We start from the raw sequence: 115,343 nt of genomic DNA, 5'->3' as shown, positions 1-115,343 counted from the left end.
TATAAAAGCAAACAACAGCACAATGAGTAAAAGTACTTTTAGCGGATTAGATTGGGCTGCACTTAAGCTAATCTCATCAAATATATAAGCGATAGTTGCTATAACGACCATGATTTCGCTGGCAAAGCTTATTCCCATGGCAAAGTTATCATGTTGCGCAAGCTCTTCTTTAAGCGCTTGTTTTGCTTTGATTTGCGTAAGAATACGTAGCAGTACTATAGTGGCGCAGATTACTGCGAAACTAATAGCAATCGCGACTAAACTAGTGTTAGATAGTGATAAATATGACATGCAGGTCCCTGCTAAATAATTCTTTGATTATCATTCTAGTACGGTTATTGGCAAGTTAAAAGAGAGTATTTAATGAGTAATTTACACGCGCTTCCAGAGTCACTTCATCAGTTAGGCCAAACCCGCTTCGCGAGCTTGTATGAGGGGGAAACTGAACAACAGAAAATTATTAACTTGTTGTCTTTAAGCGACTTTGCGTGGAACTGCTTACAATCTCAGCCAAACTTAAAAGACTGGTTACTTGATGATAAGGAGCTTGCTAACCGCGCAGTTGAAGCTCCGTTAAGTAGTACAGAAATCAATGAGCTTGACGACAATGCTGCAATGGCAAAACTGCGTTTGTATCGAGAAAAGTACTGGTTGAAAGTGGCTTTTCTTGACTTGTGCTGTGCAAACCCAATCGCTGATAGCATCGCTTATATCTCTGTGCTTGCAAATCAGCTTATCGATAGTGCCAATCAGTGGGCGTTTGCGCAGGTAGCTAAAGTTAGTGGTATGCCGCTTGATGATGACGGTAATGCAATGCAAATGTTAGTTTTAGGCATGGGTAAACTAGGTGGAGGAGAGCTTAATTACTCCTCTGACATTGATTTAATTTTTTCTTACCCTCGTGATGTTGCAACGCAAGGTGGGCGTCGCTCTATTGAAGCGCAGGTGTTTTATACCAAAGTGGCGCAAAAGCTGATTATGGCGCTTAATCAAACTACGGTAAATGGACAAGTATTTCGGGTTGATATGCGCCTGCGCCCATTTGGTGAAAGTGGGCCTTTGGTGATGAGCTTTCATGCTATGGAAGATTATTATCAAGAGCAAGGACGTGAATGGGAACGCTACGCCATGCTAAAAGGGCGATTAATCGGCACAGAAAACCGTTATTGGAATGAGTTTTATGAATTGCTACGGCCATTTGTTTATCGCCGCTATATTGATTTCTCGGTGATTGAATCGCTGCGTAAAATGAAGCAAATGATAGCTCAAGAAGTACGCCGAAAACGCCTTACAAACAATATTAAATTAGGCGCAGGGGGCATTCGAGAAGTGGAATTTGTGGTACAAGCGCTGCAAATGGTGCGAGGTGGTCGCGAAGCTAACCTGCAAACTCAGTCATTATTAGTTGCTTTAAAAGAACTGGTTAACAATCAGGTTATGTCCAACAAAGAGGCTGAATTACTTACACAAAACTATTTAGACTTGCGTCAAATTGAGCAGTACTTACAGATATTTGCTGATAAGCAAACGCAAACCCTACCTGATGACGAATTAAACCAACAACGTTTATGTTATTTGCTCAATAAAGACGATTTTAATCAGTGTTTGTCAAGTATCGAGCAGATCATGTCTCAAGTCCATAGTGAATTCGAACAGGTGATTGGTTTTGAAAGTGAAACCAGTGACCCGTGTGAAAATGAGTACATCAGCGCATGGGAAATGACGGATGTTAGCCTGATGTGTGAGCCGAACCTTGATTGGCAAGCAGCATTGGAAGATTTTAAGGCGCGTTTAACTAAGGCGAAGGTTGGTAGTCGAGGTCGTGACATTTTAGATAAATTAATGCCGCTTTTACTTAAACAATTAACGATAGCAAAAGCGAGCAGTGACGCCTTTATGATGATCTGCCAAGTATTGAATAAGATCATTTCACGAACCGCTTATCTAGAGCTGTTGTATGAAAACCCTGGAGCCTTAAATCAACTGGTTGCACTATGCTGTCATAGTAAATGGATTGGCGAACATATCTCTCGTTACCCAATTTTACTTGATGAGCTGATCGATCCTCAGGTGCTTTATAAACCGACACCTTTATCTGCTTACAAAGATGAAATTAGACAATACTTCTTGCGCATTGAGCATGGTGATCTAGAGCTGCAAATGGAAGCTCTTCGTCAGTTTAAGCAAACGCATCAACTACGCATTGCAGCGGCTGATGCAACAGGTGTACTCAGCGTGATGAAGGTAAGCGACCACCTTACAGCGCTTGCTGAGGCAATTGTAGAGCAAGCGGTCAATATTGCATGGCATGCGTGTGTTGAACGCTTTGGTCAGCCCGTTAATACGTCAGAGCAAGAAAAAGGCTTTGCGGTAATCGCCTACGGTAAAACGGGTGGCTATGAAGTTGGCTACGATTCAGACTTAGACCTTGTGTTTGTGCATAACCACGATGGCAGCAGCTATACCGATGGTGATAAGTCGATTGATTCGCGTCAGTTTTATTTAAAACTTGCACAGCGCTTAATGCATTTATTCAATACTCGCACGGCGTCTGGTATTTTATACGAGCTTGATACTCGTTTACGTCCTGAAGGGGCGTCAGGCTTACTGGCTATTAATTTAGAAAGTTACTACCACTATCAGCAAACTCAAGCATGGACTTGGGAACATCAAGCTCTCGTTCGCTCACGCATGATTTACGGTCAAGCATCATTAAAAGATCGTTTCGCGCGAATTCGTATAGATGTGTTATGCCAAACCCGTGATAACGAAAAATTAAAAACGGATGTTGTTGAGATGCGCGAAAAAATGCGCGCTCACCTTGCTAAGGGTAACGATGAGCTGTTTGATTTGAAGCAAGATAGGGGCGGTATTACAGATATTGAATTTATTACTCAGTATCTGGTGCTAAATAATGCTAAGCAACATCCAGAGCTAACGAGCTGGTCTGATAATGTACGTATACTAGCCGATGCGGCGCGTTTAGGCTGTATTAGTGAGCAAATGCAGCAAGAGTTAGTGGCTGCGTATATAGCCTATCGTTCACGTTATCATGTAATGAGTTTGAATCAGCAGGGGCGTTGTGCGCCACGTGCTGAGTTAACTCAGCATATCGACTTAGTTAGTCAGGCGTGGCTACAGGTGTTTTAGCTTTTTAAACGGCGGCAATTTTCACGTACATAAGCAGAGGGCAGCTCAGTGATCACAGCCGCTCTTTGCTTAAAACAAAAATAAGTGTAAACCTCATTTTCGAAATCATCGTTGATTGCTCGACCTACTTGATACAATGCAGAAACGAAGTTGCTATCAACTCGAAAGTGATCTTTTACTACGTAGTCTTTACTAAGATACCAATACAACACAATATCTTCATTTTTAGCATAATCAGATAATACATCTTTTAAAGTCGTGCCATTTTCAAAGCGACGAGGTTGTATATCTCCGGTCCAGTTTGGCGATGAAGGCTCAACGACTTTTTCACGCTCAAATAGTGCGACATCTAGACTAGTTTCAGGTGTCGGTAATTTAAGAACATATTTATCTCGCTCGTTATCTTTGTCATTGACCTGATTTCGAAGGGCTGAATAAAAGCGTGATAGACCTTGGGCCGCTGCATTTTGAGTATTTTTGATATTTAATACGGGACCGCTGCCAAATAAAAAATAAATAGCAGCAGCAATCAAAATGACAGCTAATGATAAATGCTTAACCCAAAACCACATTTCTAATACTCTTGTTGTTAATTAGCTTAATAAAACCATACATACAGCAAAATGTCACTCTACTTGTAATAAGAAGGTGCATTCTTATCTGGACGAGTTTTAAAGCGGCGATGTAGCCACATGTACTGCTCAGGAGCCACGTTTATTGCTTGTTCCATACGCTGGTTAACGCGTGTTACATCAGCAAGGTTATCGCCACTAGGGAAATTTTCTAAAATAGGAAGCACTTCTAGATGATAGCATCCATTCTCATCACGACGACTTGTTAAACTTACGGTTTCGCAGTTCTTACTATTGGCAAACAGCAGTGCACCTGTAGTTGTTGCTGTATCTTTTACCGCATAAAACGGTGCAAACTCGCAACGATTACGGCCATAGTCTTGATCTGGCAGGTAGTAACAAACCTTCTTGTTTTTGAGGGCTTGCAGTAGGCCTTTGACATCTTTTTTACCGATTAGATATTCATTAGAGCGTAAGCGACCATTGGTAGTAAAATACTCCATTAGAGGATTATTATGTGGGCGATAAAAACCAATACCTTGGTGCTTTAAGCCCATTACTCGACTCGCCATTTCAAGGTGTAAAATGTGTGGAACAAGAAGTAAAACGCCTTTGCCTGATTGCTGAATTTGCTGAAAATATTCTAACCCTTTTATCGATCCATACACTTTTTTAACTCGCCACTCGGGCCACCACCAAGCCATGCCGGTTTCCATCATCGCAATACCGGTATTTTCCATATTTTTACGAACTAGTTCGCGTTGTTCGTGCTCTGGCATTTCAGGAAAGCACAAACGAATATTCACCTCAGCAATATGGCGACGACGTTTCATAAAACGGTGTACTAGGCGGCCGAGCAGTTTTCCAAGCGCTAGTTGCAATTTATGTGGCAACCAAGAGATAAGATATAAAAAGAAAATGCCAACCCAAGTTAACCAGTAGCGAGGGCCCAAAAAAGACGCTTTAAACGGTGATGAACTAACCACAAAAAAATCTCTAAAAATAAAAAAGCTAGTTTAACTGTAAGTGTTTAAAAATACAAAAAGCCAGCGCTAGGCTGGCTTTGTTGGTATAAGTTTGGAAGAAATATTTAGATTTCTTTTAAACCTTGGTTAATAGCAATAAGGTCTTCACTAGTTAGTGTACCAGCAGCTTGTTTCAAGCGAAGTGTTGAAACAACATAGCGGTAACGAACATTTGCTAAGTTACTTTTTGCGTTATATAAGTTTTGCGTGCTGATCAATACGTCAACGATAGTACGTGTACCAACTTCAAAGCCTGCTTCAGTTGCTTTAAGTGCACTTTCTGCAGAAACAACAGCTTGTTGTAAGGCTTTATACGTGGCAATGTCAGACACTACTTGGTTATACGATGTAATAACCGAGCGAGTTACTGCACGTAAGCTTGCTTCTAAATCTTCACTTGCGGCAACATAAAAAGCGCGAGCTTGATCTGTTGCTGCAGTTGTAGCACCACCTGAGTAAATCGGTAGGCTAAAGTTAACGCCAATTTTAGCGCTATCTTCACGAGGTTGATGTGAGTTGCTATTTAGATCGGTTAGGCTGTCACCGTAAGAAGCACTTAATGTTAGCTTCGGATAGTGACCCGCTTTTGCTAAATCAATTTGATCTTTTGCAATATCAACCGTTACTTTAGAAACTTGCAGATTTAAGTTGTTGTCTTCAGCAATTTTGATGTACTCAGACGATTGTTTATTTGGCGCAACAGTTGAAAATGTATCTGTATTCAACATGTCTAATTTCGCGTGATATTTACCAGTGATTTCGCGAAGTTGCTCACGCGCTGTTTCAACACTGTTCTTAGCAACAATTTCTTGTGCAACAGAGTTATCATATTGAGCTTGTGCTTCGTGTACGTCAGTGATTGCTGTTAAACCTACCGCATAACGCTCTTTAGTTTGTTGCAATTGGCGCTCGATGGCACGCTTTTCTGCTTGAACAAACTCAAGGTTATCGATTGCACTTAGTACGTTGAAGTAACCCTCAGCTACACGAACGATTAGATCTTGGCGTGCAAAATCATACTGAGCGTTTGCTTGTAATGCTTGCTTATCAGCAATACCTAGCGAGTTCCAAGCGCCTAAATCAAATAGTGTTTGGTTTAGGCTAATACCACGGCTGAAAACATCAGGATCGTAATCATAACCAGCATAACCTGTAGTATCATTACCCTCATAAAGATCAGACTTGGTTGTTTCATAACCAAGGCTTAAGCCAATTTGTGGTAATAGTGCACTTAACGCGCGATCACTTTCATAAGCTTGCGCATCTGCTTGGGCTTTTGCTTTAAGTACGGTAGGATCGTTTGCTGTAGCAATCTCGTAAACTTGTAGTAAGTCTTCAGCATAACTAGCTGTTGCAGTCAGTGCGCTTGAAAACCCGATCAGCGCAGCGAGTAGAGTTTTTTTCATTGTTCGTTCAGTCCTTAGACAATTTTGTACTATCACCATGGTACTCTTTTTTAATGAATAACCAAAAAAAAATTACGTAAATCTGCATGTCCAAGTGTAACAGAATATAATTGGTCGTAATTTTTGCTTGCAGTGTAAAGGAAATAAAGGATGAAAATATCAGCAGTCTCACAATTTAACCATGATGACATAGAGTTAAAGCCAATTGAGCGTGTTTATAATGGTTTCTTTAAAATTAATATCTATCGCTTTCATCATGCCTTGTTTGCGGGTGGTAAATCAGTAGAAGTTAAACGTGAAATTTTAGAGCGCGGCCATGCTGTTGCTGTGCTTCCTTATGATCCTACGACTGATCAAGTTTTATTAATTGAACAAATTAGAATCGGGGCACTCGCATCAAAGCAGTCACCTTGGTTACTTGAGTGTATTGCAGGCATGGCTGATGGCAGTACTGATTATGAAGATGTTGCCAAACGTGAAGCATTCGAAGAAGCCGGTATTGAGCTTAACGAGCTGGAATTTATGATGTCGTATCTTTCAAGCCCCGGCGGCACCACTGAACGTTTGTATTTATATTTAGCGCGCACTGACTTAGCAGGGTATCAAGGCGGTATTTTTGGCCTTGATAATGAAGATGAAGATATCAAAACTCATGTAATGTCATATGATGAAGCTATGCTGCGCCTAGAACAGGGTGAAATAGATAATGCAGCGACAGTTATCTCATTACAGTGGTTAGCACTGAATAAGCAACGTATACTGTCTGATTGGAAAAACTCATAGGGGATTATTTTGTCGTACGTCAGTGCCCAGCAGCGTTATATTCAAAGCTTACCTAAGTACTTAACTTTGTGTGAGCATAATTACGTGCGTGCGCTGAAACTATTACCTAATGAGCGACGTGTAGGTCAGGAGCGTAAAGTGCAATTAGGGCACAGCACTTTTGCGGTTAAAGTTGACGATACAGCAAAATACACCACAGATATTTCTATCAGACAAGAAGCCGGTCATTTGCCTTCGGTTAAACCTTTGTATTTAACTGTGCGCATGTATCATGATGCGAAAGTAGCCGAAATCGTGCATCATGATTTTCATCAGCGCATCAAGCCTTCCTATGCTTACCCTAATCCGAATATGCACCAAAAAGATGAAAAATATCAGCTTAACGCCTTTTTGTATGACTGGCTGGTGGCTTGTGTTGAAAACGGCCGAGCAGTTTTAAATTGGGATGTAAATAATGGCTTGGTTTAGTGACGCCTTCCATTTTGATAAAACAGCACTGAAAGTTGCCCACATCACTGATTGCCACTTATCAAAAGACATCCATGGTGAATACTTTAGCGTGAATACGGCAGCGTATTTTTCACGCTGTTTAGAAGCGATTGCTGAATTAGATGTGGATTGTGTGGTATTTGGTGGAGATTTAACACAAGATCACAGCAACGATTCTTATCAGCTTTTTGCTAAATTAATAGCAGACTCAGCGCTCAGTTGTCCGGTGTTTTGGCTGCCGGGTAATCATGATGAACTTGCTGAATATGAAAAGCTTATAAGCCCGCAAATTTTAAACAATAAACGCATTACCTTTTTAGGTGGGCAGTTGCTGTTAGCTAACTCAAAAGGCCCGACACCGGCCGGCTGGGTAACACAAACGCATTTAGATGAGTTGAGCCAAGTGGTAGGGCAGGTTCAAAGTGTGGTGTTTTGTCATCATAACCCGTTGCCTATTCAAGCCTACCTAGATAAACATATGCTAGAAAATGGCCCGCAGTTTTTAAATACCTGCGTTAATACTGAGCAGTGTGTGGGCGTGTTCCATGGTCATGTGCATCATGAATACACGCAAACCTACCGTAATCTTAGTGTGTATGCGACACCTGCCAGTTCAATACAATTTAGCAAACACACGATGGCGTGGCAGCAAGAGGATTTAGGCCCCGCATTTCGACTCATCGACTTAACAGTTGATGAGCAACAAAGCTTACTGCTAACCACGGATGTAGTATGGCTAAACGAGTAATTTATATTCATGGCTTTAATAGCTCTGAGCAATCTTACAAAGCTGTTCGTTTTGGTGAGCACATGGCGCAATTTGATGTCGATTATCAGGTGCCGCGATTAACTCATGAGCCATTACATGCAATTTTACAATTAGAACAACTGCTAAATGATGATACTGTATTACTAGGTAGTTCATTAGGTGGTTTTTATGCGACCTATTTGTCGCAACGTTATTCAATACCCGCGGTAGTCATTAACCCTGCGGTTCGCCCATTTGAGTTACTCGGTAACTATTTAGGGGAAAATTATAACCCGTATCAAGATAGTCATTATGAACTTGGTACTCGTCACATGGATGCATTGCGCAGTTTATATTTGCCGCAATTAGACACCCCTTCATTGATTTATTTGCTACAGCAAACGGGCGATGAAGTACTGCCATTTCAGCAGGCGGTTAAATATTATTCTCAGTGTAAGCAACACGTTGAATTTGGAGGCGATCATAGTTTTATCGGCTTCGAACAAACCTTTGCAAGTATTGTAGATTTTCTTAAAATCACGTAAAACATAGCTAAGCGCATAAAAGATATAAAAACTATGAGTCAGCAAAATTATAACGCCGAAGCAATTGAAGTCTTAAACGGATTAGAGCCCGTAAAACGCCGCCCAGGTATGTATACCGACACGGTTCGACCTAATCATTTAGGTCAAGAAGTTATCGATAACAGTGTCGATGAAGCAATGGCAGGCCATGCCACTAAAATAGATGTCATCCTTCATGAAGATAACTCCCTTGAGGTTATCGATGATGGCCGTGGTATGCCGATTGATATTCACCCTGAAGAAGGTATCCCGGGTGTGGAACTTATTTTTACCAAGCTGCACGCCGGTGGTAAGTTCTCTAATAAAAACTATCAGTTCTCAGGTGGTTTACACGGGGTAGGTATTTCGGTTGTAAATGCGCTATCGACTCGTGTTGAAGTGACTGTGCGCCGTGATGCGCAGCAATTTCGTATGGCTTTTGAAAACGGTGACAAGGTTGAAGATCTAAACGTCATTGGTACTGTGGGTAAACGTAACACAGGGACAACTGTACGTTTTTGGCCAGATGCGAGCTATTTTGACTCAGCTAACTTTTCAATTACTAAGCTTAATCACTTATTAAAAGCCAAAGCGGTATTGTGCCCAGGCTTGCGCATTAAGTTTACTAACAAGCAAACCAAAGAAAGCCAAGAGTGGTATTACGAAACAGGCTTAAAAGATTACCTAGTTGAAGCAGTCAAAGGCTTTGAAGTATTACCAAAAGAGCCGTTTATTGGTGATTTTTCAAGTTCAACCGAAGGCGCTGACTGGGCGGTTGTTTGGCTACCTGAAGGCGGTGAATCAATCGCTGAAAGTTATGTAAACTTAATTCCTACTGCACAAGGCGGTACACACGTTAATGGTTTACGCCAAGGCTTGCTTGAAGCAATGCGTGAATTTTGTGAATTTAGAAACCTATTACCACGTGGTGTAAAGCTAACACCAGATGATATTTGGGAGCGTTGTAGCTACGTATTGTCGGTTAAAATGCAAGACCCACAGTTTGCTGGCCAAACAAAAGAAAAGCTGTCTTCTCGCTCATGCGCTGCGTTTGTATCAGGTGTGGTAAAAGACTCATTTAGTTTATGGTTAAACGAGCATACAGAAACGGCAGAATTATTAGCTGAGTTATGTATCTCAAATGCGCAGCGCCGTTTACGTGCTGCTAAAAAAGTTGTGCGTAAGCGTGTTACCTCAGGCCCTGCATTACCGGGTAAATTAACGGATTGCAGTGCCCAAGATAATGACCGTACTGAACTGTTTTTAGTAGAGGGTGATTCAGCAGGTGGTTCAGCAAAACAAGCGCGCGACCGTGAATTCCAAGCAATCATGCCGCTGCGCGGTAAGATTTTAAATACCTGGGAAGTTGAATCTGGGCAGATTTTAGCATCGCAAGAGGTGCATGATATTTCTGTCGCTCTGGGTATTGACCCTGATTCAAGTGATTTATCTGGTCTGCGTTATAACAAGATTTGTATCTTGGCCGATGCTGACTCAGATGGATTACACATTGCTACCTTGCTTTGTGCGCTGTTTGTTCGTCACTTTCCATCGCTTATCAAACAAGGCCATGTGTATGTAGCTATGCCGCCGCTATTTCGTATCGACATTGGTAAAGAGGTTTACTACGCCCTTGATGAAGACGAAAAGAACGGTATTTTAGCGCGCATTGAAGCTGAGAAAAAACGCGGTAAGGTTAATGTTCAACGCTTCAAAGGGTTAGGTGAAATGAACCCGTTACAATTACGCGAAACCACGATGGATCCTAATACGCGTCGTTTAGTGCAATTAACCTTAGATGAAGAAGAGCAAACCATGGAAATGATGGATATGCTTCTTGCAAAGAAACGTTCGTCAGATCGTCGTCAGTGGTTAGAAGATCACGGAAACCGCGCAGAAGTTTAGTTAAAGGTGTAGCAACCTAGTTGCTAGCAACGAATTAAAGGGCAAGAAAAAATGAAAAAACTACTGACCTCATTATTGTCGCTGAGCTTGTTATCAGCGCCTGCAATGGCAAAAGATATTCTTGATAAGTTAACAGTTGCTGATGGGTTTTCTATTAGCCTGTTTGCTGATGATGTAGAAAATGCACGTCAAATTGCGGTATCAAAAAGAGGTATTGTTTACGCAGGCTCACGTAAAGCAGGCAATGTTTATGCGTTGATTGACCATAACAGTGATGGTGTGGCTGACAGAAAAATGGTTATTGCCACAGGTCTTGAAATGCCATCAGGTTTAGCGATTAAAGATGGTGATTTATATGTGGCTGAAGTGTCACGTATCATCCGTTTTAAAGACGTTGATAAAAATTTAAAAGATCCTAAATACGACGTGGTATACGATAAGTTTCCAACTGATCGTCACCATGGCTGGAAATTCATTAGTTTTGCGCCAACTGGTGAGTTAATTGTGCCAGTGGGTGTACCATGTAACATTTGTGCTGAAGACGAAAAATATGGTCGTATCTTCTCGTTAGATGTTGACACAAAAGAAATTAAAACAATTGCCAAAGGCGTTCGTAATTCAGTTGGTTTTGATTATCACCCTACAACGAATGCATTTTGGTTTAGTGATAACGGCCGTGACATGATGGGCGATGACATGCCACCTTGTGAAATTAACCGTGTTGGTGAAGGTGAAGAGGGTGCGCATTATGGCTTCCCTTATGTTCACGCTGGGGCGATTTTAGATCCTGAGTTTGGTAAAGGTAAAAGTATTGCTGACTACAAATCGCCAGCCCTTGCACTTGGTGCTCATGTTGCTCCTTTAGGTATTCATTTTTATAACGGTAAGCAGTTTCCTGCTAAATTCAAAGAGCAGCTTTTTGTTGCTGAGCATGGTTCATGGAACCGCAGTAAAAAGTCAGGCTACAAAGTGATGCTAGCGAATGTTGAACAAGGTCGTATTAATAAGTACACCCCGTTCATTACAGGCTTTATGCAAAACGAAGAAACATTTGGTCGCCCAGTTGCATTTGCAGAGCTTGCAGATGGCAGCTTATTAATCTCAGACGACTTTGCTAATGTGATCTATCGCGTTAGTGCTAAGAAAAAATAGGTAAGCGTTAATGAGTGATACAGATACCTTGCTGATGCAAGGCATAGAACAACAAACAATGGGGCGCTTTACTGAAGACGCCTACTTAAACTACTCAATGTACGTCATTATGGACCGTGCCTTACCTCATGTAGGTGACGGTCTTAAGCCTGTACAGCGTCGTATCATCTATGCAATGAGCGAACTGGGGTTATCGGCGCAAGCAAAATATAAAAAATCAGCCCGTACCGTGGGTGATGTACTGGGTAAATATCACCCTCATGGTGATAGTGCTTGTTACGAAGCCATGGTGTTAATGGCGCAGCCGTTTTCTTACCGCTACCCGCTGGTGGACGGTCAAGGTAACTGGGGTGCTGCCGATGATCCTAAGTCATTTGCTGCAATGCGTTACACCGAAGCGCGTTTATCTAAGTTCTCAGAAGTTTTACTAAAAGAGCTGGGTCAAGGCACTGTCGATTGGACCGCAAACTTTGACGGCACACTTGATGAGCCAATGGTGTTACCTGCGCGTTTACCGCACATCTTACTCAATGGTGTAACGGGTATTGCTGTAGGTATGGCAACCGATATTCCACCACATAATGTGCGTGAAGTTGCCAGTGCCTGTTGTTTATTACTTGATAAGCCAAAAACTGAAATCGAAGAGTTGCTTGAGTTAGTGCATGCGCCTGACTACCCAACAGAAGCTGAGATTATCACACCGAAAGACGATATTCGTAAGATTTATCAAACTGGACGTGGTTCTATCAAGATGCGTGCAATTTACACTGAAGAGCAAGGTGACATAGTGATCACCGCGCTGCCTCATCAGTGTTCAGGTGCTAAAGTGCTTGAGCAAATTGCTGCGCAAATGAATGCTAAAAAGTTGCCGATGGTTGCTGATTTACGTGACGAATCTGATCACGAAAACCCGACCCGCATCGTGATTGTACCGCGTTCTAACCGCATCAAGGCTGAGCCATTAATGGCGCACCTATTTGCAACCACAGATTTAGAAAAGAACTACCGCGTAAACTTAAACATGCTTGGCCTTGATGGTCGTCCGCAAGTGAAAGATTTACGTAGTATCTTAACTGAGTGGTTAACGTTCCGCCGTGAAACAGTTCGCCGTCGCTTACAGCACCGTTTAGACAAGGTATTAGCACGCTTACATATTTTAGAAGGTTTATTAACGGCCTTTTTAAATATTGATGAAGTCATCGAAATCATCCGTACTGAAGATAAACCAAAGCCTGTTTTAATGGAGCGTTTTGGTTTAACAGATATTCAAGCAGAAGCGATTTTAGAGTTAAAACTACGTCATTTAGCAAAACTTGAAGAGTTCAAGATTAAAGGTGAGCAAGATGAGCTTGCCCTTGAGCGTGACAAGTTAGAGCAAACGCTTGGTTCAGAGCGTCGTATGTCGACGTTGATGAAAAAAGAAATCCAAGAAGCGGCTGAAATGTATGGTGATGATCGTCGCTCACCAGTTGTTGAACGTTTAGAAGCAAAAGCACTAAGCGAAAAAGACCTTATCCCTTCAGAATCAGTGACTGTTGTGTTATCCGAAAAAGGTTGGGCACGTGTTGGTAAAGGCCATGATTTAGATGTTGAAGGGCTGAGTTATAAGTCAGGCGACAGCTATAAAGCCTCAGCGCGAGGTAAGAGTAACCAGCCTGCAGTGTTCTTAGACTCAAGTGGTCGTGCTTTTGCTACTGATGCACATAGTTTACCTTCAGCTCGAAGCCAAGGCGAACCAATGACAGGGCGCTTTAACTTAAGCTCTGGCGCCAACTTTGAGCATGTGGTGATGGCAGAAGACAACCAAGTGTTGTTAATGGCTTCAGATGCAGGCTATGGCTTTATAAGTGACTTTAAAGATCTGGTGAGTAAGAATAAAAACGGTAAAGCGCTGGTCAGTGTTCCTAAAGGCGGTGAATTACTCGCGCCAATTAGAGTAACTGACGTAGCAACAGATTACTGTATGGCAATTTCTAACGAAGGCCGCATGTTGTTATTCCCACTGCGAGATTTACCTAAGCTTAGTAAAGGTAAAGGAAATAAGATTATTTCTATCCCAAGTGCGAAAGTGCAAGCCCGTGAAGAGTTTGTAAAAGTGCTGGCTGTGGTGCCTGCGGGCAGTAGCGTAACCCTGCATGCAGGTAAACGAAAACTGACACTGAAACCGGCTGATCTTGAGCATTATCATGGTGAACGTGGTAGACGAGGTAATAAGTTACCCCGAGGCTTACAGCGTGTTGATGAAGCTGTAGTCGAAGTGACTCAAACTGATGACAGTGATGAGTCGCCAAGTGAAGTAACTGAGTAAACCAGAGGCCTGCAATTGCAGGCCTTTTTATTGTTAAAACGTTATGAAATTTTAAGCGTACACATGTGCGCTTAAAGCTATGGAAATGCTATTTTTCACGTTATAATGCGCGCTGATTAATACGAGGAGAATTCGTTTGTTAGCTATTTTTCGCATAATTTTCATGGCGTTATTTATTGTTTTAAGCTGTGTTTTTGGGCTGCTTTTATGCATTGTGAAGCCGTTTCATACAAATAACGTGCATATTATTGCGGGTTGGTTTTGCAAGGTAGCTAAAATTTTAGGTGTCAAACTAGAGCTTAAATATCACGAGACTCCAAAAAATATTGGTCCTGCTGTCTATGTAGCAAATCATCAAAATAACTATGACCTATTCACTTTACCTGCCATGGTGCCAGAGAACTGCGTAAGCCTTGGTAAAAAAAGCCTCAAATGGATCCCGTTTTTTGGTCAGCTATATTGGTTATCGGGCAATATCTTAATTGATCGTGCTAACCGCTCAAAAGCGGCGGGCACAATTTCTAAATCAGCTGAGAAAATAAAACAAAAAGGCTTGTCGGTTTGGATGTTTCCTGAGGGCACGCGAAGCTATGGTCGCGGTTTATTACCCTTTAAAACCGGGGCATTTCACACAGCAATGAGTGCTGATGTGCCAGTTGTACCAGTTTGTATGAGTACAACGCACAAAACTATTAAGCTAAATCGCTGGGATAATGGTACAATTTACCTCGAAATGTTAGCGCCGATTTATCTTGATAAAGACGTATCTGCTCGTGACCATGCTTCACATGTTCATCAGATTATGGCCGCTAAAATAACTGAATTAGATGCTCAAGTGAGAAACAAATAATGGAAAATTGGCGCGAAATTACTGAAGACATCGTTACTTCATTGCTTGAAGATGGCTCAGATCCTGAAGTACTTTATGAAGTGGAACACCACTTTGTTAGCGAAAATTTTGAAAAATTAGAGCAAGCAGCTTTAGCCGCTTTTAAACTAGGTTACGATGTTGAAGAACCAGCTGAACTTGAGCTAGAAGACGGCGAGAAAGTATGGAGCTTTGACGTGGTTGTTGAGTGTGAACTTGATGTAGAAGCCATTATGGAAGACGTAGACAAGTTAGAAGCGCTTGCTCAGCAAACAGACGTTGAATACGACGGCTGGGGCACTTACTTTCAGGAATAAACAGCTAGAGAGCTGTCAGCTATCTGCCGTCAGCTCTTAGACTGAACTACCACAATCTAGCGAGTTGCTTGACTCGTTAGTTTACCCTTCCGACTAATACCTATTTCGTATTCGTTATTCAATCTATAGACATTTGTAATCAATTAGCGATAATAAAAAACTCGATGTTTATATGCGCTAAGCTTACCTATGCTTATTACCTTACCCATTGCCGAACTTGTTCCAGGGATGTTTGTTGACAGTGTCAGTAAGCAACAAGAGCATGTAAATAGTATTAAGATCAAAACACGTGGTTTAGTGCGTGATAAAACAATTATTCAGCGCCTGATCTCTGAGGGGGTTGAAGAGCTACTCATCGACTTTACACAAAGCGATGTTGCACTCCCTAAAAAATACCAACCAAAGCCTGAACCGGCTAAACCGAAGGTTGAACAAAAACCTGCTGCTAATGAAGAGCCGCAAGGGATCACGGTTCAACAAGAGTTTCTAAAAGCTAGTGTTCACTATGAGCAGCATAGTCGTAAGCTACAAAGTTTATATTCCGATATTACAGCTGGACTAAAAATGAATATGGCAGTGCTTGACGACATTGCTGTTGATATAGTCGGCTCCGTTTTTCGAAATCACAATGCATTAACTATTTTAACTCGTCTCAAAGATAAACATATTTATAACTGGCGTCACATGATCAACACTGCGATTTTGGTGAGTGTGTTTGCTAAGTATTTAGGCTATAAAGAAAAGACGATCAAAGAACTGGCGATGGGAGCTTTGCTGCATGATATTGGCCAAGCTAAAATGCCGCAAGGTGTTTTATCTAAGCCAAGCGCATTGAATGATAACGAAATGCAAGTCGTTAAAAAACATGTGGCGCAGAGTTTAGGTTTAGTGAAAGGCGAGAAGGGCATTACTCCACTAATGCTTGATATGATAGTAAATCATCATGAACGTTTAGATGGTACAGGTTATCCACGCGGTATTACCGCTGAAAAGCTTAGCCGCCCTGCAAGAATGATGGCAATTGCTGATGTTTATGATGCTATGACGGCAGATAGGCCTCATCAAATGGGTGAAGAGCCAATCTCAGCGCTTCGTTATTTACTTGCGAACAAACAAATGTTTGATTCTGAATTAGTGCAGCGCTTTATTAAATGTCTAGGTGTACACCCTGTCGGTACTATTGTTAAGTTAAATAATGATCGTTTAGCGTTAGTAATGGAAGGGAATCACGAGAATCCAATCAAACCAAAAGTAAAAGTATTTTATAATGCTAAACATAAGCACCACGTGACGGCGAAAGATGTCGATTTGAACGTGGAAAAAGAACTAAAAATTATTGCCAGTATTAAACCCTTAGATTATCAGCTTAATTTGGCTCGTTTGTTAAAAGAGCATCTGCTTGTTTAGACTTAACACAGCGTTTTTTGGCGCTGCGTTTAGCTGAAATAAATGCCCCACTAAAACAACTTATCATTAAAACTAACCACAATAGCGTCCCTTTTTCGACATGTAAGGCTACGCAACACAATAAAAGAGACAAAACTGAGCTAAACATAGCGCCTAACCAATAGTGATTGACTGGGTTGTCGCAATCACCTGCTTTAGTACATGCACAATAATTTGCTTTACAAAAATAATGAACGCTCACACCGCATAACATTAGTGCCACAATAATAAAGGCGATTTCCATACTCAAACTCAACTGAGAAACTTTTATTTTTAGTCTAAAGCTACAAATGCGATAAGTCAATGCAAATGATAATTAATATCGTTTGTTTGGTTTGTAATCAGAGATCTGATGAGTTTTAATAAGTTGTTATCTTGTTGTTAAAATGCGGGTTTTTTACCTATTTCTAACGAAAAATTACAGTTTTTTGATCTTAATTAAGGTAATGTTCGAAAGTTTATAATCATTAGAATAAAACATCTAATGCCAACATACAGTGCTAATCTTTTATGCTTAACTAATAGGTTGCCCTCATTGTTGGATTAGTTTTCGCACAAGTTTGCAAGAGGACACAGATTTATGAAGTTCACAAAAACACTAATTGCAGCATCACTTGCTGTTGTTTCTGCTGACAGCTTTGCTGCAGCTTTCCAATTAGCAGAGCAAAACGTTTCAGGTTTAGGCCGTGCATACGCTGGTGAAGCAGCCGTTGCTGACGATGCCTCAGTTGTTGCTCGTAACCCTGCACTTATGTCTTTATTTAAAGACAAGCAAATCTCAGTGGCAGGTATTGCTGTAATTCCAGATGTTAGCTTAGAAGGTGAAAGTGCTGCATACGGCTTAGATGAAAGCTCTATCGATGACGATAGCATCGCGCCATCAGCATTTATTCCTGCTGGTTACTTCACTATGCCATTAAACGACAAAGTATCTTTAGGCTTTGGTGCTTTTTCAAACTTTGGTCTTTCAACTGAATTTAAAGACGATTACGCAGCAGGCTCTATCGCAGGCGAAACTGAAATCGTGACTGTTAACATGAATGCAAGTGCTTCATACAAAATCAACGAACAGTTCAGCCTAGGCCTTGGTTTAAACTATGTTTATGCTGATGCGAAAGTGGTGCGTAATGCAGGTGCAAACCCATTAGGTTTACCAGCGAGCACGCAAATCGCTCACCTTGAAGGTGACGACTACGGCTTTGGTTGGAACATTGGTGCTATGTATCAGTTAGACGAAAACAACCGTTTTGGTTTTAACTACCGCAGCGAAACAGATATCGACTTTGAAGGTGAGTACTCAAACCAACTACCAGCTGCTGTTGGCGGTTTAGCGGGTACTAAAGTTCCGGGTGAGTTAAAATTAACCTTACCAGCCATTGCTGAGTTCTCTGGTTCACACCAAATAGATAAGAAGCTTGGCGTGCACTACAGCATTTTATGGACTGGCTGGGATAGCTTCCAAAAATTAGAAGCTTATACGCCTAGTCAAGAAGCACCTGTATTCTCTAAAGAAGAGAACTTCTCTGATTCAATGCGTTACTCTATCGGTACTGACTACCAGTACAGCGACGCTCTTTTACTTCGTGCAGGTATTGCATACGATGAGTCGCCAGCAGACCAATCTCACCTTTCAATCTCTATCCCTGATACAGATCGTTTCTGGTTCTCATTTGGTGGCAACTACGCATTCAGCGAAAACTCAAATATTGACCTAGGTGTAAGTATTCTTCGTGGTAAAACACAAAACTTCTCTGAAAAAGACAGCCTAGCTGCATCAGTTGGCCAAGATGTTTCATGGGACTATGAATCAAAAGGTCACGCAGTTCTAGTAGGTGCTCAGTACAACTACAAATTTTAATTGTAACGCGACGTAAAGTCGCTGCTACAGAGCATTAAAAAGCCGCGCTATAACATTGTTATAGCGCGGCTTTTTTGTAAGCGCGAATAAATCGCGCTTGATATATGCTGTTATAGACTTTCGATTTTCGCTTTTTGCGCTAATAGTTTGTCTTTCGCATCGGTAAACTCAGCCAGCTTAGCATGCTCTTTAGCAAGTACAGCCTCTGGCGCATTATTTACGAACTTCTCGTTAGCTAACTTGTTTTGAACCTGTGCTAAGCCTTTTTCTGCTTTTTCAAGCTGCTTCGCAATACGAGCTAATTCAGCTTCAACATCGATTAGGCCAGCCATTGGGATCATGATCTCAAGGTTACCAACATACGATGTTGCACACGCTGGTGCATCGTCTTTGTTATCAAGAAGCGTGAACTCTTCAAGCTTAGCAAGCGACGCTAAGAATGCTTCGTTATCCGTTAAGCGGCGCTTGTCTTCGTCAGACGCATTCGCAAGCAATACCGATAATGGTTTGCTTGGGCTGATATCCATTTCACCACGGATGTTACGAATAGCAAGAATGAATTGTTTAACCCACTCAAGGTCGTCCATCGCTTGGCTATCAACATTTGCTTCATTATATACAGGGAACCCTTGAACCATGATGCTAGTGCCCGCAGTTTCGATACCTGCAAGTGGTGCAACACGTTGCCAAATCGTTTCTGTGATGTATGGCATTAACGGGTGCATTAAGCGAAGTAGGCTTTCTAATACCGTGATTAAGGTATGACGAGTACCACGTTGTTGTGCTTCGTTACCTTTAAACAGTACAGGTTTAGTCAGTTCTAGGTACCAGTCACAGAATTGGTTCCAAGTGAACTCATAAATGGTGTTTGCTGCTAGGTCAAAACGATAGTTTTCTAGATGCTCAGTATAGGTTTTAACCGTTGCTTCAAATTGACCTAAAATCCAACGATCAGCAAGTGAGTACTGTTTCTCAGCATCTGTAGCGAAACCACAGTCTTGCTCTTCAGTGTTCATTAATACGTAACGGCTCGCGTTCCATAGCTTGTTACAGAAGTTACGGTAACCTTCAAGGCGGTTCATATCCCAGTTGATGTCACGGCCCGTTGAAGCCATTGCCGCAAGGGTAAAACGCAGTGCGTCTGTACCGTGTGCTTCGATACCGTTTTCGAATGTTTTACGAGTGTTTTTCTCAATCTTCTTCGCTAGTTGTGGCTGCATCATGTTACCAGTGCGCTTTTCAACTAGGCTTTCAAGGTCGATACCGTCAATCATGTCGATAGGATCAAGTACGTTACCTTTCGACTTAGACATCTTATCGCCGTTTTCATCACGGATAAGGCCTGTTACGTAAACGGTTTTAAAGGGTACTTGTGGCTTGCCGTCTTCATCTTTGATGAAGTGCATGGTCATCATGATCATACGCGCAACCCAGAAGAAGATGATGTCGAAACCTGTTACCAATACGTCAGACGGGTGGAACGTTTTTAAATCATCAGTGTTTGCCGGCCAGCCTTGCGTTGAGAAAGTCCAAAGCGCAGATGAGAACCAGGTATCTAAAACGTCTTCGTCTTGCTTAAGTGCAACATCATCAGCAAGGTTGTTGTCGCGGCGTACTTCAGCTTCGTCACGACCAACGTATACGTTGCCTTCGTTGTCGTACCAAGCTGGGATGCGGTGACCCCACCAAAGCTGACGTGAAATACACCAATCTTGTACGTCGTTCATCCACGAGAAGTACATGTTCTCGTATTGTTGAGGTACGAACTTAATATCGCCATTTTTAACTGCTTCTTTTGCAGGCTCTGCTAGAGGTGCTACGCGCACGTACCACTGATCAGTAAGAAGAGGCTCAATCACTACGCCAGAACGGTCACCGTAAGGTACAGTTAAGCTGTGATCTTCGATTTTTTCTAATAGACCAAGTTCTTCAAATTCGCTCACAATCGCTTTACGTGCATCAAAGCGGTCAAGGCCATGTAGGCGCTCAGGAATTGGCGCATCTAATTCAAGCTCTTTACCGTCGAATGTGTAGCTTTCGCCTTCGCTTAATACCGCTGCATCTTTATTGAAGATGTTGATCATTGGTAGTTGGTGACGTTTACCTACTTCGTTATCGTTAAAGTCGTGGGCAGGCGTGATTTTCACACAACCTGTGCCTTTTTCCATGTCTGCATGTTCATCGGCAACAATTGGAATACGGCGGTTTACGATAGGCAGTAAAATGTCTTTACCGATCAGATCTTGGTAGCGCTCATCATCAGGGTTAACAGCAACACCCGTATCACCTAGCATTGTTTCAGGACGTGTTGTCGCAACAATGATGTAGTCTTTACCATCTTTGGTTTTTACGCCATCAGCAAGAGGGTAACGTAGGTTCCACATGTGACCTTGTTTGTCTTTGTTTTCAACTTCAAGATCAGAAATAGCCGTGTGAAGTTTAGGATCCCAGTTAACTAGGCGCTTACCACGGTAGATTAAATCTTCTTTGTGAAGACGTACGAATACTTCTTTTACCGCTTCAGAAAGGCCTTCGTCCATAGTGAAACGCTCACGGTCCCAATCTACAGAGGCGCCTAAACGACGTAATTGTTTAGTGATCGTGCCGCCAGAGTGGTTTTTCCATTCCCAGATTTTATCGATGAATGCTTCACGGCCTAGGTCGTGACGAGTTTTACCTTCTTCAGCAGCAAGCTTACGCTCAACAAGCATTTGTGTTGCGATACCCGCGTGGTCAGTACCTACTTGCCATAATGTGTTGTTGCCTTGCATACGCTTTAAACGCGTTAGCGTATCCATGATGGTATCTTGGAACGCGTGGCCCATGTGTAAGCTACCCGTGACGTTTGGTGGCGGGATCATAATTGAGTATGCGTCACCTTGGCCAGACGGTTTAAAGTAGCCATTTTCTTCCCAGCCTTGGTATAAAGACTGTTCAATATCTTGCGGATTATAGGTTTTATCCATTACACAGAACCTTAAATAAATGCTTAAATGTCAATTTCTTGCGTTGCAATATGGGCGCCCAGTTGGCGAAGCTTTTTAAACCGCTCACGGGCGGCTTGCTTAGCATTTGGCTCAACGGGTACGAAATCATAAACCTGCTGAAAACGGCGAATAAAATCCGGTAGGTGTTCAGCTAGGTTGATTAATATTTTTCTGTTGCCGACAGGTGGAGTCATACCAATTTCAACCGGAGCGCCACCTTTAGGGCCTTCACCTTGTAAGTTGTGTGGTACAAAACTATCTGGTTCAAATGACCAAATGATGTCGTCGATTGTGTGGGCCGTGTCGGTGTTATCAGCGTAAATAAATACGCGATGACCTAGACGATACTGATCCGCAGCAATTTTAGCTGCCAGATCGAAAACAGCGCCAGCCGCTTGGTGGGCACTATCATCTTGTTTTAGAACGTAAAATTGTGCGTTCATATTCATAGTGACTTTCGTCCCCACAGATACACAGATCAAAGCAGGGATTTTGACATAGAACGCGAATTGCTTCAATTAATAAGGCGCCATTTGGCGCCTTATTTAGGGTTAGTTTTAAGCTTGCGGTAAGGCTTAATCGTGACTTGCTTCACTCACGCCTGCGCGGTTTAGCAAATACTGAGTCAACATAGGCACCGGACGACCGGTTGCGCCTTTGTTTTTACCGCCGCTGCGCCATGCTGTACCTGCAATATCTAAATGCGCCCAGTTATATTTTTTGGTGAATTTAGATAAGAAGCATGCCGCTGTAATCGTACCTGCTGCACGACCACCTAAGTTGGTGAAATCAGCGAATGGGCTTTCAAGTTGCTCTTGATAGTCATCCCATAAAGGTAATTGCCATGCACGGTCGCCACTTTGCTCAGATGCTTTTAGTAGGTCATGAGCAAGAGGGTTGTGGTTTGATAGTAAACCTGTGGCATGCGAACCCAGCGCGATAATACACGCACCTGTTAGTGTTGCTACATCAACAACGGTATCTGGTTCAAAGCGCTCAACATAGGTTAGTGCATCACACAGTACTAAACGGCCTTCAGCATCGGTGTTTAACACTTCAACTGTTTGCCCCGACATGGTTGTTAAGATATCACCTGGGCGATAAGCGTTTGAGCCAGGCATGTTTTCACAACCCGCTAAAACACCGACAACGTTAATTGGTAATTGCATTTGCACAAGTGCGCGCATAGTACCAATAACACCCGCTGCACCACCCATGTCGTATTTCATTTCATCCATGGCTTCGCCTGGCTTGATTGAAATACCGCCTGAGTCGAAAGTTAAGCCTTTACCGACTAACACGATTGGCGCTTGGTCTTTGTCGCCACCTTGATAGTTGATCACCGACATAACCGATTCATTAGCACTACCACGGCCAACCGCCAGGTATGAATTCATGCCAAGCTCTGCCATTTTTTGTTCACCGATAATATCAACAGTCACATTATCGAAGTTATCAGCGATTTCTTGCGCTTGCTCACCTAAATACGCAGGATTACAGATATTTGGCGGCATATTGGCAACGTCTTTACATAACTTGCTACCTGCAGCGATGGCTAAGCCATGCTCAATTGCACTTTCGCCAATGGTTAACTCACGACGCGTTGGTACGTTGAAAACAATTTTACGTAAAGGACGACGAGGGTCGCTTTTTTTGCTCTTCAGTTGATTGAAGGTGTATAAGCAGTCCTGAGTTGTTTCAACTGCTTGGCGTACTTTCCAATAAGTGTCACGACTCTTAACATGTTGCTCAGTTAAAAAGCATACCGCTTCCATTGAACCTGTTTCGTTAAGTGTGTTTATCGTTTTTGAGATAATTTGTTTGTATTGTTTGTCATCAAGCTCGCGCTCTTTGCCGCAACCTACCAATAATACTCGTTCGCTTAGTACATTAGGTACATGATGTAATAATAATACTTGGCCAGGCTTACCTTCAAGATCGCCGCGGCGCAATAAGTTTGAGATATAACCGTCACTGATTTTATCTAATTGTTCACCAATGGGGGATAAACGACGTGGCTCATAAACGCCTACTACAATACATGCGCTACGTTGCTTTTCTGGACTACCACTTTTTACGCTAAATTCCATTGTTGCTCCTGATATTGAGTCGTATAACCTTAATTTATAAGGGTAAGAATTTCTTTTTCGAGTCTTTTCTTACATTTTTTAGTTTAGTAGCACTAATCTTAGTACATAAACCATGACTCTATTTATGTGTTTTTGAACTTTATCTTAATGTGAATATCAATATCACATAATAGATGTCATCTGTACCATTAATGCAAGATTATATGCGCTTGCTAGGTATGATATTTGACACTGATGACATATAATAAAGTGAGTAAAATAACTAGTTTACTCAAAAATCCTTACTATTCCAGTGAAACTCGATGTTTAACAGGGGCGAGCATTGCTAATTTTTCGTTATTTGACCACTGAAGTCTTCAAGTCGCAGGTCGCCGTATTTTTAACTTTGATGACTATTTTTGTGTCTCAAAAGTTTGTTGTTATTTTAGGAGACGCCTCTGAAGGGGGTCTTCCAGCTAAACTTGTGCTTTCGATGATTGCGCTAAAACTTCCTCAACTTGCTTCACTTATCCTGCCTTTGAGTATCTTCTTGGGTATTATTTTGGCGTACAGTCGCATTTATGCTGACAGCGAAATGACAGTTTTCAGAGCCTGCGGTGTCAGTGAGTGGTACGTAGTTCGGGTAACGCTTATCTCAAGTACTGCCATGGCTATTTTAGCTGGTGCCCTAACTCTTTATGTCGCACCATGGGCCAGTGAGCAAGAATATCAATTAAAAGAACAAGCAAAAGCCGATGCTGGCTTATCGGCATTACGTGCTGGGCGTTTCCAGCAAACAGGTAACGAAAAAGCGGTCGTTTTTATTCACAACATTGAAAACAGTGGTAAAGAGCTACACAAGGTATTTGTTGCGCAGTTACCTGATCGTGAAAAAGGTGACTTAGCCCGTTTAGTGTATGCAGAGCGTGGTGTGGTGATTGAACAAGATAACGGTGAACAGCAACTTGTTCTTAATGATGGTAAGCGTTACGAAACAGACGGCGAGTCTGCTGCTTTGAACTTAACTGAGTTCGATGGTTACAGTGTACAAATTCAAGATCAAGAAATCGAGCACCAGCGCCGTAAGTTAGAAGCAATTCCAACCCTTGATTTATTGAAAATGAAAACCTCTGAAGCCATTGCACAGTGGCAGTGGCGTTTAGCTATTCCACTTTCAATTCCATTATTAACTTTACTCGCGGTGCCTCTGAGTGTGGTGAATCCGCGCCAAGGTAAATTCGCTAAATTAGTGCCCGCAATTAGCTTGTATTTAGGGTATTTCATTTTGTTGAATGCCGCTAAGTTTGCTGTTGAAGATGGAAAAATACCGCCTTCAATTGGCTTATGGTGGATCCATTTATCAGCCTTGTTTATTGGTGGTTTCTTGATTATTAAAGGTCGTCCGCTCGGCGCATGGTTAAAGGCAGTTGTGACTAAGCGGGAGTTAAGCGCATGATGAAAACACTCGACTGGTATTTAGGTCGCAGCATAATTCAAACAACCGGTTTTGCGTTAATGGTGCTGGTAGGTATCAGTACCCTCATTAAGTTTATTGAGCAGTTAAAATCAGTTGGCCGTGGTAGCTACGATATTGCAACAGCGTTGATTTACACCCTGTATAGCATGCCAGGTGATTTAGTTATCTTCTTCCCAATGGCAGCATTGATTGGTGGCTTAACAGGTCTAGGCGCATTGGCATCAAATAGTGAGTTGGTTGTTATGCAAGCGGCGGGTATGTCACGTTTGCAAATTATTGTATCAGTCATGAAAACCGCGATGTTTATGGCTATTTGTATGATGGCGCTAGGTGAATGGGGCGCCCCAGAAGCACAGCTCAAAGCAAAAGAAATACGTAACCAAGCGATTTATGGTGGTGATGTATTTAATGCTAAGCAAGGTGTGTGGGCGAAAGATGGTAGTAACTTTATTAATATTGAAGATGTCGATCAGCAAGGTACTTTACGTGGCGTGCATATGTATCACTTTGATAAATCGTTGCAACTTACGCAAATTACCAAGGCAGAAGAAGCATTAAATCGTAAAGATGGCTGGTTACTTCGTGATGTAAATAAAGTCATGATCACGCCAGAGCAGATCACGACTGAGCAGTACAAAGAAGAGTTCTACGACTCGCAACTGACTGCTGAAAAATTAGGTGTTGTATCAGTTAAGCCCGAATCGTTGTCGTTTACTGGGCTTTGGTCTTATTTAGGTTATTTACAGCAAAATGAACAAGATACTAGCACCTATGAGTTGGCGCTATGGCGCAAAATCATGCAGCCAGTATCTATCGCCGTTATGCTATTAGTTGCTCTGTCGTTTATATTCGGACCACTTCGCACAGTAACCATGGGCGCACGTATCATCATGGGTGTTATAACCGGTATTACTTTCCACTTAACCAATGAGATATTTGGTCCTGTGGTAATGGTTTACCAAATACCTGCAGTGGTTGGTGCTGTATTACCAAGTCTGTTGTTTATTGGGTTTGCAACATACCTGTTGAATAAACGGGTGTAAAATTCGTTTTAAATCATAAAAAAGCGTGGTTTGAACCACGCTTTTTTTATACTTGATTTGCCTTTAATCAAGTGAGCGATAAATACGTTTGTTTTCTTCTTTAGTTAAAGTGATCACTTCAGTTTTTGCGATGTAATCTTGTAAGGCACGCTTATTTTTAAAATCGACCAACACCACTAAGTTACCTAAACCTAATAGTGCAGTAATGGCTCTAAGTGCACCTTGATGCCAGCTAATTAAATGGCCATCGAGGGTTTGCACCTTCAAACGCCACGCGCGCATACCAATTGTTTGACCGCTTTTAGCCCAAAAGTAACTAAAGAAACTGATACTCACTATTACTAATAATGCGCTACGGATACCGTATAGTAAGGGTGAATTTTGAATGAAAGCAGAGACATCTTCGGCGTCACCAATGCTAAGTAACTCTAAAGAAATAAGCCCTTGAATAGCTAATAAATAGAGTACTGTTGTCAGCATCGCAAAGGCAATGATAACCAAGGTATCGTAAATTAAAGAGGCAAAGCGGCGCCAGAAACCGGCACGTGGAAACTCAGCTGACATAAACAATCTCATCCAATTAAATTGCGCAATAGTTTAGCAAAGTCCTTCGCAAACAAGAAATACTTAACGGCTGTTTAGTATGCTGGGAACTGAACTGGCTTTGCTAACCTTAATTACATAATCAAAATGAGTATGCAAACATCACTATTTATTAAAGCGAAACCCACCATACCTTTAATCATCCAAGCTTTAAAAATTTCAATACCTATAAAACTAGTAGGGTAGTGGGCACTGACAAACTCTAAAGTTAACAACTTGTTTAATTATTGTTCGGTTGATCAGTGACGCCGCACAAAACGCTTGCTGCCTTACCCATTCTTTGTATAATGCTTGGCATAGAGACAAAAGCAGTAAAAAAAGCTTTCGCTCTAAAGTGGTTTTTCTTTATCTTCTCGTGTTTAGAAGGTTAAAGAAAAATGAAGCCAGTATGATGGAATTGGTAGACATGACGGATTCAAAATCCGTTGCCTTCGGGCGTGGCGGTTCAAGTCCGCCTACTGGTACCACTTTTGAACCCTAGCCAATTGGTTAGGGTTTTTTTATGCCTGAAAAAAGTAGTTAGCGGACTTGAGCGCCACGCAAGGCATGGCACTGAAGCAAGTAATAGTCCGCCTACTGGTACCACTTTTGAACCCTAGCCAATTGGTTAGGGTTTTTTTATGTCTGAAAAAGTAGTCACCGGACTTGAGCGCCACGCGGGACGTGGCACTGAAGCAAGTAAAAGTCCGCCTACTGGTACCACTTTTGAACCCTAGCCAAATGGTTAGGGTTTTTTTATGCCTGAAAAAAGTAGTTAGCGGACTTGATCGCCACGCGAGGCATGGCACTGAAGCAAGTAATAGTCCGCCTACTGGTACCACTTTTGAACCCTAGCCAATTGGTTAGGGTTTTTTTATGTCTGAAAAAGCTACCAGCCATCAGCTGTCAGTTTTTAGCCGAGCGGTGCGGTTGTTGGGTTTTGAAACCACCCTCAGCCCCAAGGGGGTATTTTGCCTAGCACCCAGAGCCTAAGACCTATAACTCAAATCTAAGTACTAATTCACCCCAGATTAAAATAACTTTTGTTCTATTTATAACCTGTAAACTTCAAACTATGCTTACTTTTGAAATAACCATGAAAAATGTATGCTTATTTGTTTGAAAGTTAACCGCTTTCGACTAGAGTACCATGGTGTTTAAGTGCTTAATATAATAGAATTTACCGTCTTTAGTTCAGGTTAAGTCAGACTCTTAGCGGAAAAAACGGTTGGGTGGCATAACATGGGTACATACGATTTAAAGCGTATTGTTGAAAGTATTTCAAATCTTAAAAGTGAGAACTTTTATAATGCAATATGCCTATCTTTATCAGAAGTGCTGGGTGCTTCGCATGTTTTTTTGGCTCAAGTCGATGAGTCAACTTTATATGCGACAACCATCGCTTTAGTTGCGCATGACGAAATAGTTGAAAACATCAGCTACGATATTCGCTGTACACCATGCAATGATGTCAGCTGTGGCAGTGTTTCAAGTTACAACTCAGGTGTTCAGCAGCTATTCCCTAATGATCAATTGCTTGTTGATATGGATATTGAAGCTTATGTGGGTGTGCCATTACAAAGCATTTCTGGCAAGACAAATACCATTCTGGTAGCGCTTTTTCAGCATGAGATAAGTGATGCGTTATCAATCGAATCTTTCTTTTCGTTATTTACAGGTTTAATCCAGCGTGAAATTGAAAAAGACCGTTTCATTGCTAAGCTAGATTTTTCTAATCAGTTAATAGAACAAAGCCACGAAGCTATTTTTATCTGCGACCACAATGTAGAAATTACCTATGCAAATACTGCCTTCACTAAAATGACGGGCTATTCGCTGGACGAAGTCTTAGGGGAAAACCCTAAAATTTTAAGTTCAAACCAGTATGATCCACATTTTTATAAAGCTATGTGGCATCAGATTAATACTGAAGGCAAATGGTCTGGTGAAATTACCAATAAAACTAAGCAAGGTAAGCTATATACGCAATTTTTATCAATAACCAAAATGCAAAATAATGCTGAGGATTGCTATGTGGCGTTTATTTTAGATATTACCGAGAAAAAAGAAGCTGAGCGAAAAATTTATTTTCACGCTAACCACGACCAACTTACAGGGTTAACTAATCGTTTTTACTTTAAAGAGTACTTGTGTACTTTAATTTCGTCTCTTGCATATCAAGATGAAGTAGGTACAAACTTGGCAGTAATTTATTTTGATGTTGATAAATTTCAGAATATTAATACGGTATATGGCCTAACATTTGGTGACAAAGTTTTATGTAAACTAGCTGAGCGACTTGAAAGCTGTTTTAAAGAATCAGCCTTTTCACGAATAGATGGTGATAGCTTTGCTATTTTACAAACCTATCAACATATTAGTGAGCTAGAACATGTTTGTAAGCAAATTACAGCATTGTTGGTTGAGCCTTTTTCAATTGGTGGTATTAGCCAGCAAGTATATGTAACTCTTGGGATCAGCTGTTTTGAGCAACGTTATATTTCATCCTCTGAACATAAAATCGAAAAAATAGCACGCCGCTTGATAAGACAAGCTGAGCTTGCAACTCTCAATGCAAAGCAAGCTGGTACGGAGTATTTATTTTTCTGCACTGAAATGGATAACAAAATAAAAACACAAAACTTGCTTATAGATCAGCTAACTTTGGCAGTGAAAAACGACGAAATTGAAGTTTATTTTCAACCTATTATCGATATAGAAAATAACACGGTTGCTAAATTCGAGAGTTTAGTGCGTTGGAATAATCAAGGGCAATGGGTATCACCTGCGGAGTTTATTCCGTTAGCAGAAGAGTCTCGAGTAATTATTCCACTTGGTGAGCTGGTGTTGGTTAAAACTTGTCAGCAAATAAAAGCGTTAGAGCTGCAAGGTTATAACGATGTTGTTTTTAACGTAAATCGGTCTTTATTTGAGTTTACTGAGTTTAATCCTGAGCGTAATGCATGGCTTGAAATTATCAACAATCAAGGGGTTAAGCCGTCACAAATCTCTTTTGAATTAACTGAAAGTGTTTTAGCTCCTGAAAATACTAACCATCTCGATGTGCTTACTCAATTAAAAGAGGCGGGTTGCTTAATTTCATTGGATGATTTTGGTACCGGTTATTCATCTCTTAGTTATTTACGCCGCTTCCCTGTTGATGTACTCAAGCTTGATAAGTCTTTCATAGATGAAGTTCATGTTGATTTAGGTGACGAAGCGCTGGTTAAATCGATTATCCAAATGAGTCGAGTATTGGGTATTAAGGTCGTTGCTGAAGGGGTTGAAGAGCGCGAGCAATTGGCGGTGCTTACCGAAGCAGGCTGCGATTATATCCAAGGCTATTACTTTTCTAAGCCATTACCAGCAAATGATGTAATACCATTTTTAACGCAATTTTCTCGAGAGCAGTAGATATTTACGGTATGATTTTGGTATTAAGCAGTTAGCAAAAGCTTACTATGTCAAAATTAACCGCAAAGCAAAACATCAAGGCGATTGTTACAGCCATTAAGGCCGAAGAGCAGTCGTTAAGAGCGCGTTACCCTATACTTAACCAACAAAATAAAATTGCGATGGTAATTCTGCTGGTGTCGTTGTGTTCACTATTCGGTGTTGCGACACTTTATTACTTAGCGGTTATTCCCTCGTGGCTTTGCATCATTCTGGCTGCCTTTATTACCTCAATATCGCATGAGCTTGAGCATGACCTTATCCATAAGCAGTATTTTAGTAATCGTCCTTTTATACATAACTTTATGATGTTAACCGTGTGGCTTATGCGGCCTAATACGGTGAACCCTTGGTATCGCAGAAAGATTCATTTACATCACCATAAAGTATCCGGCACCTCACAAGATTTAGAAGAGCGTTTAGTAGGCAATGGTATTAAGTCGCCCTTGTTGAGAGCTTTGGTCATTACTGATGGCTTGCTAGGTTTGTTAATCAATACCAAGCGATTTAAAAAAGAAATTAGTGGTTTTAAGTTCTTCCGTGTATTTAATGCGGGCTTTCCGATTGCTACTGCGTATTTTGCGATTCTTTACGGGGTAATTGCTTATTATGCAGTGCAGTTCGTACAGCCATTTACATTGCCGCCGTGGGGAGCTGAGTTATTGGCGATAGCAGAGTTTTTAATGGTGGTACTTATCGTGCCTAATATTATTCGTTCGAGTTCTCTTAACTTAGTGACATCTTCAATGCATTATTATGGCGGTGTAAATAATTTACTTGAGCAAACGCATGTGATCACCAGCCGTTGGTTTTTACCGTTTCAGCTATTCTGTTTTGATTTTGGCCGCACCCACACAATCCATCATTTTGTGCCGAATCAACCCTTTTATATCAGACAATTGATCAGCAAAAAAATACATCCTATTATGGCTCAGCATGGGGTACGTTTTAATGATTTACAAAGCTTGAAACACGCTAATCATTACCCTGTAAAAGAGCTGTCATCTCAACAAGGAGTTTAATATGAAGGTTACCGGTCGTTGTCATTGTGGTGAGGTAACTTACCATGCAAACGTTGATGAAAATAAAGTGATAAACTGTCACTGCACTGATTGCCAAATTATCTCAGGTGCGCCTTTTCGTACGGTTGTGGTGTCTGTGCCAGATGGAGTTACCTTTACAGGTGCTAAGCCAAAAGAATATATAAAAATAGCTGAAAGTGGCAACCAGCGTGCGCAAGGGTTTTGTGGTAATTGTGGTACAGCTTTGTACGCGACTTCTGTCGGTGCAGGTGAGCGTATTTATGGCTTACGTATTGGCGCCGTAGAGCAAGCTGATGAGCTCATCCCTAAAGCGCATATTTGGTATCGCTCACATAAACCTTGGCTCGATAACCTTAGTAATATGAGTGCCTTTGAAACCGCCCCTAAATAGCTGTGGTTTCATATTTATTGTTGGCCGATGGTGATATTTCGGCCACTTAAGTAACCAAATAAAGCACACAATAGGCTTGATGCCATACACAGCCAAAGTGCTCCCGCCCAGTTGTTGAAATAACTATGTAAGGCGCCCGCAATAATAGGGCCTGTGGCAGCCAATAAATACCCGATACATTGCGCCATACCCGATAACGCAGCGGCTTGCATTGAGTCATGAGTACGTAGGCTTACAAATGATAAGCCTAAGATAAAACAGGCACCTGAGCAAAAACCTAAGGTGACTGACCAAAGCATCGCAAAACTAGGCGCAACTAATAATCCAACAGAACAAAGCGCGCCAAGTAATGCCAAGCTTAGCGTTAAGATGCGTTGATCTTTTAATTTGGCAAGCAGAGGAATAAGCACAATACCTGGTAGCGCAGAGGCTACTTGAAAGGCGCCTTGCAAAGCGCCCGCGTGCTGCGCACTATGGCCACCTTCTATTAAAATACTGGGTAGCCAACCAAGCATGATATAAGTGAAAAAGGAGTTAAAGCCGAGCAATAAGGTGATTTGCCAAGCCAGTGCAGAGTGCCAAATTTTGTTTTGTGTATTGTTTGACACATATGCCTGTTTTGGCATGGTATGTTGCTTAAGTTGTGGTAACCACACCATAATAGCCAGCACAACCAGTAAAGCATAACTGGCAAGCGCCAATTGCCAGCCAATTTCTTTGTATTCAGCGAGCGGAATGATGAGTGCTGAATAGCTGCCACCAAATATGCCCATCGCCAAAACATAACTCGACGTCATTACTGCGACTTTGTGTGGAAAGTCACGCTTTATTAGGCTTGGTAATAACACATTACCAATCGCGATACCGACACCAATTACTGCGGTACCAATAAAAAGCACGGTGGCAGAATCAATAACCCGAGAGACAACCCCTATACCTATGAGTACAAGGGCAATAAACAGTGATATTTCAAGGCCACACTTTTTAGCAAGACTTGCCGCCATAGGTGAGGCAATGGCAAACGCGATTAAAGGTAAAGTCGTCAACATGCCGGCTTGCGATGCATTTAACTGAAACTGTTCAATGATCTGTTCAAGTACCGGTGCAATGCCAGTGATCGGGGCTCGTAAGCTGGCTGCAATAAGAAAAATGCCCAGCACTAAAAGAAGGTTACGAATTAGATTTTGAGAAGATGTCACGCTGTTTAGAAGTAATAGCAAGAGGTACATTTATCATACCAAAACACGAAACAGCGTGAGTGAACTATGAGATAGCTCACCAAAAAATGCGGTTATTTAAAACTGATAACTTGCTGATAACATGGCATTGCGCGGTCTACCCGGAAAGTATCGGTCGCCACTAAATGTAGTGTAGTCAGCACGCTCTGCGTAACGCTCGTCGGTTAAATTGTTTATTCGTGCCGTCACACTAAGGTTAGCTGTTAGCTGCCACGCCGCTCGTAAATTTACTAATGAGTGGCCTTGGTAACTATGCTGGTTTTCAGGATCAGTAAAGTAGCTGCTGGTGGTATGTAGCTCAAGACCAACACGTGTCATGTCGTTTGCTTGCCAAAGTAGCTGTAAGTTTGCGATGTTACGTGGAGCAGTATCAATAAGATTACCATTGATGTTAATCCCGCTGAGTACTTGGTCATAACTGTATGTATGTTTGGCGTGGCTTGCGGCTAACTGCATCGATAGACTTGGTGTAATGGCATAAGCTAACTCAAGCTCAACACCACGATGCTGAGTTTGGCCATCATTGACGTAATAAAAATCACTGTCGCGGAAAATGGTATTCTTTTTATTCATTGCATAAATGCTAACTACATAATGCAGCTGTGCTTGTTGACCTTTTAAACCAAGCTCTAGGTTTTTAGCAATCTCAGATTTCAGATCTGCGACATTTTGTTCGCGTTGCAACTGATAAAGCTCTGCCGCTTGCGGTGCTCGATAACCTTCTGAAGCATTGGCGTAGATAAACTGGTTTTCAGCATATTGATAGCTTAAACCAAGCTTAGGTGAAAAGTTAGTAAAGCGATTTTCGCCGCTTTCTGGTCGAGAATAGCGACACCCACCCATGGCGCATGCTGTGCCATCTTCTTTTGTGCGGCCAGCCAACATATGGTTGTCGTAGTCATAACGCATACGCTCGTATCGACCACCCAGGCTGATAAGTAACTCATCAAGTTGCCAATCAAGATTCACAAACGGTGCTAATAGGGTGCTTGTTACTTGATAATCATAATGTTTGCCTTGAGGCACGGTGGCGACTAAAAATGCTGAGCCTTGAGTGGGACTGTCTTGATATTGTAAAAAGTCAGCATCTGTAAACTCACCATCAAAACCAACAGTTAACAGGCTAGAGCCGGTTAACTTGTGCTGCCAGCTTGATTGTATACCAACACCTTGCTGAGCATTTTCTTCAAGGGGAGTACCCGGTAAAAAATGCTTAAAGAAGGTCATGTCTTGGTCGCGGATATAAGGCGTAAGGGTAAAGCTGTTAGCCTCATCTTGTGTCCAATTTAGCTTTGACCAAACACGCAAAGAGCGGGCTTTACGAAATGCATCAGGATCAAAATTAGACTGAGCTATTTGCTTATCCTTGTAGCTTTCAAAGCCCTCTATGTAGCCAGCTGTTTGTTGATCTAAATGGGTGTAAGTCAGGCCTGTACTTACACTTAGTTTTTCGCCATCAAAACGGTGACGTAGTGAGAGCTTTTCTTGGTCAACACCTTCGTCATCACGATAACCCGTATCTCGAGTAATAGTGGCATTAATACCTAAACCTTGTTGGCCAAAATCACGACCCGCACCTAGTTTGTAGCGGGTGTAGCCAAACGAGCCGTAATCAAAACCAAGTTGGTTGTGGTTATAGGTTGTATCTGGGGTGATCACGTTGACTACACCATGTACAGCGTTTGAACCATAAAGTGCAGAACCCGGGCCTTTCAGTACTTCGATGCGTTCAGCCACTTCAGTGTGGGCTTCGAATAATTCATTGATGTTGCAAAAACCAGCTGCGCGAAGTGGAATACCGTCTTCGGCAGTAAGTAAGCCACCGCATGCACCTGCGCCAGAAAGTACAGGCGAACGTAAAGCGGGTAAATACTCTTGGCCGTTACCGTGTTGAAGATTAGCACCAGCAACCTGTTTAAGGGCTTGTTCAATGTGAGTTGGAGCGATAAGCGCCAATTGCTTCTGTGAAATACTGCTGACCACTACAGGCAATGGATCTGCCAATACTTCGCTGCGTGATGCGGTCGTTGTAATATGTTCTAGTTCATTATTTGCAATGGCTTGTTGGTTAAATAATGAGGTGCCCACAAGCACTGAAAGTATCGACAACTTCATGAAAACCCTTTGGTTAGGTACAACAAAAACCAAAGGGTAACTGCTTTTTAGGATGGGTAAAAGCTTTCGCGCTTAATAACTTTGTCTGTTATGCACTACGGCGATGTACGGCAAAACCTGCCAGTACTGCCACTAACCAGAATAAGCTACTGCCGCCACTGCCATTTCTGTGCGTGACATTAGCTACTTTTTCTTCTTTTACGCGGGTTTTAAATTGCGCCAATTCAGCATCGAGATTCGTGATCATGTCATCAACAGCGCCATTAAAGCTTGCCAGCGATTGCTCTTTAGCAACTTCATCGATGCCAATCGCTGTGCTGCGTTGCTCTGCTTTATGTATACCTGGCGCGCGAAACAGCATTTTTCGGCTTTTCACGTCAAATACGGCAGTATCTACAAAGGTTTGTACTGAGTTCTCATTGCCCGGAATCACATATAAACCAACAATCGTGAGATATAAAAATGCAGCGTTATTTTCTAAGCTTTGCGACACTTGGTCGTATGAAACAAGCGCCATAATATCCACATCATATAATCGAGATACTTGTTCTAATGCGGTAAATCCTTCGCTGCCTTTTAAATAAGTACTTGGGATCACTTCAATACGGTCTATGTAGTCATATTGCATAAACTGCTTTTTAACTTTATTTAGCAGTGCGACTTCATCACCATGATGCAAGCCATCATTGTACTTGTTAGGAATAAAGGCAATCCCTACCGTGGCTGGTAAGTTCAAAGTTGGAATCGTTGCTTGGTGTGCAGCTCTATCTTGTTGGTCTGGGTAAAGGTACTCAACCAATGAACTTGATTGCGTTTTTTGATTGCCATATTGGCTCATCATGGCACTACAGCCCGTTAGTGCAGTAATACTAATGACCAAACACCATTTTAGAACATTCATAAATTATCCTTATTATGTTGTGAGGAAGCCTTTGTTTATGTTGCAAATATAACGACAAACGCCTCAAACGGAACTGTAACTCAGACTCGATTTTTCGTAAATAGTGCCAAAGAAGTTTAAAGAAATGTAAAGATTAGCTTTCTAATGTGTTGATATGTAAACAGTTGCGTTTTTAAATTGTAACCCTTCATCTATGATTCAGGCTAAAACGTTAGGCTTTTTATCAAGAGCAAACGTTGAGGGTCTCTATTATGAAAAAATTAATTACTATCTCAGTTGCTGTTTTAGGTTTGAGTTTGATACCTATGGAAGCAAACGCGAAACATGATCGTGACCACGATAGATACGAACATAAGCACGAACGTAAAAAGCATAAAAAACATAAAAAACACCACAAACATCACCATCATCATGACAGACATGATCGTTACGATAGATACGACCATTACAGCTACCGTGACTTACCACCCGGTTTATACAAAAAAGTAGGGTATGGTGGTGGCTTACCACCTGGTTGGTATAAGCGTTATCACCATGGTGATATTCTTGACCGTGATATATATCGTCATGGGCGAGTGATTAAACGTCGCGACCGAAATGGCATTATTGCCATCGAAATCGATGACCGCCTTATTCATCTAGTACACGATACGCGAGAGATTTTATCAATCGTTACTCGCCATCGTTAATCCTGTCAAAAGCCGCTTAGCGGCTTTTTTTAGCTGGTTTCATACCCAGTTCAGAAAAACTTGCTACGCTTAATTGGGACTCATAGAAGGAGCACTCGCATGAAAGCATTGTTAACAGTTGCAGTGATAGGTTTAAGCCTAGTGACGGCTGGCGCACTTGCAAAAGATAAAGACAAGGATAAGGGCAAAGATAAAAGTCTACCACCTGGCCTTGAAAAGAAACTTGATAATGGTGGCGATTTACCACCCGGTTGGCAGAAGAAATTACGTAAAGGCGATATTCTTGACCGTGATATTTACCGCCGCGGTAAAGTGATTAAATCTCGAGATAGAGATGGTCTAATCTCAATTCAAGTTGACGATACTGTCGTGCGTTTAGTGGAAGACACCCGAGAAATTATTTCTATTCTGAGCCGCTAGTTTTGCTTGAATCGATCATGACTTATGGATTGGGTTCACTATTGGCCATGCTGCTAGTGGTCTCAATCTTGCCATTTTCATATTCCCAACATTATTTAATTCGCAGTTGTGACTTTGTACGCTTGCAAGTGGTTTACCTTGCTTGTGCGAGTTTAATTGCTGCAAGCTATTTAATCAGTCGCACGGGCTCCGCGCCTTATATTGGTTGTGCTCTGGCGAGTATCGTCGTGTTGCTTTTACAAGTTGGCTGGATTTACCCTTACACAAGGCTCGCTAATAAAGAAGTTGCTTCAAGCAATAAAACCGATAAGCACAGTATTCGCATTATGTCGGCAAATGTACTGATGTCGAACACTGAATATGACAAACTCATTGCTTTAGTTAACACGCACCAACCAGACTTACTCATTACGTTAGAGTCTGATCAAACTTGGCAGAATGAACTGAGCAGTTTAGAGCAAGAATACCCGTATCGAGTGTACTGCCCAAAAGATAATCGTTATGGTATGCACTTGTACAGCAAGTTTAAAATTAAACAACAGCAAGTTTGTGAGCTTATAGAAAGCGATATCCCCTCAATCCATATTTTGTTTGAAGATGCAGATGGCGTAGAAGTTCAAGGGCATTTTATTCATCCTGCACCTCCGAGCCCCACGGAAGAAGACAGCTCACGGCCGCGTGATACTGAACTAATTATCTTAGCAAAAGCACTTAAAAACAGACTGCGACCTTGTATTGTTGCAGGAGATCTAAATGATGTTGCTTGGTCGCGAAGTACCCGTTTGTTTATGCGTATTAGTGGCTTGTTAGACCCACGTAAAGGCCGCGGCTTTTTTAATACCTTTCATGCCAGTTATTTCTTTATGCGCTGGCCACTTGATCACCTTTTTCATAGTAATGAGTTTAGTGCTAAGCGTATTGAGCGTTTGGCAAAGTATGGCTCAGACCATTTTGCACTTCTTACAGAGCTTGTTTATAACCCCGATTCTGACAACCAAAAACAACAAGAGCAGATTGATAAAGAAAAAGCAGTGGATGAGTTAAAAATGCCAGCAGCCTCGAAGCAACAAGTGCCAATGTTTAATACCAACCCGCAATAATACTTAATCATTTTGAGGGATAAAACCTGTCGCTAACTGCGTTAAAAATTTCTCATTTAGAACAACTAAATAACGAAATTTTTGCCTTGTTATCAACGAGGTTTTATTGCCTCAAAATAGACTACTTAATTAAGCGGATTGGTATGAAAAGTGATAACTTTATTCAGGACGGCACAATCAGATATAAAAAAGGGCTCTAATGAGCCCTTAATAGTGATTAGTCGTTGACCATAATGGTTTTGATATTAACAAATTCTCGTAGTCCAAAACCGCCATGTTCACGGCCATAGCCACTGTCTTTTACACCGCCAAATGGTAAGTTCGGTTGCGCAAGACCATAACCATTGATATTTACCATACCGGTGTCAAAGTGAAGCTTTGCAAGCTCAATGGCTGCTTGTTCATCTTTTGAGAAAATACCGCCGCCAAGACCATAGCGTGAATCATTAGCAATTTGCATTGCCTCAGCGTTATCTTTGGCTCGAATAAGTGATGCCACAGGGCCAAATAATTCATCGTCATAAGCGGGCATGCCCGGTTTGATATTTTCAAGCAAGGTCGGGGTGTAATAAAAGCCGGTGTGTTCAGCAACTTTACCGCCCGTGATAATAGTAGCACCTGCATTTACAGAGTCAGTGACTTGCTGATGAAGCTGATCGCGCAGATCTTTACGAGCCATTGGGCCAAGCGTGGTTTTTTCATCGTTCGGATCGCCAAGAACAACTTGCTCAAATTGCTCTTTGATTAGAGCTTTAAAATCATCATATAAAGCATCAACCACAATAAAGCGTTTTGCCGCAACACAGGTTTGTCCGTTATTGATCAAGCGCCCTTGCGTACATGCGGTAATCGCCGTATTTAAATCAGCGTCATCAAGTACGATGTATGCATCGTTACTGCCTAATTCGAGCACGGTTTTCTTAACCTGTTTAGCTGCTCGCTCTGCGACTTTTTTGCCTGTGCCATCGCTGCCAGTAAAGGTTACACCACGAATCGCTGAGTGATCTATTAGTTCGCTTGCGGTTTTACCGTCAATAAGTAAGTTCTTAAAGCAATAATCGTCAAAACCAGCCAGTTTAAATAACTGTTCAATCTTTTCGGCCATGCCAAATACATTACCAGCATGTTTTAGCACTGTGGTGTTACCTGCCATAACATTCGCGCAAGCATAGCGAATGACTTGATATAGCGGGAAGTTCCATGGTTGGATACCAAGTATTACACCAATTGGTTGGTAACTAATAATTGCATGTCCGTCTTGCATATCTCGCTTTTCATCGCCAAGCACTTTTGGTCCCTGCTCAGCGGTATAACGACAAATTGCTGCACAAAGCTCAACCTCCTGAAGGCCCTGTTGGTAAATCTTACCCATTTCATCGGTCATTAGTTGTGCTAATTCTTGTTGATTAGAATCAATTACTTGTGCAAGTTTATTAAGTAATTTTGCGCGGTGCTCATGGGATGTAGTGCGCCATTTTAAAAATGCTTGATGACATTGGTCAACTTCACTCTGTGCTTGTTGCAGTGACAATAAGTTATAAGTCTTGATCGTTTGTTCATTAGTTGGATTGATTGTAGTAACAGTATCAGTCATCATTATCTCCTTACAAAGTTGTAGGAGCTAGTCTGCAAAGCTAATACCTATTTTTTGCGTTTTATAGCTTATTGTTTTAGAAGATTTTTATTTTTCAGTTAGCTTTTGAGAAACTTAAACTTTGTAAAAACTGCATTAGGTTGAAAAACTTACAAGGAATATGTAATGACAAATTCTGTGTTAAAAACTGAACTTGCGATTATTCAAGCGCCGATGGCGGGTGTGCAAAATGCCAAACTGGCAGTCGCTGTGTGTGAAGCTGGAGGGCTTGGCTCTTTACCTTGCGCTATGCTCTCAGCAGAGCTGCTAAAATCAGAACTTGATTATCTTAGCCAGCATACTGATAAGCCTTACAATCTTAACTTTTTTTGTCATCAAACACCCGACTATACCCTGGCTCAGCAAACGGCTTGGCATAATCTGCTTACACCTTATTTTGATGAGTTTGCTGTCGATGTCTCACAATTTACCCGTAATGCTTCGCGCCAGCCAATTAATCAACAAATAATAGATATTATCGCACCTTACGCGCCTGCCGTTGTAAGCTTTCATTTTGGTCTACCAAGTAGAGAGATTGTTTCTCAGATAAAAGCGTGGGGCGGAACGGTTCTTTCATCAGCAACAACGTTAGATGAAGCGCGTTGGTTACAAACAAATGGAGCCGATGCGGTTATTGCACAAGGGATTGAAGCTGGCGGCCACCGCGGCCATTTTTTATCAATGGATTTATCGCTGCAACCAACCACTGCGCAATTAGTGCGAGAATGTGTAGAGCTTGATATACCTGTTATTGCAGCAGGTGGAATTTGCACGGCAGAAGATGTCGCCCAATACCAAGCATTAGGTGTCGCAGCAGTGCAGGTGGGGAGCGCTTACTTACTTTGTGAAGAAGCGACAACAAGTGCTTTACATCGTGAAGTATTAAAAACAGTTGCGCCAGACTCAACTGAATTGACGACCTTATTCTCTGGTCGTCCAGCACGAGGTATTAGCAATCGAGTCATGCAAGAGTTAGGAGCTATGCCAGAGCAAGCGCCGCCTTTTCCGTATGCGTCGATTGCGATGACCGCATTACGTGCAAAAGCTGAAGCCAAAGGCGATAGTGGTTTTTCACCACTTTGGTGTGGTGAGCGCTTTATTGTTAGAGAAGGTATTAATGCTCAGCAAATTACTGAACTACTAATGCAAGGTTGGCAATCTTGACAGATACCCAGTTACTCCCGCTCGGTGATAGTTACCATCAGCTAGCCTGTGAATTTCGTAACAAACTTGCAGGGCAATGCGCTATAAAGCGGTACGCTAAAGGTGATACTTTATTACAGCAAGGCGATGAGCAAGATGCGGGTTACTTAATTATATCAGGGGTGCTTGGTGCATTACATGCATCATCGCAAGGCACACAAAAGTGTAAAGAGTTTTACTTTCAAGATGAGTTTGCACTGCTTTATGGGAACTGGTTGACTAAAACCCCTGCGCTCTATCAACTCAAAGTAATACGTGATGCTGAGCTTATTAAGGTGCCTTTGGTTTTATTTGATAGTACTGACTGGCAAGCAATTAAACATCAATTAATTAGTCAGCAATTATTGTTTAAAGAAGCAAAAGAAGCGTTTTTATTACTCAATACGCCAGAGCAACGTTATCAATATTTATTAGATCAAAAACCGCACTGGCTTGAGCAATTAAGCTTAAACGATGTTGCTATGTATTTAGGGATTTCAGCGATTTCTTTATCGCGAATTAGACGACGTCTTAACTTAAGTTAAGGCGCAGCAAAACAGTGAACATTACACTGCTGATTTTTCAGGAGTCGTTATGTTTATTTTATCTCAGTGCTTAGTTGCCATTGCCACATTACTCGATTTGGCTTCTTTTCAGTTTAAACAAAGACAAGCTATTTTAGCTTGTTTGTTTAGCTCGGTATTACTGACATCAGTGCATTTTATGCTGCTTGATAATTTCAGTGCTGCAAGCTTAATGTTGATTGCAGCACTACGTTATGGCTATTGTATTTTTGCGCGCAAAACTTGGGTGATGATAGCGTTTATGCTTTTGAGTATTAGCGCAGTACTATTAACATTGCATAGCTGGGTTAGCTTTATCGCACTGGCAGCAACGTTAATGCAAACCTATGCTTCATTCCAAGGCAAAGATTTTACCTTACGCCTGTTGATGATTGTCGGCACTGTGTGCTGGATAGTTCACAATTTATTAGCGTTTTCACCACTAGCAGTGGTAATGGAAACTGTGTTTTTAATAAGTAATTTAGTGGGCTTATGGCGCTTTTATGCTAACCCTAAGCCCGCTTAAATTTTATTTAAGACTTACCTAGCATGCGGCTCAGCATGCCATCTTTGTCAACAAACTGGTGTTTAAGTGCAGCAGCAACGTGTAAGGCTAAAATCACCACGATAATGAGCACTGAACTGTGGTGCACAAAGCTGCCTGCATCTGCAAGCCAAGGTGTTTTTTCTGGTGCGCTCAATAGCTCAAACTCAAAGAAGCTAATTGCACGACCGCCCGCATAGCTCATGATAAATCCAGATAACGGCATAGCTAGGGTCGCAAGTAATAATAAGCCATGAGTGAGGTGAGCAATTACGGTTTGCCATTTAGGCATATCAGATGTTGCAGGTAATGCGCCTTCTTTTATGCGCCAAATAAGCCTTGCGATGGCAAAAACTAATACTACTAAGCCCATTGATTTATGCCATCCCATATAAGTAAATTTAGCGGGTGGCTCGGCAAAATCAGCAACATAAATGCCCATCGCAAATACGCCGATAAACAAAATGGCAACGGTCCAATGTAACAGGATGGTTGGCTTAGAAAGGGCAGCTACTTTACTCATGGTTGACTCTCATAATTGGCTTTAATTATAAGTATAGACTGCCCCAATAGCTGAGGGTTGCGTAAAGTAATGTAAAAAACTTAAAGAGTGTCAGCAATCAGCTTTAATAAAAAGGTCTCGCGCTGAATCGATAAGCCCTGTTTTTCACTCATTGCCATGGTGGTTTCGTTGTGTGCGATGGCATCAAATATATTCACCCACTTAGGTTGCATGCCATTTTGCACTTCGTAGTGCTCCATTTTTGGGTCTGCAAATTCATCGCTAATTTCACAGAAGTAGCAATAGGATTTGATATGAACACAATCAAAGTCGTCTTTATACCAAGGCCTCACTTCTTCGTATAATCCTAGAGGCTGCTTTATTTGAATTTGTAATGCCCCAGTTTCTTCATGAAGTTCTCGCAGGAGCCCTTGCTCAATACTTTCGCCTTTATCAACCCCGCCACCCGGTAAACTGTAGTCATCATAACGAGCGGTGTATAAAAGTAGTATTTGTTCACCTTTTAAAACAATGGCGCGGGCAGTGTTACGAATAAATACAGTGCCGTAGTCGTTTCCTAAACTTGGGTGAATAACTTTTCTTAATAACTTCATATGATTACAACTTAATAACTTAAAATAAGTACAGCTCAGCTTAATTTTGAGTAGGCAATAATAACCCGTTTCTAGTATTTTTCTCACTTTTTACCCTAAAGTGGAACTAAATGCAGTAATATGGTCGTAATTTGAATTCAATTAGTATCTAACGCGCTTTATTTTATTTTTATTGGAACTAAGCGTAGAATGATTAAAAAAGCTTATGGAATAAATATGTTAAACGTACTTTTAGTTGATGATGACAGTGAGTTTAGTGATGTAGTTTGTCACATTGTTGAGTTCCTCGGGCACAATATAAATACCGCAGCGAACCTTGCTGAAGCTGAGCAATGGTTTGAAAACAACACGTTTGACCATGTTTTTTTAGATTTTATGTTGCCAGATGGCAGCGGTCTACATTTGCTTGAGCACTTAAAAGCAATCGGTCAATCGCCTCGTGTTACGTTAATCTCAGGGCATCCTTCAGTAAAGGGTAAGTTGGCTGAAATGTGTGAGCCTAATGTTGGTCACCTAGTCAAACCACTACAACGAGAAGATATAGAACGGGTACTCAACCCGAAAAAAGCAAGCCCTAAGAAAAAAGCAACGCCAGCTATAAAGCGCCACTTTGGCACCTTAATTGGTGAATCTGAGGTGATGCAAAAGCTTTACACTATGATTGAGCGTGTTGCAGCAACTTCTGCCAATGTAATGTTGATGGGGGAAAGTGGTGCTGGTAAAGAAGTGGTTGCTCAGGCAATTCACAACGCCACTGAGTGTGATGGCCCTTTAGTAGCAACTAACTGTGGTGCATTTTCTAAAGAGCTGATTGGTAGCGAACTTTTCGGCCATGAAAAGGGCGCATTTACAGGCGCTATTGCACGTAAAGAGGGGGTGTTTGAGCAAGCTGCTGGTGGTACTTTGTTTTTAGATGAAGTGACAGAAATGCCCATTGATATGCAGCCAAACTTACTGCGTGTACTCGAAAGTAAAAAAGTAACTCGAGTGGGTGGAACCAAAGAGCAAGCGGTAAATTGCCGCGTTATTTCTGCAACCAACCGCACCTTGACCGACCTTGCGCAAAATAATGTTATTCGTGAAGACATCTACTTTCGTTTAGCGGTATTCCCTATTGATATTCCACCGCTTCGTGAGCGCAAAGAAGATATTCCATTGCTTGCCAATGCTTTTTTAGAGCAGCTTAATGATGAAAACGGCACCGACTTTAAATGGCAAGCAGCGCAAATCAAAGAACTTGAGGCCCATGATTGGCCTGGTAACGTGCGTGAACTTCGCCATGCTATACACCGTGCCTTTATCATGAGTGACCCTAAAGGCTCCGTTATTACTTTACCTGATTCGTTAGAATCACCGTTTTCTAAAGTGAATAAAGAGAGCCAAGCAAACCAAGTTGTTGCAGGGCAAACCATTGAAGAAGTTGAAAAAGAATTGATCCACGCGACTTTAGATAAAGTACAAGGTAATAAGACGATTGCTGCGCAAATGCTGGGGATCAGTACGAAAACACTTTATAACCGTTTAAATGCTTATGGGGGCATTGGCGAATACAAATAACTAAGGATAGCTATGAGTAACAACGAGTCTTTACGAAAAATGGTGCACGATGCTCGTGCACCGCTAAACCGTATTTCGATGAATGCAGAGTTAGTTAAGCTCGTATTAGAAAATGATATGCCTAAGCAAAAAGCGCTCGAGGCATTAGATAAAATAATTACAAACTGTCAGCAGTGCAGTGAACACTTACAAGAAATAAGTGACACTCACGCAGCAGATTGAGCACTCATTGATTGGGAAGCAAATGCAAAAACAAAAAGGAAAAATAGCGGTCAGTTGGGCTGGCTTTATTGCCGTGGTGCTGTGTATCGTGGTGGCGAATGCTTTTTTAGCCCTCAATAGCATTCGCTCTCTAACAGAAACACAAAGTAGTCTTGATAATACTAACTCACTTAATACTGCAATAGAGCGGCTACATTTATCTGTAGTACAGGCTGAGTCAGGTCAGCGAGGTTATCTTCTTAGTGACCGAGAAGATTATTTACTGCCTTACAATGATGCTATCGCTTCAATGCAAGCGCAGATCATGCTTGTGAAAAGCTTGCATTCAGAAATTCCCGGTCAAGCAGACCGCATTGCTCGTTTAATTCATTTAGTAAACGATAAAGTCGCAGTGATGACTAAAACCACCGATCTGGCTCTTGCAAATAAAGACGTGAAAGCTCGCCGCTTGTTATTAACAGACCAAGGTCGTGATTTATATAAAGATATTCGCGCTGGAGTTGATGAAATTCAAATGCGTGAGCTTAATTTTAAAATAGAGCAGTTTGCAAAGCTCTCACAAATTAAAAACGAAGCGAAGTTAACATTTGCGATTACTGCAGTGACAAGTGCTTTACTGCTTATTGGTATGTTTGTGTTAACCCGTATCAACATACGCAATCAAGCTAAGTACCGAGCTGACCTTGAAAAACAAAACGAAAACTTGGCGGCAAAGGTTGCAGAACGAACGCAAGAGTTAACCATCTATTCAGATGAGCTAAGTCGCTCAAATAGAGAGCTTGAAGACTTTGCCTTTGTTGCAAGTCATGATTTACAAGAACCACTGCGTAAGATTCAAGCCTTCAGTGACCGCCTTGAAAAGATGTTTAAAGATGAGCTCGGCGAAAAAGGGGTTGATTACATTAATCGTATGAAAAATGCCGCTCAGCGTATGTCTAATTTAATCAATGACCTACTTGAATTCTCACGCGTAACCACTCGTGGTAAGGACTTTGTTGATACAGATTTGAATGAAGTCGTTGCAGAGGTACTTGATGATCTTGAAATCGCAATAAAAGAATCTGAGACCACGGTTAACCTCGATACCTTACCGCATATTCAAGCAGACCCGAGTCAAATGCTACAGTTGTTCTTAAACATTCTGTCGAATGCAGTAAAGTTTAGACGTGAGAATGTTGCGCCTGTCATTGATATTGCATATCAGCGAATTTCAGAATTTAGCGAAGTTCATCACACTGATGTAGAGTGGGAAGTTATTACAATTTCAGATAACGGAATTGGCTTTTCAGAAGAATACCTAGAAAAAATATTTGTTCCGTTCCAGCGGTTACATGGCCGTTCGCAATACAAAGGCACAGGCATAGGACTATCGGTTTGTCGCCGTATTGTGGAGCGCCATGGCGGAGAAATAACAGCAAGTAGTCACGTTGGTGAGGGTGCAAGCTTCACTCTTAAATTACCCGTGGAAACATCGCTTTTCACACTACAAGGAGAGGCGTAATGCCACTTAATAAAGTTAAACCAATAACCATTTTAATGGCTGATGACGACGAAGATGATCGTTTATTAACCCAAGATGCATTGGCCGAAAGCCGTGTATTAAACGAGCTGTTTTTTGTTGAAGACGGTGTAGAACTGCTTGAATACCTTGAGCGTAAAGGCAAATTTAGTGAAAAAGAAAGCTCACCGCGCCCGGGCTTGATTTTACTCGATTTGAATATGCCGCGTATGGACGGCCGTGAAGCTTTACAAGCAATCAAAGCTAACCCTAACTTGAAGGGTATTCCGGTGGTGATTTTAACTACATCAAAACAAGAAGAAGATATGGTTAAAGGCTACGACTTAGGGGCTGCATCATACATTACTAAGCCAGTTACTTTTGAAGGTTTAGTCGAGTTAATGCAAACATTAGGGAAATACTGGGTAGAGTTTGTAGAGCTGCCAACACCACAGAACGATTAATTCCAATTTGCGATAATATTTTATTAAGCAAATTGCTATAAGGAATAAGAATGTTAGATAAGGTAACCCGATTACTCTTAGTAGAAGACGACGAAGACGATTATATTCTTACTTGCGACTACCTAGAGCAATTAGGTTCCCATACATTCGATGTTGAGTGGTTAAGTTGCCCTGAACAGGCCATCAGTGTGCTGAGCGAAAACAAGCATGATATTTGTTTGTTAGATTATCGTTTAGGTGCCTCTGATGGTTTAGAAGTGCTAAAACGGGCCGTTGATAATGGTTTTCGCGGTCCGATTATCATGCTTACCGGGCAATCAGATGAAGCTCTCGATTCTGCAGCGCTTGATGCCGGTGCGGTTGATTACCTTGTTAAAAACGAGATGAACTCTAGCCGTTTTGCCCGCGCTATTCGTTATGCGTTAGCACGACGAGATGTTGAAGATGAGCGTGTTGAACGCTTAAAAGCCGAAGCAGAAAACCGTTCTAAAGACCGTTTTTTGGCGCATTTAAGCCATGAGTTACGTACGCCCCTGTCATCCATCTTGGGTTATACCGAGTTACTAATGCAAAGTGGTAAGAACCAGCATGCTCAAAACGAGCTGGGTGTGATTTACCGAAATGGTAAGCATCTTCTGAGCTTACTTAATGATGTGCTCGACCTATCAAAAATTGCTGCTGATAAACTTGAGCTCAATTGCAGTGATGTCAATTTAGATAGCCTAATGGCGGACGTTTATACCTTAATGCGCGTCTCAGCCGTTGATAAAGGCTTAACACTTAAATTTGAATCTCAGCAAGCCTTACCTTTAGTTGTCAACACAGACGCGACGCGGTTACGCCAAATCCTGATTAACATCATCAACAATGCAATTAAGTTTACTAACCAAGGCGAGATCACAGTGCGTGCTTGGACTGCTTGGGTTAATGAGCGCGAAATGCTGTTTTTTAGTATTAAAGACACAGGTCTTGGAATCCCAGCCGAAAAACAAGCTTTGATCTTTAAACCATTTGAACAAATTGCTGATGTAGAATCCCGAGATGTCGGTGGAGCAGGGCTTGGCCTTGCCATTTGTTCTGAGCTACTTAATCGAATGCAAGGCTCAATTGAGCTTGAGTCTACGCAAGGTGTGGGCTCAGAATTTACCCTTTCTATCTACCCGGGCAACATTCGTGATGTTGAGCGCCAAGTACTGCGTTTTGATTCAAACCCAGATTGCCAACAAAAATTAGCCACCCTTGAAACCAGTGGTCGGGTATTAGTGGTCGACGACTTAAAAGATTTACGTAACCTAGTAGGTCATATGATCACTATGACCGGTGCTGAAGTGGAATACGCAGAACACGGTAAACAAGCTATTGAGAAAGTCGCTAGTGCAGAACAAGCGGGTGAGCCTTTTGATATTGTTTTTATTGATTTGCATATGCCGGTTATGGGCGGTAAAGAAGCCACTATTGAACTTCGTAAAATGGGTTATCAAGGGCCAATTATCGCGCTTACTGCAGCCACCATGAAAGGGGTGAAAACTGAGTTAAGCGCGCTGGGTTTTAACGATATGATTGCCAAGCCGGTTGATTCTGGGTTGCTTTACCAAGTGCTTAATCATTATATTTGCGAAGGCAATACTGCACCTGTGGTTGAGCAAGACGACAGCCCTGAAATGACCAACCAAAGCACGCGTTATTTATTGGTTGAAGACGACAGTGATGCGGCACAGATTACCCAATTATTGCTTGAAAGCTTAGGTGTTGAAACTGTCATAGCGCCAAGTTGTGCCGCTTGTCTTGAGACACTTAGTGACGACCAAAATTTTGCTAAAGTATTACTGGATATGCATTTGCCTGATGGTGGAGGGCTAGATTTAGCAAAAGAAATTAAACAGCGCCACCCCGACTTAAAATTAGTCATTGTAAGTGGCGCCGAACCAGAGCCAGAAAGAATTAAACAACTTGATATAGAACAAGTGCTGTTAAAACCGATTAATCTTGGCTTGTTATCCGAGCTTATTGCTGACTAATTGAATGCCTGACTACAAGTTCAGGTTCAAATAGCGTTTGTAACGGCGGTGTTTGTTTTTGATAAACTTGGTTTAACACCCAGTCAGCAGCCATGCGGCCCATTTCATTTATGGGGTAATTAATGGTGGTTAATTGTGGGTAAACGTGACGGGTGAAAAACACGTTATCGTAGCCCATAATCGACAATTGCTTAGGTAACGTTAGCCCTAAATCACGTGCGCTTGCCATGGCACCCACTGCCATTTCATCATTAGCACAGATAAGCGCCGTGAATGGATGCGTTTGTTGATGAAGCGCTTTTAACCCCTCATAACCGCTCGCTTCCATGAAATCACCTTGAAATAAGAGGTTTTCATCAAACTCAAGGTTAAACTCAGCCAGCGCTTGTTTGTGGCCTTCTAGGCGGTCTTTGACATCTTGCTTCCAAGCTGGTCCACTGATGTAGGCAATGTCTTTATGACCTTGTTCTAGAACATGTTTAGTCGCTAGATATCCGCCTTTTATATTATTAAGCAAAATGCAGCGGTCACTGAGTTCGCTGATATAGCGGTTGATTAGTACAAACGGAGTACGGCCTTTGCTAAGTTTAATTAGGTAGTCGTCGCTGACAGCTTCAACATGCAAAATAAGCGCATCGCAGTTACGGCTAATTAAAAATTCAATCCCTTGTTTTTCTCGTTCTTCATCACTGTGACCTGCAGCAATAATCAGGTGTTTGCCTTGATTACGAAAGGTATTTTCAATGCCGCTCATCATAGGCCCGTAAAACGGACCTTGTAATTCAGAGACCAGTAGACCAACACTGTTCGAGCAATTTGATGCCAGTGACTGAGCAATTGAGTTAGGTCTATAGCCAAGCTCATCCATTGCGGCAGTGACCTTTTTACGTGTTGCATCACTGACATTTGCATTGTTGTTCATTACTCGCGAAACGGTTGCAAGAGAAACGCCTGCAAGTTTCGACACCTCGTAAATGGTGGCCATGTTATTCCTTTTTAAACAAAGTTATGGATGCTTTTTTAACGATAAATCGGCACTGATCCGCTCAACCGTTTGATTATCAAGAATATACCTTTTCATGATAAATGCGACAAGCATACTACCTATTGCTGGGTAAAGGGTAAATGAAATTAAGATACCCGAGAGCGTGTGTTCACTGAGTTCGGTATTGGCTTCATAGCCATAAAATGCCAATAACCAACCTGCAATGGCACCGCCAAGAGCAAGGCCAAGCTTAATAAAAAAGACCACGCTTGCGTAGACTAGGCCTGTTAGCCTTTCACCGGTTTTCCATTGCCCATAATCTATGGTGTCGGCCATTTTTGCCCACAGTAACGGAGTTGCCATTTGCGTGAAAAAACACCACAAAAAGTACACCGCAAAGGCAAGTGCAAGTTGTTCGCCCGGCAACCAAAACGCCACGCAACTAATTGCCGCAGAGATGTATTGCAAACGAATATAGGCGGTTTTCTTATCAACGCGTTTACTGAGTGGGTTTGCACAGGCACAGCCCAGAATATTACCTATCATGCCGATGGTAACAAAGTAGGTGACCAACTCGGCTTCACCAAGTACATATTTTACATAGTAAATGGCAAGGGTGGTGCGCAGTACCATACTGGTTAACAGCATAAATGCAGCAAAGCACAACACTTTAAATGGGCCATTTTGCCATAGCGTGTTCATACGGGTTTTCCAGCTCAACGATGAGCTGTTATGAGCAGCTACGCGCTCTTTGGTAAAGCGAAAACAAATCAAAAATAAGATCACACCTAAGCCGCTCATCAGGGCCATAGTGAGTTGGTAGCCCGTGGCGTTATCACCTTTGCCAAGCCAGTTTACCAAAGGCAAAGTACAGGCACTGACAATTAAGCCGCCCAGCATACCAAACACAAAGCGATAAGATTGAATGGATACTCGCTCTTTAGGGTCGCCACTTAATACCCCACCTAACGCTGAGTAAGGAATGTTAATCGCGGTGTACACCAGCATCAGCAAAGTGTAAGTGATAAAGGCGTAAATGACTTTGCCTGACTCAGGCAAGTCTGGCGTGGTGAAGGTGATCATGCTGATCACCCCAAATGGTAAAGCGAGCCAAAGTAAGTAGGGGCGATAGCTTCCCCACCTAGTGCGAGTTGAATCGGTTAAGGCTCCCATTAATGGGTCGGTGATGGCATCAACGACTCTCACCACCAAAAACAAGGTGCCAACAATCGCGGGTGAAATACCAAATATATCAGTATAGAAAAAAGTTAAAAATAACATCACCGTTTGAAAGATGATATTACTTGCTGTGTCGCCTAATCCGTAGGCTATTTTTTCTCTTTTTGTCAGCATGTGTGTTCTCGATTGTTGTTATTTTTATCGCTGTTTGAGTAGCGCGCGATATTGTTTTGCGCTTTCTTTTAAAATGCGTTGTTGGCTTTGGTAGTCAATATAAACTAACCCAAAGCGCTTTTCGTAGCCATAGGCCCACTCAAAGTTGTCCATTAAGCTCCACGCAAAGTAGCCTTGAATATCGACGCCTTGGCGAATTGCATCACACACTGCATTTAAATGAGTGTGATAATAATCTACGCGTTCTATGTCGTTCACTTCACCATTTTCTAATGTATCGGCCATGGCTGCGCCATTTTCGGTAATATACATTTTTGGTAAATCATATTGCTGATGCAATGATACTAAAAGCTCTGTTAAACCTTGTGGGTAAACTTCCCAGCCCATATCGGTAACACGAACATCCGCAAGGTTTGCTTCTTCAAACCAGCCATCAGCGGTATTTTTGTAGTGTATGCGGGTATAATAGTTAACGCCAATAAAGTCGACGGCTTGACGAATAATTGCCATATCGCCAGCAATAATAATTGGTTTAACTTCATCTGCTAAATCATCCATTAAAGAGGGGTAAGCACCTTCTAAAACCGCTTTGATATACCATTGATTGTGGTATTGATCAGCAAGCTCTGCGGCTTTTTTATCATCTTCGGTTAAAGGATACGTTGGGCTGAAGTTTAATACGATACCTGCTTCTGTGCTTGGGCAGTTTTTACGTAATACTTGCATAGCAAGGCCGTGGGCGAGTAGTAAGTGGTGCGCTGCTTGTCGGCCAGCTTGTTGTGATTTTATGCCAGGTGCATGTACACCCACTTCATAGCCTAAATAAGCGCTACAAAATGGTTCGTTCAAGGTGGCGAATGAATCAACCAAATGGCCTAAATGTTGAGTAACAAGTTCGGCATAGTCTTTAAATTTATAGGCTGTTTCGCGATTTAACCAGCCGCCATTATCTTCAAGGTATTGAGGTAAATCCCAGTGATATAAGGTGACATAGGTTTTTATGTTACGCGCTTTTAAAGCCGTTAATAACTGAACATAAAACGCCATACCTTGCTCGTTAACCGAGCCATCTTGCTGCATGACCCTTGGCCACGAAATAGATAAGCGGTAAGCATCGACAGCCAAATCTTCAATCATCTCGACATCTTGCTGCCAACGTGCAACATGGTCACAAGCTACATCGCCATGGCTTTGGTCAGCAATAGCGCCAGGCTTTTCGCAAAATGTATCCCAGATACAATCAAGGCGCTTATCGCGTGCCCCTTCAATCTGGAATGAAGCTGTTGCCACACCGAACGTGAACTCGGGCTTGAGTAAAGATGAATCTGGTAACAGTGAAATTGATTTATACACAGTAGATACTCGTCCTTCGGGTTAAGTGTAAGGCTTAGTAAATTAGAGCTTAGACTCAGTTGTAAGCGCTTACAATTTTTCTGCAAATAAATTGCTAAATATGATTTATATGTTATAAATGTAAGCGCTTACATTTAATGTTGCAACATATTTCGCTATTTGCTGTTAGTGATTAAGTATTAAACCTTGCTGTAACAAACTGATAAATATAATTAACTAGAGAAGAAAATTATGGCTCATGTTTCAACCCCTGTGTCGGCTGCTGCAAGCCAAGCAGATATGCCTAAGCAGCACTTTGCGCTGGCATCATTGACCACATTATTTTTTATGTGGGGATTCATAACCTGTCTGAATGACATTTTAATCCCTTATTTAAAAGGTATGTTTTCACTTAACTATACGCAGGCTATGCTCATTCAATTTTGCTTCTTTGGTGCGTATTTTGTGATGTCGATCCCTGCTGGAAAGTTGGTCAGTCGTATTGGCTACCAGTTTGGTATCGTGGTTGGCTTAGTGGTCGCAGCCGTGGGGTGTGCGCTGTTTTACCCAGCTGCGGTTGCCCATGTGTACGAATTATTTTTACTAGCCTTGTTTGTCCTTGCCTCGGGCATCACGATTTTACAAGTATCTGCCAATCCTTATGTAAGTGTACTTGGTCCGCAAAAAACAGCATCTTCGCGTTTGACTATGACACAAGCATTTAACTCGTTAGGAACCACGGTTGCACCAATTTTTGGTGGTTGGTTAATTCTATCTGAGGTTAGTCAAGCCACCGCAGAAGAAGTGAAACTCCCTTATTTAATGTTGTCGTTAAGCTTGTTGGTACTTGCGGTTATCTTTGCATTTTTAAAACTGCCAAAACTAGGTAAAGAAAGTGATAGCGAAGCGGCACATCAAGATTTAGAAGATTTTGTTGATTTAGGCAGTGTTTGGTGTTACCGCCACCTCATTTTAGGTGCTGTAGGTATTTTTGTGTATGTGGGCGCAGAAGTGGCGATTGGTAGCTTTTTGGTGGGCTTTTTGACCCTAGATAACATTGCTGGTTTACCAGAAAATGAAGCTGCGCATTATATTAGCTACTACTTTGCAGGAGCCATGGTTGGCCGCTTTATTGGCGCTGCTGTAATGCAAAAATTTAATGCAGGTAAGGTACTGGCGTGCCATGCCTTATTGGCAGTACTGCTGGTTGTGATTGCTATGACGGGTGAGGGCAGCCTTGCTATGTGGGCAATTTTGCTTGTGGGATTATGTAACTCGATTATGTTCCCAACCATTTTTAGCCTTGCTTTACACGGCCTTGGCAAATACACCTCAAAAGGATCAGGCATTTTATGTTTAGCGATTGTAGGGGGGGCGATTATTCCATTACTACAAGGCGTATTAGCAGATTCTATTGGCGTGCAAATGGCGTTATTCTTACCAATCGCCTGTTATTTATATATTACTTACTTTGCGCTGGTTGGCTCAAAAGTATCAACTCAGACTTCATAGGTGCAAAAAATGAAATTGAAAAAAACATTCACTCTCTGTTCGTTAATGATGGCAAGCGTCAGCATGCTAGGTTGTACTGGACAAGATAAGGTGACCAACGTGAGCACTGAGCAAGAAATTTGGCCAAATATCGAAACGGGCATTGCAGCAAATCCAGAAATGGAAGCACAAATTGCGAAAATGTTGGCAAATATGACCCTTGAGCAAAAAATTGCGCAAATGATCCAGCCAGAAATTCGCGATATAACCGTTGAAGATATGCGTAAATATGGCTTTGGTTCTTACCTCAATGGCGGTGGCGCATTCCCTAATAATGATAAACATGCCAGCGCTGCAGATTGGATTGATCTTGCTGAAAAAATGTATCAAGCCTCAATTGATGACTCGCTCGATGGCAGCTCAATTCCGACTATGTGGGGTACCGATGCCGTGCATGGTCACAATAACGTAATTGGTGCGACATTATTTCCACACAACATAGGTTTAGGTGCAACAAACAACCCTGAGTTAATCGAAAAAATTGCCGCCGCTACCGCGCAAGAAGTGATGGTAACTGGTATCGACTGGGTATTTGCACCAACTGTGGCTGTTGTTCGTGACGACCGTTGGGGCCGAACTTATGAAGGCTATTCTGAAGACCCTGAAATTGTAAAAGCGTATTCAGCAGCCATTGTTAAGGGGTTGCAAGGTGCGGTTGATGACGACTTTTTATCTGATAAACGTGTGATCAGTACGGTTAAACACTTTTTAGGTGATGGCGGCACAGAAGGTGGTGATGACCAAGGTAATAACACGGCATCTGAGCAAGAGTTATTTGATATTCATGCGCAAGGTTATGTAGGCGGCTTAGGTGCGGGGGCGCAAACCGTAATGGCGTCATTCAACAGCTGGAATGGTGAAAAAATTCATGGCAGTAAATACCTACTTACCGACGTGCTAAAAGATAAAATGGGTTTTGATGGTTTTGTTGTTGGTGACTGGAACGGCCACGGTCAAATTCCGGGTTGTACTAATGGCAACTGTGCGCAGGCTGCAAATGCGGGTCTTGATGTGTACATGGTACCGACAGATGCATGGAAACCACTTTACGAAAACCTTATTAAGCAAGTTAAAAGTGGCGAAATTGCACAAAGCCGTATCGATGATGCAGTAACACGTATCTTACGTGTAAAAATGCGCGCTGGTTTGTTTGATAAGCCAAGCCCTGCCAAGCGTCCGCTTTCAGGTAAAACAGAGATCATTGGTAGTGCAGAACATCGCGCAGTTGCAAAACAAGCAGTCCGTGAATCACTAGTACTACTGAAAAATAAACAACAGTTGTTACCGCTATCAGCAAATGCAAATGTATTAGTTGCCGGCCAGGGCGCAGATAACATTGGTATGCAGTCAGGTGGCTGGACAATCACATGGCAGGGTACAGGTAACGAAAATAGTGACTTCCCGGGTGGCTCTTCAATTTTTGATGGGATCAAAAATACAGTTGAGCAAGCAGGAGGTCAGGTTCAATACAATGTGAATGGCGAATTTGAATCTAAGCCAGATGTCGCGATTGTGGTGTTTGGTGAACAGCCGTATGCAGAAGGTAATGGTGATTTAGATAACCTTGAATACCAACGTGGTAATAAAACTGATTTAGCCCTGCTTAAAAAGCTAAAAAATGCCGGTATTCCTGTGGTGTCGCTATTTATTAGTGGCCGCCCAATGTGGGTGAATGCAGAGCTGAATGCCAGTGATGCGTTTGTCGCAACTTGGTTACCAGGCAGTGAAGGTGATGCAATCAGCGATGTTATCTTTAAAAAGCAAGATGGTTCTATCAATCATGACTTTAAAGGTAAGTTATCGTTCTCGTGGCCAAATAACCCGGTAGGTAACCAAAACCGTGGTGATAAAGATTACGCGCCACTATTACCTTATGGCTTTGGTTTAACTTACCAAGATAAAAATACATTAGCAGATGACCTTAGCGAAAAATCACAAGTTGCCGCTAAATTAGAAGACTTAGTATTATTTGAACGTGCCGTAAAAGCACCGTGGTCACTGCAACTACAAAGTGGTTCTGAGCAACAAGCCATGACCAGTAGCCGTGCAGCCCTTAACGCTGTTAGCGTAAAAACCTTTGATAAAGACGTACAAGAAGATGCGCGCGCAATCAGCTTTAATGGTAAAGAAGCGGCTGCGGTTCGTTTAATGGCTGCGTTCCCATCAGATTTACGTTCATACGTTGAAAAAGCGGGTCAACTGCAAATGCAGATTAAGGTAGACCAAGCTGCTGATGCGCCGCTAATGCTAGGTATGCAATGTGGTGAAAACTGTGACGGCCAATTTGATATTAGCAAACAGCTTAAAGCAGTAAATGATTGGCAAACACTAACGGTAGATTTGAGCTGCTTTGCAGAGCAAGGTGTGCAGCTTGGGCAAGTATTCTCGCCTTGGCAATTAGCCACTGAAGGTGCATGGCAAGTATCAATTGCTAAACTATCAGTAACGAGCGCGCACACCGAGGACGCAACAGTCTCATGTCAGTAAAATCGTATGCTGTTATTTTGCTAACAGGTGCGCTTAGTGCCTGTCAGCAAACCCCAGCGCCTGTCAAAGCCAGCCTAGGAGAAGGCTGGCAGTTAGTTTGGCAAGACGAATTTTCGCAAAATGATCTCGACCTAACTAAGTGGCAACATGAAGTAAACTGTCGAGGTGGCGGTAATGATGAGCTGCAATGCTATACCGCGCGTAGCGAAAACAGTTTTGTTAAAGATGGCCTATTGCATATTGTTGCTCGCCAAGAGCAATACACTGGGCCGTTGCATAATAGCGATGAAGTGAGTAGCGATGCTGAGCGAGAAAAACAAGCGACTCAGCCGTTCACTTCTGCTCGTTTACGCACTAAAAACTTAGCTGATTGGCGATACGGGCGGTTTGAAATTCGCGCTAAATTGCCAGCAGGGCAAGGCGCGTGGCCAGCAATTTGGATGTTACCAACTGATTGGCGTTATGGTCGCTGGGCATCATCAGGCGAAATAGACATCATGGAAGCAGTTAATCTAAAGACTCTCACTGATGACAAAACAGCGCCAGCTGGCAGCCTTGAAACGCGCGTACACGGCACCTTGCATTACGGTGGTCCTGCACCCAAAAATGTTTACAGCGGTTCGCCGTACCGTTTTAGCGAAGCTAATAACCCGGCTGATAACTTTCATGTTTATGCCCTTGAATGGCAGCAAGATGAAATTCGTTGGTATGTTGATGATGTTCACTATGCGACATTTCGCCACGACCAGTGGTATTCAACATCACAACAACAAGACGGCTCGTTTATAGAAAATACCGGCTTTGCTCCGTTTGATCAGCGTTTTCATTTACTGCTTAACTTTGCAGTAGGCGGAAACTGGCCAGCAAATGTGAATGATAAAGGTGTTGATTTTGCAGGTTATCCTAAGCAAATGCTGGTGGATTACGTACGTGTTTTTCAATGTAGTAAAAATAGTGAAACAGGTATCGGCTGTGCAACAACACAGCCATCAGCAACACTAATAAAGGGTAAGAACAATCCGCAATAGTACTTAATTAAGCGGATTGGTGTCAGTGAATTATGAACCAAGAGCCTGCAGATGCTTCGCCGAACTCGTTGCATCCGCTGGCTTTTGGTTCATTCTATCGGTTGAGTTTTTGCAGTAATAGCTGCCTTACTCTTCTGGCCGTTAGTTCGTCGATATCGGCTAATATCCCTTGCGCAGGCTCAGCAACGTGGCTTGCTAAATCCACATCATTAGCAAACACATAATGATTAAAGAGTTGCTGCCATTTTTGTTTATGCTCGTTTGGCAAGTCTTTAATTGCCAGCATACTGTGCAGCATGGCATCAAATGGGTTTGCTAAATACTCTGGGGCTTGTCGCCACCAATAGTTCACCAACACATTAAACGGACTGGTTGCGCTAACCTGATGCCACCAAAGTGCTGGAATATAAATAGCATCGCCAGGGCCAAGAGTTGCCGATTGCGCCTTTGCTACAGCCTCTTTAAAACGTGGAAAGCGGCTGAAATCAGGGTTATTAAAATCAACCAAGCTAATCGCTTGCCCTGCGGGTGTAAATTCGAGTGGACCCACGTAAAGGTTATTGACCTGTTCCGTTGGCAACAGAGTAAACGTACGCTTACCCGCAGCAACACAAGCTAGGTTATCGGCATTGTCATAGTGAGCCGCAATCTGACTATGATTTCCCACCCAGAGGCTGGTTAGGCAGTTATAATCGGTTACTGTTAATGGGTTTTCAACACTAAAGCCCGGAGCGCAATACTCCACAGCAGTAGAGCCCATATACAGTGAATCACTGTCGGTTTGTGTGAGTGAACGTGCTAATTTTTGCAGTACAGAAACTAAGTTATCGGCGTGCTGTGAGAAATTAAGCCCTGAGAAATCAGCGTTATAAAAATAGCGACCCTGATGAATCGCTTGGCTGCTAAAACTGCGTACTGGGGCGTTATTGGCAAGCCCTAAAAGGTAGTCTAAGGCGTTTTTAGAACCTTGTTTAGCGGCAATAACTTGGGGCCAATTAGCGCAGAGACCTCTGATGACCAGTGGCTCAGTTAGCTCAGCTAAAAACGCTTTTAGATCAGCAATGCTTGAAGCCTGGCATTCTTTTATTGGCGCAGCCGCAAACATTACTGCTGAGCCCATTTTTTATTAAGCAAATGAGGAATGTGCTCCATTGATGCCAGCACCATATAAACAGCTTGTAGGTCACCTTGCTGTTGTAACTGCTTAAGTTGTTCAGCGGTTAAGCCATTGAGTACCTGTTGGTTAATAGTATAAAAGCCGCTCACTGTGACTTTTTCGCCATTTTTATCTGCATATTCAATACTGAAAGCTTCGAGTAGATTAACGCTAAGTAAACGCTCAAAAAACTGATTAATTGTTTGGTGTTCTTGATGTAACGCGTTAAGTACTTGAGCAATATGATTTAAGTATTTGCTATTTCCACCATGTTCAAGGAAAATGGCTTCGCCATCATGTGTGCTTATGCGTGGGCTGTCTAAATCAATATGTACCACCAGAGATTGCTCAGGAATACCATTGTTATACTGAGTTTGTTGACCAATTAAAAATGGCTGGCGCTGCATACTTAGCGGTAAGTAACTCAGTTGCAATTCGCCTTGCTCGTTTAGCAGCAAGTTCTCACCATTTTCAAAACCAAATAAAGCGAGGGCTTCAAATTGACCTGTTTGCGGGTGCTTACGAAATACGATAGGTTGATTTGCTTGAACTTTAGCAAACTCACTAGGAAACACGGTAGTGCAGCTAATATTGTCGCCCCAGTTAGCACCGCGTGTGGTGATCACTTTTAGGTCTTTATGGCTGATGTTATCAAGTAAGACATGATTGGCCATTGGGCCTCCTAATACTGAGATTAAATAGGTTGTATACCAAATTGCTGAATATGATTTAACAGCTCGCGGTTAGTGGGTAGTTGTTGCAATCCGCGTTTGGCTTGTTGTTGGTTAGCACTAAAATGCTCAATAATAGCCGCAGGCATTGCAAGTACAGGAAATTGTGGCAATTGCTTCATTCCATAAAGTACATACTGGTAACTGGCTGCAGAGAAGACCTCTTGAGCGCGGTCAAAGTCGTTTAACCACGGACTTTGATATTGCCAAAGTGCTAAGTTTTCTTGAAGTTGCAGAGGAATTGAGTTTGCCTCTTTATGAGCTTGCCAATAAGGGCTTGTGCGCTTTGACAACACATAATGCAGCTTTAAAAACTCAATGATACGTTGCCAGCGATAATGGCACTGCTCATCAAAACGTTTTGCCAGTGTCGGCATTGCAGCACGATGTGTTGGGAAATTAGCAAGTAAGTTATTAAGGCCAAGCTCCACCATGACTAACGCTGAGGCTTCAAGTGGCTCAATAAAGCCTGCAGACATACCAATAGCTAAACAGTTTTTATACCAAAAACGGCGTCTATAGCCGGGCGTAAAACTAATTTCACGAAATATCAGTTCATTTTGTGCTGTGCCAGGCTGGGTTTTTGCAATGTACTGGCTAAGCGCTTGTTTCGCATCTTCGCTATTGGCAAAACGGCTTGAGTACACCATACCTAGACCACGGCGGCTTTGTAAGCCGATATCCCAAATCCAACCGGCATCTTGCGCCGTGGCTTTGGTATAAGAAAGGATCTCTTGCTGCGGGTTTAAATAGGGCACCTGTACGGCAACGGCTCGATCGTTAAATAACACATCGTGTTGCTCAATTAGCTCTATCCCGTAATGTTGATGTAACAGCTTTGCGTGGGTGCCAGAGCAATCAATAAATAAATCACCCGCAATAGTGCCATGATCGCGGGTTTGCAATGAACTAATATAGCCATCTTCATCACTATTGATGCATTCAACATGACTGACGATATGCTCAACGTTTAGCTTGGTCGTGCAGTGTTTTTTTAGCAGCATGGCAAACTTACCAGCATCTAAATGATAGCCATAGTTTGCTTCACCTTGATAGGCACTATGTAAGTGGTTTTTCGGTGCTTTATGGTGATCGCATAAGTAGGTTTGGCTTGCCACCGCGTGGCTGAAACTCACGGCATCTTTGTTGGCAAACCAGTAAGGTGCAATATTTAATTGCTGATACGCTACAGGTAAGCTGAATGGGTGATAATAATGAGCATCGCCTTCATCGTCGCACCAGCCATCAAAACGTGAGCCTTGTTTAAAAGACGCATCACAACGTTGAATAAATTCACTTTCGCTGATGCCGATGGTTTTTAAGGTTTGTCGCATGGTCGGCCAAGTACCTTCACCGACACCAATGGTGGCAATATCGGGCGACTCAATCAGGGTAATTTGTGCGTTGTGAGTTAAATGAGGCTGGGCAGCAATTAAACCTGCAGATAACCAACCTGCTGTACCACCACCTAAAATGACGACTTTTTTTACTTCATTCTTTTGCATGTTTAAGGCCATCTCAAATGCTATGTAGACAAACTAGCATAATTATGAAAAAAAAAGCCGCTGTTGAGCGGCTTTTTTGACAACAAAATGCTAGAACGAGTAGCGGAAGCCGATGTTGTAGCGCGCACCGTATTGGTTTGCACGTAACAGCTGCTCAGAGTAACGAACGTAAGTACGTTGCGTTTCATCTGTCAGGTTAAGGCCTTCAACAAACACTGTTAGGTTCTCGTTAACTGAATAGTTCACGTTGATATCCCACTGGCCATAAGACTCAGTAAAGATAGGTGAAGCATGTTGGTCAAAGCCTGTTAAGAACTCATCACGCCAGTTATAAGAAATACGAGCCGATAAACCATTTAAATCATAAATCGCAGAGAAGTTAGCTGAATCACTTAAACCCGGTAGGGCAAATTGATAGCCGATAGCATCTCGGTCTGCTTCAACATCACCAAATACGAAAGTCGCGTTAGCGGCAATACCAAAGCCAGAATCACCAAACATATGTTGCGCTGCTAGCTCCCAGCCCCATAGATTTGCTGTTTCAACGTTGTTATCACGCGATACGAAGAAGTTTGCTAGAGGATCTGTATCGTTACCAACGATAGGTGTGCCTTCTTCTGTGCCTTGGTTTTCGTTGATCTTATCGTGAATTGCTTGGTCAGATGGTTGCTCACCCGCTGCCGCTAAATCGTCACGCGCTTGTTCAGCACGATCACCGATGAATGGGTCTGTAATACCGTCAATCGTCTCTTCGGTTGTGATATTTACAAGGAAGTTATCAACTTGCTTACGATAGTAACCCGCAGACATATAGCTGCCTTCACCGTAGTAGTATTCAAGTGATAGGTCGATATTATCTGAAGTATAAGGTTTTAAGTTCGGGTTACCCACAGCCACTTTACGTTGACCCACTTTCGGGTTACCTAAGAATGACGTTGTTGAGCGAAGCGCGCCTACAGGAGGACGAGCAAGGCTGCGGCTGTAAGAGAAACGTGCAATAACGTCTTCAACTACTTCGATATTCATATCGATGCTAGGTAGAAACTCTTTGCTACTACCTTCACCGTTTGAGAATGAGCGTTCATCAGCGTAAATGTAAGACCATTCGTTACCGTTAACCCATTCCATTGCAACAGCAGGGCGCTCTAAGCTGTTTGCTGTAACATCTGTTGATTCGTAACGTAAACCCGCAGTGATGTTCACTGGCATACCGTTAAATTCTGTTTCGAAGTTAGCTTGTGCGTATACCGCCGTTGTTTCTTCGCTTACACGGTGGTCGTCATCGATTGGACCCGCTTGCACCATGCCGTTTACATCAGCAGGCCAGCTACATGCGCCAATACCGCCATCCGGGTGATCACAGTCAATGCTTTCGGCAATCGCGACAATCTCATCAAAATCAGCATCGTAGTAGTAATTTAATAACTTATCGCTACCACCACCAGAGAAGCCATCAAGTAAACCTGAGCTGTCGACACGAGTGAACATGCTGTCATCGTACCAATCCGCAGAGTTCAACCACCAACCAGCAGCAAGCTGACCTGAGTAGGCTGTTGTCGTACGGAAATCGATTTTAGTGTGTGATACACCAAAGTTAATGCTCGATAGAGAACCGCTGTCTTCGTTATACCACGTACCTTTTAACTGGTATTGGTCAAGATCGTTAGTGTTGGTATCTTTGTTTACACCGGCGAAAAGGGTTCCCATATCGCTCGGTAAAATTTCTGCTTGGCCATTGGTTAAGGTCATATCAATAAGCGGAATTTCGCCTTGGCTAAAGTCAGCCATTTTTTCGTCGATATTAACCGTTGGGTTTTCACACCATGAACATGATGTGTTACCAATGATCATAAACGCATCGTGGCCAATACCTACACCGGCACTTTCAGCCGATGAGTTATGCGCATCAAACTCAATGTTTAAATTGTCTGTTACTTGCCAATCAATGTTTAAACCAAGCGATTTATTTTCGTTGGTTGTTGCACCACGGTTTAAGTTTGTAGAGTAGTCACCACCAATTTCAGTTACCTGCGTGTAAGTACCTTTTTCATTGATAGTTGCTGCGCTGACGTTACCACCATTATTGAACCATACACCAAAGCTACGGCCATCTTTTTCAAACTCGAGTTTTGAGTAAGTGTAATCAACGGTTGCAGTAATGCGGTCATTCGGTGCGTATTGCAGCACAAGTTGACCATTGGTACGTTTGCGTGAATTGTCTGAAAACGCGTAACCTGCATTTTGCGGATACCAGGTTGCGCCATCTGCGCGCTGGTTGTTATCTGTCAGTGCTAAATCAGGAGACGATGAAATGTCAACATTTGGGATCCAGTTATCAACTGCCATTGATTGTTCGCGGTTATCACGTTCTTGAACTGAGCCTGAAATTAAAATCCCGAATTTGTCATCGTTGAATGTGTTGCTGTAGATACCTGAAAGCTCAGGGGTTACATCATCACCTGTTTCGTTTGATGTGTCGTGAACTGCTTTTGCACCAATCGAAGCGTGCAAACCAGGATTAGAAAGTGGTTTAGCTGTAGTGATATTAACTGTTGCACCAATACCCCCGCTAGGGATATCAGAACGCGCTGTTTTATATACTTCAACACCGCTCACACTTTCTGTTGCGATGTCACCAAAATCAAATGAACGACCACCAGTTGTTGGCATTTGGCGATTGTTAAGGGTTACTAAGTTAAATTCAGGGCCAAAACCACGAACCGTAATTTTGCTACCTTCACCATTACTACGGTCAATAGACACACCGGTAATTCGTTGCAAAGATTCAGCTAGGTTGGTATCAGGGAATTTACCAATGTCTTCAGAGGTAATTGCATCAACAACCCCCGCAGATTGACGCTTGATATCCATTGATTTTACTAGGCTTCCGCGAATACCTGATACTTGTATTACTTCAATATCACTTGCTTTGTCGGGCTGTTCTTCGGCGACAGCTGAGTGAGGAACTAGCGCGCTTAAACCCATTGCCATAGACAGGCTAATAGCAAGCTGCTTTTTCTTGAAAAGTGTGTGGTTCATGCAAATCTCCAGATTTGGTTTTATTTTATGTTGTTGTCTATTTTTGTAAGCGCTTACATTTCTTTCCAAAAAAAAATCGCCGAACCCGATTTTTAAAATGTAACCGCTTACATTAAGTTATTAGAAAGTAGAACAATCGTCAACATAAATAACGCTTATAGTGAAAGGTAATATCTATGTTTATGTTATTATGAGAATTATTCTACCAATGAATTTACTTGTTTTAGGTACGAAATTGGCGAGTTAATGCTAAAAATAAAAAATTGAGTCTTTTACATTTGTTAAAATGAGAGGTATTTGCGTGCAATCAGTGAAATGGAATAAAGAAGTATTCACCCCAAGCAAAATTATTTGCGTAGGTCGTAATTATGCTGCGCATATTGCAGAGCTTAACAATGAAACACCAACAAATATGGTGCTGTTTGCAAAACCAAATAGCGCCATCACTGATTCTCTTAATAGCGAACACTTAGGTGAGGCTCTACATTACGAAACTGAGCTTTGCTTTTTAGTTAAAGATAAACAGCTGGCAGCGGTTGCGCTTGGGCTTGATTTAACCAAACGAGGCTTACAAAGCACACTTAAAGAAAAAGGCCTGCCTTGGGAGCGCGCAAAAGCATTTAATGGTTCAGCGCTTTTTACTGAATTTGTTGCGGTTAATGCCAGTTGTCATTATCAATTTAGTCTAAAGATTGATGGAATAGACACTCAACTAGGCGATACAAGGTTAATGCTGCATAACGCAGAGCAAATCTTAGCTGAAATTAGTGATTTTATGGACCTAGAAGATGGCGACATCATTATGACTGGCACGCCTGAAGGGGTAGGGAAGGTTGTCGCAAATTCGAGCTTTGCTGTAACACTTATGGATGATCAACAGGAGCTGTTATCTCATCAGTGGCAGGCTCTTTAAGCGGGTCTAAAATAGAGCGCTGATAATAAGTTGAAAACTCAGGAAAGCTTTGTTCGAGCCAAATTCGTTGGCTTTGCTGGTATTTTTCACTCGGCAGTACTTTGTTTTTCAGCGCCTCATTGATTTCTGCAAGTACTTTTTCGGCATAATTATTAGGCGCATTTGTTGAGCAACCAATGGCACCAAAAACCACATTTTGAGTTGGATTAGCAATGCTGAGCTTTTGAATATTCTGTTGGTTTTGTTGATTGTAATAATCAGCAACAAATGGGTAATCAATTGTGTAATCAATGTAGCCATGCTCTAACTGCGATAGTAGCGCTTGGTTTGCATGGCTGCCGGTGCCACTTAATGCAGCACTCTCATAAAGCTTAGTATTTTTAGCTATTGCGTCCAGTTTACTGCCAAATTTTCGCGCATCATTTTGGCCATAAATAAAATTGGCATCAGTCAATAATGAAATTAATGACACTGGATTACCGTGTTTTTGCTTAATCTTTAGCGCTCTTTCTTCAGTACTTAACACGCTAAAGGATGGATAAACTGCAGTTGGAATAGAGTAAGTGGCACGGTTAGTTTTTTTATCTCGATGGATCATGCACGCGTAACACGCTAAGTGGCCATCATCGAGATATTTGCTTAATCGCTTAGGTGGCAATAGTGACTTTTGATGCTTAAAATTTGGCATTGCTTCAATCAGTAAGTCGGTTATGTTGTTGCACAAGCCACCTAAAGGATATTGCTCAGATTTATCAACAAAGAAAGGTTTGTTATCTGTTTCGAGCCAAGTTATAGAAAGCCGCTCTGAAGCATAGGTTATAGGAACAAGCACTATCACCATTATCATGCATAATATATGTTTTACGTATTTACTCATTAACAACCAAAAAAGTTAAATGCTGTGAATTACCATACACTAAAGTATTGGTGAAGTTGTAGGAGAAAGGTAAAAATGATGAATAAGTATTAATAAGCCTATCATTTAATAGACTTATTAATATTGCAGGGAGATGCTCAAAAAGGCATTGGATAACGGTTAAATACGTCAGCGATTTTATCGTTAGCTTCATCGCTTAATTGCACAGAAAAAGCATCGATATTTTCTTTTAACTGCGCCATTGATGTTGCACCTATAATCGTTGAGCTTACGCCATCCACTTGATTACACCAAGCCAATGCAAGTTGTGAAGGGGTTAAATTAAAGGCGTTAGCAATTTCAACATATTCAGCAATCGCAGCGCGAGATTGTACTGTGTCTCTAAATAAACCATTACGTTGCACTAGCGTCCAACGACTACCTTCAGGGCGAGCACCATTTAAGTACTTACCGCTTAACATGCCGCCACCTAGCGGTGACCAAGGTAGGTAAGCAATATCTTCATGAATACATTGTTCAATCAAATACGGCCAATCTTTGGCGTGCAGGAGACTAAATTCGTTTTGAATAGAAACCATACGCGGAAGGTTATGCTGCTCACTTAAACGCAAGTACTGGCTAATGCCCCAAGGAGTGTCGTCTGATAAACCACAGTGCTTAATTTTACCAGCCTTGATACAGTCATTTAGACCTTCAAGAATATCTAACATACCCGCGATATTTTGATCAGTGTCAGCTTCTGAGAAGCACACTTTACCTGGCCACTGTTTACCAAAGTGCGGTGATGTACGGTTAGGCCAATGTAATTGGTATAAATCGATAACCTCAGTTTGTAAGCGTTTAAGAGATGCATCAACGGCTTCAACCACTGCTTGGCGAGTAATATCGCCTGCATCGCGTACCCAAGGTAAGCCGTTACCTGCTATTTTAGTGGCAATGACAAGATCATCGCGTTTGTCTTTATTACGCGCTAACCAATTACCGATGATCTCTTCTGTCTTACCGTAGGTGTCTGGAGAAGGTGGTACGGCATACATTTCGGCGGTATCAATAAAGTTAACGCCTTTATCTAATGCATAGGCGATTTGTTCATCGGCATCGGCTTGGTTGTTTTGCATACCCCATGTCATGCTACCTAAGCAGACACGAGATACATCAATACCACTTCGACCAAGTGGGCTATAAAGCATAATAGATCCTTGTTAATCGCTAGAATGGGCTTTAAGTGCAGTTAATAACTCATCATTTAACTGAGCTTTTTTACCCGTTTTAAAATTAAACATAACCACTTGTGATGAGCCAATGGTTGTTACTGCGTCTTGGCTTTCACTAAATACAGTGTAATGCATCATAAAGCGATCGTGTTCAATGTCACTAATCTTAACACCAACATGCACCGTATCAGGAAATGTTACTGGGCGTTTATAGCGAGCATTGTTCTCGCTGATCACCGGACCCACACCTGTTACTTGTAAATCTTTAAGAAAGCCTAGTTGAGTGAAAAAATCGATACGAGCTGTTTCGAAGTAGCGAAAGTACACCACATTATTAACGTGTTGAAGGGCATCCATTTCACCCCATGCGACATTTATTTTGGTTCTGATAGGGTGTTGTTCTATAAACGATTGCATAGTAAATCTTCATTGATTGTGAGAAAACTTAGGTTAGCAATATGATGCTTTTAGCTCAAGGAAATTAGAAATCTCAGTAAATCGTGCTAGATTTATAAGTTCACGCTTACGTAAAGTGTGAGTAAAATGAACACACATTAAAGGACCTTAATTATGCAGCAACTAACCTTGAGGGTGATAAAGTGGATTGCACTTTTCATCTTACTTGCTCTAGCTTTGCTCTGTTATAGCATGGGCACAATGTCAGGATTTATCGCTTTAATTGTCGTGGGCTTGTTATTCGAAGCCGCCTTTTGGTTATTTGGCGCACGGCTTATCAGTCGCAAAAAACCAAACCAACAAACAAGCCAAACCTCTTAGCTTGCACTCTCAGGAAGTTTAAATATAATAACTGTATATATAAACAGTTGTTGTGTTCCTGATGAAAAAATTCATTCACATCGATATGGACTGCTTTTATGCAGCTGTAGAGATGCGTGATAACCCCGCGCTTGCCAATGTGCCTCTGGCTATAGGTGGTAATAGTCGTCGCGGGGTGCTTTCAACAGCCAACTATATTGCCCGTAAATATGGTGTGCGCTCGGCCATGTCTAACTATCATGCCAAACAACTGTGCCCCGATCTGGTTATCGTGCCCGGACGAATGCAGGTTTATAAAGAAATCTCCACGCAAATTCGCGCCATTTTTGCAAAGTACACTGACCTTATTGAGCCGTTATCGTTAGATGAAGCCTACCTTGATGTAACCGACAGTACCGCATGCAAAGGCAGTGCAACACTCATGGCACAGCAAATCCGCCAAGAAATCTATGACACCACTGGGCTGACAGCCTCAGCGGGCGTTGCGCCAATTAAGTTTATTGCCAAAATAGCTAGCGATGAAAATAAGCCTAATGGTCAATTTGTGGTATTACCCGATCAAGTTGATGACTTTTTGGCGAGTTTACCGCTTGGCAAAATTCCCGGCGTTGGCAAGGTGACCTTAGAAAAGCTGCAACTTAAAGGGCTTTACACAGGGGCTGATGTGCGTGCGAAAGGAGTTAATTGGATGCAGCAGCACATTGGTAATTTTGGCGTCTCTTTATATCAAAAGTGTGCAGGCGAGTACGTTGGCAAAGTGTCAACTGAGCGAGTACGAAAGTCACTCAGTGTTGAGCACACCTATGAATACAACAAAAATAATTTAGACGAGTGTTTAAGCCAGTTACCCCGCTTGATGGATGAATTAACCCGCCGTCTTGATAAACAACAATTAAACAACCGCATCAATAAATTATCGGTGAAGGTCAAGTTTGCCAATTTTGTCGTGACCAGTGCCGATCAAAGCCACCATCAATTAGACGAACGCATTTTTGCTGAGTTAATGAGCAAAGCCTATGAGCGAGGTAATAACCAGCCAGTACGCCTGTTAGGGATAGGTGTCGGAATAAAGAGTCAGGCTCACGAGCATTTTCAGCTGAGTATATTAGACTAAAGGTTAACACCTTGGTGTTTGAAAGTTTGTTAGTGTCTAGTTGGGGTGCTAGGCCTGCCTAGTTCAACACCTTAGACAACATTATAACTTAATAAGAGAGATGACTATGCAATCGGTCGTAATCGTGCTGCTCGGAATAGTCGGTATGTTGTTCGGATGGTTCTTTTATTCGAAATTCATCGCCGAAAAAATATTTAAAATGGATGATAATTTTGTCACACCTGCTCATGAACTTGAGGATGGTGTGGATTATGTGCCAACTAACAAAGTTGTGTTATGGGGCCACCATTTCACCTCTGTTGCAGGTGCTGCGCCAATTGTTGGCCCTGCTATTGCCGTATATTGGGGCTGGGTGCCTGCGGTACTTTGGGTGGTATTTGGTACTATCTTTTTTGCTGGTGTTCACGACATGGGGGCTCTTTGGGCCAGCGCGCGTAACAAAGGCAAATCAATGGGCGCTTTATCTGAAAGCGTAATTGGTAAGCGCACCCGTGCATTATTTATGATTGTGGTGTTCTTAGTACTATTGATGGTGAATGCGGTATTTGGTGTGGTGATTGCCAAGTCATTTGTATCGCAACCTAACGCGGTATTCCCCGCTTGGTCAGCGATTGTAGTGGCCTTAGTTATTGGCCAGTTACTACGCCGTAAAGTGTCGTTAATTCCGCTTTGTTTAGTTGGTGTGGGAATTCTTTATTACACCATTTACCTTGGTAGTGGTATGCCAATTTCATTACCTGATGAAATGTTTGGTCTAAGTGCGAATGCGAACTGGATCATTATCTTATTTATCTATGCAGCCATTGCTTCGTTATTGCCAGTATGGATGCTGTTACAGCCTCGTGACTTTATCAACGGTATGCAGTTATTGGTTGGCTTAGTGCTTCTTTACGGTGCGGTGTTTGTGTCAATGCCAGATATCACAGCGCCTGCGTTTAATACACAAACGGCGGTAGATACACCAAGTATTATTCCATTGCTATTTGTGACCATAGCTTGTGGTGCGGTATCGGGTTTCCACGGTATTGTGTCTTCAGGTACCAGCTCTAAGCAGCTGAACAAAGAAACCGATGGTCGCTTTGTGGGTTACTTAGGTGCGGTAGGTGAAGGTATGCTTGCGCTTATTACACTCGTTGCAGTAAGTGGTGTTGCACTTGCAGTATCACCTGAAGAATGGCACGAAATTTACAGTCACTTAGGCGCCGGTAGTGTCAGTGCCTTTATTAATGGTGGCGCAAACTTAATTGAAAGTGGTTGGGGTATCTCGCAAGAGGTGGCATCAACCTTACTTGCCGTAATGGTGGTCTTGTTTGCGGGGACTACCATGGACTCTGGCGTGCGCTTGCAGCGTTATATCATTCAAGAGTGGGGTGATATTTATAATATCAGCATCATTCGTAATGGTATTGTAGCTACACTCATTGCAGTTCTAAGTTGTTTACTGCTTGCTTTTGGTGCTGGTGGCGCTGACGGTAGCGGCGGTATGATCATTTGGCCGTTATTCGGTTCGACTAACCAAATCTTAGCAAGCTTAACCTTACTGGTGATTTCGGTAATGTTAATTAAAGCGAATCGCCCAGCTAAATACACGCTTATACCAATGAGTTTTGTATTAGTTATGGCGTTCTTTGCTGGGGTTATTAAACTGGGCGAGTACTACCAACAAGGTAACTGGTTACTGGTGACGCTTGATTTATTAGTACTGGTCGTAAGTGTTCTGGTTATGCTTGAAGCTTGGTCTGTGATTGTTAAGCATCGTAAAGACTCAGCACACATTACAGAGCAGTAAACTTAGCTTGCCAGCCTTATAGTTAGCTATCTTACTTGGCTGGCAATAGCGCTCTAAATCAATGATAATAAGGTCCTATGTTTTTAACAGCAGGACCTTTTTTATGGCATACCCTCATGCAGTTGCAGCCCCTCAACTAGCGGATGCAAATCACGATGCATTGATTATTATCGGTGATGATTTTTCTTCTTTAGCAGACGCAAGCTTAAGTCAAGCTATTAGCGCTCAACAAGCTGTAGACGCACGTATTGGCAAACAAGTGACATTACTTGTAATTGACTCTAAACGCGTTATTTTAGCGCCTACAGGCCCTCTGAACCGTGATTATGATGATGTACGTCGTTACTTTGATGCAGCAAAGCAAGGTGTACTAGAAGCGAAAGCATCGGGTAGCACTCAGCCTGCAATTTTACTTGCTAACGTAAATCAAGATAGCCGTTACAAGCATGCCCTTGAAGTGGCTTATTTAGGTGCTTGCCAAGCGCTTTGGCAACCACTTGAGGCACGTGAGTTCCACGGCCAAGCGATTGAACCAGTTAGCCAAATTAGCCTAGTGGGTGCAGACGAGGCAATGAGCAAAGCGCTTAATGCTATTGCTGCAGGTCAATACGCTGCACGTGATTTATGTGGTACAGAGCCTGAGCGTATGGCACCACCTCGTTTTGCAGACTACTGCGTTGAGTTATTTGCTGGTAGTAAGGTGTCTGTTGAAGTGATTTCAGATATCAACACTATCGATAAAGATTACCCAATGATGAGCACCGTAGCGCGCGCATCTTATGCTGTTGAGCGTCATCACCCACGTGTTGTAAAACTAGAATACGTGCCTGAAGGCGATGTTGAGCGTACCTTAATGTTTGTTGGTAAAGGTTTAGTTTACGATACCGGTGGTGCAGACCTTAAAGTGGGTGGCTTTATGGCAGGTATGAGCCGTGATAAAGGCGGTGCTGCTTCGGTTGCTGGCTTTATGAAATCAGTGGCTGACTTTGCACCAAAAGGCGTAAAAGTGATTGCTTACTTAGCCGTAGTTCGTAACTCAATTGGTTCTGATTGTTTTGTTCCTGATGAAATCATTACTAGCCGCGAAGGTGTACGTGTTCGTATCGGTAACACAGATGCTGAAGGCCGTTTAGCTATGGGCGACTTACTAAGCGAAATGAAAGATCGCGCTTTAAACGAAGTGAATCCAGAGCTATTCACTGTTGCAACACTAACAGGCCACGCAGCACGTGCTATGGGTCCTTACAGTGCGTATGTTGAAAATGGTCCAGCTCGCGCGGCGAAAATTTCGCGCCAAATTGCTGACTTAGGCGATTTGTGGGCAGATGGCGCAGAAGTATCTCGTAGCCGCCGTGAAGATTATGACTTCATTCGCCCTCGCACATTAGCTGATGACGTACTATCAAGTAACAATGCAGCTTCTGCTGTAACTGCACGTGGTCATCAGTTCCCGATGGCATTCTTAGCGATTGTTGGTGGTTTAGATAAGCATGGTACTGAATCAGCGCAGCCATTACCGTATGTTCATATGGATATCGCAGGCAGTGGTGTAGAAGGTGGTGATTGGCAACATGGCAAGCCTACCGCCGCAACAGTAAGCAGCTTATTCGCTCGTTATTGTTTGTAAGTTGTAAGTTTAAAAAGCATAAGCTTTAGACACAACCCTGTGCTCTAAAGCCTATGCTTGGTCAGGTTTAGTCTTTTATGTTCTTCTTTCGGTTTCTACGAATAAAGCACAGTGCGCCGAGCATTAGTGTAAAGTAACCTGATACACTGCCGCTTGCTTTATCATCTGGGGTTGCATGCTCTGGAATACCATCTTCATTGGTGATTGTGATTACTTCATCAGCGTATTTTTCATTGAATGATTCAGACTCTAATACGAGAGTGAAGCGTCTTGAGCCATCTACCTCTGAATTATCAATAATGTCGATCGTAATGTCTTTTTGTGTTTCGCCTTGAGCAAAGGTAAGTACTTCATCAAGAGCTGTAAAATCAGTGCCGCCGACCGCGCTATCATCCGTCGTTTTTATACGAACTTTTGTTTCAAAATCGGTTGGATCGGATTTGATTATACCAACTAATAGTTGGCCGCTATTTTCTGATATTTGTGTGTCTGAAATGTCTAATTCATAGCTGAAATCAACATCGTTGTCTTCAATCGTTACAATTGATTCATTGAAGATTATGTCACTTTCATCAGATGCTAGTTTGATATTAAAAGAGCGAGAACCATCAACTTCATTATTATCAAATATATTTATAGCTAGTTCTTTTTCAGTTTCTTGGCTCGAAAAAGTAAGGGTCTCATCAAGTGCTGTATAATCTTCTCCAGCAATAGCATCCACGTCTTCGGTGTAAATTCGTATTTTCGAACTACTATCTAAGCCTGAGTTTTTAATGACCTTGAATGTTACTTCATTTTCGTCTTCGGCTATATTGAGAGTATTACTATTAAATTCATAATCTTGCTGAGGTTGAGTGCCCGAAACAGTGAAAAGATCAAATGACGCATCACCTTTTTCACCTTCTATGATATGACTTAGTCTCAGCTGTGCGGGAGTTGTTCTGTAGTTAGATAGATCAACCGTCACTTTTTCCCAAATGTCGCCGTCGGAGTGTTGTTGGCCTTCTTTTCGCCATAACTCAGCCCACGTTTGCGCATTATCGGCGGATACCTCGATAATACTAGTTCCCATATCTTTGCCGTGCATATTGAAGTAAAACTCCAATGTCGGTTTTTCGATGAAGCTCAAGTCATAGCAAGGGCTTAAGTAGTTTAATTTGTCACCTTTTTTGGCATATACAATGTCATCAAAATCAGTGTCATCCCGTTTGCTACTATCAATTTGTAAATAGCTGTGCCCCTCAAAGGGTTCATCAGCACCTGTTCTGCTTGAATTTGAATCAGGTGAGGTTCTAAAAAAGAAGCCGTTATTAGCTACATCTTGAACCCATGGCTGCGCTATTTCTTGATTAAAATTAAAGCCATCTATATGTGGGAATTGAGTAACTATAATTGAGTTTTCGCAGTTTGGTACGGTTCTACCTTCACCAAATTGATTAAAAAGATGGTATTTATCTCTTTGCAAAACGTACTGCATACGGTCTATTTGTTGTGCAGAAAAGTGCGTACGGCAGGTATTTTTTCCTTGGCTCATTATGTTTTTGGCATCAGGGGCGTAGGGAGTACCTTCTTCATCTTCGGCAGAGCCTGTGTATTCGCAATTTTCAATATCATCATCTAAGTCATCAAAAGAAGGAGGGGTGTCGATTATCTGGTCACCGTACAAGTAGCCACGTTCACCGATTTGCACTGAAATAGGTTCATCATCACCATCGGCAAAGGTATGCAATAAACTGAGGTTATGGCCGATTTCATGTGCGAGTGTCGTTGTAACAAGATCTTCTGTATCAATTAACACACCATCTACGCCAAAGTAAGGAAAAAACGCATTACCATTGACGCCATCAAAGTCTGCGACCATGACATTTAAAGCTGATTTATCAAAATAAGGCTCAATAAATAACACTCTATTGTCTGGTGAGTAATCGTCGTCATAAAAACCAGGCATCTCTTCGTTGGTTACGAAGTCAGTAGATTTATAGTGATATGAGTAACCTGTACCTTGATAATGTGAATTTAAGTTTTCAATTGATTGCTCAATAGTGGCTTGGTCAACTTTGGCATTAGCGCCATCTTTATCGGTTGCTGCAACTATAAAGTGTAATGGAATTTGTTTTGTTTGAGTTGTATCTGCCAGCGCTTGATTAGTTACTCCGAGTAGCGAGTAAGTGCAAATTGCAGCTAACATAGTACGCTTTAAGTGTGTGTTCTTTTTGGGGTGTATGTTTCTTGAAGGCACTTTGGTATCGCTCCTTATTATTTTTGTAATAGTGATTAAATGCCAATGGCAATTTAATTCAGCACACCCCATTAGTTCCTTTTTAATTTATTTATGTAAATCTCGTTAATATCTATTTATCATCTTTTTTTTATCTATTTAATAAAGGTCTAATTAAATCAGTGGGTTGTGTTTTTGGTGGCTTCAAAAATTACTAGGGGATAAAAAAGAAAGGTTATAGAAAAACCCCGCAAACCATTGCAGGGCTTTTGAATTGCTGTGATCAATCGAGTTTGAAACGGTTAACTACATCGCTCAATGCTTGTGAGCTATGCTTTAAATTATCACTGGCGTTGGAAAGTCCTTGGGTATTCGACAGTGATTGCTCGGTTGATTGAGAAAGCTCATTAATCCGCAAGTTAACTTCATCTGCGGCACTGGTCTGTTGCTCAGTAGCGCGGGCGATTTGGCTGTTCATATCTTTGATAATAGTGACAAGTCGCTCAATCTCACTCAGCGAACTATTTGCTTCACCAGCTTGTGAAACTGTTTCGGTTGATAACTGTTGGCTTGCTGATACAGCATCAACAGCAGCTTGTGCGCCGGTTTGTAGTTTACTGATCATGGCTTGAATTTCGTCAGTACTTTTACCTGTGCGACTTGCTAATGTACGTACTTCGTCAGCTACAACGGCAAAGCCTCGGCCTTGCTCACCAGCACGTGCCGCTTCAATAGCAGCATTGAGTGCCAGTAAGTTGGTTTGCTCAGCAATACTGCGAATAACATCAAGTACTGAACCAATGTTGTTACTCTCTGCAGCAAGATCCGCCGTTACCTTACTCACTTGTTCAATATTATGCGACAGGGTCTCAATGGCGGTAATGGTCTTGTTAAGAACCTGCTTGCCTGCTTCGGCATTTTGCGCCGCTTCATTGGCAGCATGTTCAGCTTGGTCAGCATTTTGACTAACATCGTGAATTTGATGAGTCATTTGTTCCATAGCGGTTGCTACTTGAGTTGAACTATCGTTTTGTAATTCAATAAAAGAGTGATTGGTTTTACTCGCATCATCTACGCTATGAGCAAACTGATTTACTTGCTCGGCATTGTGGGCAACATGTTTCAGTGACTCACGCATTTTTGCGGTGTACAAATTAAAATAGCGCGACAAACGAGACACTTCATCGTTGCCATTTTCATCAAGCTCTTGAGTTAAATCACCTTCACCTTGTGAGATATCTTTCATCATATTTGCGGCAAGTTGTGTCGGACGAAGAATGCTATTGGCAATTAGGTAGCTAAGCGCAACCAGTAGGGCAATAATCACTACCGCGGTGATAATGACATGGGTACGAAGTGACGAGAACGCCTCTTCAATGGTATCAATGTAGACACCAGAGCCAACAATCCATTGCCACTTTGCAAACCCTTTTACGTAGGCAATTTTATCAACGGGCTGATCTTTACCTGGCTTTGGCCACTTATAGGGAATAAAACCCTCTCCTTGTTTTTTGACAATATTGACCATATCGACAAATAACAACACACCATCTGGATCTTTACTGCCCGCTAGCGATTTACCATTTAATTCTGGCTTAAACGGGTGCATGACCATAACGGGTTCATAATCGTTGATCCAAAAGTAATTGTTATTGTCATAACGTAGTGCAGAAATTGTTTCGAGGGCTGCTTGCTTGGCTTGTTGCTCACTCAGCTTACCTTGCTCAAACAACGCATAGTTATGCTCAATAATAGAGTAGGCTGACTCAACAAGGTTTTGGGTTTTTATGTATTGCTCTTGCTTTAGCGAGCTGTATTGCTGCGTTAAACTCGAGACGCTCAAAAATATCAGCCCTATCACGACCACACTCACTAACATGGCGAGGCGCTGAAAAATTGTAAAACGGCGTAAGTAATTCATGTGTGTTCCTTCGTCATGCTCATAAGAGCAATGTATTAAGCGTAGCCAAAATAGGTCGAAAATCTAGTTAAATAGTAGAATACATTGAGACAAAAAAAAGGCTGATTTAACAATCAGCCTTTAGTCTAAGTTACCGAAATTAAACGTGATTACTCAACGTTAAAGTGTCGGTTGAAGAAACTTGTGATGGTTTGGTGTAAGTGCGTTTGTACGCTCTTGCCACGTAAACTGTGTTTTGAGCCCGGGTAAGTCATCATTTCGAACTGTTTTTCTTGATCTTGCAGTTGTTTGAATAACTTTGTGGCGTGAGTGAATAACACGTTATCATCAGCCATACCGTGATAAATCATCAGTGGGCCTTTTAACCCTTCAGCATACGGGAAAACTGCACTTGCTTCGTAACCTTTCGCGTTAGTTGCAGGGTGACCTACATAACGCTCAGTGTAGTGAGTGTCGTAAAGTGCCCAATCAGTGACTGGCGCACCAGAAACACCGGCTTTGAAGTAGTCGCCCGCTTTAAACATGGTCATAAGCGCCATGTAACCACCGTAGCTGTGGCCATAAATACCAATACGCTCAGGATCAACGTAATCAAGGGTGCGTAAGAACTCGACACCTTTAATTTGGTCTGCCACTTCAGCCACACCTAAGTGCTTATAAATCACGTCTTCAAACTTTTTACCACGGTTGTATGAACCACGGTTATCAAGTTGGAAAATAACATAGCCTTGTTGTGCCATGTATTGGAAGTATAAGTTTTTACTACGCCAGCTGTTTGTTACACGCTGAGCATGAGGACCGCCATACACGTTAACAATAACTGGGTGCTTTTTACCGTCTTGGTAATTAGTTGGCTTGAATAAACGGTAATGCATGATTTGCCCGTCTTCAGCCGTTAGTGTGCCGTATTCTGGGGTGATCAAATCAGCTAGGTAAGGCGTTAATGGGTGTGACTTATCTAACTTGTTTTCTTCAAGCCAAGTGATAAATTCGCCATTAATTTTACGTAATGCCGCAGAGCCAGGCTTATTCACTGATGAGCTGTTATCGATAAAGGTTTTGTTATCTTTAGCAATTACCACATTATGGTAAGCACCTAGCTCAGTTACGCGTTTAATTTCGCCTTTTTTGAATAGCGGTACGCTGTAAAGGTGGCTCTCAAGTGCTGTATCTTTACGACCTGCAAAATACACGATGCCTTTTTTCTCATCGATACCTTTTAAGCTATCAACAACCCATTCACCTTGGGTGATTTGACGGATCATTTCACCGTTTGTGCGGTATAAATAAAGGTGTTTAAAACCGTCGCGCTCAGATGCCCAAACGAAATGCTTTTTATCGTTTAAGAATTGCAAATCAAAGTGTAGGTTAATCCAAGTATCACTGGTTTCTGTTAGGGCAACCGTTTGCTTTTTCGTTTCGCTATTATAAAAACGTAACTCTAAGTTATGTTGCGAGCGGTCTTGCCACTGATAAGAAAGCGTTTTGTTATCTTTTAACCATTTTGCGCGAGCGATATAAATATCTTGATCGTCGCCTAAATCAACCCAGTCAGTTTTTTGATTGTTGATGCTTACAACACCTAACTGAATTTTAACGTTGTCGGTACCTGTAAACGGGTAGCGTTGGTTAAAAAGCTTTACTTCATCGGCGTAAATTTCATTACGGATCGCTTCTTTTACTGGGCTTTCATCAACACGGGTATAGGCGATTTTAGACTCATCACCAGACCACCAGTAGCCAGTCATACGGCCCATTTCTTCTTGCGCAACAAACTCGGCCATACCGTTTTTAATAACACCGCCACCATCTTTACTTAATTGGATTTCTTGACCCGTTTTTAAGTTAAGTGCGTATAGGTTTTGCTCACGAATAAACGATACGAAGTGCCCTTTAGGTGAGAAGCGTGCATCGGTTTCAAATGCGTCTGTCTCGGTTAATTTGCGGCTTTTAGCTGAGGCAAGCTCGTAATAGTAAAGGTCGCCATTAAGTGGGAATAAAAGCGCTTTACCATCTTTAGACCATTTATATTCTAAGATCCCTTTACCAAAAATACGTTGGCGCTCACGGCGTGCTTTTTCTTCATCAGATAAGTTTTCTGGACCAGAAAATAGCGCAGCAGAGTCAACTAATAAGCGGTTTTTGTTATCTTTTAAGTTGTATTCCCATAGATCGTAGCGGTTGTAATCATCGGTTTTACCTTGCAGGTAAGTGACACGACTGCCGTCTGGAGAGAATTTAAGTTGTACAGGCGCTTTGCCTGCTAAGCTTGGATCGTCAAAAATACGCTCAAGTGTGAGTGGTTCAGCAGTCACACTAAATGCAGTGGCCACCACTGGCAGAGCAAGTGAGAGAGATTTAATTTTTTTTAGCACAGGAGTACCTTCGCTCGAATAAAAACTGCCATGATGTTAATGGTAAGCTTAGGCAACTGCAACAAAATGCTATAAAGTAGGATATTGATTACCCAATATCAAAGGATTTATTGATGAAAAATACTGATACGTCGTTTTCTCTGGCCCCAGAACTACAACGCGACTGCATTGAACTTGCGGATTGGCCACTGTGTAAAGTATTGCTGATGAATGATAGCCAATACCCTTGGTTTATCTTAGTGCCAAGAGTTGCAGACGTTAAAGAGATTATCGATCTGTCTGAAGAGCTACAAATTACCTTATTACAAGAGTCGGGCAAACTGAGTAAGTTGTTACAACAGGTATTCAGCCCAGACAAACTCAATATAGCAGCATTGGGTAATATGGTGCCGCAATTACATGTTCATCATATTGCACGCTTCACTACCGATCCGGCTTGGCCAGCGCCTATTTGGGGTAAATTACCGGCAGTTCCATATAGCGATGAACAAATAGAGCAACTAAGAGCACATTTTTAATCAATCATATTAAATTGCGCTAAGCTAAGTAGATGCGAAAAATAAGAGACTAATAAAAGTGAAAAGCACAGTAATAGCCGTATTGGCTTTTCTATGTTCATTTTCCGTAACAGCAAAAAGTTATTACTTTGTTGGGAGCCATTTCCCCGCAATCTTAGAACAAGATCAACAAGGTACAGTGATTGGTTTAGGTGCTGATATTGCTCATGAAATTTGTCGACGCCTTGGGCATGAACTCGTCATCGATATCATGCCACTAAAGCGTGCTTTAAAAATGGTTGAGCAAGGCCATGCAGATGCCATTATCGGTCCTTATAAGTCTCTTCAACGTCAACAATATATGCAATTTAGTGCCTTGCCATTTTATGAAGATCCTATTGTCTTTTTTACCAAAAAAAATAGCGATGTAACTTGGGCTGGTAATTTCGCAAGCTTACGTAAAGACGTGATTGGTATTACTCGGGGTTGGAATTATGGTTCAGAATTTAAACGCAATAAATCAAGTTTAACTTTGTCAGAAGTGGCGAGTGTTAAAGCTAGTTTTTTACAGTTAATGCATAATCGAGTTGATCTAGTGATGACTCACCCGCGAGCTGCTCTTCCGATTATTGATGATTTATCAATTTCTAGTAAGGTTATCATGCTGTCGCCAATCATTACGGTGAATCAAGGCTATTATGGTTTCACTAAGCAACGGGAGCTTAATGAGTTTATAGATGACTTTAATTCAGAGTTTAATAAGATGTTGATTAGTGGTGATATAGTCCAGCTGAATAGCAAATATGGATTAAGTTTTGTCGCACGAGAATAATAAAAAACGCTGCAATTGCAGCGTTTTTTATATCAGACAAGGCTGGTATTAAAGGCCTAATACTTCTTTGCCTTGTTTGAAAGTAACATCAACTGGGATATTAGCTTGGCTTAATTTTTCTAAATCTTTCGCTAGCTCTGCTTTGATCTCACCATGAGTTGCGATTAGCTGATCAACTTTTTGGTAATCACCGTCACCTTGAATCGTTAAGATTAAGCGCGATAGTTTTTCCATTGCTTGGCTCATTTTCTCCATGTTAACGCTGTATAAGCCGTCAGCATTTTTAGAAAATGCGCCTTCTTCAGCGAAGAAGTTAAAGCGGATCATATTCGCTTTACCATGTGCGCTTGAAGCACCAAAACGCACTGAACGGAAGATACCAGCCATAAAGGTGATGTAGTAATCTTCTAATGTACCGTCAGTGATCTCGCCTTTCTTAAGTAATTGCTCAACCATGTAAAGACCTAAGATATCCGCTTTACCTTCTTCAAGGGCACTTGCATGCTCTTGCAATGATTGGCGAACAGTACCCTTACCCGTAATGGTGTTTTTAATGCCTAAACCGTGCGCTACTTCGTGGAACATCGTGTTTGCGAAGAAAGCGTCAAAGGTAATGTGTTTACGTTGCTCAGGAACAATTAGCTGTTCTGAAATAGGCACTAAGATTTTATCGAACTTAGCGCGCATGGCGTTTTTAAGCTGTAAACGACGTGTGCCTTTTTCTAGCTGTACTTGCTCATCATTTGGCAAGTTGATAGCAATTGTTTTACTACCCGCATTTGAGTGGCCTGCGTAATAAACGACATCATAAGCATTTAGGTCAGCGTCTGAACCTGGGACTTCTTGCTTATATTTTTCGTCTACAGGTAAACCTTTTTGTAGCTCAGGTAAGAAAGCAGCGAATTTAGCTAAACGCTCGCTCCATGCCAAGTCTTTGATTAGTACATAAGATTCATACGCCGCACGGTAACCAAATAATTGATCTTCATAGGTTTCGATAGGGCCAATAACCACGTCAATTGGGTTATTTTTCATATCCATCCACGCAAAATCAGATGGTTGGAAGTCATCACTTACTAGTGCGTCTGCGCGCATGCTTAAGTAGTTAGCGAATTCTTTATCATCAGCTAGCTTGCTTGCTTCACGTAATAAATTAGCTGCTTTTTCTAACTCTTGTGCGTACTCAACAGAGTAAGCCACACTGTAAAGAAGGCCTTTCTCGTCACGTTTGATCACTGAGTAAAGACCTGTTTTGTCATCAACGATTGCGTTGTTTAATTCTTCTTTAGTGATATCGCTTGGGTAAAATTCAGCGCCTAGAGGCTTTTCTTCATAACCTGATAAGAAAACTTGGTCGCCGTTTAAGCGATCCCAAGGGCCGTAGTTGATATCTGCAAACTTCTGAACTTTTTCATCATTGATTTTTGCTAAGAAAGCGTCTTTGTTCTCACCAAATGCTTGGCGCCAGAATAGCTCATCCATAATTTTTGAGGCATCGATCAACTTACCAACCATTTGCTTTTGGTTATCACTCAGGTGGCTAAGATCAGAAGTAAGTGTGAAGTCTGTGTAAATGTCTAAACGGTTTTCATCTGCATTGATAAGTTGTGGGTTGTTCTGTTCAATACTTTGCTTTGTTTGCTCTGCAGCAGGCTGAGTTTGAGAAGTGGTTGCTTGCTGATCAGAACATGCACCAAGAAAAACAGCACCTGATAAGATAAGTGCTTGGCTAATTTTATTTAATGTCATTTTGCCCGTTCCCGATTTTAGTGAGAGTCATTGTTATTAAAACAAAAAGTGTATGCATTAAAGCAAACCTGCCATATACATGGCAAGTATACAGCGCTAGAAGCGATATTTATTTATCAGTTACATGATTAAAATGCATAAAAAGAGATAATTTCTGTGATTTTCTTAACTTTAGCGTTAAGTTAGACAATACTAAAACAAGAACTAATCTAATAATGTCAGTCATTAGTTTGTCTTTATTTTGGCAAACTAACCCAAGAGGATGGCACGCATATGTCAACAGAGAATGCATTACTGACCATATTGGTCGACAGAATAAATAATGACACTTTAGTGTTACCGACATTACCTGAAGTTGCAGTAAAAGTGAGGCAAGCAGCAGATAACCCAGAAGTAAACTTGATGGATATGGCAGATGTTATCTCCCATGATCCAGCGTTATCGGCACGAATGATTAAAGTGGCCAACAGTGCATTTATGGGGCGCTCAGTTAAAGTCACCAATCTTCATCAAGCCGTCACACGAATTGGTCTACGTCAAATCAAAAATATTGCCACCGCAATGGCGATGGAACAATTGTTTGTATCGCATAATGAGCTGATAAAAGGGTATATGGATAAAGCATGGCAAAAAACCCTTAAAGTTGCATGTCACTCAATTACTCTAATGGACTTTTTCTTACGTCGAAATAAGCAAACATCACTGAACCGAGATACCATTACGCTAGCTTCATTAGTCTATAACATAGGCGTGTTGCCAATTTTGACTGAGGCTGAAAAGCACCCTGAAGTTTTTGCAAATCCAAGTTTTTTGGCACACGCTATCCAAAAATTAGGAGGCAAAGTAGGTGGCGCAATTATGCGTGCTTGGGGCTTTACTGATGAGTTCGTCGAAGTTGCTGAAAGCTGGGCAAATCCAAACTATCGTCCAGAGCATATATGCTATGTTGACTTTATTCGTATTGGTGCGATTTTAGAAGGCATCTTGCAGGTTTCTGACAAATCGGCAGCATTGCAAACATACGTAGATAAAGGCGTAATAGAATCGCTTGAGTTATTTAATGAAGACGAATATCACGATATGCTTGATGAGGTCAAAGCCATTTTTACTGAATAGCTAAAAACACAAAGCGCGACCAAGTCGCGCTTTGTGTTAATTAACATTTAGGTTAATTTTATAAATCTTCAGCGTCGCCTAAGCCTTGGGTCAGCTCTTCTAGCAACTGTTTAATTTCTTCTGACGCTAAGATGAAGTCAGCATCAAGTTTTACCGCCATATCTTCTTTTGGAATGTCGGCGTTTTCTTCTTTTAATGTTTCTGAATAGCTTAGACGCTTAATCGAACCATCGTTTTGTAGCATGAACTTAACGCGTTCTTGCCAATCAAGAGCCAGTTTAGTTACGCGCTTACCATTTTCTAGGTGTGACTTTACTTCGTCACATGATAAGTCATGGCCTTTCAATTTGACCTGAGCACCACTGTCATCGGCTTCTTCAAGCTCTGCATCGTTACCGATAGAGAAGCCTTCAGGAGTGCTGAAATTAGTTAACCAATCTGTTAAAAATACATCTAAATCATAATTAGCAAATGCAGGTACGACAGGTAGCGTGCCAAGTGATTTACGAAGTAGGGCTAAAAGCTCTTCTGCTTTATTAAAGCTTGCGCTGTTAACGACAACCCAGCCATTCTTTTGGTCAATAAACGCAAACTGTAGGCTCGACTTTTTAAATGCTTGAGGCAGTAAAGTGTGCAGAATATTTTCTTTTAGTTCGTCTTTTTCTTTTTTCTTTACCGGACGGTTTTCTTCCGCTTCGATTTGCTCAACTTTCTCTGCAACCAATTCGTTGATAACGGCCGCAGGCAGTACTTTTTCTTCACGCTTAGCGCATACTAAAATGCTGTCTTGAGAGAAGTGAGATAGAGTTTGACCATGCTTACCAAAGGCTTTTGTCCAACCAAATGTTGAAAGCTCTTGGCCTGTACATGAGCGGAACAGATCTTGTTCTAGGGCTTTGTCGAAGTCTTCTTGAGAGTATGAAACGTCTTGTTTAAAACGGTAGCAGATAAGGTTACTAAACCACATAATTAGGCTAATCCTTTCAATAAATTTGCCCAATCATAACAATAAAAAACTGATGCCGAAATGAATCATTTCGCCATCAGTACGAAATGCTTATGAGTTAAACATTGAAAGCGGTTTAGGCATGTTTTTTGGGAAACTAATATGGTAATGCAAGCCTTTTCCAACTTCGCTTGTTACTTCTATATCACCGCCAAGGGTTTGCTTCACTAAGTTTAAAGTGATATGAGTACCTAACCCACTGCCACCCTGATCACGCTTGGTTGTGAAGAACGGGTCAAACAGTTTTTCTAGCTGATGTTCGGATACACCATTACCATTATCTTTAAAGTCGATAACGACTTCATCTTCTTCGTCTTTAATTATGATATCTATGATGCCACTTTCAATACCTTCAAAGCCATGAATAAGTGCGTTCATGATCAAGTTTGTAAAAATTTGGCTAATAGCGCCTGCAGGCAGGTTGAGTGTTAAATCTTCAGGGCAATCTAAATTGATATGATGAGATGTTTTCTTTAGTTTTGGATGTAAAGAGCGGATCACTTCACCTAAATACTCTTTGAAATTAATAGTACGTACCGCTTCACTGGCTTGATCGACTGCAATTTGTTTGAAACTTGCAACCAACTCTGATGCACGGTCTAAATTACTAGTAAGTAAGCTAGTGCTTTGCTTGGCGTCATTAATAAACTCTTCAAGCGCTTTTGGTGATAGGGTTTTTTCTTTGTATGCCGCTTCAATCTGATCTAAACGTTCTTGTAAAAATGAAGTCGCAGTCACACCAATCCCGATTGGTGTATTTACATCATGGGTAATACCTGCAACTAAGCCGCCTAAAGCAGCCATTTTCTCGGAGCCGACTAGGCGCTCCTGTGCTAAGTTCAACTCATCAACATAGCGCTGTAACTCAGTTTGCTTGGTTATGAGTTCTTGTTCAGTTTGTTTACGAAGGTCTATCTCTTCAGTCAGTGTTAGCTTTTGTTTTTCTAATTCATATTTCTGTTGCTGCAAATCCATCATCGCTTGGCTAAGGTTAGATGTTTTGCGCGCGACTTCTTGCTCTAACTGTAAATTATGTTGGTCGAGTTTTTCATTACTAAGTACAAGCTCTTTCTGAGTATGTTCCAGTTCTTCTCGGTAGAGAACAACTTTATCTATTAAACGGTTAAAAGATTCTTCCATTACTTTTAATTCGTTGTGTTCAGTTGTGTGGATCTCGATATGGCGGCCTTCTAAATCGTTTAGTTCAAGATCTTCAATTTGTTCTGTAAATTGCGCAAGTGGTTCAGTTAAGCGTTTTCTAAATGCTAATAAGAAAAGTATGATCAAAAAGGTGGTTTTGATCATTGCGTTACCGATTAGAAAATAAATAGAGATCATGATGCGGCTAAATACCACTTCTCGGCTTGAGAATAAGGTTACATCGCCTACTTGAGTTGTTTTACCCGAAAACTCAAAAATAAGCGGAAATGTATAGCCGAATAAACCGGATGGTGTATCTTCAATTATCGCTTCTTCTTGCACTAACTGCTGGCTATATAGCTCGTGAATATCTAATGAGCGACCTAATTGTGAGAGTACCTCGCCACTATCATCGCGCACAATAATGCCTTCGATCATAGGGATTGCGAGTAAGCCTTCAGCTGTTGTGATGGTTTGTTTATCGTTAAGTTCCCAAATTGCACGGGTTAAACTACGGCTAAATGTTTTTTGTAAAGTGGTTAATTCGTCACGAATGTAATCTTTAGTGTTTACATATTCAGCAATAACCTGCCCACAGGTCACTACAAAAGTGAGTAAGAAGTAGACCGAGAGCACATTTGTTAACAATTCTTTTGATAGGCTTTTCTGTAACATAGAATACCCATAGCTCCTTGGTTACATTTGTAATACATTCAATTAGTTCTAAAGTTAGCTAATAAACGGTTAAAAATAAATAAATAAATCCTTTTTTACTGGAGTATTTATAAATTGTTACTATTTTTTAAAAAAACTTAACCTTACTGCACCAATAAAAGTGTGTTATAAATTTCGCTCGTCTTTTACTTTAGCCTTTTTAGATGTTGTATTTGCTACAGCGAAGATTTTTATATTCATGAATAACCCTAATTTTTCAATACTGGTTTGTGATGATTCAAGTATAGCTCGCAAACAAGTAGTTCGGTGCTTAGGTAACTGTTTAAGTGCTGATATTCAACAAGCAACCAATGGTCGAGAAGCACTTGCTTTACTACGCGAGCAAAACTTTGATCTATTGTGTTTGGATTTAACTATGCCAGAGCTAGATGGTGTTGCTGTACTTGAAACGATCAAAGCAGAGAAAATAGAGTGCTTTGTTATAGTGATTTCAGCTGATATTCAAGCGCAAATGAAGCAAAAAGTAGTTAGTTTGGGAGCCATTGATTTCATCGATAAGCCAATAGATATTGTTCGACTGAAAGCAACTTTGCATAAATTTGGTATTCATTAATATTTTTTATAACAAAAGCGCATAATTTATCTTTTCTTTAAGGGTTGACAGCTTGGCTACATTTAAGGCAGTCTAAAGGCTATGAAAACATTTAATCACGCAACGACCATTATTATTACAACCATCATCCTTACGGGATAGTGGCATAGGTCGGTGCAACAAATTTATAGGCCTGTGTTCACTAGAACACAGGCCTTTTTCGTTTATGGAATGAGGAAACATAAATAATGCGAGTATTAAAATTTGGTGGGTCGTCCTTGGCCGACTACGCATGTTTGCAACAGGTAGCTCAGTTAGTCAAAGAAGAATTACGCGATGAAATGCTGTTAGTGCTGTCAGCACCAGGTGGCATGACAGATTCATTAGTAGCATTAGCAAGCGCCGCAGAGCAGGGGCAAGATTTTAGTGAGTTATGGCAAGCATTGGTTGCGCGCTGTGAACAATTAAAAGCTGCTGTTGAAGCTGACTTTGGTCAGGTAGTGAATTGGCCTGATTTAAACGAACTTAAGAATAAACTGGATGGTGTTGCACTTTTGAAGTGTTGCCCAGACCAAGTACGTGCTTATGCAATTAGTTTTGGTGAGCGCGTTAGTGTTGCCTTGATGGAGTGTATGCTTAACGAAAGTAATGCTCGTTATTTAGAAGCAACAGACTGTATTGCATCTGTAGGTGGCTACATTGATGCTGAAGCTGACTTGGCCGCAAGTAAGTTACGTTTTCAAGCTGCATTAAAAGCGGCACCGAGCACAATTTATATCATGCCGGGTTTCACTGCTGCCAATGAGCAGGGGGAACTAACAACACTTGGTCGCAATGGTTCAGATTACTCAGCAGCTATTGCGGCAGCATGCCTAGAAGCTGATGTATGCCAGATCTGGACTGATGTTGACGGTGTTTACAATGCTGACCCGCGCTATATCAAAAAAGCATCTAAGGTTGATTCTTTATCTTATAAAGAAGCAATGGAGCTGTCTTACTTTGGTGCGAAAGTATTACACCCGAAAACGATTTTACCTTGTGCTAAAGCAGGTGTGCCGTGTGAGATCAAAAATACTCATAACCCACGCGCTGAAGGTTCAGTGATCAGTAACGACAGTGTGTCGAACGAGCCTGTTAAAGCGCTATCAAGTTTACAAAACCTCGCTATGTTAACGGTGTCTGGCCCAGGTATGAAAGGCAAAGTGGGTATGGCATCAAAAGTATTTAATGCATTGGCGCATGACAATGTGTCAATTGTACTAATCACACAATCTTCGTGTGAATTTAGTATCAGTTTCTGTGTGCATGAGAGCGACCTATCACTTGCTCTAGAAGCATTACAAATTGCTTTCGAATTAGAATCACAAGCCGGTTTAATCGAACCAGTTCAAGTACAGCGTAACCTTGCGATTGTAACCCTAGTTGGTGATAACATGCGTGCGCACAAAGGCTTAGCAGCTAAGTTCTTTGCTTCATTAGCTCAAGCGCAGGTTAACATTGTTGCTATTGCACAAGACTCGACTGAGAGTGCTATTTCAGCGGTTATCGATGGTGAACTATGCAACGACGCAGTGAAAGTGTGCCATGAGAACTTCTTTACTCACATTCCTTCAATCGATGTGTTTTTACTTGGCTGTGGCTTAGTAGGTCAAGAACTTATCCAGCAGTTAAAGCGTCAACAAGCATGGCTTGAAAAACGTAATATTAAACTGAACTTGTACGGTGTTGCTAATTCAAGGCAGCTTTATCTAGATAGAGAAGGCATTGCTTTTGATGGTTGGCAAGACAAATTAGCCGTGTCAGAGCAGGCATTTGATTTAAATTTGGTCGAGCAATTTGTTAAACAAAACCATTTAATTAACCCTGTGATCGTAGATTGTAGCTCAGCCGATAAGCTTGCTGGGCAATATGTTGATTTCTTGAATGCCGGTTTCCACGTTGTTGCGGCAAACAAAAAGGCCAATACTAGCTCGTATGCTTACTACCAAGATTTAGTTGTAGCGACACAGAAGAATAATCGTAAGTTTTTATACGAAACAAACGTAGGTGCAGGCTTACCAGTACTTGATAACCTGAAATCACTCTTTGGTGCCGGTGATGAACTTATTAAGTTCAGCGGTATCTTGTCGGGTTCATTATCGTATATGTTTGGTGCGCTACAAGATGGTTTATCACTTAGCGAAGCCACGTTAAAAGCAAAAGAAAGTGGTTTTACAGAACCAGATCCGCGTGATGATTTATCAGGCACTGATGTTGCTCGAAAACTACTGATCATTGCTCGTGAATCGGGTCTTGAGTTAGAACTAAGCGATATCGAAGTTGAATCAGTTTTACCAAAAGGGTTTGCAGAAGGTGATTCTGTAGCAGATTTCATGGCAAAACTACCATCACTTGATGCACAGTTTAACGACCGTATACAAAGTGCTGCAAGCGAAGGTAAAGTACTTCGTTATGTGGGTACTATAGAAAACGGTCAATGTAAAGTAGGCATTGAAGCCGTAGATAGTAGCCATGCTCTTTATGATATCCGTGACGGTGAAAATGCACTGGCCATCTTAAGTCAATATTATCAACCTCGTCCGTTTGTTATTCGTGGTTATGGCGCAGGTGCTGAAGTAACGGCTGCAGGCGTATTTGCTGATATTTTAAAAACGTTAACACGTTAGGAGCTGGTCATGATCCGTGTATATGCACCCGCTTCAATCGGGAATTTTGCTGTCGGCTTTGATGCGCTAGGTGCTGCGCTAGCACCTATCGATGGCACCTTATTAGGCGATGTTGTAGAGGTGAGTGCCGCTGAGCAAGATACTTTTGTCTGCTCTGGCGACTATGCCCACAAACTGCCTGCTAATGCTGAAGAAAACTTGGCTTATCAATGTTTAATTCATTTTAAAGAACACGTTGCACCGACTATGCCAGCGGTAAAACTTGAGCTTAAAAAGAACCTACCAATTGGTTCAGGTTTAGGTTCGAGTGCCTGTTCTGTGGTGGCTGCGTTTGCAGCCCTTGATAAGTTCGCTGAAACCAGCTTATCTCAAGAGCAACTTATCGAGTTGATGGCTGATTTTGAAGCCATTGTTAGTGGCGGTCGTCATTACGATAACATCACACCCTGTTATTTAGGTGGCTTGCAATTAACTGGTGAACTCATTCCCAACAAGTCAATTTCGTTACCTGTTGATAATCAATGGTATTACGTAGCGGCTTTTCCGGGATTTTCACTGAATACCGCAAAAGCGCGTTCGGTCTTGCCAACGCAATTATCAATGCACGACAGTGTTGAGTTCGCACAGCGACTTTCTGCATTTAGCAGCTTATTGCTTACAGGTCGCTTTGACGCAGCGCTTTCCATTATGAGTGATGAAATCGCTGAGCCACATCGCGCACCGCTCATTCAAGGCTTTGCCGAAGCAAAGAGTGCCTTGCCAGAACTTGGTGCAGAGATTGTCAGCATTTCTGGTGCGGGCCCAACATTATTTACCGTGTGTAAGAGCCTGGAAGCTGCTAAGCAGTGTGCAGCTTGGCTGAATGATTATTACATCAATGAGCAGGGCTTCTGCCACATCTGCCAACTTGATCAGCTTGGCACACGACAGCTTTAAAGAATTTAAGGAATAAACATGCAATTACATAATTTAAAAGATGAAACACAACAGGTGTCGTTTGTTGAAGCGGTAAAAACGGGTTTAGGGCGTAATCAAGGTGTATTCTTCCCTAATAGCCTTACACCAATTCAAGACATTGATAAGTTACTTGATTTAGACTTTGTGAGCCGTAGCAGTAAGATTTTATCGCACCTGATTGGTGACGAGATTCCTGCCGATACCGTTGCACAGATGGTGCAAAATGCGTTTAACTTTGATGTGAAGTTAGTTGAAGTAGAAAAAGATATTTATTGTCTTGAATTATTTCATGGCCCAACGCTTGCGTTTAAAGACTTTGGTGGCCGTTTTATGGCTGAGTGTCTTGCGCAATTTAATCAGGGTGAAAAAGTCACGATTTTAACGGCTACATCAGGCGATACAGGGGCTGCAGTTGCCCATGCATTTTATAATAAGCCAAATATCGATGTCGTGATCTTATACCCGAAAGGTAAAATTTCATTAGCGCAGCAAAAGCTATTCACAACGTTAGGCAACAACATTCACTGCTATGCGGTTGATGGTAGCTTTGATGATTGTCAAAGCATGGTAAAACAGGCGTTTTTAGATGATGAAGTGAAACAAAAGCTTGGTCTGAATTCAGCAAATTCAATTAATATCAGCCGTTTAGTTGCACAGGTTTGCTATTACTTTGAAGCGATTGCTCAATTACCAAAAGAGCAGCGTAGTAAAGCGCATATCTCAGTTCCAAGTGGTAACTTTGGTAATGTGTGTGCCGCGATGATCGGTGCTGTGCTTGGTATGCCAGTAGCGAAATTAAGCGCTACAACTAACCAAAACGACACGGTGCCACGTTTCTTACAAAATAAAGAGTGGGCACCGAATGATACGCTTGAGTCACTATCGAACGCGATGGATGTAAGTAAACCGAATAACTGGCCGCGTGTTCAGTTTATGTTGGATAACGAATGGTTTAGTTATAATGACTTTTATTCAAGCTGTGTTGGTGAAGAAGAAACAAAAGAAGTGATGAAAAAAATTCATCAAACCGGTTACATCGCAGAGCCTCATACTGCAATTGCTTATCAGGGCTTGAAAGAAAATCTAGCCGATGGCAGTGCAGGTATCTTTTTAGCGACTGCACACCCAGCTAAATTCAAAGACAGCGTAGAGCAAATTTTAGACATCGAATTGCCTATGCCGAAACCACTAGCAGATGCATTAGCAAAACAGTGTTTAGCTGAAGATATTAAGTTTGATTATCAATTGCTTCGCACTGAGCTGTTTAATAAATTAGCTTAGTGCTTAATAAAGGTATAAAGAGCGGCTAAGCCGCTCTTTTTAATGCAGTCTTTTAATGAAGCCTTTAATGAAGTAACGAATGACTATGTCGGTTTAAAACCCGCATGATAAGAATGACCCCGGCCGAAATACACAGCAAAATACTGATCATCGAGACGAGTTCACTGTGCGTCCATTGCATCAAGGTGAATGCCGAAATAAAAATGATAAAGGGTTTAAATTCATAGTAATAGCGACGTTTTTTTTGTTTAACACGCTGGCTTGAATGATCGGTTCTTCTGGCTTCTGAACGCATCCGCCAAATATTAGCACCTAATAAAAATAAGATTACACCGATGAGAGTTGGTACATAATTATTTGCCAATGCGATACAGCTTATGCCAAGAAAAAAATATCCGTAGGGGACTAATTCATATATTGGTTTAGCTAACATGTACTTATACCATCCTTGATATTGACTAGTCCCATAAGCTTAGTTTGTCCCTATAAAAACGCAATTTAATCGGGCGGTTTTTCGTTGAAATAACATTTTAAATATCTATGAAATATTTTAAATATATAAATTTTTGTTATGTATCAATAAAAAAATATCATTATTAAAACACTGTGAAATAAATTCAATCCCTGTTTAAATATGTTCATCTTTACAAGATAGGCAAAAGTGCGTTTTAAGCGTACAATACAGCCTTCAAAAAACACCATACACGTTGCCTTAGGAGACCCCATGTTAGAACGTAGCATGAATATTTCGGATTTCGATCCAGAGTTATTTGCAGCCATCACTAAAGAGACGGCTCGTCAAGAAGAGCATATCGAACTGATCGCGTCTGAAAACTATTGTAGCCCACGCGTACTTGAAGCGCAGGGTTCTCAGCTTACCAACAAATACGCTGAAGGATACCCAGGCAAACGTTACTATGGCGGTTGTGAGCATGTTGATGTTGTTGAGCAATTAGCAATTGACCGTGCAAACGAATTATTCGGCACAGATTACGCTAACGTTCAACCGCATGCGGGCTCACAAGCAAACGCAGCTGTTTTCCAAGCACTTCTTCAGCCGCACGATACAGTACTAGGTATGAGCTTAGCTCATGGTGGTCACTTAACTCACGGTTCACACGTTAACTTTTCTGGTAAAACGTACAATGCAATTCAATATGGCCTAAACGACGAAACAGGCGAAATTGATTATGCTCAAGTTGAAGCACTTGCATTAGAGCACAAGCCAAAAATGATCATCGCTGGTTTCTCTGCATACTCAGGCGTTGTTGACTGGGCTAAATTCCGTGAAATCGCTGATAAAGTTGGCGCATACTTATTCGTAGATATGGCTCACGTTGCTGGTCTTATCGCAGCGGGTGTATACCCAAGTCCAATCCCTCACGCACACGTTGTTACAACAACAACTCACAAAACATTAGCGGGTCCTCGTGGCGGTCTAATCGTTTCTGCATGTGGTGATGAAGAGATCTACAAAAAGCTAAACAGCGCCGTTTTCCCTGGCGGTCAAGGTGGTCCTTTATGCCACATCATCGCTGCTAAAGCGGTTGCTTTCAAAGAAGCTTTACAACCAGAATTCAAAGCGTACCAAGCACAAGTTGTTAAGAACGCTCAAGCTATGGTTGAAGTACTGCAAGAGCGTGGCTACAAAGTTGTTTCTGGTAAAACAGACAACCACTTATTCCTTCTAGACCTAATCGATAAAGATATCACAGGTAAAGATGCTGACGCTGCTCTAGGTAACGCTAACATCACTGTAAATAAAAACTCAGTACCAAACGACCCACGTTCACCGTTTGTAACGTCTGGTCTTCGTATTGGTTCTCCGGCTATTACTCGCCGTGGTTTCAAAGAAGCTGAGTCAAAAGAGCTTGCTGGCTGGATCTGTGACGTACTAGACAACATCAACGATGAGTCAGTACAAGCAGAAGTAAAAGAGAAAGTTAAAGCTATCTGTAAAAAATTACCAGTTTACGCTTAATTACTGGTTAAACCGTAATTAAGATAACAATAGCGTTGTTTTTTGCTATCATAAAGGCCGCTTACTAAGCGGCCTTTTTGTTTTTTATAAACGGAACTAGAACCCTATGCATTGCCCTTTTTGCACCGCAAAAGATACTAAAGTAATTGATTCTCGACTTGTTGGCGGTGGTCACCAAGTGAGACGTCGACGTGAATGTAACGAATGCCATGAGCGCTTTACCACCTTTGAAGGCGCTGAACTTGTGATGCCAAGAGTCATCAAGCAAGACGGTAGCCGCGAACCATTTAACGAAGACAAGTTACTGAATGGCTTGCATCGCGCTTTAGAGAAACGCCCAGTGAGCACTGAGCAGGTCGACGAAGTCGTTAACATCATTAAATCTCAACTTCGTGCTACCGGTGAGCGTGAAATCTCTAGCCATTTAATTGGCGAATGCATCATGGAGTCGCTGAAAAAACTCGACAAAGTAGCCTATGTGCGCTTTGCATCGGTTTATCGTTCATTTGAAGACATTCGCGAGTTTGGAGAAGAAATCGCTCGTTTAGGTGATTAATCATGTCGTTTACAGAACTTGATACTGTTTACATGGCGCGTGCCATTGAGCTTGCTAAACACGGCCGTTTTACTACCACGCCAAACCCGAATGTTGGCTGTGTACTGGTTAAAGATGACGAAATAGTCGGTGAAGGGTTTCATCAAATCGCAGGGCAGGGCCATGCTGAAGTGAATGCGTTGGCTGTAGCTGGCGATAAAGCAAAGGGCGCCACTGCCTATGTCACTTTAGAGCCTTGTAGTCATTATGGACGCACTCCGCCTTGTGCCGAAGGTTTAAAAGCTGCGGGTGTAAGCAAGGTGATTGCTGCTATGGTTGACCCAAACCCTGCGGTAAGTGGTCGCGGCCTGCAGATATTAGCTGACGCTGGTATTAGTGTGGCATCTGGCTTACTTGAGCAACAAGCGCGCGATTTAAACAAAGGCTTTTTAAAGCGTATGGAAACTGGGTTGCCATATGTAACCTGTAAAATGGCGTGTAGTTTAGATGGTAAAACTGCGCTAAATAACGGTCAAAGTAAATGGATAACAGGCCCTCAAGCGCGCCAAGATGTGCAAGCATTTCGTGCGCAAAGCTGCGCTATCTTAACCGGTGCAGACACCGTTATTACTGATAATGCAAAACTTAATGTCCGTGTTGATGAGTTGCCATTTCCCATGCCAACCTCGTTGCCTTTGCGCCAACCAACCCGAATCATTATTGACTCACAAAACAGGTTAACGCCTGAGCTTGCGTTATTCAGCATCGAGAGCCCGGTAATAATTTTTACCACTTCGCTTGATAATCACACCAAGTGGCCTCACTTTGTTAAACACGAAGTGGTGCCAGCAGTTAACAATAAAGTTGATTTATCGGCGGTTTTAAAGCGTCTTGCTGAACTGCAATTTAATCATATTTGGCTCGAAGCGGGGGCAACCCTTGCTGGGGTGTTTGCCGAGCAAGATTTAATTGACGAATATATTGTTTATATTGCCCCTAAGTTAGTAGGTGATATGGGCAAAAGCTTACTAAACTTTGCAGAAGTCACCATGATGAGTGATATCACTGAATTGACCTTTACTGACACAGTGATGATTGGCGACGATATTCGCTTAACAGCGACAAAAGCAAAGCAAGCCACAAAAATTGAAAATAAAGAGTAGCACTATGTTTACTGGAATTATTGAAGCAACAGGTAAAATTGTTGAACTAACACAAAAGCAAGGCGATCTAGCTATTCGTATTCAAAGCGCTAATTTGGATATGGGAGACGTCAAGCTCGGTGACAGTATTGCCACCAATGGTGTGTGTTTAACGGTTGTCGCTAAACATAGCGATGGTTTTAGTGCTGACTTATCAAACGAAACAATTAGCTTAACTGGGTTTGCACATTATAAAAAAGGGCAAACAGTTAACCTCGAAAAAGCTATGCAACCGGTTTCTCGCCTAGGTGGGCACTTAGTGTCAGGCCATGTTGATGGTATTGCTACTGTCGAAAGTATTAGTCCTAATGCTCGTGCAACTGAGTATTGGTTAAGTACTGACAATGATTTAATGAAGTACATTCCGTACAAAGGCTCGGTGTGTATTGATGGCATTAGCCTAACCGTCAACGAGGTTGAACAAAATCGCTTTAAGCTAACGATTGTTCCACATACTGCTGAGCAAACAACGATTGCAGAATTTCAGGTGGGTACTCAGGTGAACTTAGAAGTTGACCAGATTGCTCGCTATTTAGAGCGCCTAATTAAAGGGGCTGAACAACCTTCCCGTTCAGACATATCAATGAGCTTGCTCGCACAAGCTGGCTTTATTAAGTAAGCAAAGATACGTCACTATTAATCATACTCTCATGGGCACATTATGAATTTACACAGCGCGCAAGAAATTATCGATGACATTAAAGCCGGTAAAATGGTTATTTTAATGGACGATGAAGACCGAGAAAATGAAGGCGATTTAATTATCGCGGCAGAACATATCAGTGCTGATGCCATCAACTTTATGGCAACACACGGCCGTGGTTTAATTTGTTTAACAATGACACAAGAGCGTTGTCAGCAGTTAGAATTACCACTGATGGTTAAAAATAACGGTGCAGCTTTTTCAACTAACTTCACTATGTCGATTGAAGCGGCGAAAGGCGTAACTACAGGTATTTCAGCAGCCGACCGCGCACGTACTGTACAAGCCGCAATCGCTAAAGGTGCCGTACCGAGCGATATCGTACAGCCAGGGCATATTTTCCCAATTATGGCGCAGCCTGGTGGCGTGTTAACACGTGCTGGTCATACTGAAGCGGGTTGTGATTTAGCACGTTTAGCAGGTCTTGAACCTTCATCTGTGATTGTTGAAATTCTAAATGCAGATGGCACTATGGCCCGTCGCCCAGATCTTGAAGTATTTGCTAAAGAGCATGACTTAAAGATTGGCACTATTGCAGATTTAATCGAATACCGAAACCTAAACGAAACCACCATTGAGCGTGTTGCTAAATGTAAACTACCAACGGATCATGGTGAGTTTGATTTAGTGACCTACAAAGACACAATTGATGGTCAGCTTCACTATGTTTTACAAAAAGGTGAAGTATCGAAAGATGAGCCAACGTTAGTACGAGTTCACTTACAAAGCACCTTTAACGATATTCTATTATCAGATAGAAGTGCTGATCGTAGCTGGGGCTTATCAGATGCTATGGCTTATATCGCTGAGCATAACGGCGTGCTGGTTATCTTGGGTAAACAAGAATCAACTGAAGATTTAGAAGCAACCGTTAAAGCCTTTGCCGCTGAAGATGCGGGCGAAAATGTCAGTCATCGTAAATTCCAAGGTACCTCGCGTACTGTGGGTGTTGGTTCGCAAATTTTGGCTGATTTAGGTATTGAAAAGATGCGCTTAATGAGCCGTCCTAAGAAGTACCACGCGCTATCTGGTTTCCACTTAGAAGTGGTTGACTATGTTGAGCCTCGCTCTTAATTTGGGAAAATAGATTTACTAGGCTACTTTTATATTTTTGTGGTATTATGCGCCGTAATTTTTGCGCAATCGCAACCGCTTAAACTTATTTTTTAGGGTTATTAAATGAAAATTATTGAAGGTAACAAATACGCACCGGGCAAAAAATTTGCCATTGTCATTTCTCGCTTTAATGACTTTATTGGTAGCAGCCTATTAGCAGGTGCTGTTGATGAGCTTAAGCGCACAGGTGGTGTTTCTGAAGACGACATTACTGTTGTTTACGTACCAGGTGCCGTTGAATTACCTTTAGCAGCGAAACGCGTTGCAGCAAAGAAAGAACACGATGCAATCATCGCTCTAGGTGTCGTGATCAGAGGTGGTACGCCACACTTTGATTTAGTCGCTGGCGAATCAAACAAAGGTCTTGCACAAGTATCTCTTGAGTACGATATCCCGGTTGCATTTGGCGTATTAACCACTGAAAGCATTGAGCAAGCAATTGAGCGCGCAGGTACCAAAATGGGTAATAAAGGCGGCGAAGCTGCTTTAGGTGCGCTTGAAATGGTTAATGTGTTAGACAAAATTTAAGTTTAAGGAATCTCTGTGAAACCAGCAGCAAGACGTAAAGCACGTATCTTAGCACTTCAAGCCGTATACTCTTGGCAGTTAAGCGGCAACCCAATTGCTGATATTGAACAGCAAATGTTAATTGAAAATGATGTGACTAAGATCGACGTCGAATATTTCAAAGACCTAGCACGCGGTGTTGTTGTTAACTGTAAGCAATTAGATGAAATCGTTGCACCACATTTAGCACGCCCAGCTGATGAGTTAGACATGGTCGAAAAAGCAATTTTACGTCTGTCTGGCTATGAGCTGAAATTCCGTGAAGACGTACCTTACAAAGTGGCAATCAATGAAGGCATTGAGCTTGCTAAGATGTTTGGTGCTGAAGACAGCCATAAATTTGTCAACGGTGTACTTGATAAAGCAGTGAAAGAACTGCGTAAGTAAGTAACCCCGTAAAGGAGAGCCGGCTTGGGCCGGCTTTTTTGTGTATGAAGGAATTTGAATTAATCAATCGTTACTTTAAGGGCCGTGGCATTATTCGCCGTGATGTGAACCTAGGTATTGGTGACGATTGTGCCTTAGTAACTGTGCCTGAAAACTGTCAATTGGCGGTAACAACAGATACTTTAGTTGCGGGCGTACACTTTTTTGATGACATCTCTGCGCGTGCTCTTGGGCATCGAGCTTTAGCTGTTAACTTAAGTGATCTTGCGGCAATGGGCGCTGAACCTACGTGGATTTCGGTAGGCCTAACTTTGCCTGAAGCAAATATAGAGTGGCTTGAAGAGTTCACTGAAGGCATGCATGAAATTGCAGAGTACTTCAATGTGCAAATCATTGGTGGTGATACCACTCAAGGTCCTTTAACTATTACGATTTGTGCTAAAGGCATCGTGCCTGAAGGCAAAGCACTGCGCCGTAGCGGTGCTAAAGTGGGCGATTGGATTTATGTAACTGGTCCGTTAGGTGATGCTGGTGTAGCCATTGAAGCCCGTAAACAAGGCCTCGATATCGCCCCTGAACACTTAAGCTATTTAAATAATCGTTTTGATTATCCGACGCCACGTGTAGCAGCCGGTCAGGTTTTGCGAGGCGCTGCCTCTGCGGCTATCGATATTTCTGATGGCTTGTTGGCAGATTTAGGCCATATTTTAGCGCTATCGCAAGTTAGTGCAGTGATCAATGTCGATAAAGTGCCTGTTTCTGATGCATTAAATTCGTCGATTCCACGTGCCGAGCAGTTTGATTATATCTTAAATTACGGTGACGACTATGAGTTGCTGTTTACTGTGCCAGAAAGCAATAAAAGCATGGTTGATATGAAACTGCGCCAATATGGTGTAGAAGCAAGCTGTGTAGGTCAAATTAAAAGTGGCGAAGGTGAGATTGAGCTATTGCTTGACGGCGAAAAGTTTAACTACCAAGGAAAAGGCTTTCAGCACTTTACAAAGGAGCCGGTTTGAGCAGTAACCGTTTATTCAATTTAAAACGCCCACACCAATTTTTTGGTCTGGGTTTTGGCTTAGGCCTTGCCCCTAAAGCGCCAGGCACCTTTGGTACCTTTGCTGCCTTGCCATTTATTTTCACCACAATGTATTTTCCGCTTTGGTTACAAATTGTATTTGCTGTCGTGATCAGCGTGTTTGGTATTTGGGCATGTGGTAAAACAGCAGATGACTTAGGGGTGCATGATCATCCAGCCATTGTTTGGGATGAAGTTGCTGGTTATTATATCACCATGATTGGTGCTGCACTGAGTTGGCAGTCACTGTTGGTTGGTTTTTTATTGTTCCGCTTTTTTGATATCGCTAAACCAGGTCCTATCAGAATTTTAGATAGACGTTTACACGGGGGCTTGGGCATCATGGCTGATGATATTTTAGCAGGTATTTTTTCATTAATTTGTGTTCAAGCCTTGTTTAAAGCAGGCTATTTGCCTTTTTAAACGATGAGTTAAGTGTTACTTGGTGGCAAGTATATGATGCGATTTCTAGTTGTCTGTTTGTTGATGCTTTGCAGCTTGCCTGCGTTTGCATCTATTACTGACTATGTCGTCAAACAGTGGAACATCCAAAATGGCTTGCCATCGCAATCATTAAAAAGTATTGCTCAAGATGAGCAAGGCTATATGTGGCTGGGTACTCAGTTTGGCTTAAGCCGCTTTGATGGTAATACGTTCACTAACTTCAATACGCAAAACAGCGACTTCCTGCCAAGTAATGGTATCAATAAATTACTAGTCGATAGCACAGGGTTACTTTGGGTTGGTACCAAGAATGGTTTAGTAACACTTGATCCTAAAACCATGATGTCGCAAACCTTTAACGTTAAAGGTCCGGTGCGCGATATTCTCGAAGATTCCAAAGGCAGTATTTGGATTGCAGCGAATGGCCTTTATTATGTTGCTCGAAATCAAGTCACACTCAATCAAAACTCCGCGTTAATTGTACCTGTATCTAATGCCACTGCTATTACGCAAATTGTGGGTTCGGTGAGTCAAATGGCATTGTCGCCAGAAGGCATTTGGCTGGTTAATGAGCGTCACTTATTGCGTTTAACTAATACCTCTTCTGATTTTGCGAAATTACGATTAGAGCTGACTGCCAAGGTTTCACTACCTGAACGATTAGCGCAAACCATTATTCATGACATGGCGTGGCTTGAAGGTAACTTGTATCTTGCATCAGAGCTTGGTGCCTACTTTCTTGATTTAGATGACGAACTGCGTCCATTCCCACTGCCAAATGCCAGTAACTCTGCCGTTTATAAGTTTATGAGCGACTCCGATGGCGCGCTATGGATCTCTACTTATGGACGCTTATTATTCCGTAATAATTCAGGAGATTGGCAATGGGTTGAACCTAGCCAGCTCGATCAAAGCATTTGGTTTGCCGATATTTTCCGTGACAATCAAAATAACATTTGGCTGGCAAGCTTCAGTGAAGGCTTATGGCTTGCTCACGAAGGGCGTATTGAACGTCACTCAGCTATCTCAAATATGACCGAAGCGGTGATGGCGATTAGCCAAGCGCCTGATGGCAAATTATGGGTGGCTAACCGTAGCGGTGTTGGCTACTTCGACTACAACAAGAATTTTGTAAATCAAATTCCGAGTAATCAGTTTGGTCGAGCAGCAGTGCACGACTTACAATTTGATGGTGATCGTTTGTACATCGCAACAGGCCGCGGTGTGTTTTATTACGAAAACCAAAACCTGTATACGGTGCCTGGGCGAGCGCTGCGCGATAACCCAGTATTTGCAATTAGCCGTTCTAGCAAAGGTGGATTTTGGCTCGGTACTGGCCGCGGTATGTACCGCTTAAGTTATGGTGGTTTAACACCTTTTGCATACAATGCCTTCTTAAGCAGCAAATTTATTACTTATGTTCATGATGAGCAAAATTTTGGCTTAATAGGTACCAGTAAAGGAGCTTATTACTTTACCGACCGCGGGATTGAAAAAATTGGCGACCAAACTAGTTTAGAAAGTGCTTACGTCACCAGTATTTTGAATATCGAAGGAGTGGGAATATTAATTGGTTCACTTAACGATGGCTTATTTTATCGCAGTACCAAAGGGCAGTGGCGTCAGTTAGATGCCACCGATGGTCTACCGTATGGCTCTATTTTCAGTCTAGTTTACGACAAGCAATTAAAACGTATTTGGGTCAGTACTATGAAAGGCGTATACCGTATGCCTGTAGAGCAGTTTGGTACTGATATCGAAAGTTTAAAAGTAGAACAAGTGATCTCATCGTTTGACCGTCAACTTGACGGTAAAGCCAGTCAATGTTGTGCAGGCCTTGGCCATGATGCTGTAGCAGACACAGGCAACTCTATTTGGTACCCAAGTCTGCAAGGTGTGGTAGAAATACCAAAGAGCGTTGAGCTGTTTGGTGTACAAGCACTTAAGCCTCGCATTGAAAGCTTGATCACGCCGCTTCGTCATTTAAGTACCGCAACTTTAGGTAATAAGCCTGAGCTACAAATTGATGAACGCGATGTAACGTTAAAATATACCGCGATTGATTATTATGCCCCTTCAAGTATCGAGTTCCGTTATCGTTTAAGTGGCTTAGACAGTGACTGGCGTTATGCCAATACTCGTCGTGAGGCAATCTATACCAACTTACCGCCGGGATCGTTTTTGTTCCAACTTGAAGCAAAGCGTCGTGGTGAAGATTGGCAAAAAGCACGTCGTACCGAGTACAGCTTTGTAGTGCCGCGTCGTTTTGATGAGACTATTTATTTTAGACTCTTGATCACCAGCAGCTTTATTTTACTGTTCTACCTCGTGTTTTGGGTATTTAGAGCGCAAGAGAAACGTAAGCAATTAGCGCTTGAAAGCTTAGTAACAGAACGTACCGTAGAGCTTCGAGAAGCTAACGATAAGCTTAACCAAGTGAACTCACAGCTTAAGCTAGTTAGTCACTCAGATGAGCTTACAGGCTTACGTAGCCGTCGCTTCTTGTTTGATCAGCTCCCTAAAGATATCGAACACTTCCAGCGTAACTCACAGTCATTGCAAGCGCAGGGTAAGTCGCTAGTGCTATTAATAATAAACTTTGATAACTTCAGCCGCATTAATGATGCGTATGGCCCACTTGCAGGCGATAGCTGTTTACAGCAAATGGCGACTTTGTTGAATAGCCGTACTCAAGGTTCTGACTATGTTGCGCGTTGGAGTGGTGATGAGTTTTTACTCTTACTACGTGATTTCAAACGCACAGCAATAGACAATTATGTGGCCGATTTATGTGAAGCAATTGCAGCAAACCCATTTAGATTACCGAATGGGCAGTCGACCACTATCACTGCGTCGATTGGTTGGTCTTTTTATCCATTACCTTTACTGGGTGGCCAAGTTATTGGTTGGGAAACCTCAGTTAACCTTGCCGATATCGCACTGCATCAAGTTAAAAAGCGCGGTGGCGATGGTGTAGCAAACATTACCTTTGATGAGCAATTAGATGCCTTTGAGTTCGAGCAAAGCAACAATGTTGATCAGCAACTCAGCGCACTGCAAGCCAATGGTTTAGCCGATATTAAAATTTGGATGCGTTAATACTCTCTAAACTAAGTGAGCAGGTATAAAAAATGCCTTACCTAGGGCTAGATAAGGCATTGGAGGCCAACAGAGGCGTTCGTTACCTAAACACCTTTTGATGGTTAGTGTTTAAGCCAAGCTGGTAAAACAGCCACAGACTCTGGGGCGGTAAAGGAGTAGCTCACCGTTGCTGCAATGTCACCGCTAGGGCTATTTAAAATATTATCAAAGCGCATAACTAGGCCATTTGATTTTTCGGCAACATATAAATCATTACCCGTATACATAATATCGACAGGGTTACCTAATTGGCTTGCAGGACCTGCGATATTTACACTTACATTGGTTAAACCACTGGCCATAGCGGCACTATTAATCACATAAATTTTCCCGTCGGTGGCATCGGCTGCAGAGCCAACATCAGAAACTATTAGTGAGTCACTTAATGGGTCGTAATCAATACCATGAATATTGGTTGGTGCAGCAAATGCAGTGCCGCCCGATGCAGGGGTAATTAAACGATCTTCACCTGTAATGGTTGTCATACCTGACATCCACTTGCTTTTCACTTCATCAAAAACAGCAATTGTGCCATTGGTAAGTGCAACAAATGCCCTGTCAGTTGATGGATCATAGTCTACATCCCAAGGGCGTGCACTAGCACTGGGTGTTAGGGTCATTAATGGGCTTACATCACCTGTTGCGCAGCTAGAGAAAATGAGAACACCAGGCGTTGTTGCATTAAATTCAGCAACAAAAATCATGCCTGTATCTGAAGCTATATCAATACCTTTTGGTGAGATAATACCAGTACTTGCTCCCATGATTGTTCTATCTTGGTTGGTTGCGTAACTTTCGCCGTTACGCTGTGTTGCAACCTTGTTTGAAATAACGATACCACCCATCGATGTAACTGCATCATCAAATGTTGCGTAGCTAGTGCCAGACTTATCAAAAGCCACACTTTCAATTGTTTGACTTGCATTATACGTTGCCAGTTCGGCTGTTAAAGGTGCGTTTAAACGACTAATTTGACCTGTTGTTGGACCTACTGTTCCTGGGTTACTACTTACAGCTACACCGAGCAGGGGCATGTTAACCATAATACTATCAGAGCTATCTTGCATATTATTATGCATAACGGTTTCTGTTATTGATTCAGGTTTTGTTGTTGGCGTGATGAGATCTGGTGATACATCACCACTTTCGCCTGCAAATATATTACTAAATACTAAAACTGCATCATTTGATTTTTCAGCCACACGCAAGTCGCTGCCAGTAAGACTTATATCCACAGGGTTACCGAGCATAGACATTGGACCTGCTATATGACGGTCAACCGCTACCATACCATCTGCTTGAGCAGCATTTGAAATGACAAAGAGTGCACCATCTGTTGCATCAGATGCACTACCTACATCAGACAGCACAAGCTTGTTACTAGTCATATCTAAAGCAATACCATGAATATTGACTGAAATTTTTGTACCAGTTTCATCACTTGGTGTAATGGTTCGAGTTGGTGTTGCAGTAAAACCACCCATTACATAATTGTCGTAAACAGCAACATCACCATTAGTTAGTGCGACGTAAAGACGATCATTATTTTCATCGTACGTAAGATCCCATGGTGTTGCATCAGTTACCGTTGTTGCTAATGGTGCTACATCGCCTGCAGTTTCTTTACCAAATACAGTTACTTGCATAGCATTAAAATCAGCAATAAAAACAAGACCATATTTATTAGAGATATGTATGCCCTTCGGATTTACAAGTGTGGTGTTTGTGCCAGTTAATGTACGATCAATATTATTGGTGTACATGCCATCTGCACGGTTTAACACTTGGCATACGGTACTCAGTGCTCCATTTCCAGAATCAGCAGCTTGCACTAAATTACCTAAGCTATCGAAAACAACACCTTCATTAGCACCAGTATTAAATGTTGTGAGTTTAGCGGCATTTTGATCAATGAGGTTGATAGTGCCCGCATTATCAGAGCCATTGTTCGCTAATATAAATGTTGCTGATGCAAAGCCAGGAGCGCCATCGTTGCCATTCATACCATCAGCGCCATTTTGACCGTCAGCGCCATTTTGGCCATCGACACCATTAGTACCGTCTTGCCCTGCTGCACCTTGAGCTCCCATAGCACCATCTTTACCATCATCTCCATCACACCCTGTAATACCCAGCATCACAGCAAGAGCAATGGCAGAAAACATGACCTTAGATAGTTTTGAATTAGCGAGTTGTTGATCTTTAATAGCTTTACTTTTAATCGTATTCATTTGTCTATACCTTTTAAATATTCCATCAAATGTGAACAAACAACCTGTATTGTTTAACGACAAAATACGTGCTCACGAGTTAACCTCAATGAATAAACGGCTAGCTAAAGATATTGGATGCAAGAAAATAGAAAATAGGTAAGTTATTTTTTATGTGTATGGTTTTAAATAATAAAAAAGGAGCCATGAGGCTCCTTTTTAATGAATTGCGTATAGTTTTTAAGCCATGAACTCTTTAATGCGAGTTAAGATGCCATTGGCATCTAGGCCCATCTCAGCGTGCATTTCATCTTGTGTGCCATGCTTAATGAACTCATCTGGAATACCTAAATTTAAGATAGTCACATCGGCTTTGATTGCAGCCAAATATTCATTCACAGCAGAACCAGCACCGCCTGCAATGGCATTGTCTTCTAAAGTAACAATGACATCATGGCTGCTAAGTAACTCATTAATAGCTTCAGTATCAAGAGGTTTGATAAAGCGCATATCGATCACTGTTGCATTTAGCTCATCTGCGGCTACTTTGGCGCTCTCTAACAGCGTACCGAACGACAAGATGGCCACTTTACTACCTTGTTTTATACTACGCGCTTTACCGATTTCAATCGCACTCATTGTTGATTCAACATCACAATTGCCGGCACTACCACGTGGGTAACGAACAGCAACAGGTTGATTGCATTGGTAGCCAGTGTAAAGCATTTGGCGGCACTCGTTCGTGTCGCTTGGCGCCATAATAATCATATTAGGAATACAGCGCATAAAACTTAAGTCATAGGCGCCTTGGTGAGTTTCACCATCAGCACCAACAATACCTGCACGGTCAATAGCGAATAAAACAGGTAAGTTTTGTAATGCTACATCGTGGATAAGTTGATCGTAAGCGCGTTGTAAAAAGCTTGAATAAATAGCAACAACAGGCTTCAACCCTTCACAAGCGAGGCCTGCTGCAAGCGTTACAGCATGTTGTTCAGCAATCGCCACATCAAAGTATTGCGCAGGATACTCTTTTGAAAAACGCACCATGCCTGAACCTTCACGCATCGCAGGGGTAATTGCCATTAGCTTGTCGTCTTGGGCTGCCATATCGCATAACCAGTCACCAAACACATTTGAGAATGTGGCAGCACCCGGTTTTGATTTTGGTAATTTCGACATGCTCGGATCAAATTTTGGTACGCCGTGGTAGCCAATTGGATCCGCTTCAGCAGGCTTATAACCTTTACCTTTTTGCGTTTTAATATGTAGTAACTGTGGGCCTTTAAGGTTACGCATATTACGTAAGGTATCAACCAACATATTTACATCATGACCATCGATTGGGCCGATGTAATTTAGGCCTAACTCTTCAAAGAACGTACCCGGAATGACCATTCCTTTTAGGTGCTCTTCCATGCGGCTAGCAAGTTCTTTCACAGGCGGTAAACCAGAAAGGAGCTTTTTACTGCCTTCACGAATATTGGTGTAGAAGCTACCAGATAAAATTCGGGCAAAGTGGTTATTGAGTGCCCCCACGTTTTCTGAAATCGACATTTCATTGTCGTTTAAGATAATTAACACGTTAGGATTAACATCACCCATGTGATTCATTGCTTCAAATGCCATACCAGCAGTGATCGCACCATCGCCAATAACAGCAACAGTTTTACGATCTTTACCTTCTTTTTCTGCAGCAATGGCCATACCTAAGGCTGCTGAAATTGAGGTGCTCGAATGACCAACACTGAAAGTATCGTATGGGCTTTCTTCACGGAATGGGAATGGGTGTAAACCGTCTTTTTGACGAATAGTATGCATTTGGTCACGACGACCCGTTAAGATTTTATGCGGGTATGCTTGATGACCCACATCCCAAACTAAACGATCTTCAGGAGTGTTATAAACATAATGCAGTGCAACTGTTAACTCAACAGTGCCTAAACCTGATGCTAGATGACCACTACTTTGCGAAACTGAGTTAAGTAGGTATCCGCGTAACTCTTTACTAAACGCAGGTAACTTGTCTTGCGCTAAATCACGCAGTTGTGCTGGTTCGTCAACCAAACTTAATAATGGATACTTGCTACTATCAAGTGTCATGATTTTTTATACATCCTTCGCTAACCAGAGTGCATTATAGCCCATTGCCGCTCCGATTTTTTAGTTATTTTGTCTTTCTTTTTAGGTATTAATAATTGCGTTCAACAATATAGCTTGCAAGACTCGCTAATTCGCTGGTGTCGTAATCAATAGCCTCAAGAGCTTGATGGGCTTGAGCCAGCAAATCTTGGGCTTTTTGCTTTGCGCCTGCCATCCCTAATAAAGCAGGGTAGGTTGCTTTGTTTGCAGCAACATCGGAACCCTGTGGCTTACCTAATGTTTCAGTATCAGCTTCTACATCAAGGATATCGTCTTGTACCTGAAAGGCCAGCCCAATTGCTTGACCGAATAGGTTTAATTGCGCGAGTGTATGTTCATCACAGCTTTTTGCACTCAATGCACCGAGTGTAATTGCACAATTAAGCAAGGCACCCGTTTTTAGCTGATGAATGCGCTCTAGCTGAGCAACTGTAATTTCTTTATCGGTCGCTTCAATATCCAGTGCTTGCCCACCTACCATACCTTCAATACCTGAGGCTTTGCTTAATGAGGCAATCATTTTTACTTGCTGGCTCGCAGAAACAGCAAATTGATGATTGGCAATTAAATCAAATGCCAGTGTTTGTAAGGCATCACCTGCGAGTATGGCTTGTGCTTCGCCATAGACAATATGACAGGTAGGGCGGCCACGTCTTAAGTCATCATCATCCATTGCTGGTAAGTCATCATGAACTAAAGAATAGCTATGAATACACTCAATAGCGGCGGCAAGAATATCAAGATCGGCCTTGTCCGCGCCCATCATCCGGCCCGTTGCATATACAAGGTAAGGACGTAAGCGTTTACCACCATTTAGAACACCGTAGTGGGTGGCTTCTTTGATGTTTTTTTCGGTATTAAGTGGCTGTTCAAAATAGCGATTTAAGTGTGCTTCTACGTCTTCACGAGCGCGTTGTAATTGTTCTTTTAATTGCACTTAATTAGTCCAAGTTTGAATCAAAATTGCTAAGAGGCGCTTGGCTATCGTTACCCATTAAAATGGCAACTTTTTGTTCGGCTTGTTGTAACTTACCAGACGAAGCGTTTGCTAGCGCAATGCCGCGTTCAAATTGTTTTAGTGATTGTTCCAGTGACAATTCACCTTGCTCCATTTGTGCAACAATTTGAGATAATTCATCCAGTGCTTCTTCAAAGCTTAAGTTTTCTGGTTTCTTTGTTGCCATTGTGGCCTCGATAGCTGTTAGAAAGTGAGGCCAATTTTAGGGGGAATGCTAAACTAGGTCAAAGAATGATGTGTTTTTTTACGCATAATTCATTTTTAGTATGCTATTTTTACGATTTTAAATACAGCTTAAACTTGTAGCTTAAAAATCTTACATTAAAATAAAATTAATTCATTTAATGATTTAAGTATTTCAACTGCTTGCCGATAAGCAGTTAATAATAAAAATTTGATACTTGAGTGTATCGTGTAATTGTTCCTCTGGAGGGGTATGTGGATTTAGCAACCATAATAGGTATTCTTGGTGCCATAGGCTTAATTGCTATGTCGATGGTGTTAAGTAGTGATGGCCAAGTTGCAATGTTTTACAACACGCCTTCGGTGGTCATTGTATTTGGTGGTTCGATTTTTATTGTATTATCAAATTTCACCATGGGGCAATTTTTGGGCATAGGTAAAGTGGCAGCAAAAGCTTTTATGTTCAAAATCGAATCTCCGGAAGAATTAATTGAAAAAGCAGTAGAATTAGCTGATTCTGCACGTAAAGGTGGCTTCTTAGCATTAGAAGAAGCTGAAATCCCCAACGGTTTTATGCGTAAAGGGGTCGATATGTTAGTGGATGGTCATGATGCTGATGTCGTTCGCGCCACGCTGCAAAAAGATATTTCTCTTACTGCTAACCGTCATGAACTCGGTGCTGGTTTATTCAAATCACTTGCCGATATTGCTCCTGCAATGGGTATGATCGGTACGCTAATCGGTCTGGTTGCTATGTTATCAAACATGGATGACCCAAAGGCAATCGGCCCAGCAATGGCAGTTGCCCTTTTAACAACTCTCTATGGTGCTTTCTTAGCAAACGTTGTCGCTATTCCAATTCAGGTAAAACTAGAACTGCGTAAAGACGAAGAAGCCCTCAATCAACGCTTAATTCTTGACGCGGTGCTAGGTATTCAAGACGGTCAGAACCCGAAAGTAATTGAAGGTATTTTGAAAAACTACTTAGCCGAATCAAAACGTAAAGTTGATACCGAGGAGTAGAGCATGTCAGATGAAGAGTGCAAATGTCCTCCACCAGGCTTGCCTGCATGGATGGGTACCTTCGCGGATTTAATGTCATTATTAATGTGCTTCTTTGTACTCTTGCTTGCTTTCTCTGAAATGGACGTGCTGAAGTTTAAGCAAATTGCTGGCTCTATGAAGTTTGCTTTTGGTGTACAAAATAAAATTGAAGTAAAAGATATTCCAAAAGGAACCTCTGTTATTGCCATGGAGTTCACTCCGGGTAAACCTGAGCCAACACCTATTGAAACGATTCAGCAACAAACCGTTGAGATGACACAACAAATGCTTGAGTTTCAGGCTGGCGACGAAAGCTCCGCCGGTGGTCGACAAGAACAGCGCGGTAATAAACGTGGTGGTGAATCGCAAAGTACGGCTCAGCAACAAGCTTTAGAACAGTCAATTTCTGCGGCTGATCAAGAACAAACAAATGAACTTGTGAAGAAAATTGCTCAGCAACTAGAACAGCAAATTATGGATGGTGCGATTGAGCTCGAGTCATTAGGCCAGCAAATTATTATTCGCATTCGTGAGAATGGTTCATTCCCATCGGGTAGTGCTTTTTTACAGCCAAAATTTAAACCTATTATTCGTGATATTGCTACGCTGTTAAAAGATGTGCCGGGTGAAATAACCGTGTCAGGTCACACTGATGACTTCCAAGTATCGAATGAGCTTTATACTAATAATTGGGATTTATCATCAAAACGTGCGGTGGCAGTTGCCAGTGAAATGGAAAAAGCGCCAGGGTTTGATAAGTCCCGTATGATGGTAGTCGGCCACGCAGAAACGAGGCCTCTAGTACCGAATGTAACCGACGAAGATCGCAAGCGAAATCGCCGTGTTGAAATCTCTATTATGCAAGGTAAAGCACACGAATCTGAACCTATTGATGTAAGGCAGTAAATCAATTAAAGTTAAGCCTCATTAACAAATGTAATAGAGAATAAAAATGAAAAAAGTTGATAAATATAGCTACATGCCTGGTAATGGTAGTGGCGACGATGATGGTAAAACAGATTAAGGTTAGTTAATTTTGCCTGATTGGTTTGTATATACCATCTCAATTTTGAATAATAGCTGGGTGTTCATTCTGATCCCTGCTATTTTCGTTTTCTACCTCCGCAAAGATTGGCAGGCATTCCACTTTACCGTAATAACTGCATGTTTCTTTTTATACGGTACCTTAATTCATAGCGGCTTACGTGAATTTGATGACATTTATATTTGGCGCTATGTCGTTTGGGCTTTTAATGATATTGCTTGGATGGCAATCATTGCTTACTTAGGTATTAAAGATAAAGTCTACTTATGGCAAAGTGTTTTAGGGCAGTTGGTTGTGATAATGGCGCCTATTTTGCAATTGTTCCGTTTAGTTGACCGCCACCTTTGGGATTTGTCTTACAGCACTTACATGTATAAGACCCTGCTACCGCTAATCAATATTGGTACTGTGGTCGTATGTTACCTACCACTTATCTATCTTTTTACTCGACGAAGCCAGCAAGCTTAAGGCGTTTCTTCGTTAAAAATCCTGTGCTAGACTACTGTTTATAAAAACAGTATTTAGTGTTGCGTTATGAAACTTTACATTGCCGAAAAACCATCCTTGGCACGAGCCATTGCAGATGCTCTACCAAAACCACAAAAAAAACAGGATGGTTATATAGAGCTTGGTAATGGAGATTGTGTCTCTTGGTGTATTGGTCATTTACTTGAGCAAGCAGAGCCCGATGATTACGATGCAAGTTTTAAAAAATGGCGATTTGAGCATTTACCTATCGTGCCAGAACAATGGCAATTAAAACCTAAAGCAAAAACACGCAAACAACTTACTGTACTAAAAAAGCTCATTAAGCAGGCAAGTACAATAATTCATGCTGGCGACCCTGATAGGGAAGGCCAGCTATTGGTTGATGAAGTGATCGAACAGGTTAAACTTAGCCAAGCCAAAAAACAGCAAATTCAACGACTCTTGATCAGCGACTTAAACTTAAGTGCAGTTAAAAAAGCACTAAATAATTTGAAATCGAACCGCGATTTTATTCCTTTGAGTGTGTCTGCCTTAGCTCGATCACGTGCCGATTGGTTATTTGGCATGAATTTAACTCGAGCCTATACGCTTGCTGGGCAAAAAGCTGGATTTGGCAATGTGCTATCTGTTGGGCGTGTTCAAACGCCTATTTTAGGTTTAGTCGTTAATCGTGATAATGAAATCGCTAATTTTGTAGCAAAACCTTTTTACGAAGTTTTAGCGCACCTTGCAACTCAGCAGCAGCAAACATTTGCTGCAAAGTGGCAACCAAGTAAAGCATGTGAACCTTATCAAGATGAAGAAGGGCGAGTATTGCATAGGGGGCTTGCTGAAAATGTTGTGTCACGCATAACTAATCAACCAGCTAAAGTGGTTGAGCTTGAGCAAAAGCAAAAAAAACAACAGGCACCGCTACCTTATAATTTATCCGCTTTACAGATTGATGCGGCAAAGGCGTTTTCAATGCCTGCACAAAAAGTGCTAGATACCTGCCAAAACTTGTATGAGCGTCATAAGTTAATTACGTACCCTCGTTCAGATAATCGCTATTTACCAAAAGATCATCATAAAGATGCCGCGAGTATTATTGCCGCCATCGCTAATAATGAAGGTCAAGCAATTGAAGCTTGTAAGCAAGCTGATAGCAGTAAGCGGAGTAAATGTTTTAATGACAGCAAAGTGGCAGCTCACCACGCTATTGTTCCAACCGAAAAACAACTTCGCTCAGCGTCCTTAAATAGTGATGAACAAAAAATCTATCGCTTGATCTGTCGTCATTATTTAATCCAATTTTACCCAGACTATCTATTTAACGAAACCAAAATAACGGTTGAAATTGCGGGTGGGCTTTTTAAAGCAGCAGCTAAGCAAGATGTTAGCTTAGGCTTTAAAATATTAATGGGCAAAACAGAGTTAAAAGATGAGCAAACCTTACCACCACTTGAAAAAGGTCAACAGCTGCATTGCAATCAAGGTGAAGTAGTAGACAAAATGACGACACCGCCAGCGCATTTTACTGATGCGACCTTATTAAGTGCCATGACAGGCATCAGTCGGTATGTGAAAGACCCAGAAATTAAAAAGATCCTTAAGGAAACAGATGGTCTTGGTACTGAAGCTACGCGAGCCGGTATTCTTGAGCTTTTATTTAAACGCCGTTTTTTAGAACGTCAGGGTAAAAACATTCTGGCTACCGCAACAGGTAAAGCTCTTATAAGTACATTACCAGAACAGCTTGCTAGCCCTGACTTAACAGCTAAGTGGGAAGCGTCGTTAGGTAATATCGCTGAACAGCATATGAGTTATCAGCAATTTTTAACACCATTGTTGGAAGAGTTACATGCTTTAGTTGAGCAAGCCAAGCAATGCGATAGCCAAGTCTTTGCCCAGTTACCAAAAACGCCGCAAAAGCGACGTTTTAAAAGAAAAGCTAAGCCCAGAGCTAAGTCAGCCTAAACTACTTTTTGTTGAATAGGGCAACCGCGGCGTTACTCATTGCTGTAATTCCAGTAGGAAGTGCTTTTTTGTAATCAGGTGCAAACTTACTTGAGTGTAAAGAAGGTAATGTTGCGCCAGATTGCATTGCTGAGTCATATTGACTCGGTTCAACACCGCCTAACCAAAACAAAGTAATCGGCACATTTTGTTCTGTACGGCCATAAAGGCCAAAGTCTTCACCGGCCATTACAGCTTCAGTTTCAAGTACATTGTCTTCACCAATAGCGTTAGCAATTGCTGAACGCACTACATTGGTTTGTGCAGGATTGTTATAAGTTGAAGGAATTGACTCATCTTCATGCACATAGACTTCTGGTGCTAAGCTTTCGTCAAGCCCTGCACTTAATGCGATGCCTTTAGTAATTCGTTTAATTGCCGCGATTTGTTGTAAACGAACTTCAGGGTTATAGCTACGCAATGTAAGTTGTAGTTTTACTTCATCTGAAATGACATTGTGTTTAGAGCCTCCATGAATTGAGCCAACGGTGATCACTGACGGCTCGAGTGGTGACAATTCGCGACTAGTAATAGTTTGCAGTGCCAATACAATACGTGAAGCAATCACAACTGGGTCTATCGTTGTGTGTGGGTAGGCACCATGACCGCCTTTGCCCTTTACTATAATATCAACAGAGTCAACACTTGCCATTGTATATTCAGTTTTCATGCTAACTTTACCAGCAGGAACACTTGCACTTACATGCAAACCAATAACATGATCTGGAGTAGGGTACTTAGTGAAAAGCCCTTCTTTAAGCATTGCTTTTGCACCACCGCCAACTTCCTCTGCAGGTTGTGCGACCATCATTAACGTACCTTGCCACTGCTCTTTATGTGTCATTAACTGTTGTGCTGTGCCAATAAATGAACTCATGTGAATATCATGACCACAACCATGCATTACGCCAACGGTTGCACCAGCATCATTTGTTACAGTCACTTTAGAAGCGTAAGGTTTTCCAGTTTGCTCAACAATTGGGAGTCCATCAGTATCAGTGCGGATCATTACTGTAGGGCCATCACCATTTTCATAAATACCAACAACGCCATAACCACCTACATTATCTGTAACAGTAAAGCCCAGTTGTTTTAATTGCTTTGCAAGCTTTTGGCCCGTTTCTTTTTCATGGTAAGACAGCTCAGGAGATTGATGTAAGTCTAAATATAGCTTTTCAATTTCAGGCATAGTCTTTTGAAGGTTTAAATCGAGCGTTGTTGCTTGTGCGAATGGACTAAGAAGTAATAAAGCTGCAGAAATAGCAGATAATTTCATAATGACCTCGACCCGTTGGGCTTGTAATTGTTATGTTTGCCACTATATAAAAACCTAAATACTTATATAGTGCAATCAATCAAATGAATAATATGATAAACCTTACCCCACAAAATTTGCAGCAAGCATTGGGTGAAACGTCAGCTGAAAAGCTAGTGCTACTTACTTTTTACTCTGCGCAAAACCCAGAGTGCCATCAGCAAGCTGCAATTTTAGAGAAAATAGCAAATGAGTATGGTGAGCATTTATTAGTAGCGACATTAGATTGCGATGTTGAGCAAGCTCTTGCAGGGCAACTTGCGCAGCAAATTGGTTTACAAGCATTACCAACGCTTGTGATGTTAAAAGATTCAGCACCTGTGGATATGTTACCGGGTGCTCAAACAGAACAGCAAATTCGCGATGCGCTAGCTAAACATTTACCAGCTCAACACGAGTTATTATTAGAGCAAGCTAAGCAAGCGTTAATTAATCAAGATCTAAATAATGCCTTTAACTATGCAAAGCAGGCTTATGAACTTGATCCAAATCACACACGTGTAAAGTTAGTTTTAGCTGATATCTGTATTCAAATTCATAAATTAGAAGATGCACAAGCATTATTAGATTCGGTTGCAGAAAACGAACGTGATGCGTATTTCACAAATATTCAAGCAAAATGTGAACAAGCATTAGCTGCCACTGATTCGCCAGAGATAAAAGCACTGCAGGATAAAGTTGAAAAATACCCAAATGATTTAGAGATAAAAGTAGAACTAAGTAATGCTCTTAATAGCGCGGGTCGTAAAGAAGAAGCACTAGAGATGTTATTTAATGTACTTAAAAAAGATCTTAACTACGCAGATGCAAAACCAACCTATCTAGAAATTATCGCTTCTTTACCTGATGGCGATGCCTTGGCATCTAAGTATCGTCGTAAGTTATATAGTATCTTGTACTAATTAAGAGTTGATTGATAAAAGCGCCACTAAGATTGTGGCTCTTTTTTATTTAAAAACTTGCGTATTACCTAATTTCGATAATACTTAAGATCCTCTCGAGAAAAGTTGGCTGTATTTTGTACAGTAAACTGTGTTTTTTACTGCCTTTAGCTTGTTTTTTGCGCGAAAGGTAAGTTTTTAGTAGTTTTCTACAAAAAGTGCTTGCGTTAATTCTTCGCATCCCTATAATGCGCATCCACTGACACGGCGGGCAGCAATGAAAATCGTTGAACAAAGTGACACAGAGTTAAGTAAAACTTCGGTTTAAAACGGTCTAAAAAGAAAGTTTAAAATTAAGTGTTGACTCGAAAAATTAAGGATGTATTATACGCATCCCTAGCGACAACGTCGCAACGTTCTTTAACAATATAAAGCAATCATCTGTGTGGGCACTCGTACAGATTGAGTT

95 protein-coding genes and 1 tRNA gene (1 of these 96 running past the window's edge) are annotated in these 115,343 nt (G+C 41.8%); 59 read left to right on the top strand and 37 right to left on the bottom strand.

All coding sequences use genetic code 11. The features are described 5' to 3' along the window. Window positions 1-291 carry the start of a hypothetical protein gene (locus JIG37_RS21220; protein ID WP_054552657.1) on the bottom strand. It extends 603 nt beyond the left edge of the window, so only the first 291 of its 894 coding nucleotides appear in the window; the start codon lies at window positions 289-291; the stop codon falls past the left edge of the window. A 72-nt stretch (window positions 292-363) separates the two neighbouring features. On the opposite strand from JIG37_RS21220, the gene glnE reads away from it, so the two are divergent. After that, window positions 364-3,150: a bifunctional [glutamate--ammonia ligase]-adenylyl-L-tyrosine phosphorylase/[glutamate--ammonia-ligase] adenylyltransferase gene (gene glnE / locus JIG37_RS21215; protein WP_199530220.1), complete on the top strand. Its 2,787-nt coding sequence runs from the start codon at window positions 364-366 to the stop codon at window positions 3,148-3,150. On the opposite strand, the gene JIG37_RS21210 is transcribed toward glnE, so the two are convergent. The 3 genes from JIG37_RS21210 to tolC all read right to left on the bottom strand — a co-directional run bounded on the left by JIG37_RS21210 (window position 3,147) and on the right by tolC (window position 6,153). Beyond that, window positions 3,147-3,722 carry a TcpQ domain-containing protein gene (locus tag JIG37_RS21210; protein ID WP_199530219.1) on the bottom strand — a complete coding sequence of 192 codons (576 nt, stop codon included), beginning with the start codon at window positions 3,720-3,722 and terminating at the stop codon, window positions 3,147-3,149. The genes glnE and JIG37_RS21210 overlap by 4 nt on opposite strands. Before the next feature lie 59 nt (window positions 3,723-3,781). Then, entirely contained in the window at window positions 3,782-4,708 is a 927-nt protein-coding gene (gene lpxL / locus JIG37_RS21205; RefSeq protein WP_054552654.1) for an LpxL/LpxP family Kdo(2)-lipid IV(A) lauroyl/palmitoleoyl acyltransferase, read from the bottom strand. A gap of 104 nt (window positions 4,709-4,812) precedes the next feature. Further along, complete coding sequence (tolC, locus tag JIG37_RS21200) at window positions 4,813-6,153, bottom strand: outer membrane channel protein TolC (RefSeq protein ID WP_199530218.1); 1,341 nt, start codon at window positions 6,151-6,153, stop codon at window positions 4,813-4,815. Between the two features lie 150 nt (window positions 6,154-6,303). On the opposite strand from tolC, the gene JIG37_RS21195 reads away from it, so the two are divergent. The 10 genes from JIG37_RS21195 (at window position 6,304) to JIG37_RS21150 (ending at window position 16,693) form a co-directional block, all read left to right on the top strand. Further along, entirely contained in the window at window positions 6,304-6,936 is a 633-nt protein-coding gene (locus JIG37_RS21195) for an NUDIX domain-containing protein (protein WP_199530217.1), read from the top strand. A gap of 9 nt (window positions 6,937-6,945) precedes the next feature. Further along, window positions 6,946-7,404 carry a DUF1249 domain-containing protein gene (locus tag JIG37_RS21190; protein WP_054552651.1) on the top strand — a complete coding sequence of 153 codons (459 nt, stop codon included), beginning with the start codon at window positions 6,946-6,948 and terminating at the stop codon, window positions 7,402-7,404. Then, window positions 7,391-8,173 (top strand): metallophosphoesterase, encoded by a 783-nt coding sequence (locus tag JIG37_RS21185; RefSeq protein ID WP_199530216.1) that lies wholly within the window; start codon window positions 7,391-7,393, stop codon window positions 8,171-8,173. The genes JIG37_RS21190 and JIG37_RS21185 overlap by 14 nt, the downstream gene beginning before the upstream one ends. Then, window positions 8,158-8,718, top strand: coding sequence for a YqiA/YcfP family alpha/beta fold hydrolase (locus JIG37_RS21180; RefSeq protein WP_054552649.1), 561 nt, complete (start codon window positions 8,158-8,160; stop codon window positions 8,716-8,718). The genes JIG37_RS21185 and JIG37_RS21180 overlap by 16 nt, the downstream gene beginning before the upstream one ends. A 33-nt stretch (window positions 8,719-8,751) precedes the next feature. Beyond that, window positions 8,752-10,641, top strand: coding sequence for a DNA topoisomerase IV subunit B (gene parE / locus JIG37_RS21175; RefSeq protein WP_054552648.1), 1,890 nt, complete (start codon window positions 8,752-8,754; stop codon window positions 10,639-10,641). A 51-nt stretch (window positions 10,642-10,692) separates the two neighbouring features. Then, window positions 10,693-11,793, top strand: a complete 1,101-nt coding sequence (locus JIG37_RS21170) for a PQQ-dependent sugar dehydrogenase (RefSeq protein WP_199530215.1) — start codon at window positions 10,693-10,695, stop codon at window positions 11,791-11,793. Window positions 11,794-11,803: 10 nt separating this feature from the next. Then, on the top strand, window positions 11,804-14,101 hold the full coding sequence (gene parC / locus JIG37_RS21165; RefSeq protein WP_054552646.1) for a DNA topoisomerase IV subunit A: 2,298 nt from the start codon (window positions 11,804-11,806) through the stop codon (window positions 14,099-14,101). A 136-nt stretch (window positions 14,102-14,237) separates the two neighbouring features. Continuing rightward, the gene (locus tag JIG37_RS21160; protein WP_054552645.1) at window positions 14,238-14,951 is read left to right on the top strand and encodes a 1-acylglycerol-3-phosphate O-acyltransferase; all 714 of its coding nucleotides are present in this window, start codon (window positions 14,238-14,240) and stop codon (window positions 14,949-14,951) included. After that, on the top strand, window positions 14,951-15,286 hold the full coding sequence (rraB, locus tag JIG37_RS21155) for a ribonuclease E inhibitor RraB (RefSeq protein ID WP_054552644.1): 336 nt from the start codon (window positions 14,951-14,953) through the stop codon (window positions 15,284-15,286). Before JIG37_RS21160 ends, rraB begins: the two co-directional genes overlap by 1 nt. Before the next feature lie 189 nt (window positions 15,287-15,475). Continuing rightward, a complete protein-coding gene (locus JIG37_RS21150; protein ID WP_138598897.1) occupies window positions 15,476-16,693 on the top strand; it encodes an HD-GYP domain-containing protein in 1,218 nt (405 codons plus the stop codon). Here the strand turns inward: JIG37_RS21150 and JIG37_RS22790 are convergent. Further along, window positions 16,653-16,976 carry a hypothetical protein gene (locus JIG37_RS22790; protein WP_054552642.1) on the bottom strand — a complete coding sequence of 108 codons (324 nt, stop codon included), beginning with the start codon at window positions 16,974-16,976 and terminating at the stop codon, window positions 16,653-16,655. The genes JIG37_RS21150 and JIG37_RS22790 overlap by 41 nt on opposite strands. A gap of 336 nt (window positions 16,977-17,312) precedes the next feature. Here JIG37_RS22790 and JIG37_RS21145 point away from each other — a divergent pair, with 336 nt between their 5' ends. Then, complete coding sequence (locus JIG37_RS21145; protein WP_054552641.1) at window positions 17,313-18,590, top strand: outer membrane protein transport protein; 1,278 nt, start codon at window positions 17,313-17,315, stop codon at window positions 18,588-18,590. Window positions 18,591-18,700: 110 nt separating this feature from the next. Here the strand turns inward: JIG37_RS21145 and JIG37_RS21140 are convergent, their stop codons facing one another. The 3 genes from JIG37_RS21140 to pepA form a co-directional block, all read right to left on the bottom strand. Next, on the bottom strand, window positions 18,701-21,556 hold the full coding sequence (locus JIG37_RS21140) for a valine--tRNA ligase (RefSeq protein ID WP_138616286.1): 2,856 nt from the start codon (window positions 21,554-21,556) through the stop codon (window positions 18,701-18,703). Between the two features lie 23 nt (window positions 21,557-21,579). After that, window positions 21,580-22,026 (bottom strand): DNA polymerase III subunit chi, encoded by a 447-nt coding sequence (locus JIG37_RS21135; protein WP_054552639.1) that lies wholly within the window; start codon window positions 22,024-22,026, stop codon window positions 21,580-21,582. 126 nt (window positions 22,027-22,152) lie between these two features. Beyond that, window positions 22,153-23,667: a leucyl aminopeptidase gene (gene pepA, locus JIG37_RS21130; RefSeq protein ID WP_194441901.1), complete on the bottom strand. Its 1,515-nt coding sequence runs from the start codon at window positions 23,665-23,667 to the stop codon at window positions 22,153-22,155. A gap of 322 nt (window positions 23,668-23,989) precedes the next feature. Here pepA and lptF point away from each other — a divergent pair, with 322 nt between their 5' ends. Further along, window positions 23,990-25,102 carry an LPS export ABC transporter permease LptF gene (lptF, locus tag JIG37_RS21125; RefSeq protein ID WP_054552637.1) on the top strand — a complete coding sequence of 371 codons (1,113 nt, stop codon included), beginning with the start codon at window positions 23,990-23,992 and terminating at the stop codon, window positions 25,100-25,102. After that, entirely contained in the window at window positions 25,099-26,166 is a 1,068-nt protein-coding gene (gene lptG, locus JIG37_RS21120; RefSeq protein WP_054552636.1) for an LPS export ABC transporter permease LptG, read from the top strand. Before lptF ends, lptG begins: the two co-directional genes overlap by 4 nt. Window positions 26,167-26,229: 63 nt before the next feature. On the opposite strand, the gene JIG37_RS21115 is transcribed toward lptG, so the two are convergent. Next, entirely contained in the window at window positions 26,230-26,730 is a 501-nt protein-coding gene (locus JIG37_RS21115; protein ID WP_054552635.1) for an RDD family protein, read from the bottom strand. A gap of 421 nt (window positions 26,731-27,151) precedes the next feature. Here JIG37_RS21115 and JIG37_RS21110 point away from each other — a divergent pair. The 4 genes from JIG37_RS21110 to JIG37_RS21095 all read left to right on the top strand — a co-directional run bounded on the left by JIG37_RS21110 (window position 27,152) and on the right by JIG37_RS21095 (window position 31,635). Beyond that, window positions 27,152-27,236 (top strand) — tRNA-Leu (locus tag JIG37_RS21110). A 754-nt stretch (window positions 27,237-27,990) separates the two neighbouring features. Next, the gene (locus JIG37_RS21105) at window positions 27,991-30,162 is read left to right on the top strand and encodes a GGDEF domain-containing phosphodiesterase (RefSeq protein ID WP_194442909.1); all 2,172 of its coding nucleotides are present in this window, start codon (window positions 27,991-27,993) and stop codon (window positions 30,160-30,162) included. A 47-nt stretch (window positions 30,163-30,209) separates the two neighbouring features. Beyond that, a complete protein-coding gene (locus JIG37_RS21100) occupies window positions 30,210-31,223 on the top strand; it encodes a fatty acid desaturase (protein WP_199530214.1) in 1,014 nt (337 codons plus the stop codon). Between the two features lies 1 nt (window position 31,224). Then, a complete protein-coding gene (locus JIG37_RS21095; RefSeq protein ID WP_054552625.1) occupies window positions 31,225-31,635 on the top strand; it encodes a GFA family protein in 411 nt (136 codons plus the stop codon). A 14-nt stretch (window positions 31,636-31,649) separates the two neighbouring features. Here the strand turns inward: JIG37_RS21095 and JIG37_RS21090 are convergent, their stop codons facing one another. The 3 genes from JIG37_RS21090 to rhlP all read right to left on the bottom strand — a co-directional run bounded on the left by JIG37_RS21090 (window position 31,650) and on the right by rhlP (window position 35,889). Further along, the gene (locus JIG37_RS21090) at window positions 31,650-32,864 is read right to left on the bottom strand and encodes an MFS transporter (protein ID WP_199530213.1); all 1,215 of its coding nucleotides are present in this window, start codon (window positions 32,862-32,864) and stop codon (window positions 31,650-31,652) included. A gap of 66 nt (window positions 32,865-32,930) precedes the next feature. Continuing rightward, entirely contained in the window at window positions 32,931-34,988 is a 2,058-nt protein-coding gene (locus JIG37_RS21085; protein ID WP_199530212.1) for a TonB-dependent receptor, read from the bottom strand. 88 nt (window positions 34,989-35,076) lie between these two features. Then, on the bottom strand, window positions 35,077-35,889 hold the full coding sequence (rhlP, locus tag JIG37_RS21080; RefSeq protein WP_194442906.1) for a rhombotarget lipoprotein: 813 nt from the start codon (window positions 35,887-35,889) through the stop codon (window positions 35,077-35,079). Window positions 35,890-36,140: 251 nt separating this feature from the next. Between rhlP and JIG37_RS21075 the strand changes: the two genes are divergently transcribed. From JIG37_RS21075 to JIG37_RS21065, 3 genes are all read left to right on the top strand, one after another. Next, entirely contained in the window at window positions 36,141-36,578 is a 438-nt protein-coding gene (locus tag JIG37_RS21075; RefSeq protein ID WP_199530211.1) for a hypothetical protein, read from the top strand. 99 nt (window positions 36,579-36,677) lie between these two features. Next, window positions 36,678-36,998 carry a hypothetical protein gene (locus tag JIG37_RS21070; RefSeq protein ID WP_054552620.1) on the top strand — a complete coding sequence of 107 codons (321 nt, stop codon included), beginning with the start codon at window positions 36,678-36,680 and terminating at the stop codon, window positions 36,996-36,998. A gap of 17 nt (window positions 36,999-37,015) precedes the next feature. Next, window positions 37,016-38,098, top strand: coding sequence for an endonuclease/exonuclease/phosphatase family protein (locus JIG37_RS21065; protein WP_199530210.1), 1,083 nt, complete (start codon window positions 37,016-37,018; stop codon window positions 38,096-38,098). Between the two features lie 217 nt (window positions 38,099-38,315). Here the strand turns inward: JIG37_RS21065 and JIG37_RS21060 are convergent, their stop codons facing one another. Then, a complete protein-coding gene (locus JIG37_RS21060; RefSeq protein ID WP_138600346.1) occupies window positions 38,316-39,692 on the bottom strand; it encodes an NAD-dependent succinate-semialdehyde dehydrogenase in 1,377 nt (458 codons plus the stop codon). Window positions 39,693-39,857: 165 nt separating this feature from the next. Here JIG37_RS21060 and JIG37_RS21055 point away from each other — a divergent pair, with 165 nt between their 5' ends. From JIG37_RS21055 to JIG37_RS21045, 3 genes are read left to right on the top strand one after another with little or no spacing between them, the layout of a single operon-like run. Next, a complete protein-coding gene (locus JIG37_RS21055) occupies window positions 39,858-40,895 on the top strand; it encodes a nitronate monooxygenase (RefSeq protein ID WP_199530209.1) in 1,038 nt (345 codons plus the stop codon). Next, window positions 40,892-41,458 (top strand): Crp/Fnr family transcriptional regulator, encoded by a 567-nt coding sequence (locus JIG37_RS21050; RefSeq protein ID WP_199530208.1) that lies wholly within the window; start codon window positions 40,892-40,894, stop codon window positions 41,456-41,458. Before JIG37_RS21055 ends, JIG37_RS21050 begins: the two co-directional genes overlap by 4 nt. A gap of 49 nt (window positions 41,459-41,507) precedes the next feature. After that, the gene (locus JIG37_RS21045) at window positions 41,508-42,002 is read left to right on the top strand and encodes a YgjV family protein (protein ID WP_054552615.1); all 495 of its coding nucleotides are present in this window, start codon (window positions 41,508-41,510) and stop codon (window positions 42,000-42,002) included. 7 nt (window positions 42,003-42,009) lie between these two features. Here JIG37_RS21045 and JIG37_RS21040 read toward each other — a convergent pair whose 3' ends face one another. Both JIG37_RS21040 and JIG37_RS21035 read right to left on the bottom strand, forming a co-directional pair. After that, on the bottom strand, window positions 42,010-42,543 hold the full coding sequence (locus tag JIG37_RS21040; protein ID WP_054552614.1) for a cytochrome b: 534 nt from the start codon (window positions 42,541-42,543) through the stop codon (window positions 42,010-42,012). 80 nt (window positions 42,544-42,623) lie between these two features. Continuing rightward, window positions 42,624-43,136, bottom strand: a complete 513-nt coding sequence (locus JIG37_RS21035; protein ID WP_187490573.1) for an NUDIX domain-containing protein — start codon at window positions 43,134-43,136, stop codon at window positions 42,624-42,626. 216 nt (window positions 43,137-43,352) lie between these two features. Here JIG37_RS21035 and JIG37_RS21030 point away from each other — a divergent pair, with 216 nt between their 5' ends. From JIG37_RS21030 to JIG37_RS21010, 5 genes are read left to right on the top strand one after another with little or no spacing between them, the layout of a single operon-like run. Next, window positions 43,353-44,693: a sigma-54 dependent transcriptional regulator gene (locus JIG37_RS21030; protein WP_054552612.1), complete on the top strand. Its 1,341-nt coding sequence runs from the start codon at window positions 43,353-43,355 to the stop codon at window positions 44,691-44,693. A 12-nt stretch (window positions 44,694-44,705) separates the two neighbouring features. Continuing rightward, entirely contained in the window at window positions 44,706-44,915 is a 210-nt protein-coding gene (locus tag JIG37_RS21025) for a histidine kinase (RefSeq protein WP_054552611.1), read from the top strand. Between the two features lie 22 nt (window positions 44,916-44,937). After that, the gene (locus tag JIG37_RS21020) at window positions 44,938-46,416 is read left to right on the top strand and encodes a sensor histidine kinase (RefSeq protein ID WP_138600356.1); all 1,479 of its coding nucleotides are present in this window, start codon (window positions 44,938-44,940) and stop codon (window positions 46,414-46,416) included. After that, window positions 46,416-46,877: a response regulator gene (locus JIG37_RS21015; RefSeq protein WP_054552609.1), complete on the top strand. Its 462-nt coding sequence runs from the start codon at window positions 46,416-46,418 to the stop codon at window positions 46,875-46,877. Before JIG37_RS21020 ends, JIG37_RS21015 begins: the two co-directional genes overlap by 1 nt. A 50-nt stretch (window positions 46,878-46,927) precedes the next feature. Continuing rightward, a complete protein-coding gene (locus JIG37_RS21010) occupies window positions 46,928-48,895 on the top strand; it encodes a response regulator (protein WP_199530207.1) in 1,968 nt (655 codons plus the stop codon). On the opposite strand, the gene JIG37_RS21005 is transcribed toward JIG37_RS21010, so the two are convergent. Genes JIG37_RS21005 through JIG37_RS20995 form a run of 3 tightly spaced genes read right to left on the bottom strand, consistent with a single transcriptional unit; the run spans window position 48,882 to window position 52,586 of the window. Next, window positions 48,882-49,880: a LacI family DNA-binding transcriptional regulator gene (locus JIG37_RS21005; protein ID WP_199530206.1), complete on the bottom strand. Its 999-nt coding sequence runs from the start codon at window positions 49,878-49,880 to the stop codon at window positions 48,882-48,884. The genes JIG37_RS21010 and JIG37_RS21005 overlap by 14 nt on opposite strands. Before the next feature lie 21 nt (window positions 49,881-49,901). Further along, window positions 49,902-51,233 carry a glycoside-pentoside-hexuronide (GPH):cation symporter gene (locus JIG37_RS21000; protein ID WP_199530205.1) on the bottom strand — a complete coding sequence of 444 codons (1,332 nt, stop codon included), beginning with the start codon at window positions 51,231-51,233 and terminating at the stop codon, window positions 49,902-49,904. 24 nt (window positions 51,234-51,257) lie between these two features. After that, window positions 51,258-52,586 carry a GH1 family beta-glucosidase gene (locus JIG37_RS20995; RefSeq protein ID WP_199530204.1) on the bottom strand — a complete coding sequence of 443 codons (1,329 nt, stop codon included), beginning with the start codon at window positions 52,584-52,586 and terminating at the stop codon, window positions 51,258-51,260. Window positions 52,587-52,865: 279 nt separating this feature from the next. Between JIG37_RS20995 and JIG37_RS20990 the strand changes: the two genes are divergently transcribed. Genes JIG37_RS20990 through JIG37_RS20980 form a run of 3 tightly spaced genes read left to right on the top strand, consistent with a single transcriptional unit; the run spans window position 52,866 to window position 57,631 of the window. Further along, window positions 52,866-54,077, top strand: coding sequence for a sugar MFS transporter (locus tag JIG37_RS20990; RefSeq protein WP_244664423.1), 1,212 nt, complete (start codon window positions 52,866-52,868; stop codon window positions 54,075-54,077). Between the two features lie 9 nt (window positions 54,078-54,086). After that, window positions 54,087-56,603, top strand: coding sequence for a glycoside hydrolase family 3 N-terminal domain-containing protein (locus tag JIG37_RS20985; RefSeq protein WP_199530202.1), 2,517 nt, complete (start codon window positions 54,087-54,089; stop codon window positions 56,601-56,603). Beyond that, a complete protein-coding gene (locus JIG37_RS20980; RefSeq protein ID WP_199530201.1) occupies window positions 56,594-57,631 on the top strand; it encodes a glycoside hydrolase family 16 protein in 1,038 nt (345 codons plus the stop codon). The genes JIG37_RS20985 and JIG37_RS20980 overlap by 10 nt, the downstream gene beginning before the upstream one ends. Window positions 57,632-57,725: 94 nt before the next feature. Here the strand turns inward: JIG37_RS20980 and JIG37_RS20975 are convergent, their stop codons facing one another. The 4 genes from JIG37_RS20975 to JIG37_RS20960 form a co-directional block, all read right to left on the bottom strand. Then, window positions 57,726-58,751: a cupin-like domain-containing protein gene (locus JIG37_RS20975; RefSeq protein WP_199530200.1), complete on the bottom strand. Its 1,026-nt coding sequence runs from the start codon at window positions 58,749-58,751 to the stop codon at window positions 57,726-57,728. Beyond that, complete coding sequence (locus tag JIG37_RS20970) at window positions 58,736-59,461, bottom strand: SapC family protein (RefSeq protein ID WP_199530199.1); 726 nt, start codon at window positions 59,459-59,461, stop codon at window positions 58,736-58,738. The genes JIG37_RS20975 and JIG37_RS20970 overlap by 16 nt, the downstream gene beginning before the upstream one ends. Before the next feature lie 20 nt (window positions 59,462-59,481). Further along, the gene (locus JIG37_RS20965) at window positions 59,482-61,023 is read right to left on the bottom strand and encodes a tryptophan halogenase family protein (protein ID WP_199530198.1); all 1,542 of its coding nucleotides are present in this window, start codon (window positions 61,021-61,023) and stop codon (window positions 59,482-59,484) included. A gap of 90 nt (window positions 61,024-61,113) precedes the next feature. Continuing rightward, window positions 61,114-64,062 (bottom strand): TonB-dependent receptor, encoded by a 2,949-nt coding sequence (locus JIG37_RS20960; protein WP_244664420.1) that lies wholly within the window; start codon window positions 64,060-64,062, stop codon window positions 61,114-61,116. Between the two features lie 301 nt (window positions 64,063-64,363). Between JIG37_RS20960 and JIG37_RS20955 the strand changes: the two genes are divergently transcribed. Next, a complete protein-coding gene (locus JIG37_RS20955) occupies window positions 64,364-64,975 on the top strand; it encodes a fumarylacetoacetate hydrolase family protein (protein ID WP_054552598.1) in 612 nt (203 codons plus the stop codon). Here the strand turns inward: JIG37_RS20955 and JIG37_RS20950 are convergent. The 3 genes from JIG37_RS20950 to JIG37_RS20940 all read right to left on the bottom strand — a co-directional run bounded on the left by JIG37_RS20950 (window position 64,926) and on the right by JIG37_RS20940 (window position 67,483). Then, entirely contained in the window at window positions 64,926-65,807 is an 882-nt protein-coding gene (locus tag JIG37_RS20950; RefSeq protein ID WP_138600380.1) for an ABC transporter substrate-binding protein, read from the bottom strand. The genes JIG37_RS20955 and JIG37_RS20950 overlap by 50 nt on opposite strands. A gap of 182 nt (window positions 65,808-65,989) precedes the next feature. Continuing rightward, window positions 65,990-67,042 carry an aldo/keto reductase gene (locus tag JIG37_RS20945; protein ID WP_138616062.1) on the bottom strand — a complete coding sequence of 351 codons (1,053 nt, stop codon included), beginning with the start codon at window positions 67,040-67,042 and terminating at the stop codon, window positions 65,990-65,992. A 12-nt stretch (window positions 67,043-67,054) separates the two neighbouring features. Continuing rightward, window positions 67,055-67,483 (bottom strand): thioesterase family protein, encoded by a 429-nt coding sequence (locus JIG37_RS20940; protein ID WP_054552595.1) that lies wholly within the window; start codon window positions 67,481-67,483, stop codon window positions 67,055-67,057. A gap of 153 nt (window positions 67,484-67,636) precedes the next feature. On the opposite strand from JIG37_RS20940, the gene JIG37_RS20935 reads away from it, so the two are divergent. From JIG37_RS20935 to JIG37_RS20920, 4 genes are all read left to right on the top strand, one after another. After that, window positions 67,637-67,843, top strand: a complete 207-nt coding sequence (locus tag JIG37_RS20935; RefSeq protein ID WP_054552594.1) for a hypothetical protein — start codon at window positions 67,637-67,639, stop codon at window positions 67,841-67,843. Between the two features lie 61 nt (window positions 67,844-67,904). Then, window positions 67,905-68,957, top strand: coding sequence for a DNA polymerase IV (dinB, locus tag JIG37_RS20930; RefSeq protein WP_054552593.1), 1,053 nt, complete (start codon window positions 67,905-67,907; stop codon window positions 68,955-68,957). A 106-nt stretch (window positions 68,958-69,063) separates the two neighbouring features. Next, the gene (locus JIG37_RS20925) at window positions 69,064-70,746 is read left to right on the top strand and encodes a carbon starvation protein A (protein ID WP_054552592.1); all 1,683 of its coding nucleotides are present in this window, start codon (window positions 69,064-69,066) and stop codon (window positions 70,744-70,746) included. 103 nt (window positions 70,747-70,849) lie between these two features. After that, entirely contained in the window at window positions 70,850-72,373 is a 1,524-nt protein-coding gene (locus tag JIG37_RS20920; RefSeq protein ID WP_199530197.1) for a leucyl aminopeptidase family protein, read from the top strand. A 67-nt stretch (window positions 72,374-72,440) separates the two neighbouring features. Here JIG37_RS20920 and JIG37_RS20915 read toward each other — a convergent pair whose 3' ends face one another. From JIG37_RS20915 to JIG37_RS20905, 3 genes are all read right to left on the bottom strand, one after another. Further along, the gene (locus JIG37_RS20915; protein WP_054552590.1) at window positions 72,441-74,561 is read right to left on the bottom strand and encodes a Calx-beta domain-containing protein; all 2,121 of its coding nucleotides are present in this window, start codon (window positions 74,559-74,561) and stop codon (window positions 72,441-72,443) included. Window positions 74,562-74,874: 313 nt separating this feature from the next. Beyond that, on the bottom strand, window positions 74,875-76,512 hold the full coding sequence (locus JIG37_RS20910) for a methyl-accepting chemotaxis protein (RefSeq protein ID WP_199530196.1): 1,638 nt from the start codon (window positions 76,510-76,512) through the stop codon (window positions 74,875-74,877). Between the two features lie 149 nt (window positions 76,513-76,661). Next, a complete protein-coding gene (locus tag JIG37_RS20905; protein ID WP_199530195.1) occupies window positions 76,662-78,887 on the bottom strand; it encodes a S9 family peptidase in 2,226 nt (741 codons plus the stop codon). A gap of 113 nt (window positions 78,888-79,000) precedes the next feature. Here JIG37_RS20905 and JIG37_RS20900 point away from each other — a divergent pair, with 113 nt between their 5' ends. Continuing rightward, window positions 79,001-79,405, top strand: a complete 405-nt coding sequence (locus JIG37_RS20900; RefSeq protein ID WP_138600394.1) for an HIT domain-containing protein — start codon at window positions 79,001-79,003, stop codon at window positions 79,403-79,405. A 58-nt stretch (window positions 79,406-79,463) separates the two neighbouring features. Beyond that, entirely contained in the window at window positions 79,464-80,216 is a 753-nt protein-coding gene (locus JIG37_RS20895; RefSeq protein WP_054552586.1) for a transporter substrate-binding domain-containing protein, read from the top strand. Window positions 80,217-80,264: 48 nt separating this feature from the next. Here JIG37_RS20895 and JIG37_RS20890 read toward each other — a convergent pair whose 3' ends face one another. After that, window positions 80,265-81,965, bottom strand: a complete 1,701-nt coding sequence (locus JIG37_RS20890; protein ID WP_199530194.1) for a Zn-dependent hydrolase — start codon at window positions 81,963-81,965, stop codon at window positions 80,265-80,267. A 273-nt stretch (window positions 81,966-82,238) separates the two neighbouring features. Here JIG37_RS20890 and JIG37_RS20885 point away from each other — a divergent pair, with 273 nt between their 5' ends. Next, window positions 82,239-83,081, top strand: coding sequence for an HDOD domain-containing protein (locus JIG37_RS20885; protein WP_054552584.1), 843 nt, complete (start codon window positions 82,239-82,241; stop codon window positions 83,079-83,081). A gap of 58 nt (window positions 83,082-83,139) precedes the next feature. Here the strand turns inward: JIG37_RS20885 and rdgC are convergent, their stop codons facing one another. Continuing rightward, on the bottom strand, window positions 83,140-84,048 hold the full coding sequence (rdgC, locus tag JIG37_RS20880; RefSeq protein WP_054552583.1) for a recombination-associated protein RdgC: 909 nt from the start codon (window positions 84,046-84,048) through the stop codon (window positions 83,140-83,142). A gap of 90 nt (window positions 84,049-84,138) precedes the next feature. Then, window positions 84,139-85,902 carry a HAMP domain-containing sensor histidine kinase gene (locus tag JIG37_RS20875; protein ID WP_054552582.1) on the bottom strand — a complete coding sequence of 588 codons (1,764 nt, stop codon included), beginning with the start codon at window positions 85,900-85,902 and terminating at the stop codon, window positions 84,139-84,141. Window positions 85,903-86,140: 238 nt separating this feature from the next. Between JIG37_RS20875 and JIG37_RS20870 the strand changes: the two genes are divergently transcribed. The 4 genes from JIG37_RS20870 (at window position 86,141) to thrC (ending at window position 91,398) form a co-directional block, all read left to right on the top strand. Further along, window positions 86,141-86,515 (top strand): response regulator, encoded by a 375-nt coding sequence (locus tag JIG37_RS20870; protein ID WP_138600400.1) that lies wholly within the window; start codon window positions 86,141-86,143, stop codon window positions 86,513-86,515. A gap of 227 nt (window positions 86,516-86,742) precedes the next feature. Next, window positions 86,743-89,160 (top strand): bifunctional aspartate kinase/homoserine dehydrogenase I, encoded by a 2,418-nt coding sequence (gene thrA, locus JIG37_RS20865; RefSeq protein ID WP_194442890.1) that lies wholly within the window; start codon window positions 86,743-86,745, stop codon window positions 89,158-89,160. A 9-nt stretch (window positions 89,161-89,169) separates the two neighbouring features. After that, complete coding sequence (gene thrB, locus JIG37_RS20860; RefSeq protein ID WP_199530193.1) at window positions 89,170-90,096, top strand: homoserine kinase; 927 nt, start codon at window positions 89,170-89,172, stop codon at window positions 90,094-90,096. 18 nt (window positions 90,097-90,114) lie between these two features. Further along, window positions 90,115-91,398, top strand: coding sequence for a threonine synthase (thrC, locus tag JIG37_RS20855; RefSeq protein WP_194442888.1), 1,284 nt, complete (start codon window positions 90,115-90,117; stop codon window positions 91,396-91,398). A 64-nt stretch (window positions 91,399-91,462) separates the two neighbouring features. Here thrC and JIG37_RS20850 read toward each other — a convergent pair whose 3' ends face one another. Continuing rightward, window positions 91,463-91,762, bottom strand: a complete 300-nt coding sequence (locus JIG37_RS20850) for a hypothetical protein (RefSeq protein WP_138615810.1) — start codon at window positions 91,760-91,762, stop codon at window positions 91,463-91,465. A 360-nt stretch (window positions 91,763-92,122) separates the two neighbouring features. Here JIG37_RS20850 and glyA point away from each other — a divergent pair, with 360 nt between their 5' ends. The 10 genes from glyA (at window position 92,123) to JIG37_RS20800 (ending at window position 102,510) form a co-directional block, all read left to right on the top strand. Next, window positions 92,123-93,379 (top strand): serine hydroxymethyltransferase, encoded by a 1,257-nt coding sequence (gene glyA / locus JIG37_RS20845; RefSeq protein ID WP_054552577.1) that lies wholly within the window; start codon window positions 92,123-92,125, stop codon window positions 93,377-93,379. Window positions 93,380-93,485: 106 nt separating this feature from the next. Then, window positions 93,486-93,935 carry a transcriptional regulator NrdR gene (nrdR, locus tag JIG37_RS20840; RefSeq protein ID WP_054552576.1) on the top strand — a complete coding sequence of 150 codons (450 nt, stop codon included), beginning with the start codon at window positions 93,486-93,488 and terminating at the stop codon, window positions 93,933-93,935. Window positions 93,936-93,937: 2 nt separating this feature from the next. Beyond that, on the top strand, window positions 93,938-95,077 hold the full coding sequence (gene ribD / locus JIG37_RS20835) for a bifunctional diaminohydroxyphosphoribosylaminopyrimidine deaminase/5-amino-6-(5-phosphoribosylamino)uracil reductase RibD (RefSeq protein WP_194442887.1): 1,140 nt from the start codon (window positions 93,938-93,940) through the stop codon (window positions 95,075-95,077). A gap of 4 nt (window positions 95,078-95,081) precedes the next feature. Next, entirely contained in the window at window positions 95,082-95,735 is a 654-nt protein-coding gene (locus tag JIG37_RS20830; RefSeq protein ID WP_194442886.1) for a riboflavin synthase, read from the top strand. A gap of 42 nt (window positions 95,736-95,777) precedes the next feature. Further along, complete coding sequence (ribBA, locus tag JIG37_RS20825) at window positions 95,778-96,893, top strand: bifunctional 3,4-dihydroxy-2-butanone-4-phosphate synthase/GTP cyclohydrolase II (RefSeq protein WP_138615817.1); 1,116 nt, start codon at window positions 95,778-95,780, stop codon at window positions 96,891-96,893. A 105-nt stretch (window positions 96,894-96,998) separates the two neighbouring features. Then, entirely contained in the window at window positions 96,999-97,463 is a 465-nt protein-coding gene (ribE, locus tag JIG37_RS20820) for a 6,7-dimethyl-8-ribityllumazine synthase (RefSeq protein WP_054562661.1), read from the top strand. A gap of 15 nt (window positions 97,464-97,478) precedes the next feature. Then, the gene (gene nusB, locus JIG37_RS20815; protein ID WP_054552571.1) at window positions 97,479-97,889 is read left to right on the top strand and encodes a transcription antitermination factor NusB; all 411 of its coding nucleotides are present in this window, start codon (window positions 97,479-97,481) and stop codon (window positions 97,887-97,889) included. Between the two features lie 44 nt (window positions 97,890-97,933). Continuing rightward, the gene (gene thiL, locus JIG37_RS20810; RefSeq protein ID WP_194442885.1) at window positions 97,934-98,908 is read left to right on the top strand and encodes a thiamine-phosphate kinase; all 975 of its coding nucleotides are present in this window, start codon (window positions 97,934-97,936) and stop codon (window positions 98,906-98,908) included. Beyond that, window positions 98,905-99,390: a phosphatidylglycerophosphatase A gene (locus JIG37_RS20805; protein ID WP_062566077.1), complete on the top strand. Its 486-nt coding sequence runs from the start codon at window positions 98,905-98,907 to the stop codon at window positions 99,388-99,390. The genes thiL and JIG37_RS20805 overlap by 4 nt, the downstream gene beginning before the upstream one ends. Before the next feature lie 33 nt (window positions 99,391-99,423). Further along, the gene (locus JIG37_RS20800) at window positions 99,424-102,510 is read left to right on the top strand and encodes a ligand-binding sensor domain-containing diguanylate cyclase (RefSeq protein WP_194442884.1); all 3,087 of its coding nucleotides are present in this window, start codon (window positions 99,424-99,426) and stop codon (window positions 102,508-102,510) included. Window positions 102,511-102,614: 104 nt separating this feature from the next. Here JIG37_RS20800 and JIG37_RS20795 read toward each other — a convergent pair whose 3' ends face one another. The 4 genes from JIG37_RS20795 to xseB form a co-directional block, all read right to left on the bottom strand. Beyond that, entirely contained in the window at window positions 102,615-104,783 is a 2,169-nt protein-coding gene (locus JIG37_RS20795; protein ID WP_199530192.1) for a collagen-like protein, read from the bottom strand. 219 nt (window positions 104,784-105,002) lie between these two features. Next, the gene (dxs, locus tag JIG37_RS20790; RefSeq protein WP_199530191.1) at window positions 105,003-106,865 is read right to left on the bottom strand and encodes a 1-deoxy-D-xylulose-5-phosphate synthase; all 1,863 of its coding nucleotides are present in this window, start codon (window positions 106,863-106,865) and stop codon (window positions 105,003-105,005) included. A gap of 88 nt (window positions 106,866-106,953) precedes the next feature. Then, window positions 106,954-107,841 (bottom strand): (2E,6E)-farnesyl diphosphate synthase, encoded by an 888-nt coding sequence (gene ispA, locus JIG37_RS20785; RefSeq protein ID WP_138615821.1) that lies wholly within the window; start codon window positions 107,839-107,841, stop codon window positions 106,954-106,956. Window positions 107,842-107,845: 4 nt separating this feature from the next. Further along, a complete protein-coding gene (gene xseB, locus JIG37_RS20780) occupies window positions 107,846-108,088 on the bottom strand; it encodes an exodeoxyribonuclease VII small subunit (protein WP_054552565.1) in 243 nt (80 codons plus the stop codon). 272 nt (window positions 108,089-108,360) lie between these two features. On the opposite strand from xseB, the gene pomA reads away from it, so the two are divergent. The 4 genes from pomA to JIG37_RS20760 all read left to right on the top strand — a co-directional run bounded on the left by pomA (window position 108,361) and on the right by JIG37_RS20760 (window position 112,639). Beyond that, window positions 108,361-109,128, top strand: coding sequence for a flagellar motor protein PomA (gene pomA, locus JIG37_RS20775; protein WP_054552564.1), 768 nt, complete (start codon window positions 108,361-108,363; stop codon window positions 109,126-109,128). Window positions 109,129-109,131: 3 nt separating this feature from the next. Then, window positions 109,132-110,055, top strand: a complete 924-nt coding sequence (locus tag JIG37_RS20770; protein ID WP_054552563.1) for a flagellar motor protein MotB — start codon at window positions 109,132-109,134, stop codon at window positions 110,053-110,055. Between the two features lie 130 nt (window positions 110,056-110,185). Then, entirely contained in the window at window positions 110,186-110,662 is a 477-nt protein-coding gene (locus JIG37_RS20765) for a hypothetical protein (protein WP_199530190.1), read from the top strand. Between the two features lie 66 nt (window positions 110,663-110,728). After that, window positions 110,729-112,639, top strand: coding sequence for a DNA topoisomerase III (locus JIG37_RS20760; RefSeq protein ID WP_199530189.1), 1,911 nt, complete (start codon window positions 110,729-110,731; stop codon window positions 112,637-112,639). 1 nt (window position 112,640) lies between these two features. Here JIG37_RS20760 and JIG37_RS20755 read toward each other — a convergent pair whose 3' ends face one another. Beyond that, complete coding sequence (locus JIG37_RS20755; RefSeq protein WP_199530188.1) at window positions 112,641-113,954, bottom strand: amidohydrolase; 1,314 nt, start codon at window positions 113,952-113,954, stop codon at window positions 112,641-112,643. An 83-nt stretch (window positions 113,955-114,037) separates the two neighbouring features. On the opposite strand from JIG37_RS20755, the gene JIG37_RS20750 reads away from it, so the two are divergent. Further along, window positions 114,038-114,895, top strand: a complete 858-nt coding sequence (locus JIG37_RS20750; protein WP_138615828.1) for a tetratricopeptide repeat protein — start codon at window positions 114,038-114,040, stop codon at window positions 114,893-114,895. Window positions 114,896-115,343: the final 448 nt, after the last annotated feature.

Origin of the sequence: Pseudoalteromonas sp. bablab_jr010, from assembly GCF_016464105.1 — a bacterium.
GTDB classification, from domain to species: Bacteria; Pseudomonadota; Gammaproteobacteria; order Enterobacterales; family Alteromonadaceae; genus Pseudoalteromonas; species Pseudoalteromonas simplex.
The sequence above is the reverse complement of the archived record's forward strand: the minus strand, read 5'-3'. Positions and strand labels throughout refer to the sequence as shown.

Excerpts from the sequence above, each read along its gene's own strand:
- JIG37_RS21090 (WP_199530213.1), bottom strand. The coding sequence starts at position 32,864 with ATGTACCTCTTGCTATTACTTCTAAACAGCGTGACATCTTCTCAAAAT.
- JIG37_RS20755 (WP_199530188.1), bottom strand. The coding sequence starts at position 113,954 with ATGAAATTATCTGCTATTTCTGCAGCTTTATTACTTCTTAGTCCATTC.
- parC (WP_054552646.1), top strand. The coding sequence starts at position 11,804 with ATGAGTGATACAGATACCTTGCTGATGCAAGGCATAGAACAACAAACA.
- JIG37_RS21005 (WP_199530206.1), bottom strand. The coding sequence starts at position 49,880 with ATGGCCACCATTTACGAGGTGTCGAAACTTGCAGGCGTTTCTCTTGCA.
- xseB (WP_054552565.1), bottom strand. The coding sequence starts at position 108,088 with ATGGCAACAAAGAAACCAGAAAACTTAAGCTTTGAAGAAGCACTGGAT.
- parE (WP_054552648.1), top strand. The coding sequence starts at position 8,752 with ATGAGTCAGCAAAATTATAACGCCGAAGCAATTGAAGTCTTAAACGGA.
- dinB (WP_054552593.1), top strand. The coding sequence starts at position 67,905 with ATGAAAAAATTCATTCACATCGATATGGACTGCTTTTATGCAGCTGTA.
- JIG37_RS20915 (WP_054552590.1), bottom strand. The coding sequence starts at position 74,561 with ATGTTAGCTGCAATTTGCACTTACTCGCTACTCGGAGTAACTAATCAA.
- JIG37_RS20870 (WP_138600400.1), top strand. The coding sequence starts at position 86,141 with ATGAATAACCCTAATTTTTCAATACTGGTTTGTGATGATTCAAGTATA.
- JIG37_RS20990 (WP_244664423.1), top strand. The coding sequence starts at position 52,866 with ATGCCTAAGCAGCACTTTGCGCTGGCATCATTGACCACATTATTTTTT.
- JIG37_RS20795 (WP_199530192.1), bottom strand. The coding sequence starts at position 104,783 with ATGAATACGATTAAAAGTAAAGCTATTAAAGATCAACAACTCGCTAAT.
- thrA (WP_194442890.1), top strand. The coding sequence starts at position 86,743 with ATGCGAGTATTAAAATTTGGTGGGTCGTCCTTGGCCGACTACGCATGT.
- JIG37_RS21045 (WP_054552615.1), top strand. The coding sequence starts at position 41,508 with ATGTTTATTTTATCTCAGTGCTTAGTTGCCATTGCCACATTACTCGAT.
- JIG37_RS21115 (WP_054552635.1), bottom strand. The coding sequence starts at position 26,730 with ATGTCAGCTGAGTTTCCACGTGCCGGTTTCTGGCGCCGCTTTGCCTCT.
- dxs (WP_199530191.1), bottom strand. The coding sequence starts at position 106,865 with ATGACACTTGATAGTAGCAAGTATCCATTATTAAGTTTGGTTGACGAA.
- thrB (WP_199530193.1), top strand. The coding sequence starts at position 89,170 with ATGATCCGTGTATATGCACCCGCTTCAATCGGGAATTTTGCTGTCGGC.
- JIG37_RS20960 (WP_244664420.1), bottom strand. The coding sequence starts at position 64,062 with ATGAACCACACACTTTTCAAGAAAAAGCAGCTTGCTATTAGCCTGTCT.
- JIG37_RS20910 (WP_199530196.1), bottom strand. The coding sequence starts at position 76,512 with ATGAATTACTTACGCCGTTTTACAATTTTTCAGCGCCTCGCCATGTTA.
- JIG37_RS20965 (WP_199530198.1), bottom strand. The coding sequence starts at position 61,023 with ATGCAAAAGAATGAAGTAAAAAAAGTCGTCATTTTAGGTGGTGGTACA.
- rraB (WP_054552644.1), top strand. The coding sequence starts at position 14,951 with ATGGAAAATTGGCGCGAAATTACTGAAGACATCGTTACTTCATTGCTT.
- JIG37_RS20750 (WP_138615828.1), top strand. The coding sequence starts at position 114,038 with ATGAATAATATGATAAACCTTACCCCACAAAATTTGCAGCAAGCATTG.
- JIG37_RS22790 (WP_054552642.1), bottom strand. The coding sequence starts at position 16,976 with ATGGAAATCGCCTTTATTATTGTGGCACTAATGTTATGCGGTGTGAGC.
- JIG37_RS20925 (WP_054552592.1), top strand. The coding sequence starts at position 69,064 with ATGCAATCGGTCGTAATCGTGCTGCTCGGAATAGTCGGTATGTTGTTC.
- JIG37_RS21180 (WP_054552649.1), top strand. The coding sequence starts at position 8,158 with ATGGCTAAACGAGTAATTTATATTCATGGCTTTAATAGCTCTGAGCAA.
- ribD (WP_194442887.1), top strand. The coding sequence starts at position 93,938 with ATGTCGTTTACAGAACTTGATACTGTTTACATGGCGCGTGCCATTGAG.
- ribE (WP_054562661.1), top strand. The coding sequence starts at position 96,999 with ATGAAAATTATTGAAGGTAACAAATACGCACCGGGCAAAAAATTTGCC.
- JIG37_RS21135 (WP_054552639.1), bottom strand. The coding sequence starts at position 22,026 with ATGAATATGAACGCACAATTTTACGTTCTAAAACAAGATGATAGTGCC.
- JIG37_RS21145 (WP_054552641.1), top strand. The coding sequence starts at position 17,313 with ATGAAGTTCACAAAAACACTAATTGCAGCATCACTTGCTGTTGTTTCT.
- JIG37_RS21150 (WP_138598897.1), top strand. The coding sequence starts at position 15,476 with ATGCTTATTACCTTACCCATTGCCGAACTTGTTCCAGGGATGTTTGTT.
- JIG37_RS21070 (WP_054552620.1), top strand. The coding sequence starts at position 36,678 with ATGAAAGCATTGTTAACAGTTGCAGTGATAGGTTTAAGCCTAGTGACG.
- JIG37_RS21140 (WP_138616286.1), bottom strand. The coding sequence starts at position 21,556 with ATGGATAAAACCTATAATCCGCAAGATATTGAACAGTCTTTATACCAA.
- JIG37_RS20890 (WP_199530194.1), bottom strand. The coding sequence starts at position 81,965 with ATGACATTAAATAAAATTAGCCAAGCACTTATCTTATCAGGTGCTGTT.
- JIG37_RS20940 (WP_054552595.1), bottom strand. The coding sequence starts at position 67,483 with ATGCAATCGTTTATAGAACAACACCCTATCAGAACCAAAATAAATGTC.
- JIG37_RS21210 (WP_199530219.1), bottom strand. The coding sequence starts at position 3,722 with ATGTGGTTTTGGGTTAAGCATTTATCATTAGCTGTCATTTTGATTGCT.
- glnE (WP_199530220.1), top strand. The coding sequence starts at position 364 with ATGAGTAATTTACACGCGCTTCCAGAGTCACTTCATCAGTTAGGCCAA.
- thiL (WP_194442885.1), top strand. The coding sequence starts at position 97,934 with ATGAAGGAATTTGAATTAATCAATCGTTACTTTAAGGGCCGTGGCATT.
- JIG37_RS20900 (WP_138600394.1), top strand. The coding sequence starts at position 79,001 with ATGAAAAATACTGATACGTCGTTTTCTCTGGCCCCAGAACTACAACGC.
- JIG37_RS20970 (WP_199530199.1), bottom strand. The coding sequence starts at position 59,461 with ATGGCCAATCATGTCTTACTTGATAACATCAGCCATAAAGACCTAAAA.
- JIG37_RS21170 (WP_199530215.1), top strand. The coding sequence starts at position 10,693 with ATGAAAAAACTACTGACCTCATTATTGTCGCTGAGCTTGTTATCAGCG.
- JIG37_RS21185 (WP_199530216.1), top strand. The coding sequence starts at position 7,391 with ATGGCTTGGTTTAGTGACGCCTTCCATTTTGATAAAACAGCACTGAAA.
- ribBA (WP_138615817.1), top strand. The coding sequence starts at position 95,778 with ATGAATTTACACAGCGCGCAAGAAATTATCGATGACATTAAAGCCGGT.
- nrdR (WP_054552576.1), top strand. The coding sequence starts at position 93,486 with ATGCATTGCCCTTTTTGCACCGCAAAAGATACTAAAGTAATTGATTCT.
- JIG37_RS20760 (WP_199530189.1), top strand. The coding sequence starts at position 110,729 with ATGAAACTTTACATTGCCGAAAAACCATCCTTGGCACGAGCCATTGCA.
- JIG37_RS21010 (WP_199530207.1), top strand. The coding sequence starts at position 46,928 with ATGTTAGATAAGGTAACCCGATTACTCTTAGTAGAAGACGACGAAGAC.
- JIG37_RS20985 (WP_199530202.1), top strand. The coding sequence starts at position 54,087 with ATGAAATTGAAAAAAACATTCACTCTCTGTTCGTTAATGATGGCAAGC.
- JIG37_RS20980 (WP_199530201.1), top strand. The coding sequence starts at position 56,594 with ATGTCAGTAAAATCGTATGCTGTTATTTTGCTAACAGGTGCGCTTAGT.
- JIG37_RS20875 (WP_054552582.1), bottom strand. The coding sequence starts at position 85,902 with ATGTTACAGAAAAGCCTATCAAAAGAATTGTTAACAAATGTGCTCTCG.
- JIG37_RS21105 (WP_194442909.1), top strand. The coding sequence starts at position 27,991 with ATGGGTACATACGATTTAAAGCGTATTGTTGAAAGTATTTCAAATCTT.
- JIG37_RS20975 (WP_199530200.1), bottom strand. The coding sequence starts at position 58,751 with ATGGGCTCAGCAGTAATGTTTGCGGCTGCGCCAATAAAAGAATGCCAG.
- JIG37_RS21020 (WP_138600356.1), top strand. The coding sequence starts at position 44,938 with ATGCAAAAACAAAAAGGAAAAATAGCGGTCAGTTGGGCTGGCTTTATT.
- JIG37_RS21060 (WP_138600346.1), bottom strand. The coding sequence starts at position 39,692 with ATGACTGATACTGTTACTACAATCAATCCAACTAATGAACAAACGATC.
- tolC (WP_199530218.1), bottom strand. The coding sequence starts at position 6,153 with ATGAAAAAAACTCTACTCGCTGCGCTGATCGGGTTTTCAAGCGCACTG.
- rhlP (WP_194442906.1), bottom strand. The coding sequence starts at position 35,889 with ATGAATGTTCTAAAATGGTGTTTGGTCATTAGTATTACTGCACTAACG.
- pepA (WP_194441901.1), bottom strand. The coding sequence starts at position 23,667 with ATGGAATTTAGCGTAAAAAGTGGTAGTCCAGAAAAGCAACGTAGCGCA.
- JIG37_RS21095 (WP_054552625.1), top strand. The coding sequence starts at position 31,225 with ATGAAGGTTACCGGTCGTTGTCATTGTGGTGAGGTAACTTACCATGCA.
- thrC (WP_194442888.1), top strand. The coding sequence starts at position 90,115 with ATGCAATTACATAATTTAAAAGATGAAACACAACAGGTGTCGTTTGTT.
- JIG37_RS21075 (WP_199530211.1), top strand. The coding sequence starts at position 36,141 with ATGAAAAAATTAATTACTATCTCAGTTGCTGTTTTAGGTTTGAGTTTG.
- JIG37_RS21065 (WP_199530210.1), top strand. The coding sequence starts at position 37,016 with ATGACTTATGGATTGGGTTCACTATTGGCCATGCTGCTAGTGGTCTCA.
- JIG37_RS21025 (WP_054552611.1), top strand. The coding sequence starts at position 44,706 with ATGAGTAACAACGAGTCTTTACGAAAAATGGTGCACGATGCTCGTGCA.
- JIG37_RS20945 (WP_138616062.1), bottom strand. The coding sequence starts at position 67,042 with ATGCTTTATAGCCCACTTGGTCGAAGTGGTATTGATGTATCTCGTGTC.
- JIG37_RS20920 (WP_199530197.1), top strand. The coding sequence starts at position 70,850 with ATGGCATACCCTCATGCAGTTGCAGCCCCTCAACTAGCGGATGCAAAT.
- JIG37_RS21035 (WP_187490573.1), bottom strand. The coding sequence starts at position 43,136 with ATGAAGTTATTAAGAAAAGTTATTCACCCAAGTTTAGGAAACGACTAC.
- JIG37_RS21040 (WP_054552614.1), bottom strand. The coding sequence starts at position 42,543 with ATGAGTAAAGTAGCTGCCCTTTCTAAGCCAACCATCCTGTTACATTGG.
- JIG37_RS20770 (WP_054552563.1), top strand. The coding sequence starts at position 109,132 with ATGTCAGATGAAGAGTGCAAATGTCCTCCACCAGGCTTGCCTGCATGG.
- glyA (WP_054552577.1), top strand. The coding sequence starts at position 92,123 with ATGTTAGAACGTAGCATGAATATTTCGGATTTCGATCCAGAGTTATTT.
- JIG37_RS20885 (WP_054552584.1), top strand. The coding sequence starts at position 82,239 with ATGTCAACAGAGAATGCATTACTGACCATATTGGTCGACAGAATAAAT.
- JIG37_RS21030 (WP_054552612.1), top strand. The coding sequence starts at position 43,353 with ATGTTAAACGTACTTTTAGTTGATGATGACAGTGAGTTTAGTGATGTA.
- JIG37_RS20830 (WP_194442886.1), top strand. The coding sequence starts at position 95,082 with ATGTTTACTGGAATTATTGAAGCAACAGGTAAAATTGTTGAACTAACA.
- JIG37_RS20935 (WP_054552594.1), top strand. The coding sequence starts at position 67,637 with ATGCAGCAACTAACCTTGAGGGTGATAAAGTGGATTGCACTTTTCATC.
- JIG37_RS21085 (WP_199530212.1), bottom strand. The coding sequence starts at position 34,988 with ATGAAGTTGTCGATACTTTCAGTGCTTGTGGGCACCTCATTATTTAAC.
- JIG37_RS21055 (WP_199530209.1), top strand. The coding sequence starts at position 39,858 with ATGACAAATTCTGTGTTAAAAACTGAACTTGCGATTATTCAAGCGCCG.
- JIG37_RS21100 (WP_199530214.1), top strand. The coding sequence starts at position 30,210 with ATGTCAAAATTAACCGCAAAGCAAAACATCAAGGCGATTGTTACAGCC.
- JIG37_RS21000 (WP_199530205.1), bottom strand. The coding sequence starts at position 51,233 with ATGCTGACAAAAAGAGAAAAAATAGCCTACGGATTAGGCGACACAGCA.
- JIG37_RS21195 (WP_199530217.1), top strand. The coding sequence starts at position 6,304 with ATGAAAATATCAGCAGTCTCACAATTTAACCATGATGACATAGAGTTA.
- JIG37_RS21015 (WP_054552609.1), top strand. The coding sequence starts at position 46,416 with ATGCCACTTAATAAAGTTAAACCAATAACCATTTTAATGGCTGATGAC.
- lptG (WP_054552636.1), top strand. The coding sequence starts at position 25,099 with ATGATGAAAACACTCGACTGGTATTTAGGTCGCAGCATAATTCAAACA.
- rdgC (WP_054552583.1), bottom strand. The coding sequence starts at position 84,048 with ATGTGGTTTAGTAACCTTATCTGCTACCGTTTTAAACAAGACGTTTCA.
- JIG37_RS20800 (WP_194442884.1), top strand. The coding sequence starts at position 99,424 with ATGATGCGATTTCTAGTTGTCTGTTTGTTGATGCTTTGCAGCTTGCCT.